At 36.2% G+C, this 115,343-nt stretch carries 104 protein-coding genes, 1 tRNA gene, 1 pseudogene, 1 riboswitch and 3 other annotated features (2 of these 110 only partly in view); of the genes and pseudogenes, 94 read left to right on the top strand and 12 right to left on the bottom strand.

The features are described from left to right. Positions 1-813, top strand: partial view of a DRTGG domain-containing protein gene (locus MKY60_RS13095; protein WP_241596902.1) — the 3' portion only. Its footprint begins 495 nt before the window's first position; only the last 813 of its 1,308 coding nucleotides appear in the window; its start codon lies beyond the left edge, outside the window; it ends in the stop codon at positions 811-813. Between the two features lie 153 nt (positions 814-966). On the opposite strand, the gene MKY60_RS13090 is transcribed toward MKY60_RS13095, so the two are convergent. Then, positions 967-1,272 carry a YtpI family protein gene (locus tag MKY60_RS13090; RefSeq protein WP_090564252.1) on the bottom strand — a complete coding sequence of 102 codons (306 nt, stop codon included), beginning with the start codon at positions 1,270-1,272 and terminating at the stop codon, positions 967-969. A gap of 95 nt (positions 1,273-1,367) precedes the next feature. Between MKY60_RS13090 and MKY60_RS13085 the strand changes: the two genes are divergently transcribed. The 8 genes from MKY60_RS13085 to MKY60_RS13050 all read left to right on the top strand — a co-directional run bounded on the left by MKY60_RS13085 (position 1,368) and on the right by MKY60_RS13050 (position 11,884). Then, positions 1,368-2,297: a DHH family phosphoesterase gene (locus MKY60_RS13085; RefSeq protein WP_340930131.1), complete on the top strand. Its 930-nt coding sequence runs from the start codon at positions 1,368-1,370 to the stop codon at positions 2,295-2,297. Between the two features lie 14 nt (positions 2,298-2,311). Then, positions 2,312-5,371 (top strand): DNA polymerase III subunit alpha, encoded by a 3,060-nt coding sequence (gene dnaE, locus MKY60_RS13080; RefSeq protein ID WP_340930128.1) that lies wholly within the window; start codon positions 2,312-2,314, stop codon positions 5,369-5,371. A gap of 108 nt (positions 5,372-5,479) precedes the next feature. Further along, positions 5,480-6,124 (top strand): FadR/GntR family transcriptional regulator, encoded by a 645-nt coding sequence (locus tag MKY60_RS13075; protein ID WP_241596898.1) that lies wholly within the window; start codon positions 5,480-5,482, stop codon positions 6,122-6,124. Next, positions 6,125-6,997, top strand: coding sequence for an acetyl-CoA carboxylase, carboxyltransferase subunit beta (gene accD, locus MKY60_RS13070; protein ID WP_241596885.1), 873 nt, complete (start codon positions 6,125-6,127; stop codon positions 6,995-6,997). Then, positions 6,991-7,944, top strand: a complete 954-nt coding sequence (locus tag MKY60_RS13065; protein ID WP_340930126.1) for an acetyl-CoA carboxylase carboxyltransferase subunit alpha — start codon at positions 6,991-6,993, stop codon at positions 7,942-7,944. The genes accD and MKY60_RS13065 overlap by 7 nt, the downstream gene beginning before the upstream one ends. 84 nt (positions 7,945-8,028) lie before the next feature. Beyond that, positions 8,029-8,988 carry a 6-phosphofructokinase gene (pfkA, locus tag MKY60_RS13060; RefSeq protein WP_090564242.1) on the top strand — a complete coding sequence of 320 codons (960 nt, stop codon included), beginning with the start codon at positions 8,029-8,031 and terminating at the stop codon, positions 8,986-8,988. A 37-nt stretch (positions 8,989-9,025) separates the two neighbouring features. After that, positions 9,026-10,786 carry a pyruvate kinase gene (pyk, locus tag MKY60_RS13055; RefSeq protein ID WP_090564240.1) on the top strand — a complete coding sequence of 587 codons (1,761 nt, stop codon included), beginning with the start codon at positions 9,026-9,028 and terminating at the stop codon, positions 10,784-10,786. Between the two features lie 702 nt (positions 10,787-11,488). Beyond that, positions 11,489-11,884, top strand: coding sequence for an FxsA family protein (locus tag MKY60_RS13050; protein WP_340930124.1), 396 nt, complete (start codon positions 11,489-11,491; stop codon positions 11,882-11,884). Here the strand turns inward: MKY60_RS13050 and MKY60_RS13045 are convergent. Beyond that, a complete protein-coding gene (locus MKY60_RS13045) occupies positions 11,862-12,830 on the bottom strand; it encodes an AI-2E family transporter (RefSeq protein ID WP_340930122.1) in 969 nt (322 codons plus the stop codon). The two genes, MKY60_RS13050 and MKY60_RS13045, sit on opposite strands and share 23 nt — an antisense overlap. A 198-nt stretch (positions 12,831-13,028) precedes the next feature. On the opposite strand from MKY60_RS13045, the gene citZ reads away from it, so the two are divergent. From citZ to MKY60_RS12925, 24 genes are all read left to right on the top strand, one after another. Next, a complete protein-coding gene (gene citZ, locus MKY60_RS13040; RefSeq protein WP_090564234.1) occupies positions 13,029-14,144 on the top strand; it encodes a citrate synthase in 1,116 nt (371 codons plus the stop codon). A gap of 81 nt (positions 14,145-14,225) precedes the next feature. Beyond that, complete coding sequence (gene icd, locus MKY60_RS13035) at positions 14,226-15,491, top strand: NADP-dependent isocitrate dehydrogenase (protein ID WP_340930121.1); 1,266 nt, start codon at positions 14,226-14,228, stop codon at positions 15,489-15,491. Positions 15,492-15,682: 191 nt separating this feature from the next. Continuing rightward, on the top strand, positions 15,683-16,621 hold the full coding sequence (gene mdh / locus MKY60_RS13030) for a malate dehydrogenase (protein WP_340930118.1): 939 nt from the start codon (positions 15,683-15,685) through the stop codon (positions 16,619-16,621). Between the two features lie 444 nt (positions 16,622-17,065). After that, the gene (locus MKY60_RS13025; RefSeq protein ID WP_340930116.1) at positions 17,066-17,515 is read left to right on the top strand and encodes a MaoC/PaaZ C-terminal domain-containing protein; all 450 of its coding nucleotides are present in this window, start codon (positions 17,066-17,068) and stop codon (positions 17,513-17,515) included. Between the two features lie 57 nt (positions 17,516-17,572). Then, positions 17,573-18,280, top strand: coding sequence for a response regulator transcription factor (locus MKY60_RS13020; RefSeq protein ID WP_090564225.1), 708 nt, complete (start codon positions 17,573-17,575; stop codon positions 18,278-18,280). Continuing rightward, positions 18,280-19,812 carry a two-component system histidine kinase PnpS gene (gene pnpS / locus MKY60_RS13015; protein ID WP_340930114.1) on the top strand — a complete coding sequence of 511 codons (1,533 nt, stop codon included), beginning with the start codon at positions 18,280-18,282 and terminating at the stop codon, positions 19,810-19,812. Before MKY60_RS13020 ends, pnpS begins: the two co-directional genes overlap by 1 nt. Positions 19,813-19,823: 11 nt before the next feature. Beyond that, on the top strand, positions 19,824-21,038 hold the full coding sequence (locus MKY60_RS13010) for a carboxylate--amine ligase (protein WP_090564221.1): 1,215 nt from the start codon (positions 19,824-19,826) through the stop codon (positions 21,036-21,038). Positions 21,039-21,705: 667 nt separating this feature from the next. After that, positions 21,706-22,701, top strand: coding sequence for an FtsH protease activity modulator HflK (gene hflK, locus MKY60_RS13005; protein ID WP_090564219.1), 996 nt, complete (start codon positions 21,706-21,708; stop codon positions 22,699-22,701). Beyond that, positions 22,701-23,681 carry a protease modulator HflC gene (gene hflC / locus MKY60_RS13000; RefSeq protein ID WP_090564217.1) on the top strand — a complete coding sequence of 327 codons (981 nt, stop codon included), beginning with the start codon at positions 22,701-22,703 and terminating at the stop codon, positions 23,679-23,681. The genes hflK and hflC overlap by 1 nt, the downstream gene beginning before the upstream one ends. Positions 23,682-23,759: 78 nt before the next feature. Continuing rightward, entirely contained in the window at positions 23,760-26,387 is a 2,628-nt protein-coding gene (gene polA, locus MKY60_RS12995; protein WP_340930112.1) for a DNA polymerase I, read from the top strand. A gap of 12 nt (positions 26,388-26,399) precedes the next feature. Next, positions 26,400-27,272 carry a bifunctional DNA-formamidopyrimidine glycosylase/DNA-(apurinic or apyrimidinic site) lyase gene (mutM, locus tag MKY60_RS12990; RefSeq protein ID WP_340930109.1) on the top strand — a complete coding sequence of 291 codons (873 nt, stop codon included), beginning with the start codon at positions 26,400-26,402 and terminating at the stop codon, positions 27,270-27,272. A 12-nt stretch (positions 27,273-27,284) separates the two neighbouring features. Beyond that, positions 27,285-27,872 carry a dephospho-CoA kinase gene (coaE, locus tag MKY60_RS12985; RefSeq protein ID WP_340930107.1) on the top strand — a complete coding sequence of 196 codons (588 nt, stop codon included), beginning with the start codon at positions 27,285-27,287 and terminating at the stop codon, positions 27,870-27,872. Between the two features lie 767 nt (positions 27,873-28,639). Further along, positions 28,640-29,644: a glyceraldehyde-3-phosphate dehydrogenase gene (locus tag MKY60_RS12980; RefSeq protein ID WP_090564209.1), complete on the top strand. Its 1,005-nt coding sequence runs from the start codon at positions 28,640-28,642 to the stop codon at positions 29,642-29,644. A 199-nt stretch (positions 29,645-29,843) separates the two neighbouring features. Then, positions 29,844-30,227: an adenosylmethionine decarboxylase gene (speD, locus tag MKY60_RS12975; protein WP_090564207.1), complete on the top strand. Its 384-nt coding sequence runs from the start codon at positions 29,844-29,846 to the stop codon at positions 30,225-30,227. Positions 30,228-30,345: 118 nt separating this feature from the next. Continuing rightward, positions 30,346-30,810 carry a transcriptional regulator NrdR gene (gene nrdR, locus MKY60_RS12970; protein WP_090564205.1) on the top strand — a complete coding sequence of 155 codons (465 nt, stop codon included), beginning with the start codon at positions 30,346-30,348 and terminating at the stop codon, positions 30,808-30,810. Between the two features lie 72 nt (positions 30,811-30,882). Further along, the gene (locus MKY60_RS12965) at positions 30,883-32,238 is read left to right on the top strand and encodes a replication initiation and membrane attachment family protein (protein ID WP_340931096.1); all 1,356 of its coding nucleotides are present in this window, start codon (positions 30,883-30,885) and stop codon (positions 32,236-32,238) included. Between the two features lie 9 nt (positions 32,239-32,247). After that, positions 32,248-33,186, top strand: coding sequence for a primosomal protein DnaI (dnaI, locus tag MKY60_RS12960; protein WP_340930106.1), 939 nt, complete (start codon positions 32,248-32,250; stop codon positions 33,184-33,186). Between the two features lie 86 nt (positions 33,187-33,272). Continuing rightward, positions 33,273-33,505, top strand: a binding site (T-box leader). 794 nt (positions 33,506-34,299) lie between these two features. After that, positions 34,300-36,228 (top strand): threonine--tRNA ligase, encoded by a 1,929-nt coding sequence (gene thrS, locus MKY60_RS12955; RefSeq protein ID WP_093496049.1) that lies wholly within the window; start codon positions 34,300-34,302, stop codon positions 36,226-36,228. Positions 36,229-36,523: 295 nt separating this feature from the next. Then, on the top strand, positions 36,524-37,045 hold the full coding sequence (gene infC / locus MKY60_RS12950) for a translation initiation factor IF-3 (RefSeq protein WP_211896192.1): 522 nt from the start codon (positions 36,524-36,526) through the stop codon (positions 37,043-37,045). A gap of 30 nt (positions 37,046-37,075) precedes the next feature. Then, positions 37,076-37,276, top strand: a complete 201-nt coding sequence (gene rpmI / locus MKY60_RS12945) for a 50S ribosomal protein L35 (protein WP_053588661.1) — start codon at positions 37,076-37,078, stop codon at positions 37,274-37,276. Positions 37,277-37,322: 46 nt separating this feature from the next. Continuing rightward, positions 37,323-37,682, top strand: coding sequence for a 50S ribosomal protein L20 (gene rplT / locus MKY60_RS12940; RefSeq protein ID WP_090564198.1), 360 nt, complete (start codon positions 37,323-37,325; stop codon positions 37,680-37,682). 62 nt (positions 37,683-37,744) lie between these two features. Beyond that, entirely contained in the window at positions 37,745-38,029 is a 285-nt protein-coding gene (locus MKY60_RS12935) for a DUF1294 domain-containing protein (protein ID WP_090564196.1), read from the top strand. Between the two features lie 438 nt (positions 38,030-38,467). Continuing rightward, positions 38,468-38,923, top strand: coding sequence for a VOC family protein (locus MKY60_RS12930; RefSeq protein WP_241596858.1), 456 nt, complete (start codon positions 38,468-38,470; stop codon positions 38,921-38,923). A gap of 221 nt (positions 38,924-39,144) precedes the next feature. After that, positions 39,145-39,729, top strand: a complete 585-nt coding sequence (locus MKY60_RS12925) for a TetR/AcrR family transcriptional regulator (RefSeq protein ID WP_340930105.1) — start codon at positions 39,145-39,147, stop codon at positions 39,727-39,729. Between the two features lie 843 nt (positions 39,730-40,572). Here the strand turns inward: MKY60_RS12925 and MKY60_RS12920 are convergent. Then, complete coding sequence (locus MKY60_RS12920) at positions 40,573-40,959, bottom strand: sigma-w pathway protein ysdB (protein WP_093496045.1); 387 nt, start codon at positions 40,957-40,959, stop codon at positions 40,573-40,575. 93 nt (positions 40,960-41,052) lie between these two features. On the opposite strand from MKY60_RS12920, the gene MKY60_RS12915 reads away from it, so the two are divergent. The 5 genes from MKY60_RS12915 (at position 41,053) to argF (ending at position 48,645) form a co-directional block, all read left to right on the top strand. Next, complete coding sequence (locus tag MKY60_RS12915; RefSeq protein WP_340930103.1) at positions 41,053-41,538, top strand: dUTP diphosphatase; 486 nt, start codon at positions 41,053-41,055, stop codon at positions 41,536-41,538. Between the two features lie 68 nt (positions 41,539-41,606). Then, positions 41,607-43,505 (top strand): DUF2207 domain-containing protein, encoded by a 1,899-nt coding sequence (locus MKY60_RS12910; protein WP_340930101.1) that lies wholly within the window; start codon positions 41,607-41,609, stop codon positions 43,503-43,505. Positions 43,506-43,585: 80 nt separating this feature from the next. Further along, complete coding sequence (locus MKY60_RS12905; RefSeq protein ID WP_090564182.1) at positions 43,586-44,674, top strand: M42 family metallopeptidase; 1,089 nt, start codon at positions 43,586-43,588, stop codon at positions 44,672-44,674. Positions 44,675-45,294: 620 nt separating this feature from the next. Then, positions 45,295-47,301, top strand: a complete 2,007-nt coding sequence (locus tag MKY60_RS12900; RefSeq protein WP_340930098.1) for a methyl-accepting chemotaxis protein — start codon at positions 45,295-45,297, stop codon at positions 47,299-47,301. Between the two features lie 378 nt (positions 47,302-47,679). Then, on the top strand, positions 47,680-48,645 hold the full coding sequence (gene argF, locus MKY60_RS12895; RefSeq protein WP_340930096.1) for an ornithine carbamoyltransferase: 966 nt from the start codon (positions 47,680-47,682) through the stop codon (positions 48,643-48,645). Positions 48,646-48,947: 302 nt separating this feature from the next. Here argF and MKY60_RS12890 read toward each other — a convergent pair whose 3' ends face one another. From MKY60_RS12890 to sspI, 3 genes are all read right to left on the bottom strand, one after another. Then, positions 48,948-49,937, bottom strand: a complete 990-nt coding sequence (locus MKY60_RS12890; RefSeq protein ID WP_090564176.1) for a bile acid:sodium symporter family protein — start codon at positions 49,935-49,937, stop codon at positions 48,948-48,950. Position 49,938: 1 nt separating this feature from the next. Further along, positions 49,939-51,333 carry an FAD-binding oxidoreductase gene (locus MKY60_RS12885; protein ID WP_340930093.1) on the bottom strand — a complete coding sequence of 465 codons (1,395 nt, stop codon included), beginning with the start codon at positions 51,331-51,333 and terminating at the stop codon, positions 49,939-49,941. Between the two features lie 252 nt (positions 51,334-51,585). Further along, positions 51,586-51,795: a small acid-soluble spore protein SspI gene (gene sspI, locus MKY60_RS12880; RefSeq protein ID WP_090564172.1), complete on the bottom strand. Its 210-nt coding sequence runs from the start codon at positions 51,793-51,795 to the stop codon at positions 51,586-51,588. An 89-nt stretch (positions 51,796-51,884) separates the two neighbouring features. Here sspI and MKY60_RS12875 point away from each other — a divergent pair, with 89 nt between their 5' ends. The 4 genes from MKY60_RS12875 (at position 51,885) to MKY60_RS12860 (ending at position 58,123) form a co-directional block, all read left to right on the top strand. Next, complete coding sequence (locus MKY60_RS12875) at positions 51,885-52,649, top strand: TrmH family RNA methyltransferase (RefSeq protein WP_090564170.1); 765 nt, start codon at positions 51,885-51,887, stop codon at positions 52,647-52,649. 101 nt (positions 52,650-52,750) lie between these two features. After that, positions 52,751-52,983 (top strand) — a binding site (T-box leader). A 122-nt stretch (positions 52,984-53,105) separates the two neighbouring features. Then, positions 53,106-54,143 carry a phenylalanine--tRNA ligase subunit alpha gene (gene pheS / locus MKY60_RS12870; RefSeq protein WP_090564168.1) on the top strand — a complete coding sequence of 346 codons (1,038 nt, stop codon included), beginning with the start codon at positions 53,106-53,108 and terminating at the stop codon, positions 54,141-54,143. Positions 54,144-54,156: 13 nt separating this feature from the next. Continuing rightward, positions 54,157-56,568, top strand: coding sequence for a phenylalanine--tRNA ligase subunit beta (gene pheT, locus MKY60_RS12865; protein WP_340930089.1), 2,412 nt, complete (start codon positions 54,157-54,159; stop codon positions 56,566-56,568). Between the two features lie 124 nt (positions 56,569-56,692). Next, positions 56,693-58,123, top strand: coding sequence for a sodium:solute symporter family protein (locus MKY60_RS12860; RefSeq protein WP_340930087.1), 1,431 nt, complete (start codon positions 56,693-56,695; stop codon positions 58,121-58,123). Positions 58,124-58,162: 39 nt separating this feature from the next. Here the strand turns inward: MKY60_RS12860 and MKY60_RS12855 are convergent, their stop codons facing one another. Together MKY60_RS12855 and MKY60_RS12850 are read right to left on the bottom strand one after the other, a co-directional pair. Next, entirely contained in the window at positions 58,163-58,357 is a 195-nt protein-coding gene (locus tag MKY60_RS12855; RefSeq protein WP_090564163.1) for a hypothetical protein, read from the bottom strand. Positions 58,358-58,491: 134 nt separating this feature from the next. Beyond that, on the bottom strand, positions 58,492-59,547 hold the full coding sequence (locus MKY60_RS12850; protein ID WP_340930085.1) for an MFS transporter: 1,056 nt from the start codon (positions 59,545-59,547) through the stop codon (positions 58,492-58,494). A gap of 259 nt (positions 59,548-59,806) precedes the next feature. On the opposite strand from MKY60_RS12850, the gene MKY60_RS12845 reads away from it, so the two are divergent. The 6 genes from MKY60_RS12845 (at position 59,807) to MKY60_RS12820 (ending at position 62,732) form a co-directional block, all read left to right on the top strand. Continuing rightward, entirely contained in the window at positions 59,807-60,040 is a 234-nt protein-coding gene (locus MKY60_RS12845; protein ID WP_340930082.1) for a hypothetical protein, read from the top strand. A gap of 15 nt (positions 60,041-60,055) precedes the next feature. Then, positions 60,056-60,616, top strand: a complete 561-nt coding sequence (locus tag MKY60_RS12840) for a DUF402 domain-containing protein (RefSeq protein ID WP_090564157.1) — start codon at positions 60,056-60,058, stop codon at positions 60,614-60,616. Beyond that, entirely contained in the window at positions 60,609-61,148 is a 540-nt protein-coding gene (locus MKY60_RS12835) for a GrpB family protein (RefSeq protein ID WP_340930080.1), read from the top strand. The genes MKY60_RS12840 and MKY60_RS12835 overlap by 8 nt, the downstream gene beginning before the upstream one ends. A gap of 113 nt (positions 61,149-61,261) precedes the next feature. Continuing rightward, positions 61,262-61,405 (top strand): hypothetical protein, encoded by a 144-nt coding sequence (locus tag MKY60_RS12830; RefSeq protein WP_340930077.1) that lies wholly within the window; start codon positions 61,262-61,264, stop codon positions 61,403-61,405. Then, a complete protein-coding gene (locus MKY60_RS12825; protein WP_340930076.1) occupies positions 61,393-61,605 on the top strand; it encodes a DNA mismatch repair protein MutT in 213 nt (70 codons plus the stop codon). Before MKY60_RS12830 ends, MKY60_RS12825 begins: the two co-directional genes overlap by 13 nt. Before the next feature lie 47 nt (positions 61,606-61,652). Then, on the top strand, positions 61,653-62,732 hold the full coding sequence (locus tag MKY60_RS12820; protein WP_340930075.1) for an NAD(P)H-dependent flavin oxidoreductase: 1,080 nt from the start codon (positions 61,653-61,655) through the stop codon (positions 62,730-62,732). A gap of 286 nt (positions 62,733-63,018) precedes the next feature. Here MKY60_RS12820 and MKY60_RS12815 read toward each other — a convergent pair whose 3' ends face one another. The 3 genes from MKY60_RS12815 to rnhC form a co-directional block, all read right to left on the bottom strand. Then, positions 63,019-63,510 carry a hypothetical protein gene (locus MKY60_RS12815; RefSeq protein ID WP_340930073.1) on the bottom strand — a complete coding sequence of 164 codons (492 nt, stop codon included), beginning with the start codon at positions 63,508-63,510 and terminating at the stop codon, positions 63,019-63,021. 215 nt (positions 63,511-63,725) lie between these two features. Beyond that, entirely contained in the window at positions 63,726-64,232 is a 507-nt protein-coding gene (locus MKY60_RS12810) for a GNAT family N-acetyltransferase (RefSeq protein WP_340930071.1), read from the bottom strand. A gap of 18 nt (positions 64,233-64,250) precedes the next feature. After that, entirely contained in the window at positions 64,251-65,183 is a 933-nt protein-coding gene (gene rnhC, locus MKY60_RS12805) for a ribonuclease HIII (protein ID WP_340930069.1), read from the bottom strand. Positions 65,184-65,260: 77 nt separating this feature from the next. On the opposite strand from rnhC, the gene zapA reads away from it, so the two are divergent. The 13 genes from zapA to MKY60_RS12740 all read left to right on the top strand — a co-directional run bounded on the left by zapA (position 65,261) and on the right by MKY60_RS12740 (position 81,528). Beyond that, entirely contained in the window at positions 65,261-65,521 is a 261-nt protein-coding gene (zapA, locus tag MKY60_RS12800) for a cell division protein ZapA (RefSeq protein ID WP_090564147.1), read from the top strand. A gap of 4 nt (positions 65,522-65,525) precedes the next feature. After that, complete coding sequence (locus tag MKY60_RS12795) at positions 65,526-66,068, top strand: CvpA family protein (protein WP_090564145.1); 543 nt, start codon at positions 65,526-65,528, stop codon at positions 66,066-66,068. Positions 66,069-66,890: 822 nt separating this feature from the next. Further along, positions 66,891-68,594 carry a DNA polymerase/3'-5' exonuclease PolX gene (polX, locus tag MKY60_RS12790; protein ID WP_340930067.1) on the top strand — a complete coding sequence of 568 codons (1,704 nt, stop codon included), beginning with the start codon at positions 66,891-66,893 and terminating at the stop codon, positions 68,592-68,594. A gap of 16 nt (positions 68,595-68,610) precedes the next feature. Next, positions 68,611-70,974 carry an endonuclease MutS2 gene (locus MKY60_RS12785; RefSeq protein ID WP_340930065.1) on the top strand — a complete coding sequence of 788 codons (2,364 nt, stop codon included), beginning with the start codon at positions 68,611-68,613 and terminating at the stop codon, positions 70,972-70,974. Between the two features lie 70 nt (positions 70,975-71,044). Beyond that, positions 71,045-71,458, top strand: coding sequence for a DUF350 domain-containing protein (locus tag MKY60_RS12780; RefSeq protein ID WP_340930063.1), 414 nt, complete (start codon positions 71,045-71,047; stop codon positions 71,456-71,458). A gap of 306 nt (positions 71,459-71,764) precedes the next feature. Next, entirely contained in the window at positions 71,765-73,459 is a 1,695-nt protein-coding gene (locus tag MKY60_RS12775) for a long-chain-fatty-acid--CoA ligase (RefSeq protein ID WP_340930061.1), read from the top strand. A 213-nt stretch (positions 73,460-73,672) separates the two neighbouring features. After that, positions 73,673-74,254, top strand: coding sequence for a TetR/AcrR family transcriptional regulator (locus MKY60_RS12770; protein WP_093496022.1), 582 nt, complete (start codon positions 73,673-73,675; stop codon positions 74,252-74,254). An 18-nt stretch (positions 74,255-74,272) separates the two neighbouring features. Then, on the top strand, positions 74,273-75,046 hold the full coding sequence (locus MKY60_RS12765) for an enoyl-CoA hydratase (RefSeq protein ID WP_241596795.1): 774 nt from the start codon (positions 74,273-74,275) through the stop codon (positions 75,044-75,046). A gap of 25 nt (positions 75,047-75,071) precedes the next feature. Beyond that, positions 75,072-75,845, top strand: coding sequence for an electron transfer flavoprotein subunit beta/FixA family protein (locus MKY60_RS12760; RefSeq protein ID WP_093496020.1), 774 nt, complete (start codon positions 75,072-75,074; stop codon positions 75,843-75,845). 100 nt (positions 75,846-75,945) lie between these two features. Continuing rightward, on the top strand, positions 75,946-76,923 hold the full coding sequence (locus tag MKY60_RS12755; protein WP_340930060.1) for an electron transfer flavoprotein subunit alpha/FixB family protein: 978 nt from the start codon (positions 75,946-75,948) through the stop codon (positions 76,921-76,923). 749 nt (positions 76,924-77,672) lie between these two features. Beyond that, positions 77,673-77,987 (top strand): thioredoxin, encoded by a 315-nt coding sequence (trxA, locus tag MKY60_RS12750; RefSeq protein WP_090564124.1) that lies wholly within the window; start codon positions 77,673-77,675, stop codon positions 77,985-77,987. Between the two features lie 50 nt (positions 77,988-78,037). Then, positions 78,038-79,831 (top strand): excinuclease ABC subunit UvrC, encoded by a 1,794-nt coding sequence (gene uvrC, locus MKY60_RS12745; protein ID WP_340930058.1) that lies wholly within the window; start codon positions 78,038-78,040, stop codon positions 79,829-79,831. 190 nt (positions 79,832-80,021) lie between these two features. Further along, positions 80,022-80,200: riboswitch (Lysine riboswitch) on the top strand. 95 nt (positions 80,201-80,295) lie between these two features. After that, a complete protein-coding gene (locus tag MKY60_RS12740; RefSeq protein ID WP_340930056.1) occupies positions 80,296-81,528 on the top strand; it encodes an aspartate kinase in 1,233 nt (410 codons plus the stop codon). A gap of 383 nt (positions 81,529-81,911) precedes the next feature. Here MKY60_RS12740 and MKY60_RS12735 read toward each other — a convergent pair whose 3' ends face one another. After that, entirely contained in the window at positions 81,912-82,325 is a 414-nt protein-coding gene (locus MKY60_RS12735; RefSeq protein ID WP_090564119.1) for a YslB family protein, read from the bottom strand. Between the two features lie 282 nt (positions 82,326-82,607). Here MKY60_RS12735 and MKY60_RS12730 point away from each other — a divergent pair, with 282 nt between their 5' ends. From MKY60_RS12730 to MKY60_RS12570, 33 genes and pseudogenes are all read left to right on the top strand, one after another. Next, positions 82,608-83,219 carry a succinate dehydrogenase cytochrome b558 subunit gene (locus MKY60_RS12730; RefSeq protein ID WP_090564117.1) on the top strand — a complete coding sequence of 204 codons (612 nt, stop codon included), beginning with the start codon at positions 82,608-82,610 and terminating at the stop codon, positions 83,217-83,219. 49 nt (positions 83,220-83,268) lie between these two features. Continuing rightward, positions 83,269-85,026 (top strand): succinate dehydrogenase flavoprotein subunit, encoded by a 1,758-nt coding sequence (sdhA, locus tag MKY60_RS12725; RefSeq protein ID WP_090564115.1) that lies wholly within the window; start codon positions 83,269-83,271, stop codon positions 85,024-85,026. Positions 85,027-85,028: 2 nt separating this feature from the next. After that, positions 85,029-85,805 carry a succinate dehydrogenase iron-sulfur subunit gene (gene sdhB, locus MKY60_RS12720; RefSeq protein ID WP_090564113.1) on the top strand — a complete coding sequence of 259 codons (777 nt, stop codon included), beginning with the start codon at positions 85,029-85,031 and terminating at the stop codon, positions 85,803-85,805. A 163-nt stretch (positions 85,806-85,968) separates the two neighbouring features. After that, complete coding sequence (locus MKY60_RS12715) at positions 85,969-86,421, top strand: acyl-CoA thioesterase (RefSeq protein ID WP_340930055.1); 453 nt, start codon at positions 85,969-85,971, stop codon at positions 86,419-86,421. Between the two features lie 61 nt (positions 86,422-86,482). Continuing rightward, a complete protein-coding gene (locus MKY60_RS12710) occupies positions 86,483-86,707 on the top strand; it encodes a helix-turn-helix domain-containing protein (protein WP_416235939.1) in 225 nt (74 codons plus the stop codon). Positions 86,708-86,785: 78 nt separating this feature from the next. Further along, complete coding sequence (locus MKY60_RS12705; RefSeq protein ID WP_340930053.1) at positions 86,786-87,241, top strand: MarR family winged helix-turn-helix transcriptional regulator; 456 nt, start codon at positions 86,786-86,788, stop codon at positions 87,239-87,241. 10 nt (positions 87,242-87,251) lie between these two features. Further along, positions 87,252-88,049, top strand: a complete 798-nt coding sequence (gene racE, locus MKY60_RS12700) for a glutamate racemase (RefSeq protein WP_340930052.1) — start codon at positions 87,252-87,254, stop codon at positions 88,047-88,049. Between the two features lie 126 nt (positions 88,050-88,175). Next, the gene (locus MKY60_RS12695; protein WP_090564103.1) at positions 88,176-88,778 is read left to right on the top strand and encodes an XTP/dITP diphosphatase; all 603 of its coding nucleotides are present in this window, start codon (positions 88,176-88,178) and stop codon (positions 88,776-88,778) included. Positions 88,779-88,786: 8 nt separating this feature from the next. Continuing rightward, entirely contained in the window at positions 88,787-89,284 is a 498-nt protein-coding gene (locus MKY60_RS12690) for a metallophosphoesterase family protein (RefSeq protein ID WP_340930051.1), read from the top strand. 85 nt (positions 89,285-89,369) lie between these two features. After that, positions 89,370-89,443: transfer RNA gene (locus MKY60_RS12685), tRNA-Arg, on the top strand. 227 nt (positions 89,444-89,670) lie between these two features. Then, complete coding sequence (locus tag MKY60_RS12680; protein ID WP_340930050.1) at positions 89,671-89,820, top strand: hypothetical protein; 150 nt, start codon at positions 89,671-89,673, stop codon at positions 89,818-89,820. Between the two features lie 485 nt (positions 89,821-90,305). Beyond that, positions 90,306-91,901, top strand: a complete 1,596-nt coding sequence (locus MKY60_RS12675) for an amidohydrolase (RefSeq protein ID WP_340930049.1) — start codon at positions 90,306-90,308, stop codon at positions 91,899-91,901. Positions 91,902-91,938: 37 nt separating this feature from the next. Then, on the top strand, positions 91,939-93,405 hold the full coding sequence (locus MKY60_RS12670) for an alanine/glycine:cation symporter family protein (protein ID WP_340930048.1): 1,467 nt from the start codon (positions 91,939-91,941) through the stop codon (positions 93,403-93,405). A 204-nt stretch (positions 93,406-93,609) separates the two neighbouring features. Beyond that, positions 93,610-94,275: an HAD family hydrolase gene (locus MKY60_RS12665; protein ID WP_340930047.1), complete on the top strand. Its 666-nt coding sequence runs from the start codon at positions 93,610-93,612 to the stop codon at positions 94,273-94,275. A gap of 225 nt (positions 94,276-94,500) precedes the next feature. Further along, positions 94,501-94,680: pseudogene (locus MKY60_RS12660) on the top strand (KGG domain-containing protein); the annotation flags it as partial. Between the two features lie 176 nt (positions 94,681-94,856). Then, the gene (locus MKY60_RS12655; protein WP_340930046.1) at positions 94,857-95,414 is read left to right on the top strand and encodes an integrase; all 558 of its coding nucleotides are present in this window, start codon (positions 94,857-94,859) and stop codon (positions 95,412-95,414) included. 349 nt (positions 95,415-95,763) lie between these two features. Next, entirely contained in the window at positions 95,764-95,937 is a 174-nt protein-coding gene (locus tag MKY60_RS12650) for a hypothetical protein (RefSeq protein WP_340930045.1), read from the top strand. 167 nt (positions 95,938-96,104) lie between these two features. Continuing rightward, positions 96,105-97,103 (top strand): hypothetical protein, encoded by a 999-nt coding sequence (locus MKY60_RS12645; protein WP_340930043.1) that lies wholly within the window; start codon positions 96,105-96,107, stop codon positions 97,101-97,103. 130 nt (positions 97,104-97,233) lie between these two features. After that, entirely contained in the window at positions 97,234-98,520 is a 1,287-nt protein-coding gene (tig, locus tag MKY60_RS12640; protein ID WP_340931095.1) for a trigger factor, read from the top strand. 169 nt (positions 98,521-98,689) lie between these two features. Continuing rightward, positions 98,690-99,958 carry an ATP-dependent protease ATP-binding subunit ClpX gene (gene clpX, locus MKY60_RS12635; RefSeq protein WP_090564093.1) on the top strand — a complete coding sequence of 423 codons (1,269 nt, stop codon included), beginning with the start codon at positions 98,690-98,692 and terminating at the stop codon, positions 99,956-99,958. Positions 99,959-100,103: 145 nt separating this feature from the next. After that, a complete protein-coding gene (gene lon, locus MKY60_RS12630; RefSeq protein WP_340930042.1) occupies positions 100,104-102,422 on the top strand; it encodes an endopeptidase La in 2,319 nt (772 codons plus the stop codon). 2 nt (positions 102,423-102,424) lie between these two features. Then, positions 102,425-103,009, top strand: a complete 585-nt coding sequence (yihA, locus tag MKY60_RS12625) for a ribosome biogenesis GTP-binding protein YihA/YsxC (protein ID WP_090564089.1) — start codon at positions 102,425-102,427, stop codon at positions 103,007-103,009. A 367-nt stretch (positions 103,010-103,376) separates the two neighbouring features. Next, positions 103,377-104,744: a glutamyl-tRNA reductase gene (hemA, locus tag MKY60_RS12620; protein WP_340930041.1), complete on the top strand. Its 1,368-nt coding sequence runs from the start codon at positions 103,377-103,379 to the stop codon at positions 104,742-104,744. Between the two features lie 79 nt (positions 104,745-104,823). Further along, positions 104,824-105,654, top strand: coding sequence for a cytochrome c biogenesis protein CcsA (ccsA, locus tag MKY60_RS12615; protein WP_090564083.1), 831 nt, complete (start codon positions 104,824-104,826; stop codon positions 105,652-105,654). A gap of 19 nt (positions 105,655-105,673) precedes the next feature. Further along, positions 105,674-106,603: a hydroxymethylbilane synthase gene (gene hemC, locus MKY60_RS12610; protein WP_340930040.1), complete on the top strand. Its 930-nt coding sequence runs from the start codon at positions 105,674-105,676 to the stop codon at positions 106,601-106,603. Next, the gene (locus tag MKY60_RS12605; RefSeq protein ID WP_340930039.1) at positions 106,596-107,360 is read left to right on the top strand and encodes a uroporphyrinogen-III synthase; all 765 of its coding nucleotides are present in this window, start codon (positions 106,596-106,598) and stop codon (positions 107,358-107,360) included. The genes hemC and MKY60_RS12605 overlap by 8 nt, the downstream gene beginning before the upstream one ends. Further along, a complete protein-coding gene (hemB, locus tag MKY60_RS12600) occupies positions 107,357-108,340 on the top strand; it encodes a porphobilinogen synthase (protein ID WP_340930038.1) in 984 nt (327 codons plus the stop codon). The genes MKY60_RS12605 and hemB overlap by 4 nt, the downstream gene beginning before the upstream one ends. Then, the gene (gene hemL / locus MKY60_RS12595; RefSeq protein ID WP_241596740.1) at positions 108,340-109,635 is read left to right on the top strand and encodes a glutamate-1-semialdehyde 2,1-aminomutase; all 1,296 of its coding nucleotides are present in this window, start codon (positions 108,340-108,342) and stop codon (positions 109,633-109,635) included. The genes hemB and hemL overlap by 1 nt, the downstream gene beginning before the upstream one ends. A gap of 458 nt (positions 109,636-110,093) precedes the next feature. Next, positions 110,094-110,852, top strand: coding sequence for a GTP cyclohydrolase II (locus tag MKY60_RS12590; protein ID WP_340930037.1), 759 nt, complete (start codon positions 110,094-110,096; stop codon positions 110,850-110,852). Next, positions 110,845-111,936 carry a bifunctional diaminohydroxyphosphoribosylaminopyrimidine deaminase/5-amino-6-(5-phosphoribosylamino)uracil reductase RibD gene (gene ribD / locus MKY60_RS12585; protein ID WP_340930036.1) on the top strand — a complete coding sequence of 364 codons (1,092 nt, stop codon included), beginning with the start codon at positions 110,845-110,847 and terminating at the stop codon, positions 111,934-111,936. Before MKY60_RS12590 ends, ribD begins: the two co-directional genes overlap by 8 nt. Positions 111,937-111,960: 24 nt before the next feature. Beyond that, positions 111,961-112,545, top strand: a complete 585-nt coding sequence (locus MKY60_RS12580) for a 5' nucleotidase, NT5C type (protein ID WP_090564069.1) — start codon at positions 111,961-111,963, stop codon at positions 112,543-112,545. Between the two features lie 63 nt (positions 112,546-112,608). Next, positions 112,609-113,205: a hypothetical protein gene (locus tag MKY60_RS12575; protein WP_093496508.1), complete on the top strand. Its 597-nt coding sequence runs from the start codon at positions 112,609-112,611 to the stop codon at positions 113,203-113,205. A 225-nt stretch (positions 113,206-113,430) separates the two neighbouring features. Beyond that, positions 113,431-113,658: a binding site (T-box leader), on the top strand. A gap of 45 nt (positions 113,659-113,703) precedes the next feature. After that, positions 113,704-115,343, top strand: partial view of a valine--tRNA ligase gene (locus MKY60_RS12570; protein ID WP_340930035.1) — the 5' portion only. It continues 1,003 nt past the right edge of the window; 1,640 of the gene's 2,643 nt are visible here — the first part of the coding sequence; its start codon is at positions 113,704-113,706; the stop codon falls past the right edge of the window.

The following is a 115,343-nucleotide window of genomic DNA, read 5'->3' as shown; positions in this document are numbered from 1 at the left end:
TATGATACATTCACTGTAGCAACGATGATTAATCGTGCGATTGACGACCAACTCATAAAAAAAGATGTATTGTTAATCGAAGATATATATGTTCCGCTCCAAGAGACGTCGTATCTGTATGCTACAGATCAGGTCAAACAGTATCGTGTACTAAATGACATCACGACGCATGGTGTTTTCCCAGTAGTAGATGCATCGAAGAAATTAGTAGGAATTATAACTGCAAGAGATGTTATCGGCAAATCCAACAATGAACCGATTGAAAAAGTTATGACGAAAAATCCTATTTCTGTCACGATGAAAACAAGTGTATCTTCTGCTAGTCATCGAATGATTTGGGAAGGTGTAGACCTGTTGCCAGTGGTGCGGGATACGAATTATTTAGAGGGTGTCATTAGTAGACAGGATGTATTAAAAGCTTTGCAAGCAGCTGCTAGACAACCTCAAAACGGTGAAACGATTGATGATATTGTAAAGCAGCAAATAAAGATCATTTCAACTGAAGACTATATTTTTGAATTTGTAGTTACACCACAAATGACAGATCATTATGGCGCTATGTCCAACGGAGCTTTTACGATATTAGTAACGGAAACAGGGGCACAAACCTTGAAAATTCGTAAGCGTGGAGAAAGTGTAGTAGAGAATATGACCATCTACTATACGAAACCGATTCAGCTAGAAAGTATTCTACGCATTCAAGCTAGAGTATTAGAACTAAGCAGAAAAGTAGCTAAGATGGATATTGAAATCTTTAATGACAAACTTTTAGTTGGAAAAGCTATGGTAACGTATCAGCTATTGGAGAGATAAAAATAGCGGAGGATTGACGAACTTGCTCGGGAAGCGTCCGATTGTTTCTGCATCGCTACACTAGCTTCGAAACATGAAAGTACGTTGCAACGGAATTTCACAGTGTTATTTATGTAATCTAAAGAAAAAAATGATGCAGCTAGTTTAGCTGCATCATTGATTTATAGATAATTCTTCTTCTACAAATTGACCGTAATGCTTGGCTACTTTTACATTGTGATACGTAAAATAACCTCCCAATAAGATAAACAGACCTGCAACAACATACGTTATCGAAGATTGATAAATGATTAAAAAGTTTATACCGAAAAATAACAAAAAAGAACCAAGACATACAGAAGCTTTTGCACCGAACCATTTTTTGCGAATTGGTAATGGTGTGCGGAATTGTTTCGTTTTAAAATAAAAATACCAAACAAATGTAATCACTATTGCAGCTACTAATATAATATTAATCATAATGAACCTCCAGTAAAAAGTTAACCTTCTATCTATTGTAAAGGGAAATTTTAAAAAATGCGAATAGTAAAACCAGACAAGTGAGGTAATTCCAGATGAAAAGACAAATCATAGACACAATCGAAAAGTATGACAAGATTATTTTGCATCGCCACGTTAGACCTGATCCAGATGCATATGGTTCGCAAATAGGGCTAAAAGAGCTCATTGTACTAAATTACCCATCAAAAAAGGTTTTAGCTACTGGGACTCATGATGATACATTAAATTTCCTTGCACATCCAGATAAGGTTTCCGATGAAGACTTTAAAGATGCTTTAATCATTGTTACAGATACAGCTAATACGGAAAGAATTGATGATGAACGTTATAAGTTAGGAAGTTTCCTTGTAAAAATAGATCATCATCCAAATGATGATGCATACGGCGATTTACTATGGGTAAATACAGAAGCAAGTTCGGTAAGTGAAATGATCTGTGAATTATTCGAAGAAGCAAAAAAATATAAACAATGGAAAATGGATGCATCCATCGCTCGGTTATTATTTGCAGGAATTGTAGGAGATACCGGTAGATTTATGTTCCAAAGTACAACTAAGCAGACAATGGATTTTGCAGGTGAGTTGCTTACATATGGTTTTGATAGTACAACTTTATTTAATGGAATGTATGAAGTCGAACGAAATCTTCTTCAACTAAAAGGGTATATATATGCAAACTTTGAAATGGATGAAACTGGTGTAGGGCATGTTAAACTAACGAAAGAAATTCTCCAAGAATATCAAGTTGATCAATCAGAAGCTTCTCTGCTAGTAAGTGCCTTAGCTGATGTAAAAGGTATGAAGTGTTGGGTGTTTTTTATAGAAGATTCCTCAGAAATTCGAGTCCGTCTACGTTCCAAAGGTCCAGTTATCAATGGAATAGCTAAAAAATATGGTGGTGGGGGACATCCACTTGCTTCGGGAGCTGCTGTAAAGTCATGGGAAGAAGCCGCTTTGGTGATAAAAGATTTAAAAATGCTGTAAATTGAGGTGTTTACATGAAAACAGTATATCCACAAATTGTGACATCGGCGGATATGCTGAAAAGCACAATACAATTGGAACAACTTACTCAAAAGTTAAAACAAAATAATGCACAGGCAGCTGCCATTACAAATAGTAGATTGTATGGATTACTGCCTTTTTGGCATGCATTACATGCACAACAGATTAAACCTGTACTCGGACTCACTGTCAATGTCCAACTAGAGTCAGATATTGTAGGATTAGTGCTATATGCAAAAGATCATAATGGATATGAAAATTTGTTGAAAATATCTAGTAGTATAGAAACAAGAGAAATTACAGTTCTACCTAAAAGATGGTTAGAAGCATATAACAAAGGATTGATCGCCGTATATAAAGGAGAGTCTTCCACTTCACTTATGCAGCTGACCGAATTACAAAAGATATTTGGAGAACTTAATTTCTACTTAGCAATTGAGCGACCGAATGGTGAAAAGTTAGAACATGAAGAATTAATCATCGATTTCAGTGAACAACTATCTATACCAGTTACTGTCTTCCATATGAGTCGATACATAGAAAAAGAAGATGCTTTTGCGTATGAAGTATTAAATGCGATGGATCAATCGCTAAAAATGAATGATCATGCCCGCTTAAAACCCTCTATCAACTCTCTTCACTTACTTTCTAGTGAAGAATGGGGTGAATGGTTTTCAGATGTTCCATCCTGGATAGAAAACACAGAGTTTATGCTAAATAGCTGTAACTTATCTATCGAAAAATCAGCTTCTATTATGCCAAAGTATCCATTACCCGCAACTAAGAGTTCTAGGGATTTCTTAAGAGAACTTTGTGAAGATGGACTGAGTAAACGGATAAAGGAAGTTACTCAGCCTTATATAGAGCGTCTAAATTATGAATTGTCCATTATTAGCCAAATGAACTACGAGGACTATTTTTTAATCGTTCAGGATTTTATGAAATTTGCTAAACAGCAAGATATCCTAACTGGTCCGGGTCGTGGATCTTCCGCAAGTTCGCTTGTAGCATTTTCTTTGAATATCACTGACGTTGATCCTCTTCGATTTGGTTTACTATTTGAGCGATTTTTAAATCCAGAACGAATTACAATGCCGGATATTGATATCGATTTTGCTGATTCGAGAAGAATGGAAGTTATTCAATATGTCGTAGATAAGTATGGAAAAAACTATGCTTCCCAAATAATTACTTTTGGTACATTGTCCGCAAAAGCAGCAGCAAGAGAAGTTGCTAGAGTTTTTGGGTTTGAATCGACTACTTTGGAAGCTATTTCATCTTTTATACCTCCAAAGCCAGGTATTACGTTAAAAGAAGCATATTCAATGTCCGAAAAATTACGAGAGTTTATCCAAACCGAAGAAATTCGAAAAAAATGGTTTCAGGTAGCACTTGCTTTAGAGGGTTTACCTAGGAATGCTTCCACACACGCAGCAGGTGTAGTATTATCACCAGTTTCTTTAGTAGATGTTATACCTATTCAAAGTGGACATGACGATATCTATCTAACACAATGGCCGATGAAGGAAGTAGAACAAGTAGGATTACTTAAAATGGACTTTTTAGGGTTGCGAAATTTGACGATTATTGAAAGAATTTTGAAGATCATTAATTATAAACAATCCAACCCATTTAAGTTAACAGAAATTCCGCTTCACGATGAACAGACCTTTCAGTTATTACAGCAAGGGGATACCACAGGGGTATTTCAGTTGGAATCGGCAGGAATGCGACAAGCTCTCAAACAAATCAATCCAACAAAATTTGAAGATGTAGTTGCAGTAAATGCCTTATTCCGCCCAGGTCCAATGGAAAGCATACCTCTTTATGCTCAGCGAAAAGCTGGCCATGCGCCGGTAACCTATGAACATCCAATACTAGAGCCAATATTGAAAGAAACATACGGTATAATTGTATACCAGGAGCAGATTATGCAAATTGCCTCAAAAATGGCAGGTTTTACATTCGGGGAAGCAGATTTATTACGTAGAGCTGTGAGCAAAAAAAATCGAGAAGTTTTACAAAGTGAACGTGTACATTTTGTTCAAAAAGCTATTCAAAAGGGACACTCTGAACAGTCTGCTTCAGCTGTTTATGATTTAATCGTCCGATTTGCTGACTATGGTTTTCCAAAAAGCCATGCTGTTGCATATAGTGTTATTTCTTTTCAAATGGCATATTTAAAAGCGCATTTCCCAGTTGCTTTTTATAGTGCATTATTGAGCATAGCTACAGGAAACCAAGCGAAGATAAATGAGCTAATGATGGAAATGAAGCAAAAAGATATGGCTATTCTCGCTCCATCTATTTTTCGTAGTCAACGATTCTTCACAGTTGAAAACGGAAGAGTGCGGTTTGGTTTACAAGCTATAAAAGGAGTCTCCCATAATTTTATACAAAAATTAATACAGAAACGTATGGAACGAGAAACCAAGTGGGAAGATGTATTTGATCTGGCATCTGATTTGTCAGCTGTTCATTTTACAAGAAAAAATGTAGAGCCATTGATAAAGGCAGGTGCTCTAGATGAATTTGGTTTCGAAAGGTCGACTCTGTTAGCTACTCTAGATGCAGCTATTAAATATGCTGAATTAATAAGCCCTACAGAGGAGTCAGACTTGTTTGGTGGAGATGCTTCTCACTTTGGGAAGTCAAAGTATATACTATCAGATCCACTTCCGATTATGGTAAAGCTTCAATTTGAAAAAGAAGTCTTGGGACAATATTTTTCAGAGCATCCTACAGTATCCAAAAAGAAAACGTTAGAGGATAAATTCATTAATATCTGGGATATTTTGCAGTCAACAAGAGATATGCCTGTGAAGATAGTAGGGCTAATACAGGATATAAAACGAATTCGTACAAAAAAAGGTGAAGCAATGGCTTTTCTAACTGTACAGGATGATACTGGTAGCTTGTCCGTAACACTTTTTCCGGAGGAATACGCAAAGTACAATTTGTTATTAAAAGAACAGGGAATGCTTGTTATTACAGGAAAGTCAGAGCGAAGAAACGGTCGCTCTCAAATCATTACAAAATATATGGAAAAATAAACTGCATATTTAAGATGCAGTTTTTTCTTTACGTTTGAACAAATCTTTTGTAGACTAATAATTATTAGTGGTCAGACCACTTTGTAATTTATGGAAGAGTGAGGCGTAATGGAGCAAACGAATAATCCTAAAAAAATGTTTCTAGAAATTGTAAAGCAGTTGAGACAAATCATTACCGATGAAAATGTTACTGTTGGTGGAAAATTGCCATCTGAAAGGGAGCTAGCAGAGCGACTTCAAGTAGGTAGATCAACTGTTAGGGAAGCACTAAGGAGTTTAGAGTTACTCGGTTTAATAGAAACACGTCGAGGAGAAGGTACTTTTCTATCGGATTATCGAAAGCATCGGCTAGTCGAGCTGCTGTCTACATTTATCCTTCAAGAGTCTAAGTCGAAGGAAGATGTACATATAACGAGAGCAGCATTGGAGAGAGATGCAATTTATACGATTTGTATGTCAAAGAGACTTTATACACTACATATTTGGGATGCATTTAAAGAAAAACTAATTGTAGAAGATATGTTACGAGAAGATATAATTCGTGAAATTATTATCATTTCCAATAATCGATTGGGTTTAAAAATATGGTTTTTGTTAAAGCAGTTTGCAGGAGAGCCTTACAAAGAAAATATGAAACTGGAAGAGAAGTCCCTTTGGATTCAGCTTCTTATTGCTATGCAAAATGGAGAAGAACAACAAGCGTTATCTCTATATAATGAATGGCTTTTGTTAATTAATAGAGGAGATGTATAAATGAGCATTCGAGATATATTTAGAAAAAATCAAAAGAAAAAATATGCCACAATACCGACGGAAAAAGCAAAAAATGATGTACCAGAAGGTATTATGATGAAATGTCCTGAGTGTAGGAAAAATGTATTTACAAAAGACTTGATGAAGAATTTTAAAGTGTGTCCTACATGTGATCACCATATGAAAATGACTGCCTGGGAGCGTGTAGAAATATTCTTAGATGAGGATTCATTTGAGTCAATGGATGACCATTTAGAAACAGTTAATCCATTGAATTTCCCAAGTTATACGGAAAAAATAAAGGCTGACGCACAGAAGACAGGATTGAACGAAGCAGTTCTTACTGGACTTGGAAAGCTGGATGGTCAACAAGTAGCGGTTGCAATTATGGATTCACATTTTCGTATGGGGTCAATGGGTTCAGTTGTTGGTGAGAAAATTATGAGAGCTGTTGAGAAAGCTACAGAACTTGGCATTCCTTTTATTATTTTCACTGCAAGTGGAGGCGCAAGAATGCAAGAAGGCGTACTTTCTTTAATGCAAATGGCTAAAACGTCAGTTGCTTTGAGAAGACATAGTGATCATGGTCTATTGTATATTTCTATTCTTACTCATCCCACGACGGGTGGAGTTTCTGCTAGCTTTGCATCCGTAGGAGATATTAATATTGCCGAGCCAAAAGCTTTAATCGGCTTTGCTGGAAGACGAGTGATTGAACAGACAGTGCGGGAAAAACTACCAGAAGATTTTCAAACTGCTGAATTTTTACTGAATCATGGCCAGTTAGATGCCATTATACATCGTAAAGATATGCGAGAAAAAGTAGCTTCCATCGTTCATCTTCATACGACTAAGGAGGTCACAAAATGGTAAAAGTCCTACCTTTTGAAGAACCAATTGTTCAATTAAAAACTAAAATAGAAGAATTGAAAGAGTATACAGCAAGCGCTGATGTAGATATGTCAGTAGAAATCGTTAATCTAGAAGCAAGACTAGAGAAGTTAGAGCAAGAAATTTATGAAAATATGGAGCCATGGGACCGTGTTCAGGTGGCTCGTCACCCTAGTCGCCCCACAACAAGGGATTATATAGAGTTTTTATGTACAGAATTTATTGAACTCCATGGAGATAGATTTTATGGAGACGATGCGGCAATTATAGGCGGAATAGCTTTGTTTGAAGGAAAACCAATAACAATTATTGGCCATCAAAGAGGCATAGATACGAAAGAAAATATTAAACGTAATTTTGGTATGCCTCATCCAGAGGGTTATCGAAAAGCCTTGCGATTAATGAAACAAGCAGAAAAGTTTAATCGTCCAATTATTTGTATGATTGATACAAAAGGTGCTTATCCAGGAAAAGCTGCCGAGGAACGTGGCCAAAGTGAGGCCATTGCGAGAAACTTAGTTGAAATGGCTGGATTGAAAGTGCCAGTAATAAGTGTTGTTATTGGAGAAGGTGGAAGTGGCGGAGCATTAGCATTAGGTGTAGCTAACCATATTCATATGTTAGAAAACTCTACATACTCCGTTATATCACCAGAAGGAGCTGCATCTATTCTTTGGAAGGATGCATCCTTGGCAAAACAAGCTGCCGAAGCAATGAAAATTACTGCACCTGATTTAAAAAAAATGGGTATTATTGATACTGTCATCACAGAAGTTCACGGAGGAGCTCATAAAAATATAGAGGCACAGGCTAATTATATGAGGGAGACCCTCATTACTTCATTGAAACAATTGGTGAATTTAACACCAGATGAGCTAATTGAAAACCGATATTCTAAATTTAAAAATATAGGGGAATTCAATGAATAAAATGCGTCAATAATGGCGCATTTTTTTTTAGTTCATTTCATGATAAGCTTACATTATGAAATTCATTGTATGGAGGAGAAATAGATGAAGAGAATTGGTGTATTAACAAGTGGGGGAGATGCTCCAGGCATGAACGCAGCTATTCGTGCTGTTGTAAGAAAGGCCATTTTTGAGGGACTTGAGGTAGTTGGTATTTTCCATGGCTATCAAGGGTTAATTGATGGTAAAATGGAAGTTTTAGACTTAGGCTCTGTAGGGGACATTATTCAAAGAGGTGGAACAAAACTATTTTCTGCAAGATGCCCAGAGTTCCGAACTGAAGAAGGGCAACAAAAAGCAATAGCACAGTTAAAGGCGCATGGTATTGACGGATTGGTAATTATCGGTGGGGATGGTTCTTATCGAGGTTCTATGAAACTAACTGAAAATGGTTTCCCTTGTGTAGGAATACCAGGAACAATCGATAATGATATACCTGGTACAGATTACACACTTGGATTTGATACAGCCTTAAATACAGTTATTGAGAGTATTGATAAAATCCGAGATACTGCCACATCGCATGAACGTACTTTTATCGTAGAAGTAATGGGAAGAGATGCCGGAGATTTGGCTTTGTGGGCTGGTCTAGCAGGTGGGGCTGAAACGATCATTATTCCTGAAGTAGAGATAAATATGGACGAGATTGTCGAGCGTCTAAAAAGCGGTTCTGAGCGAGGGAAAAAGCATAGTATTATTATTGTTGCTGAAGGTGTGATGAGTGGAGCAGAATTTGCTAACAAGCTAAAGGACTTAGCGGATATTGAAACAAGGGTTTCGGTACTTGGACATATTCAACGTGGAGGTTCTCCGACGGGGCGTGATCGTGTGCTAGCAAGTTTGTTTGGAGCGAAAGCTGTGGAGGTTTTGCTTACTGGAAATGGTGGACGTGCTATTGGCATCCAGAATCATCAAGTGGTAGACTATGATATGAATAAAGCATTTGAAAATCATGAAGAATTTGATATGTCTATGTATCAATTATCTAAAGAATTATCCATTTAATGAGGTAATATCTTCCCATTATAGAAAGGAATGTACTATGAGAAAAACTAAAATAGTTTGTACAATTGGACCCGCAAGTGAATCGGAAGAAATGTTAGAGAAATTAATTAATGCTGGTATGAATGTTGCCAGATTGAATTTCTCACATGGAAATCACGAAGAACATTCTGCAAGAATTCAAACAATCCGTAAAGTTTCTAAAAAGATAGGTAAAGTTGTTGGGATTTTATTGGATACAAAAGGCCCGGAAATTCGCACACATAAAATGGAAAATGGTGCTATTGAGCTTCAATCTGGTCAGACAATTGAAATTTCGATGACAGAAGTGTTAGGTACATTAGAACGCTTCTCTATTTCCTATGACAAACTAATTGAAGATGTTCACGAAGGTTCTGTTATTTTATTGGATGATGGACTAATTGAGTTAATCGTTAAAAAAATTGATAAAGAAAATGGAATAATTTCCACTTATATTCAAAATGCAGGAACGTTAAAGAACAATAAAGGTGTAAATGTACCAGGAGTATCAGTGCAATTACCTGGCATGACAGAAAAAGATGCTCAGGATATCCTTTTTGGTATTGAGCAGGACATAGATTTTGTTGCTGCATCTTTCGTTCGCCGAGCTTCAGATGTGTTAGAAATCCGTAAATTATTAGAAGAAAATAATGGAGAACATATTCAAATTATTCCTAAAATCGAAAACCAAGAAGGCGTAGATAATATTGATGAAATTATTCAAGTATCTGACGGTCTAATGGTTGCTCGGGGTGATTTAGGCGTAGAAATTCCAGCAGAAGAGGTACCTTTAGTTCAAAAGAAACTAATTACTAAATGCAACGAAGCTGGAAAACCTGTTATTACAGCTACTCAAATGCTCGATTCTATGCAACGTAATCCTAGACCTACTCGCGCAGAAGCAAGTGACGTCGCAAATGCTATATTTGATGGTACAGATGCCATTATGCTTTCTGGAGAAACAGCTGCAGGACTTTATCCGTTAGAGGCTGTTCAAACGATGGATAAAATTGCTCGTCGTACAGAAAATGCAGTCGATTATCGTGAAAATGTAACGAAGATCAGTAAAGCACGTGATGTGAACTTAACTGATGCTATTGGTCAAGCTGTTGCTCATACAGCGATTAACTTAAAGGTAAAAGCAGTTATTGCACCTACTGAAAGTGGATATACTGCAAAAATGATTGCTAAATTTAGACCTGGTGTTCCGATTATTGCTGTGACTTCATCTGCTACCCCATCTAGAAAACTAACATTAGTTTGGGGAGTATATCCAATTGTTGGCAAAAAAGCTCACTCAACAGATGAAATTTTGGAAGTAGCTGTGGAGGAAAGTATTCTTCACCACTACGTAACTCATGGTGATTTAGTTGTGATTACAGCTGGTGTACCTGTTGGAGAAGCGGGCACAACAAACTTGATGAAGGTTCATATTATTGGAGACTTAGTTGCAAGAGGACAAGGTATTGGTAAGAATACTGCATTCGGAAAAGCAATAGTTGTAAATAATGCGGAAGAATTAGCCGGACAAGATACAACGGATAGCATTATTGTAACTTTAGGGTCTGACCGAGATATGGTCCCGAGTATTGAAAAATGCAGAGGTTTAATCACCGAAGAGGGTGGTTTAACTAGCCATGCTGCAGTAGTTGGACTTAGCTTAGGAGTGCCGGTTATTGTAGGTGTTAAAGATGCAACAACACTTATAAAAAATGGTCAAGAACTAACGATAGATGCCGAAAGTGGTTTTATCTATCATGGACACGCTAGTATTATTTAATAGAATGCCTCACCTTAAAAGGTGGGGCTTTTATTGAATGAAAATCAGGTATAAGTGTATTAAGATCTATCCAAAAATACTACTGATTTCCGTTTCAGGCGGACGCTTTCCGCGGGCGAGGCAGAGCCTCCTCGTTCGCTACGCTACCTGCGGGGTCTCGACTTTCTCGCTTATCCCGCTGGAGTCACCGCCTTTCACTACAATCAATTAAGAGAGTAGTATCTAACAATAAGATTTTGCATAGCCTATCGCATGGATGATAATAATAGTCAAAGTTAATATAGTGATAAAACTGTATGTTAACTAAGTGATACTATTCCGTAATGAAGGATGAAGAAAATAGATTTTTTTTTTATACTAGTGGAAAAAAAGAAAAATAGTAAGTGTTTCTCCAATAAGAAGCGAAATAGCGAACGAAATTGTATCTTCGTGCGCTTCCTCTATGAATCGGAAAGCATCTTTTCTCTAGTTATCCAAAAACGCACTTACCTGTTTCTAAGAGTTGTAGGAGGGTGATGGACAGACAGAAGAAATAAGATTACCGAAAAAAGTGATGCTGGTTGTGACGGACGTCACAACCAGCATCACTAAAAATTCACTCGGTAATAATATAGCAACACGTCTGTCCAATGCGCTTCGAAAACGATAGAAACAGGTTTTGAACTTAAAAGATGCCCTGCGCATTTATTATAGGAAGGTGAAATGATGAAATGGATTATTGGTTTGTTTATTTTAATCCCAGCGGTTGAATTATATATTCTTATGCTATCGGGTAAAACTATTGGAGTAGGAAATACATTTTTATTGATCATCGCAAGTGGTATAATTGGTGGCTATTTGGCAAAAAGACAGGGCCTAAAAGCGTTTAGAGAAGTATCAGATAGCGTCAAAAACTATCAAGCGCCAGGCGAAGCTGCGATTAATGGTATTAGTATATTTATGGGAGCTATTCTAGTAGTTCTCCCAGGATTTATCTCAGATATTTTTGGCTTCATGCTTTTATTTGCCCCAACTAGAAACTTATTTAAACCACTTGTTTATAGATGGATACGCAAAAAAATGAAAAACGGCCAAGTTATTGTGATGAAGTCTTCGTGAAACTTTCCCATTTATGGGCAAATAGATAAATAAATGGACTAAACAAAATTCCTATAAATCCAAAGATTAAAATGGCTGCCGCGCTCAAATAAAAGACGTGGACGGCCTTTATTTGTGTCGTAGAAGACCAGAGTACAGATTCGACGATATGTCTTGTCAATTGAACGAAAAGGTATAAAAGTAAGACAATTGTACCTACCATCTGCATTTCCATTAAAAAAAAGTAAATGCACAAAGGTATCAATATTAAGCCAGTACCTAAAAAAGGAACACTATCGACTAAAGAAATTAGAAACGCATATTTAATAGGATTATGTAAACCTAATATTGAGAAACCAATAGAAATTAATATAAACGTTAAAATAAATAACTTAAATTCTACATGAATAAACTGATTTATAATTGTTGAGGATTTAAGTAATGCTCTATGGCAAAGGTTTCGCATTTTTTTCGGGAAATAAACTAGAAACCATTCCCGATCCTTTATAGATTCGATTAATGAAAAAAATAATCCAATACTAAATAAGAATATCTCAAAAAAGTAAGAGGGTAAATGAGTTACATTTAGTAATAAATCATTCAATAGCTTATTTAGTAATGTTTGAAATTTACCTTCAAACATCGTAAAAATGGGGTGATTTTGTATTTCCATTACAGGTAGTAAAACGACATGTTCATGGATGAAAGGAATTAAATCAATTAATGTTTGAATAAGAAAAAATAATATCATTAAAAAACTCGATAAAATTAAAATTACAGTTAGTAAGACACTTATAAATACTGGAATTTTAAATTTTTTATGTAAAAAATTAGTGACAGGAAATAGAAAATAACCTCCAATTATTGCTAAAGTAAGGGGGTAAGCAACAAATGATATTAGTATAATTATTCCAAATGGAACCCATTGTGATAAAAAATCTTTTTTATTTAATTGTAGAGTAATCAAATTCATCCAATCTTTTCAATTAATTAGGAGATTTAAAGATATTTTTCAATAAACTTAAGCGTTTTCATTCACAAAAACGCCAAAATTGATTATACTGTATAAGTAAGCAATGCTAAAAACATTAATATATACATATAATTCTTCTGATTTAGTGTAGATTTAGTCAGAAGTCTTATGTTGTGAAGGGGAGACTTTGATATGACAACAACTAAAGGTTTAGAAGGAATTGTAGCGGCAGAAACGTCCATCAGTTCAATCATCGATGATACACTTACATACGTTGGATATGATATTGATGATTTAGCTAACAATGCGAGCTTTGAAGAAGTAGTTTACTTGCTTTGGCATAAACGTCTTCCAAACGCAGCTGAGCTAGCTGAATTGAAACAACAATTAGCTGACAACATGGCTGTACCACAAGAAGTTTTGAATCATTTCAAAACATTCCCAATCAATGATGTACATCCAATGACTGCCCTTAGAACAACAGTTTCTATGCTTGCATTATATGATGATGCTGCAGAAGATATGTCCGATGAGGCAAATTACTTAAAAGCAATTAAATTACAAGCAAAAATCCCGACATTAGTAACAGCTTTCTCACGTGTCCGTAAAGGACTAGAACCTGTAGCACCTAAAACAGATCTAGGTTATGCTGCTAACTTCTTGTACATGCTACATGGAAAATTACCAGAAGACATAGAAATAGAAGCGTTTGACAAAGCACTTGTTTTACACGCAGATCATGAATTGAATGCTTCGACATTCACTGCTCGCGTATGTGTAGCAACTCTTTCAGACATCTATTCTGGTGTGGTCGCAGCTATTGGAGCTTTAAAAGGACCTCTTCATGGTGGAGCAAACGAGCAAGTTATGAAAATGTTAACAGAAATTGATACACTTGATAATGTTGACGCTTATATTAACGAAAAATTAGAAAACAAAGTAAAAATTATGGGATTTGGTCACCGTGTCTATAGAAAAGGAGATCCGCGTGCAAAGCATTTACGTGAAATGTCTAAAAAATTGACTACACTTAATGGTGAATCCAAATTATATGATATGTCTATTCGTATTGATGAAATAGTTACGGGACAAAAGAATCTACCTCCAAATGTAGATTTCTATTCTGCGTCTGTATACCATTCTTTAAAAATCGATCATGATTTATTTACACCAATCTTTGCAGTATCACGTGTATCTGGTTGGAGCGCACATATTCTTGAGCAATATGCAAATAATCGTTTAATCCGTCCACGTGCAGAATATGTAGGACCTGGAATGCAAAAATATATTCCAATTGAAGAAAGATAGTATTAGTATTATCTTATAAGATAGGGCTTAAACACATTTGTGTTTACTGCCCTATGATTATGATAGTAGGAGGAATAACAAATGACAACAGGCAAAATTACAGTAGAAAACGGCGTACTTAACGTACCAAACACAGCGGTAATTCCTTTCATTGAGGGAGACGGAACGGGTCCAGATATTTGGGCTGCAGCATCACGTGTATTAGAAGCTTCGGTAGAAAAAGCTTATAATGGTGAAAAGAAAATTGAATGGAAAGAAGTTCTTGCTGGTCAAAAAGCATTCGATAAAACTGGCGAGTGGTTACCTCAAGAAACTTTAGATGTTATTAATGAGTATCTAATTGCTATTAAAGGACCTTTAACTACACCAATCGGTGGAGGAATTCGTTCGTTAAACGTAGCATTACGTCAAGAGCTTGATCTATATACTTGCCTACGTCCAGTTCGTTATTTCACTGGTGTTCCATCTCCAGTTAAACGTCCAGAAGATACTGACATGGTTATTTTCCGTGAAAACACTGAAGATATATACGCTGGTATTGAGTATGCTAAAGGTACAGATAATGCAAAAAAACTAATCGAATTCTTACAAACTGAATTCGGAGTGACAAATATTCGTTTCCCAGAAACTTCAGGTATCGGTATTAAACCAATTTCTGAGGAAGGTACTAAACGTTTAGTACGTGCTGCTATTAACTATATTATCAAAGAAGGTCGTACTTCTTTAACATTAGTTCATAAAGGGAATATCATGAAATTCACAGAAGGTGCTTTCAAAACTTGGGGCTACGAAGTAGCAGAACAAGAATTTGGGGATAAAGTATTCACTTGGAATCAATATGATAAAATTAAAGAAGAACAAGGAACAGAAGCTGCTGACAAAGCACAAGCTGATGCACTTGCAGCTGGTAAAATCCTTGTGAAAGATTCAATTGCTGATATCTTCTTACAACAAATTTTAACTCGTCCAAAAGAGTTTGATGTAGTTGCTACAATGAACCTTAATGGAGATTACATTTCTGATGCACTTGCTGCACAAGTTGGTGGTATCGGTATTGCTCCAGGAGCTAATATTAACTATGTAACTGGACATGCTATTTTCGAAGCTACTCATGGTACAGCTCCTAAATATGCTGGTCTTGACAAAGTTAACCCATCTTCTGTTATCCTTTCAGGAGTATTAATGCTAGAGCATTTAGGTTGGAACGAGGCTGCGAAACTTATCATGGATTCAATGGAGAAATCTATTGCTTCTAAAGTGGTAACTTATGATTTTGCTCGTTTAATGGATGGTGCGACTGAAGTTAAATGTTCTGAGTTCGCTGATGAACTTATTAAAAACATGTAATATTAAAATGAGATTTGGTTTTTAAGGAAGGGAATTTTCCCTTCCTTTTCTTTAATAGACAAGAATATATAAAAATGTACCGTGAACACGGGATTCGAATAATGTTACTGATTTCCGTTCCAGGTGTGCGCTTTATAGAACAGGCCTTTTTAGCACGGTTCTACTAATAAACATAAAAGGAGAGTTTTCTAATGACATTGAAAAGAAGTAAAATATCAGTAATCGGTGGCGGATTTACAGGTGCTACAACAGCTTTTCTACTTGCTCAAAAAGAACTTGGTGATGTTGTATTAGTAGACATTCCACAGGCAGAAAATGCTACAAAAGGTAAGGCTTTGGATATGTCGCAAGCCGGACCAGTTCAAGGTTTTGACGCTAATATCATTGGTACTTCTAATTATGAAGAGACGAAAGACTCGGATTTAGTTATTATCACTGCTGGTATTGCACGTAAACCTGGCATGAGCCGTGACGATTTAGTTCAAACAAACCAAAAAGTTATGAAATCTGTTACATCTGAAATCGTTAAGTATTCTCCAAATACAACAATATTAGTATTAACAAACCCTGTTGATGCGATGACTTATACAGTTTATAAAGAATCAGGCTTACCAAAAGAACGCGTAATCGGCCAATCTGGTGTACTTGATACTGCACGTTTCCGTACATTTGTTGCAAAAGAATTAAACCTATCTGTTAAAGATGTAACTGGTTTTGTTCTGGGAGGACATGGTGACGATATGGTGCCATTAGTAAGATATTCTTATGCCGGCGGGATTCCATTAGAAAAACTAATTGACGCTGCTCGTTTAGATGAAATTGTAGACCGTACTCGTAAAGGTGGAGCTGAAATCGTTAACCTTTTAGGCAATGGTTCTGCTTACTATGCTCCAGCTGCTTCTTTAGTGGAAATGGCTGAAGCAATTCTGAAAGACCAAAAACGTGTATTACCATCTATTGCATATTTAGAGGGTGAATATGGTATGGATGGAATTTACCTTGGTGTTCCAACAGTGCTTGGTGCTGGTGGTATCGAAAAGATTATCGAACTTGAATTAACAGAAGATGAAAAAGCATTATTAAACAAATCTGCAGATGCAGTCAAAGCTGTTATGAAAGTTTTAGCTTAACTATAATACTGGTATCAATCGAGTGGGGAAACCTACTCGATTTTTTTAATAAGAAAATACTTAAAAGCTGACAATTCACTTGGATAAACAGGTTGTTACCAAACCATGTGATGCACATAACTTTTGCCCCTTTTTGTGACTATAGCTTATAGTTAGGATAATAGAATTAGTTTTAGTTAATATAGTATGAAAATTAATAACACTAAAAACTCACCTTTTAATCATAGAGGAAAATGCTAGTCCAAAACCCTTAGAGAACAACGGAAACTGGTGATGAACTAAAATTTCTGTGTATGTCTTTTGCTAGTGATATTATTATGAAAAAAAGGGCTAACTAAGGATGGTTAAAAGATAGCCCAACTGGAACAGGTCCTATCATCACCTTGCACTTTGTGTAGGTTTATTGTTAATATAGAATTAGCTATTTGTAAGGGGGAGCAGCTATTGTTATTAGGGAAAACTCGAAAAATAGGGAGACATATACAGGATATAGAGATAGGTGAGAAATTAACACTTACAGAAAAAATAGAGGACAAAGACTTGCTTCTATATCTTGGACTAACCAATGATAACAATCCTTTATATATTCAACATGATTTTGCGGCTAAGACTCAATATGAAAAACCTATCGTACCGTCGATTATGTTAACGGGTATTATAACATCTGCTATCTCAAAATACTTGCCGGGTCCGGGATCACATATAACAAAACAATATATTAGTTTTCCAACACCTACTTACCATTACTCAATACTAGAATTTACATTTGAAATAAAGGAAATAATAGAACAATCAAATAATATAATAATTTCAGTAATAGCTCAAAATGACCAAAATGAAATTGTTGTGGATGGCGAATTTCATGTAACGCCTCCTATTCTAGAGAAACAATAAGATTATAGCTTAATGGATTTGGAATGGGGGTTTCAAATCAACCTTGGAGGCAAAAAAATGAGAAAAGTATTAGTTGTGGATGATGAAAGCTCGATTGTAACTTTATTAAAATATAATCTTGAGGAAGCTGGTTTTGAAGTCATCACAGCAAGTGATGGTTTAGAAGGGCTTAATAAAGCATTAGAAGAAAAGCCAGAGGTTATTGTACTGGATTGGATGCTACCGCATATGGATGGCATGGAAGTCTGTAAAGAACTTCGTTTAAAGAAAGTGCAAATACCTATTATAATGTTAACTGCAAAAGATGAAGAATTCGATAAGGTATTAGGACTCGAATTAGGTGCAGATGATTATATGACCAAGCCTTTTAGCCCGAGAGAGGTAACTGCAAGGGTAAAAGCAATGATTCGTCGTTCTAGTCTATCTACAGAGCATAAGCAAGAAAAAACCATAGAAGAGATGTATACTTTTGGGCCGTTACAAGTGTTTCCAGAACGTTTTGAAGTACTTTTAAACAATGAAGTCATTGAGTTTACTCCAAAAGAATTTGAATTACTTGTGTATTTAATAGAAAACAAAAATAGAGTGTTAACACGTGATCAGCTTTTAAGTGCTGTATGGAACTATGATTTTGCGGGAGATACTCGTATAGTAGATGTCCATATTAGTCATTTACGTGATAAAATTGAAGAGAATAGTAGAAAGCCTAATTTCATCAAAACAATTAGAGGATTAGGATACAAGTTTGAGGAGCCTAAGAGCTAATGAAATCATTTCATTCCAAACTTTTTAGAACTTATTCTATTATGATAGGGTTAATATTAGCTTGTCTAGGACTAATACTTGGACAGCTTTTTCCTATTTACGCCAAAAATTCTTCTGAAAAAGTCATAAACACACAGATAGAGGAAGTATCTAAAGATTTAGCCGCAACAGGACTAACTGTAGATGAACAGAGGGATATTAGGGATAAGCTAGCTTCTTCTTTTTCACGAGCGGATTTGATTGATTCCCATTCCTTATGGTTATTCTTATTCATCATTTTAGGTATAACATTTCTGGTTGCACTTTTTTTAGGGACAAGTATTTTCAAAAAGTTTGCTCAGCCAATCGAACATTTAACAGAAACCGCTATGGAATTAGCAAGAGGTAATTATCGGATTCGTGCGTTTGAAGATGAATTTTCTGGAATGTCCAAGCTGAGTAACTCTATTAATATACTTGCACGAAATTTGCATGATATATCCGTCATGAGAGAAACTGAAAAAGAACGTTTGAAAACGTTAATCGAGAATATGGGCAGTGCACTTATTATGATTGATCGTAACGGATATATCACCATTGTGAATCGTGCATTTCTTAAACAGCTTGATATTTCGTTCAAAGACGTTGATGGAAAGTTGTTTAATAAAATTGGTCTTCCAAAGAAGATTGAAATGTTCATTGATCAATTATTTTTAACAGAGGCATCTAATCGGGAACAAATATCTCTAAAGAAAAACATACATACTTATTACATGGATGCTTACGGTGCACCAGTTATCGGTGAACATGGAAAATGGCTTGGTATAGTGGTTGTCATGCATGAAATTACGGAGCTTGTGAAATTGGAGCAGGTCAGAAAAGATTTTGTAGCAAATGTATCTCACGAATTGAAGACACCTGTTACAAGTATTAAAGGATTTTCAGAAACATTATTATATGGCGCATATAAAAACGAAGAAACTTTACTTTCTTTCCTTGAAATAATTCACAAGGAAAGTAATAGACTTCAAATGCTGATCAATGATTTATTAGATCTTTCAAAAGTGGAGCAGGTTGGGTATGAAGTGGACTTACAAAAGGTCAACTTATTAGATGTTGTTGAGCGAAGTAAAGAAATGACTAGTCATATAGTAGAGGAAAAGAATATGCGCCTCGAGACGATATATGATGAATCGGTCTTTGTATTAGGGGATTTAAATCGTTTAATCCAAATAACGATGAATTTATTGATGAATGCACTAACTTACTCCCCTGAAAATAAAACCGTGACTATATCTATCAGTCAAAACGAAAAATGTGGAATATTCCGTATCCAAGATGAAGGGATAGGAATAGCAAAAGAAGAGCTTAACCGAGTATTTGAGCGTTTTTACCGAGTGGACAGAGCTAGAAGTAGAAACTCTGGAGGAACCGGTCTAGGTCTAGCAATTGTTAAACATCTAGTGGAAGCGCATCACGGCTTGTTAGAAGTAGAAAGTGAAGTAGGAAAAGGTACTGTCTTTACTGTATCAATTCCACTTGTTAAAAGTTAACGGAGGTCTTTATGAATAACCAACCTTTTATCCCTATAATTATTGGGACAGATATGAATGCTTATAATATGGCGATTTCTTTTCATGAGGAATACAATATTAAGCCGATATTAGTAGGTAAAGAAGAAATGTCCTTTACCAAATGGAGTAGCGTGATTGAACATATAGAAATTCAACCAAATTTATGGGATAAATCTTCTTTTGTTCAAGTTCTTTCTGAAGTAGCACAAAAATATAAAACGCAAGACAAACAATTGCTTCTAATAGGAACAAATGACTTTTATGTACGATTAATAATTGAAAATGCAGTTGCACTAAAGAAAATGTATGTTTTTAACTATATGTCAGAAGAACTAATGAACAATCTACTTGTGAAATCGAATTTCTATAAGCTTTGTGAAGAGCATGGAATAGATGCACCTAAGACATATTATTATTCATGTGCAAAAAAAGCAGCATTTACCGAAGATGTACTTTTCCCTCTAATTATAAAACCAAGCAATGGTGTTATGTATTACAAAAACAAGTTTCCAGGACAACAAAAAGTTTATCGTGTAGAGTCTAAAGCAGAACTTGATGATATTATTAACAAAGTAAATGCTAGTGGATATACAGAAGACTTAATCATTCAGGATTATATTCCTGGGGATGATACGTATATGTGGGATTCAGTATTTTATATGAATTCAAAAGGACAAGCACAACTTAGTACACTTGCACAAGTGGTTCTTCAAGAGCATACTGTTACTGCAATTGGTAACTATACTGCGCTAATTACCCGATATAATGAGGAGCTAATGAAAAAACTTCAACACTTTTTAGAAGCTGTAGGTTACGTAGGTTTTGCAAACTTCGACTTAAAGTTTGATGAGCGAGATGGGAAGTTTAAAGTGTTTGAGGTAAACATTAGACAGGGGAGATCTAGTTACTATACAACAGCTCTTGGACATAATATGGCTAGATATTTTGTAGATGATGTTATTTATCAAAAGGAAAAACCACTTACTCTATTGAATGAGCATTATTTGTTTACCGTAGTGCCTAAAATAGTGCTAAGGAACTTTGTTGAAAATGAAGAGATTCGAGAAGAAGTAAGTGGACTTTTGAAATCGGGTAAATGGGGAAATCCACTCTTTTACAAAAAGGACAAGCATTTTACTCGTAAATTATTTTTGATTGCTCGTCAGTTTAATTATTATAAAAAATACAAAAACAATAATTGGTAAGGAAATATTTACAAAGTATTAACGGGAGATTTACAATTGTTTGTTATATTTAATTAGACCCCTTTTCCAAACGATTTACCTAAAAAAGCTAGCTTTTGCTAGCTTTTTTTATTTATATAGGGAGAATGAAAAATGAATACTTAGTTTACAGGACATTTAAGAATGAATAATACTACTGGTTTCCGTTTCAGGTGGATGCTTTCCGCGGGCTTGACGAAATTACTCTTTACATAAAAAACGGGGTAAAAGATACCCGATCCTCTAAAAACAAAATGTAGATATGCTGTTGATTTTCGCTACGAGCGGACGCTTTCCGTGGGCACGGCTTCAGCCGCTTCCCTCGCGATGCTCAGTCCAGGGTCTTCAGCTCGCGCTGTTCCCACTGGAGTCGCCGCTGCGCTCCATTCAACTAGTTTCACTTTATATAAACGAACAATTGTATATAAAACCTTCTAAATATACATGTTTTATCTTCAAATAAGTGAAAATGAGACTCAGATAAAAGAAACAAGAATGTATAAGTATCTACTTTTCCAACTAAACCCTAAAAGTTTACTTAATATGCTCTTCATAGAAAACATGTATGAGATAACCAATTCTATTATTTTTGAAACCAACTACTAAGTTAAACCGTAAAAGGAAGTATACATAAAAAGGAGGAAATAATATGAGTACGAAAAGGTTACTAACTATTATTGCCATGAGTGTAATTGGAATTATATTAATATCGGCTGTTTTTACATCTTGGTATACAGTAGATGAATCGGAACAAGCAATCGTCATCACATTTGGTGAAGCAAGTGAACCAATAGTGGATTCGGGTTTAAAATTTAAGATGCCTTGGCCAATTCAATCAGTAGAAAAACTCTCCAAAGAAACATTTAGTCTGAAATTCGGTTATAGCCAAACTGCAGATGGAGAAATCGAATCATTTGATAAGGATACTAAAATGATTACAGGGGACGACAATATTGTGTTAACTGATTTAGTCGTTCAATGGAAAATAACAGACCCTAAATCTTATTTATTTAATGCTGAAAACCCACAAGAGTTACTTCATGATGCAACCTCTGCTTCTATTCGTTCCGTTATTGGGAATTCCAAAATAGATGATGCCCTTACTTCAGGAAAAGCACAAATTGAGAGTGACACAAATGATCTATTACGCTCTTTAATAGAGAAGTATGATATAGGAATCACTGTATTAACAGTAAAGCTGCAAGATGTAGAGCTTCCAAATGCAGAAGTTAGATCTGCGTTTACTGCAGTAACGGATGCCGAGGAGACTAAGAATACAAAAGTAAATCAGGCAGAAAAATACAAGAATCAGAAGTTAAGTGAAGCAATTGGTGAAAAGGATGCAATCATTTCAAATGCAAATGGGTATAAAACTGCTCGTATAGAACAGGCAAAAGGAGACGTAGCACTTTTTGATAAGCTATATGCAGAATACCAAAATAATAAAGAGATTACGAAACAGCGTTTAGTAATGGAAACTTTAGATGCCGTACTACCAAATGCTAATTTATATATTATGAATGATGATGGTGGAACGATGAAGTATCTCCCTCTACAATCGTTAGAAGCAAGTAAACAAACGACTCCACCAGCAACTACGACTACTGAAACAGAGGCAGAAAAAGAAGAAGGGAGCGGAAAATAATGGCTGATAACAAAAATCCATTCTCCAATTTAGAAGCGAAATTTAAAACAGTTGAAAACAAGGCAAGTAACTCTCCTAAAGAGAAAAAACCAGTAGATTACAAAAAATATACAAAGCCATTTATTGCAATTTTCCTAGTTTTTGTCTTGTTCATCATCGCCCTTGCGAATATCTTTGTGGTCAAAGAGGGAGAGTTTAAAGTAATTCGTCAGTTTGGAGAAATCAAAGATGTTAAAGATACACCTGGGATTCATATGAAAATACCATTTGTTCAGACTGTAACTACAGTACCTAAATATCAAATGAATTATAAATTATCTGAGGCAGAAATAAATACAAAAGATAAACGTCGAATTATTATTGATAATTATGCAGTGTGGAGAGTAGTAAATGTTAAGGAAATGATTTCTAGTGCAGGTACATTAGTTGGAGCAGGTTCTCGTATGGAAGAATTTATCTATTCGGTCGTTCGTTCTGAGCTTGGTCAATTAAATTATAATGAGATTATTAACGATGAAAATTCCTCAAGAGGAAGCTTAAATGATCAAATAACTAGTCATGTAAATGAATTATTGAAAAAAGATAATTACGGTATTGAAGTAATAGACGTTCGTATTAAACGGACAGATCTTCCTCAAGAAAATGAGCAATCTGTGTACAATGAGATGATTTCTGAAAGACAAAGTATTGCTCAAAAATTCCTTTCTACCGGTGATGCAGATAAACGAAGAATTGAAGCTGAAACAGACCGTGAAGTTCGTGAAATGTTGGCAACTGCCAATAAAGATGCATCTATTATAGCGGCTGAAGGGGATGCAGAGGCAGCAAAAATTTATAACCAAAGTTTTTCTAAGGATCCAGAGTTCTATTCACTTTACAGAACTTTAGAATCGTATAAGAAAACAATTGGAGATGAAACGATGATAATCATCCCGTCAGATTCTCCGTATGCGAATATTCTATCAGGTTACTTAGAATAGTATATGAATCGTCATTCCCCTTACTGTCATGGTAAGATATAGGGAATGACGGTTTTTATTATTAAGGAGTGAATGTATTTGGCGACCGAAAAAATCCTATTATTAGATGGCAACAGTTTGGCTTACCGAGCTTTTTTTGCCCTACCCTTATTAACGAATGAACATGGTGTACATACAAATGCAGCGTATGGCTTTACAATGATGCTACAAAAAATTATGGAAGAAGAAAATCCAACTCATATGTTAGTGGCTTTTGACGCCGGAAAAACAACTTTCCGTCATTCTACATTTGGCGAATATAAAGGTGGAAGACAAAAAACTCCGCCAGAGCTTTCAGAACAATTTCCATATATACGTAAGTTGATCGATGCTTATGGTATTAAGCGTTATGAACTGGAAATGTACGAGGCGGACGACATTATTGGTACTTTAAGTAAGCAAGCAGATGAAAAAGGTCAACAAGTCGTAATTGTTTCTGGAGATAAAGATTTAACACAATTAGCTACTGATAATACAACAGTATATATCACGAGAAAAGGTATTACCGATATTGAAAAATACACACCTGAGCATATTCAAGAAAAGTATGGTTTAAGTCCTTTACAGATTATTGATATGAAAGGCTTAATGGGGGATGCTTCCGATAATATACCCGGAGTACCTGGTGTCGGAGAAAAGACAGCTATTAAGCTTTTAAAAGAACATGGTTCGGTAGAGGATTTATATAAGGCACTTGATAAAGTGAGTGGTGTTAAGCTAAAGGAAAAACTTGTTGCTAATGAAGAACAGGCAATTATGAGTAAGGCGCTAGCTACGATAGAAATAGCAGCACCAATCCAAGTCTCAATTGAGGATATTTCTTATAATGGTCCAAATATGGAAGACGTAATTGAAGTTTGGAAGGAACTATCCTTTAAAACACTTTTGGAGAAATCTGAATATGTTTCTGAAGATCCAGAAACGACAGAGGTGGAATTCCAAATTGTTGAAGAAATAGACTCTACTGTATTAGATAAAGTGATGGCAGTCCATTTGGAAATGTATGATGTTCAATACCATACAAGCGAATTATTAGGCATTGCTTTATCGGATGGAGAAAAAGGTTACTTTGCTCCCGCAGAGATTGCTTTTCAATCTAAGGATTTTTGTTCGTGGTTAGAGAATGATACAAATAAAAAGTATTTAGCAGATTCCAAAGCAACACAAGCAGTGAGCAGAAAACACAATGTTAATGTTCAAGGAGTTGAATTTGACCTGCTCCTAGCAGCGTATATAGTAAATCCAGCTATTTCGTCAGAGGATGTTGCAGCTATTGCGAAAGAATTTGGTTACTTTAACTTGTTGGCAAACGATACTGTTTACGGAAAAGGTGCCAAAAAAACTCCTCCTGAAATCGAGAAAATTGCAGAACATGCAGTTAGAAAAGCAAGGGCAATATGGGACTTAAAAGAAAAGTTAGAAGTGAAGCTTGAAGAAAATGAACAGTACGAGTTGTATAAAGAAATAGAGCTACCTCTTGCATCTATCCTAGGCACGATGGAATCCGATGGTGTTTTAGTGGATAAACAAATACTTGTAGAAATGGGTCATGAACTCAATATTAAATTACAGGTGATTGAACAAGACATTTATACACTAGCGGGAGAAACATTCAATATTAATTCTCCTAAACAATTAGGCGTAATACTATTTGAAAAAATTGGACTTACACCTATTAAAAAGACTAAAACAGGTTATTCAACCGCAGCGGATGTTCTTGAAAAACTAGCAAATGAACATGAAATAATTGAACAAATTCTACTATATCGTCAATTAGGTAAGCTCAATTCGACATATATTGAAGGATTGTTAAAAGAGATTCACAAAGATGATGGGAAAATTCATACTCGTTATCAACAAGCGCTAACTTCAACAGGGCGTTTAAGTTCTATAAATCCGAACCTGCAGAATATACCAGTACGTTTGGAGGAAGGTAGAAAAATACGAAAAGCCTTTGTTCCTTCTCAACCCGGATGGGTAATGTTCGCTGCGGATTACTCTCAGATTGAATTACGTGTTCTTGCGCATATGTCTAAGGATGAAAACTTAGTAGATGCTTTTAATAATGATTTAGATATCCATACTAAAACGGCTATGGATGTCTTCCATGTGGAACAGGAAGATGTGACATCCGATATGCGTCGTGCTGCCAAGGCGGTTAACTTTGGTATTGTGTATGGTATTAGTGATTATGGTTTATCGCAAAATCTAGATATTACTAGAAAAGAAGCAGCGAAATTTATCGAGAATTATTTAAATAGCTTCCCTGGAGTAAAGGAATATATGGACGATATTGTTCATGATGCAAAACAATCAGGATATGTTACTACAATCCTTAATAGAAGAAGGTATTTACCGGAAATAACGAGTTCAAATTTTAATCTAAGAAGCTTTGCAGAACGAACGGCGATGAATACACCAATTCAAGGAAGTGCTGCAGATATTATTAAAAAAGCGATGATTGATATGGCAGCTCGATTAAAAGTAGAAAATATGCAAACTAAAATGTTATTACAAGTACATGATGAGTTAATTTTCGAGGCACCTCCAGAGGAGATTGCATTATTAGAAAAAATAGTACCAGAAGTAATGGAAAATGCTATTAAGCTGATTGTACCTTTGAAAGTGGATTATGCCTTTGGTTCATCGTGGTATGACACGAAGTAGGGGGTTACTTGTATGCCAGAATTACCAGAAGTAGAGGGCGTATTACGCGCCCTTCAACCAATTGTAAGTGGAAAGACTATTAAGTCAGTTGATGTTTCGGAAACCATTTATAATTCAAAAGCAAATGGTAAAGAAGCTATTATTAAAGGGTTAGATGTAGATCAGTTTTGTTTAGCTTTACCTGGCACAAAGATTGACCATCTAGAAAGAAGGTCCAAATATATTTATTTTCATCTTCTAAAGGATGGCCTCCCTTATATGCTAGTATCGCATTTGGGAATGTCGGGAGCATGGTTTTCTGTGAAAAGTTTGCATGAGATTACAGAAGAAAAATTTAGAAAGCATGCGCATGTTACTCTTTACTTTGAAGAGGGTGACATGCTAGTCTATGCGGATATCCGAAGATTTGGCGAATTGCGATTCTTAGAAACAGAAGCGGACTACCCTCCTTTATTATTAATGGCACCTGAGCCTTTTGATCAACATGCATTAGATCATTTTCTGCATATGAGCGCATTACCCAAATATGAGAATAAAGCAATAAAAGAATTTATCATGGATGGTCATGTCGTGTCTGGCTGCGGAAATATTTATGCGACTGAAGCGTTATTTCGTATGAAAATACATCCGGCAAGGACAGTAAAACGAATTAGTAGAGAGCGAAAAATTCAATTATTTCAAGAAATAGTAATTGTTTTGCTTGATAGTATTGAAAACGGAGGTAGTACGATTTCAGATTATCGCACTATTAACGGTGGAGCAGGAAATATGCAAAATAGACTTCAAATGTATGGCAAAAAGGAATGTGGGGACTGTGGTACGAAAACGAAACAAAAAACAATCGGTGGTCGTACATCTACCTACTGTCCAACATGTCAAAAATAAGGGAGCAACTAGATGATAATTGGATTAACAGGAAGTATCGCTAGTGGGAAAAGCACCGTTGCAAATATGTTAAAGGAAATGGGCTTTCCCATTATAGATGCAGACCTTGTCGCGCGAATAGTAGTTGAAAAAGGAACTGCTACGCTTGAAATGATTAAAGAAACTTTTGGTTCGGGGGTTATCCAAGAGGATGGATCCTTAAATCGGGAAGAACTTGGTGAAATTATTTTCACAACCCCTTCTAAACGTAAGTTATTAAATGATATTATACATCCTGCTATCCGTGCGGAAATGTTAGCCCAAAAGGGGCATCTTGTGCAACAGGGACATCCAGTCATTATTATGGATATACCGCTGCTTTTTGAAAGTAGATTGCAATCCTTTGTGGATAAAATTCTTGTTGTGACAGTAACGGAACAAACCCAATTGGAAAGATTGATGTCACGGAATAGGTTTACACAGGAGGAAGCCAAATTACGTATTCAATCCCAATTACCTTTATCAGTAAAAGAAAAAGGAGCAGATGCGGTCATTTATAACAATGGAACAATAGAAGAAACTAAACAACAATTAATAAAAATATTAGCTATTTGGGAATAATAAAACTGGAAATTACACGCAAATAGTAAGTATTTACTCTATAAAGTATAAGAGGAGCGCCAGAAGTTAAATATTCTGGTGCTTTTTTGAAAAGATTAAAAGTATATAAAGATGTCCTGTGAACACTTGATTCATGGGACTTAAAAGAAATGATTACCCACTGATTTCCGTTTCAGGTGGGGTTCAAAGGCTAAGAGAACCACAAAGTGTGGCAACGCCTTCGTGACCTACATCCTGTTGGCCTCCGTGGGGTGATCGATGAGCTATCACCGTCGCCACCTTACACTCCAATCAATATAGAGTGTAGTTCTCCACTCTGGAGATAGAGAAAAGCATATCGCTGAGATAATAAGAGTAATCAAAATTATTATAGGGATAAAAATCGTCTGCCGATTAGGTATACTACTTTATAATGAAAGAAGCAAGTGGATTTTCTTTATCTGAGGCCGTTTCATCCTTACTTATTTTAAGATAAAATACGTATATTTATATGATTTTATATCCAATTATTCGATTATATAAAGCGGAAATCAACGGCATAACTATGTCTTAATTAAGTAAATAACTGTATGTCCAAAGACCTTCCAAAAATCGGTGGTTACAGGTTCTTTCTTTGTTCCTTAGCTCTACTGAACCAATGAAAAGTTATTTGAAAATATCGACTTTATCATTCTGTATATTTGGGGCTACACAATACGTAAAATGTGTTATACTAATTCAAGGTTAAAAAACAATAAGTATCACATAGTTACAGGAGGACTTTTCATATGGCAGTTTCAATTGCGATTAATGGTTTTGGACGTATTGGACGTATGGTTTTTCGTCAAGCAATAGCACAAGAGGATTTAAATGTGGTAGCGATAAATGCGAGATACCCGTTAGAGACATTGGCACATCTTATTAAATATGATTCTACACATGGTACTTTCACTGGAGATATTTCACTAGAAGAAAACGCTCTAATTGTAAATGGCCAACGAGTTCAAATTGTGGATGATCGTGATCCAGCAAAATTACCATGGAAAGAGCTAAACGTGGATATTGTTATTGAATCCACTGGTAAATTTAATGATGGTGAAAAAGCTAAAGCACATATTGAAGCTGGTGCAAAGAAAGTGATAATAACTGCTCCTGCAAAAAATGAAGATGCAACTATAGTTATGGGAGTAAACGATGATAAGTTAGATTTATCGATTCACCATATAATTTCGAATGCAAGCTGTACAACAAACTGCTTAGCACCTGTAGTGAAGGTATTGAATGACACATTTGGTATTGAAAATGGGTTAATGACAACCGTTCATGCATATACAAACGATCAAAATAATCTAGATAATCCACATAAGGATTTACGTCGTGCACGTGCCTGTGGTCAATCAATCATTCCTACCTCAACAGGAGCTGCAAAAGCACTTACACTTGTATTGCCAGAGCTTCAAGGGAAGATTCATGGTATGGCATTACGTGTACCAACTCCAAATGTCTCTTTAGTAGACTTAGTGGTGGATTTGCAAAAAGATGTTACTTCAGAAGAAGTTAATGAGGCTTTCCTTAAAGCATCTGAAGGTACAATGCAAGGTATATTGGGTATTACGATGGAACCTCTAGTATCCATCGACTTTAACACTACAACTCTGTCTACAACGGTGGATGGTTTAACTACTATGGTGATTGGTGACCGTAAAGTAAAAGTTCTTGCTTGGTATGATAATGAGTGGGGTTACTCTGCTAGAGTAGTTGACCTTACTAAAAAAGTAGCTTTATCTCTATAATTATCCAAACCTCTTTCTAGCGATTAGAAAGAGGTTAATTATTTCTTGCATATTTCAATAAAACAACATATAATGAGAATCGTGTTACTTTACTTGTACACCGACTACTTAAAGGGTTAGGACCTCTTTGGACTAACTTTCCCCCGTGGTAGTCAACTTTGAGGTTAAAAATAAAACTTATCAAAGGGGGAAACGGACATTGGAAACAATGGGACGTCACATTATTGCAGAACTATGGGAGTGCGATTTCGACAAACTTAACGATATGCAATTTATCGAGCAAACATTTGTTGATGCTGCACTAAAATCTGGTGCAGAGGTCAGAGAAGTTGCATTTCACAAATTTGCGCCACAAGGTGTAAGTGGAGTCGTTATTATTTCCGAATCGCATTTAACGATTCACAGCTTTCCAGAGCACGGTTATGCAAGCATTGATGTGTATACATGTGGTGATTTAGATCCATCAATCGCAGCTAACTATATAGCAGATGCTCTTAATGCTGGAACACGCGAAACGTTAGAAATGCCACGTGGTATGGGACCAGTTAAAAAGCCTGCATCACGATTGACAGTTCAAGCGTAATAGATTTATACCTGACTGAGTGAGCAGAGGAAGAGATTCCTCTGCTTTTTCGATTTTACCCGAAAATATTGTTATAATAGATACATAAAACTACTGTGAAGAATTAGGAGAGATCTATATGAGATGCCCAACTTGTCAATACAATGGCACAAAAGTTGTCGATTCTCGTCCTGTGGATGACAATAAGGCAATCAGGAGAAGAAGAGAATGCGAAGATTGTGGATTTCGTTTTACTACGTTTGAAAAAGTAGAAGAGACACCATTAATCGTTGTAAAAAAAGATGGTTCCAGAGAAGAGTTTAGTCGTGAAAAAGTGTTACGAGGGCTAATTCGTGCATGTGAAAAAAGACCAGTTGCATTAGAACAACTAGAAAATATTGTTTTCTCTATTGAAAAAGAATTACGAAGAATGGGTAATGCAGAAGTGAAATCGGAAGACGTCGGTGAAATTGTAATGGACAAACTTGCAGAAGTAGATGAGGTAGCTTATGTCCGCTTTGCTTCTGTTTACCGCCAATTTAAAGATATAAATGTATTTATCGATGAGTTAAAGGAAATTTTAAAGAAAAATCCTTCATTATAAATTGAAGTATCATTTTGTGAAACAGCGCTCTATATTTTAATATATTCTAAAGGGGAGTAGATACAATTGTCGATGTTATATAAAGAGCTACAGCCAGCAGATTTGTATATGATTCGCTTACCATATTCTTTATCAGATTATGATCGGCAATTGCTAACTTTGTTTTATCAGCCGTTAGTTGGAGCAGAAAGTATTAGCTTGTATTTAACACTTTGGGCAGAAGGAGAACAAAAAAGCAGTGAGAGATGGTCGCATTACCAACTGATGAATGTTCTCGGGATGCCTATAGGTAAAGTTTTTCAAGCTCGTCTTGCTCTTGAGGCAATTGGTCTTCTACGTACATGGAAAAAAACGATGGATGAAGGGAATATATTCCATTATGATCTTTCGGCACCATTAGATGCAGAGTCATTTTTAAAAGATCCATTACTATCCATGTTTTTGCTAAATAAAGTTGGTGAAAATGCTTTTAAACAATTACGTAATCGTTTTATTCAAAACTCCAATTGGAATGATGGTTTTAATGACGTCTCTAGAACATTTATGGATGTATTTAAACCATCCTCCAAAATGGATAATTCTCTATCTTACGATGACACTTTCGTATCGAAGGAAAGGAAATCAGCTGTTCCATTTTATTATGATCAATTTGATTTTTCATTACTTCAAGAGGGACTTTCTGAGCAATTAGTACCTAAATCAGCGATGACAATAGAAGCGAGAGAAGTAATTGCAAAACTCGCCTTTTTATATAAATTAAGTCCAGTGGAAATGCAAAAAGTAGTTATTCTTGCGTTAGATGATGAATTACATCTTTCAGAAGCTAGATTAAAAAAAGCATGTTCGGATTATTACAAACTTACTGTTTCCAAAGTTGCGCCTGTAATAGAGAAGATTGAAAAACAAGTTGTATCTTTGGAATCCGCTCAACCCTTAACGAAGGAAGGTGAGTTAATCCATTATTTAGAAACAACGCCACCGGTGTCAGTATTAAAGGATATCGCAAACGGAAAAGAGCCAATTCTCGCGGATGTTCAGTTAGCTAATCATTTTGTAACTCACTTCAAAATGCCGATCGGAGTTGTTAATGTTTTGTTACAATATGTATTATTGCGTACAGACATGAAACTCACGAAAAATTATGCGGAGAAAATTGCTTCTCATTGGATGCGGAAAGATGTCAAAACAGCCAAAGAAGCGATGGAGCTTGCTAGGAACGAACACGAACAGTATGTAAAATGGAAAAATGAAGGCTCTCCACAAAAAACATATACAAAAAAGCCGACGCGCGAGGAAAAAGTGCCTGATTGGTTTTATAAGAAAGATGGAGAAACAAAGAAATCATCAGGTAAAACTACGAATGGTATTCAAAATATCGATGAAGAACGTCAAAAATTATTAGCAGAGTTAGGCATGTTGAAAAGGTAGGTGACAAGTATGGAACGTATTAATGAAACCCTCAAGAGAGTTGTATCACCTGAATTTACTACTCGACTAAACGATATGAAAAAGGAAGTCTTAGAAGACGCTAGAGTGCAGAAGTTTCTGGAGGAAAACGCCTCAGATATCAATAAGGAGATAGTCGATCGTAGTTTGAGTAAGCTATATGAATTTATATCTCAATCACATGATTGTGGCTCTTGTCCAACGTTAGATCAATGTCAGAATTACATGAAAGGGTATGAGCCTAAACTAGTCCTTGATCGAAACTTGATAGATAATGATTTTATTCGCTGCAAACGGGGTATTATTGAAGACGAGCGTAAGAAAGTTATTTCTATGATTGACAGTATTCATATGCCTAAAGAAGTTATGGAAGCTAGTCTTGCAGGAGTAGATTTAGAGGATGGCAGTAGAGTTGTTGCAGTACGTGCAGCTAAAGACTTTCTTAACGAATGGGAACGTACAAAAGTACTTCCAGTAAAAGGCTTATATATCCATGGCAAGTTTGGAGTAGGGAAGTCGTACTTGCTAGGTGCTCTTGCAAATGAGTTAGCGGCAAGACATATTCATTCTGTAGTTGTATATGTACCTGAATTTTTAAGGGAAATGAAACAAGCAATTCAAGATCAGTCATTAGCAGAGAAGATTGAATTCGTTAAACGTGCTCCGGTTTTGATGCTAGACGATATTGGGGCAGAAATTATGTCTAGCTGGACCAGGGACGAAATTTTAGGGACAATTTTGCATTATAGAATGTCAGAGCAGCTACCGACTTTCATGTCCTCTAACTTCAACTATGATGAGTTGCAGCATCATTTATCCTTTACGCAGCGCGGTGAAAAGGAAGTTGTAAAAGCTGGACGAATCATGGAACGAATTCGAGCTCTTACGACACCAATTGCGCTACAAGGGAAAAACTGGAGGGAAAGTTAAAGGATAAGAGAGAACTTTCACGAAAAAAATGAATTTCAACTTGCAAATGGATTTTCAGTGACGTATAATCATTTCCATAAGAATAAGTAAATGCAATGAAGAGGACAACAATCAGTTTGTACGACTTTGAAGAGAGAGAAGCCATGGCTGTAAGCTTCTTAAGTATCGGCAATCGATTTACCACCTCCGAGCAGTAATTGTGAATTAATATAGCAATTACCGGTCACCGGCCCGTTAGCCGATGCAAAGCTTCGTCTATTTCATTTCTATTGGATAGACAGAAGAAGGGTGGAACCACGACTTGAACCTCGTCCCTTTTTAGGGATGGGGTTTTTTTATTGTTTTTTAAATGTCTAGCTCCAGCGCCCGGTCCCTCGAGGTCGCTTCAGTCCCTTGGTTGAAAGCGAAAAGAATGCTTTCAATTTGGCTTTCAGCGCTTGTTCGGGGCTAAAATAGGCGCTTGTGCTTTTCTAAAAGAATAAGAAAGTATATAAAAATGTACCGTGAACACTGGGTTCTTGAGATTTTTAGAATGAATAATCCTGTGATTTCCGTTACATGTGGACGCTTTCCGCGGGCGTTGCCTCAGCCTCCTCGCTGTGCTGCGGGGTCTTCGCCTAACGCTATTCCCGCTGGAGTCGCCACATTTCACTACAATCAACTAGTGTGTAGTACTCCATTATAAGATTTGGCAAAGCCTATCGCTTAGATGATAAGATTGGTCCAATTTTATTTAGTGAAAACATCATCTGTGATCGCTGTTGAATTAGAAATGCTGTTATTCAATGATAGATGTAGACAGTAAAATTTCTTTGTACTAGAGTTCATTTCAACATTACTTATTTCCAAATAAACTATGAAATAGTAAGTACTATTGACTTCAATTATTCTTTTACTTCAAGTGGACATGGTTGATTGGAGAGCAGGGCGGCGACTCCAGTGGGTATAGCGCGAGCTGAAAGCCCCGCAGGAACGGAGTGACGAGGAGATTGAAGCCGTGCCCACGGAAAGCGTCCGCCCGGAGCGGAAATCACCGGCATATATATGTTTCGGTTCTTAAAGGACCGGGAGTCTTTTTGCCCGGTTTTTCTTATTATAAAAGGAGTGTTCAAAATGGCAGAAATTATTAAATTGAAATTTCCAGATGGAGCAGTAAAGGAATTCCCTGTATCTACAACTACAGAAGAAATTGCCCAATCGATAAGTCCTGGCTTACGTAAAAAAGCACTTGCTGGAAAACTAAGTGGAGTATTAATTGACCTTAAAACACCAATCACTGAGGATGGAGATATCGCAATTATTACTCCGGAATCTGACGAGGCTCTAGAAATCTTGCGCCATAGTTCGGCACATTTACTTGCGCAAGCAGTTAAACGCCTTTTCAAAGATGTTAAATTGGGTATTGGACCAGTTATTGAAAATGGTTTTTATTATGATATTGACTCACCAGTGCCGATTACTGCGGAAGACTTACCATTAATCGAAAAAGAAATGAAAAAAATAATTAATGAAAATATAGAAATCATTCGCCACGATGTTTCTCGTCAAGTTGCTTTTGATAAATTTAAAGAAGATGAATACAAAGTAGAATTATTAGAAGCAATCCCTGAAGGTGAACAAGTTTCTATTTATGAGCAAGGAGATTTCTTTGACCTTTGTCGTGGAGTTCATGTTCCATCTACTGGGAAACTTAAAGAGTTCAAGCTATTAAGCATTGCTGGTGCATACTGGCGTGGAAATAGTGATAACAAGATGCTTCAACGTATTTACGGTACTGCATTCTTTAAAAAAGAAGAGCTTACTCATCATTTAAATATGTTAGAAGAAGCAAGAGAACGTGATCACCGTAAAATTGGGAAAGAGCTAGATTTATTTACAACTTCTCAAAAAGTTGGTCAAGGTTTACCGCTTTGGTTACCAAATGGAGCGACAATCCGTCGTGTTATTGAGCGTTATATTGTAGATAAAGAGCTTAAATTAGGTTACAAACATGTATATACACCGGTTTTAGGTTCGAAAGAGCTTTATGAAACTTCTGGTCACTGGGATCACTATCAAGATTCTATGTTCCCGCCAATGGAAATGGACAACGAAACATTGGTACTACGCCCAATGAACTGTCCACATCATATGATGGTGTTCAAAAATGGTATGCATTCTTATAGAAACCTTCCGTTACGTATTGCAGAGTTAGGGACAATGCATCGTTATGAAATGTCAGGTGCAGTATCAGGATTACAACGTGTTCGCGGAATGACTTTAAATGATGCGCATTTATTTGTACGTCCAGACCAAATCAAATCCGAGTTCCAAAAAGTTGTAGAATTAATCATTTCGGTTTATAAAGACTTTAACTTAGAAGACTATTCTTTCCGTCTTTCTTATCGTGATCCTCAAAACAAAGAAAAATATTTTGATAACGATGAAATGTGGGAAAAGGCACAAAGCATGTTAAAAGAAGCGATGGACGAGCTTGGTTTAGATTACTTTGAAGCGGAAGATGAAGCGGCATTTTACGGACCAAAATTGGATGTTCAAGTGAAAACAGCGATTGGCAAAGAAGAAACTTTATCGACTGTTCAGCTAGACTTCTTGTTACCTGAACGCTTTGACTTAAATTATGTTGGTGAAGATGGCAAGCAGCATCGTCCTGTTGTTATCCATCGCGGGGTTGTTTCAACGATGGAGCGCTTTGTAGCATTCTTAATCGAAGAATATAAAGGTGCATTCCCAACTTGGTTAGCACCTGTTCAAGTTGAAATAATTCCAGTTTCCAATGAAGTGCATTTTGAATTTGCTAAACAAATAGAAGAGCAATTAGTAGCGGCAGGTTTCCGTGTTGAAATGGATGATCGTGAAGAAAAACTAGGTTATAAGATTCGTGAAGCACAAATGCAAAAAGTTCCATACATGCTTGTACTAGGAGATAAAGAGCTAGAAGCAGGTAATGTCAACGTTCGTAAATACGGAGAACAAAAATCAGAAAGCATTCCTTTTGGAGAGTTCTTAGAACGTTTGAAAGAAGAAGTAGCACACCAATAGATTTAGTGTTGACATACCTATTTCATCATGATATAGTTAATAAGGTTATTGAATACAAGTTTGCGGTATAAGAAGAGGCTGCCCGCTTCTCACCTGTTTGACACCTACAAGTGTTGTTGACTGGTAAGCACAAGATCGACTGTAACATGTAGTTACTACATGTACTCATATCGGCGGGCAGACATATATTATATGTCTGTCCGCTTTTTTTATGGATCTAAAACGGCGTAACTTATTCGTTTCTACGGAATTTATGCCCAAACCATGTATTCGCGACACTATTTGGAGGTGGATCATTATTAGCAAAGACATGTATGTAAACGATGGCATTCGAGCTCGCGAACTACGAGTTATTGATCAGAATGGTGATCAATTAGGATTAAAAACACGTAACGAAGCACTTGAAATAGCAGGTCGTGTAAATTTGGATCTTGTCCTTGTGGCTCCTCAAGCCAAGCCACCAGTCGCTCGTATCATGGACTATGGTAAATTCAAATTTGAGCAGCAAAAGAAAGATCGTGAAGTTCGTAAAAATCAAAAAATCATCGTGATGAAAGAGGTTCGTTTGAGCCCAACAATCGATGAACATGATTTCCAAACGAAATTGAAAAACGCGATCAAGTTCCTTGAAAAAGGAGATAAAGTGAAAGCATCTATTCGCTTTAAAGGTCGTGCCATCACTCATAAAGAGATCGGACAACGAGTTTTAGATAGATTTGCAGAAGCTTGTACGGAAGTATCCACTATCGAGTCAAAACCGAAAATGGATGGCCGTAGTATGTTCTTAGTGCTTGCACCAAAGAACGAAAAACAGTAATAGAGTACAATTGTTTAGGAGGAATTCGACATGCCGAAAATGAAAACTCACCGTGGAGCTGCAAAGCGTTTCAAAAAAACCGGGACTGGAAAATTAAAACATGACCGTGCTTTTGGAAGCCACTTATTCGCTAACAAATCTACTAAAGCAAAACGTAAACTACGTAAAACTAAAGTAGCATCTTCAGGCGATTACAAACGTATCAAAACTTTATTAACTTACATGAAATAATAACAGAAATTCAATCATTCGAAAGAATAGCAGGAGGTAATGAATCATGCCACGCGTAAAAAGCACACCAGTAACTAAACGTCGTCGTAAAAAAGTATTAAAATTAGCTAAAGGTTATTACGGTTCTAAACATACATTATACAAAGTTGCTAACCAACAAGTAATGAAATCATTCATGTATGCATACCGTGACCGTCGCAACAAAAAACGTGATTTCCGTAGACTATGGATTACACGTATCAATGCGGCTGCACGTATGAACGGACTTTCTTATAGCCGTTTAATGCACGGATTAAAATTAGCTGAAATCGAAGTTAACCGTAAAATGTTAGCGGATCTTGCAGTAACAGATTCTCAAGCATTTACACAACTTGCAGATGCAGCAAAAAAAGCAATCGCAAAATAATTTAAGATAAAAAAGCTGATAGAGATTCTATCAGCTTTTTTTGTACAAGGGGCCTAATATGTATGACAAACGTTATTCTTATTTTCATATTAATCATGTCGATTATCGCTTTTTTTGTAATGGGATACGACAAATCACAAGCAAGAAAACAGGGGCAACGTATTTCGGAAAGAACACTTTGGACATTCGCGCTATTAGGTGGAGGAATTGGGGCATATATTGGAATGCAAATGTTTCGCCATAAAACAAAGCATACGAACTTTCGTGTTGGATTTTTAATGTTAATGATCTTATATGCTTTCTTAATATTCTACATATTAACAACAGACAGCTCTATTATTGCATAGGGGTGTCTTTTTGTGTATGCTCTGATTTCCGAGGGAGAGACCGGTGTTTTGTAAAAGTTGCACAAGACTTTAATAGTGGTGCATCGGTGAACTCCAATGATTAAAAGAGATACAAATTATAAAAACAGGGTGACTTGAGTAATAACATGATTTCGGTTAACGCGGCGGAAACGAGAAGAAGAAAACCCTTTAGGGTAACCGTTATTGCCAGTGTAATTAAGGTGAGAACCTTCACAAATTTGGTTTTATTTTAACATAAATATCCAATTTAGATGAATTTAACTTAATCAGATGTAGAATAATTGTCACCGTACCAATTCACTATAAATCAACCTTTACCTCTAACATAGCGTAAATATTTAAGAGTAGTAAATCCTTTTACAAACATACAGTATGTATGTTAAAGTATTATTATAAATATTGGAGGTGGATTTTTCTATGAGAACAAATAGTTTCTATCCTGTTATTTTGACAGACAAGGTTGAGGAAAGTTCAAAATTTTACACAGATTTCTTTGGATTTGAAACAGTATATAATGCAGACTGGTACGTTAGTTTAAGAAAATCCAAGAGTTCCTTTCCTTTTGAATTGGCACTCATTGATAGTTCACATCCCACGATTCCAGTTGCTTACAAAAAATCAGTACAGGGTCTGATTTTGAACTTTGAAGTGGAAGATGTGGATAGGGAGTACCATCGACTCATTATTTCTGAAAATCTCCCTCTAAAGCTTGATATTCGTGATGAGGTGTTTGGCCAACGGCATTTTATAACAAGTGACCCAAACGGAGTCTTAATTGACGTAATAAAAGTCATTCCTCCTTCACAAGAGGAAAGTACTCAATATGTTGAGAAGGTATGGTCAGGTAACGAAAAAGGGGAAATAGATGAGTGAGAGAAAAGCTCTAAAGTATTACTTCGATTTGGAGTTAGCTCACCTGCTCTCTAGTCTTATAAAACCCTATTTTTCCAACATTCCCAACAGATTTATATGTTCAATCTGTTGCAATTAAATTCGAACCGCTAGAATTAAAAGGAAGGGATGCTGTCCTAAACGATGAATTAAGAAACACTATAGAACTATGAGCAATGAGAAGAATAGGAGAATCGCCTTTCATGAAAAGAAGTAAGGAAGAAAGTTACGAAACAATTAGCAAACTCAAGGAAGTTGCTAGAAAGCACTTTACTGAGCACGGCTACTCAGATACTGTATTGGATGAAATAGTTAAAGAAGCCAGCTTAACTAGAGGGGCAGTCTATCACCATTTTGGGAGTAAAAAAGGACTCTTTCTCGCTGTACTAGAGTCTATTCAGAGGGAAGTTGCAAAAAAGGTAGAATCTGAGGCAGCCCAGAGCGAGGATTTATGGGACCAACTAATTTTTGGATGCCGTGCATTTATTACTGCAGCCGTCGAAGAAAAAAACAAGCGAATCATGCTTATAGATGGACCGGCTGTGCTAGGATGGGAAACTTGGCGGAGCATGGATGAAAAAGGCTCTATGCTGTTATTACACGAACAGCTTCAATCAATGCAGAAAAAAGGGTACTTTGAATCGTTATCTATCGATGCATTAACACATATCCTATCGGGTGCATTAAATGAATCTGCTCTATGGATTGCACAGACCCCAAATATAAAGGAATCTGTCGAGGAAACTTTAAAAATCCTTTCTCTGTTATTGGATAGATTTAAATCTTAGATGTACCGATGCGCTGGAAATATACTCCGGCGCATACTTTCGGAACCATCAAATTCATTTAGCATGGCACCCTGTGTTTTCTTCACAAAGCCCTTTAGATTTATAAATAAAAATTTATATATGGTAAGGTTCCCCATTAATAATGCCGTATTATATCCACAACAACGATGGTACGATTGTAGGCAAAAACTGATGATGCGTTGTTCAGCTAAACTGCTCCGTTATTTTAAGTGAAACATTTCACAAACAAATCCACCTCACGAAAAATCAACCCTAGCCTTTAACATAGCCAAAATAATAAACAAAATGATACTAATCCATACTTGTACTGGCTTGCCTAGGTCATTCGATTATATCTACCTGTATCTACCAGAGTCACTATTGACTAGTATAATTAAGAGAGAGAAATTACATATACAAAACCATTTACTTGCTCTTGAATTTCATTTACTTGTGAGAACTGGAGATTTACTTGTCATCCTTCATAGATTACTTGTGCAGACTGTTAGTTTACTTGCTTAAGAAGCTTATTTACTTGCGGAACGGAAAATATATCCATCAATACTTTCAATTATCTGGTGGATGATCTATTAAAAAAATTCTACCTCACAGTGGTCCCTAGGATGTGCGCATTACGAGCCGTAAGAGCGCAAAGAATGAGACTTCAAAAGGGGTGAAGGGACGAAAGATAGCGATCGCGATCCATCCTTGAAGGTTACAAGCGAAGCATGCGGAAAGTTCAACATTCATGTAGGGTGTTTCCTATAGTTAAATATTTGATATTTTTTATCGATCAATTACAAAAAGGTTAGCCGAAAACTCTCGGCTAACCGTGTTTTATTTTCACTGGTCATCCCGCATTAATTGCTCAATAGGGCTTTTCCAGTTTATTTTGGCATTTGGGTAATTCATTTTAATTTCATTTTGTAAGAAACGTAAGTCTTCTTTTGTAAAGCCCTGTAATTTAGCTGGATCTTTTGTCCAAATAAAGATAGAAACGACTTCGAAGGCTTGGTCGGTAGTACCTAAATATTTTTCTCCTTCAAATAGGATCCCTTTATACGTGATAAAGAAGTTTTTACGAACATTTTTTACCTCATCATAATAATAATACTGTTCTTTTTCATATGCCTCATCCAGTTTACGCTTAGGATCAAATAAGTAGCGAAGAATTTTATAAAAAACATATATGATAAGTATCAAAATAAGCAGTCTTAGTAAATGGAACATCTCAAATGTCCTCCTTGTAAAATACATTGTACTTGCTATACGATAGAAGAGGTAGTTTGGTTTCAAAATAAATTAAAATATTTGGAGGAAATGATGAATTTACACAAACTTTTTACAATGCAGCGCGCTTTAGACCAATATATACAATCCAACAAGCAAGTTACGGAGGATGTTTTTGTAAAAAAAGGGTTGGCACTAATAGTTGAACTTGCGGAACTTGCAAACGAGACGAGATGCTTTAAATTCTGGAGTGAAAAGGGTCCTTCAGAACGAAGTGTTATCTTAGAGGAGTATGTTGATTCTATTCACTTTATATTATCGTTAGGTATAGAAAAAGGATTTGAAGATTTAGAGGAATGGCCTTATAAAAGTATTGATGGAGATTTAACTGCACTTTTCATAGGCACAAATGAATCCGTTTTGACATTCTTAAATGAACCGACTCAGAATCACTACGAAAAACTGTGGATAATGTATGGGGCAATTGCGGACAAACTAGGGTTTAGCAGTGAGGACGTCTTACAGGCATATATCGAAAAAAATCAAACAAATTATGATCGTCAAAAAAGTGGTTATTGATTTTGAGTGAAACTTTTTCGTAGACTAGCCGTAAAAAAACAATACATATTAAAACGGTGGTGTAATCTATGAAAAAGTTTCTTGTATCTATAATATTAGTTGTCCTGTCACTTTCCTTTGGAATAGTAGCAGAAGCAAAGTCCTATTCCATTGATAAAATACATATAAAATCTTGGATTCAACCAAATGGGGACCTTTTAGTAAATGAAGTATTTACTTATAATTTTGAGGGGACTTTCTCTAAATTGCATAGGTCTTTTCCAAATGAACATGGTAAAGACGTAGAACAATTTTATGCTTATGAGTTAGCCGACTTGAACTTGGAACCAGGGTTTATTGATCAAGCTATGATGACTCCCTTACAAGTGACACAAGATAATAATACATTTTTTTCAAATATAGGAGTACGTAATCGGCAAGTGTCATTTTTGTATGCTTATACGCTCAAAAATAGTGTCACTGTATATGATAATTATAACGAGCTAGATGTTGTTTATTTTGAAGAAGGGGACAACCATGATCAGGATTATTCCAATGTAACTATAGATTATATTCTTCCCGAAACAGTTGAAACAAATACATTTGAAGGCGTTTTGTACAATAAAGCAAAGGTGAAAACGGAGAAAAATACTTTTGGTATTCGATTTACAAGTCCTGTTTCCAAAGCATTTACTGAAACGAAGACTAGTTTAATATTCCCTGCAGACCTAATTGCATTACCTGGAAAAACTAAAGCTGCAATACCCTATAAAGATGCTTTGGCTAATGAAATAGAACAACAGAAAAAATGGAATAAAAGACTGTCTTATATCGATACACTTATCTCATTCATACCGAAAGTCTCATTTACAATACTAATTATCATCTTATGCTTACTTCTTTTCTTACCGCAAAGACATTTTTGGAGAAAGGGGTATAGTGAGGAAGTTCTAAATACGGATGTATTGTATTTGTTTTTTGTTGATAAATGCGGAAACCCCAATACTAAAGACTTCCTTGCAGGTCTCTTTTCATTAGTAGAAAGAGGGGCTGTTAAGGTAAAACATGCAAAGTCTGCACTTCGTTTTAAACACGATCCAAAAGCGCCGGAAGAAACCTTGGATTTCCGGCTTACTAATGGCGAACTCGCGACTTCAGTTTTTGAGAAGCAAATGACTAGTTGGCTATTTACAACTAGAAGTGGCTCTAGAAAATGGGCTTTTCATTTACACGATGCTGCAGGTGCTGCGAAAGATAATAAAAATTCCACATTCTTTCATAGCAAAGTAAAAGTCTTTAAAAAGAAAAAAACGGAGTGGCATCAGTTAGTAGAAAAAGAGTTAGAAGAGGCGGGAGCTATGAATAGAAAAATTCCCCTACTAATCATTACAGCTTCTATCCTAATGCTTTCGCTGATTACTATGTTCGCTTATTATGCAAATGTACAGAGCTATTCGGCTATGGCTATTATAGCCATATTTACGATTATTTTTTTAGTTATCTTATGGATAAAAAAACGTTCGACATTATTTTTAAGTATATACGCTATTCTATTATTTTTCTTTACTACTTCTATTGCAAATGAAGAGGTTGTAAATTTAATAATTGGATTATTATTTATGGTTATCATTTTATATTTTGTTGCACCAAGAAATATTCTTTCGATGAATGCAGTCCGTGCAAAGGATGCAGTACGTTCCTATCGAAAAGAATTAAAAAATGGGATGCCAAATACATTAAATAATAATGAGCAAGAAAAATGGGTAGTAAGATCTTATTTACTAGGTAAAAAAAATGTAGATATACCAACGAAGGAGTTTTCAGTTCCATTTGCTGCCGTATTACTTGCAAGCACAGACCCCATAGATTATGTTACTAAGTCTTGGTCATGGACTAAGGTTTCCACTTCATCAGACGGAGGAAGTTCTCACTCAGGAGGTTCAACAGATGGTGGTGGAGACGGCGGTGGAGGTGCGGGAGCTGATTGAAATATCGTGGGCTCAAATTTTGAAAATGTCATTAATTTAGAATATAATTAAATCGTACATATATTTAGGAGGTCGAAATAATGCCAAAGCTAGATGAAACATTGACGATGTTAAAGGAATTGACGGATGCTAAAGGGATTCCTGGTAACGAGCGTGAACCAAGAGAAGTGATGGAAAAGTACATTGCACCTTTTGCAGATAAAATTGAATATGATAATCTTGGTAGCTTAATCGCAGAAAAAGTTGGAGATGTGAACGGTCCTAAAATCATGGTAGCTGGACATTTAGATGAAGTCGGATTTATGATTTCAAAAATCGATGACAAAGGATTTTTGAGCTTCCAAACAGTTGGTGGTTGGTGGTCTCAAGTAATGCTTGCACAGCGGGTAACAATTGTCACTCGTAAAGGAGATAATATAACTGGTATTATCGGTTCTAAACCTCCTCATATACTGTCTGCAGAAGCACGTAAAAAAGCAGCGGATATAAAGGATATGTTCATTGATATAGGTGCATCATCTAAAGAAGAAGCAATGGAATGGGGCGTATTACCAGGAGATATGGTAGTTCCTTATTTTGAGTTTTCTGTAATGAATAACGAAAAACTTCTATTAGCAAAAGCGTGGGATAACCGTATAGGTTGTGCAATCGCAGTGGATGTATTAAAAGCATTAAAGGATGAAAAACATCCAAACGTCGTTTATGGAGTAGGTAATGTTCAAGAAGAGGTAGGCCTTCGAGGTGCTAAAACAACTACTAATAAAATAAAACCAGATATCGGCTTTGCTGTAGATGTGGGTGTAGCTGGTGACACTCCAGGTATTACTGCAAAAGAATCGACAAGTAAAATGGGTGAGGGACCACAAATCGTATTATTTGATGCTTCCATGGTTTCTCATAAAGGTTTACGTGATTTTGTAACAGATACTGCAGACGAGCATAATATTCCTTACCAATTTGAAATGATACCAGGTGGAGGAACTGATGCAGGTTCTATGCATATTTCTGTTAATGGTGTTCCTTCGCTGTCAATTGGTGTAGCGACGCGATATATACATTCTCATGCAGGAATTTTGCATAGAGATGACTACGAAAACACGGTGAAATTAATTGTGGAAGTGATAAAGAAATTAGATCGTGATGCAGTAAATAAAATTACTTTTAGTTAATTCATAACTTAGAAGAAATGAGTGAGGTATGATTTACTCATCCCCTCATTTACGGTATTAAATTATCATTTTAACTGAGGCTGGGACAGAACCCAAAAACAGCATTTTTCTCTGTGAGAAAAATGCTGTTTTTTTGCTGTGCACAAAATTGATTTCCATTCCAGGTACGCTTTCCACGGGCGTTGCCTGAGCCTGTAGTCTCAGGCGTCATGCTATTCCCTTAGGAGTCGCCCCTCCATTCCAATCAATTTTATTAAATATCCATTATTTAGTAAAGCTCTCTCTCCTTATCCAATAAAATTTCTACTTCTGTCCCAGCCTTTTCCTTTATATAGATTTAATGTGTTCGTTAAATTGAAATATCTAATTTATTCTACAAAGTAGATATATATTAAGCCGTTTTAAGTAATGTAAGAGTCTATATACCTATATTTTATAGATAATAATAGTAAATCATAAAAATAACAACAATTATGGGGAAAAAGTACTTTTAATTCGTGAATCTATGTGTGAAAATGTATTCAATTTTTTATTTCTAAACTGAATTTTCCTGTTATAATGAGTTGTCTGAACTTTTAGTTACTAGATATGTAAAATTCAATTTAGAAGGATGATTTAACATGAGAAATTCAGTAAAATGGAAAATAATTATTACCGTAATGGTCCTGATAATTATTAGTATGTCTGCTTTAAGTGTAATCAGTACATTAATGGTTAGTGACAAAACGGAAGAAAGTTTAATCGAACAAAGTCAAGTAGTGGTTAATGGTATGTCTTCCACAATTGACACTTACCTGGGTTCTTATGAAAGTGCTGTGGAACAAATGTCTAAATCCTCCGAGATTGTACAATTTTATAATGAATATATAAATGCAGAGGAAGATGCAAAGGCTCCGCTTCAACAAGAATTATCTAACAAGTTTAAAGAATTCTCGTCTGTATATGATGCAACTTCAGCTATTTACTATGCGTTACCTAGTAAACATTTAGAAATTTATCCAGCGGCAGATTTACCAGCAGACTTTGATCCTACATCAAGAGAGTGGTATCAAAATGGACTTGCGAGCAAGGAAGAGTTTGTTTGGTCAAAACCATATATGGATGAAATAACTAAAACGTATACGATTACTGGTTCTAAAGCGGTTGTGGTAAATGGAGAGGTTATGGGAGTTATCGGTATTGATATCCTACTATCACAACTGACAAATACTATATCTGAAAGTGAGCTAGGATTTGATGGGTATCCTATTATTATGGAGGAAGATGGAACGGCCATTGCACATCCTACGTTAGCAGGTGAAAACTTATCTAACTATACATTTATAAATAAAATGCTAGCGAGTACCGAGGAGGAAGGGGTAATTCGCGATTCTACTGACGGGATGTCAACAATATCCGTATTCACAACTCTCCCAGGGTTAGATTGGAAAGTAGGAGCAGTTTATGAACAGGATAATATAAATCAGATTGCTGATAGCATTCGTAATGTAATTATAATGATTGCATTAGCTATTATGATATTCATGTTTATTTCTCTTTACTTTGTAACAAAACGTCTAATACAGCCTATTGAGCAATTGAAAAAACTAATGGATCAGGTAGCCGAAGGGAATCTAACAGTTCATGCGAAAGTTGATACTACCGATGAAATAGGTCAATTAGCAAATAACTTCAACAAAATGACGGATAGCATGCATAACATAATTGGTGTAGTAAAAGACTCAGCTAATCATGTACAATCCAACTCAGAAAGTTTAAGTGCAGTAGCAGAGGAAACTACCGCTTCAGCAGAACAGGTATCTGTTGCTATTGAAGAAATAGCGGAAGGTGCTTTAAAATCAGCAGAGGATGCAGAAGAAGTTACAAATAACTCAGTTCATTTAAGTGATCAGATCAATCTGATCAGTGAGAAATCGCATAAAATGACGACTATTGCCAAGAAAGCCAGTGAAATTAATATCAATGGCCAAAATCAGATGCGTGAATTGAAAAACTCCTTTAATAGTTGGGAAACAAATTTGACTTCTATGGGTAGCGTTGTTAATACGCTAGAACGTAAAGTAAAGGCAATAGGTGGAGTAATGGAAACAATCATGGAAATCTCTGCACAAACAAACTTACTTGCTTTAAATGCAAGTATTGAAGCAGCAAGAGCGGGTGAACATGGTAAAGGTTTTGCGGTAGTTGCAGATGAAGTTAGGAAATTAGCGGAACAGTCAGCTAAAGCAACAGTAGATGTTAAAAAGACCATTCTTGAATTACAACAGGAATCAGCTTTAGTAAGCGAACAAATGAATGAAACGAGAGAAACCTTCCAAAGTCAGGGGACGGTAGTGGTTGATACAGAAATGACCTTTAAGGAAATATCGGAGCTTATGTCCTCTATGCAAACTTCTATCGACGAAGTATCTAATGAAATAGAACAAGTATCTAATTACAAGGAACAAGTGGTAGATACAATCCAAATGATGGCAGCTACATCACAACAAACGGCTGCTGCATGTGAAGAAGTGAGTGCTTCTTCCGATGAACAACTTCGTGCTATTCAATCGGTAGCTAGTGCATCTGAAACATTGACAGAACTAAGCGACAAATTAACAGAGGCCGTAAATCGCTTTCAAGTATAATAAAAAGAAGTTCATATAAATTAAGTTGAATATTCCTCATGCGAATTTATTAGTACATGAAAATGTACTAATTCTGGATACGCATGAGGTTTTTTTTCTTTATATATATGTATCAATGGTGTCAACCAAACCCTAATACCAAACAGTGTATACAATAAACGTCTGTATGCATATATATGTAAATGGATATGCAATTTAATACTACGTTTTATATGGAATTACAGAGGAAATATAATAAAAGTATTTTTGGGTCAGTCATTTCAAATGTATGTAAATAAAAATGAATTTTTATTGTTTGTATAATAATTCACTTGACTTAATATTTATCCAATAATATAATATGTATTACATAAATATACGGAAAAGGAGATTTTTTAGATGAAGTTACTCGAATGGGTGAATTTAAAGGTAGTGGATAGCTTAAAAGGGAAAGACTTACTAACGCTTTTAGATTACTCAAAGGAGGAAGTTAGCGATTTAATCCAGTTGGCAGTTGAGTTGAAGGCTTTGACGAAAGCTGGAAAATGTCCTCCATTACTAGAAGGTAAAACGTTAGGCATGATTTTTGAAAAACATTCAACCCGTACAAGAATCTCCTTTGAAGTAGGTATGAAGCAATTAGGTGGTAACGGTATGTTCATGAACGCGCGTGATTTACAGATCGGTCGAGGTGAATCTGTATATGACACAGGTCATGTTTTGTCTGGTTACTTAGATGGAATCATGATTCGTGCAAATTCCCATGAAATGGTTAAAGAGCTTGCTGAACATGCCAGTATTCCTGTCATTAATGGTTTAACAGATATTTTCCATCCATGCCAAGCACTTGCTGACATTTTAACGATTCATGAAGTAAAAGGATACACTTCTGGACTCAAACTTGCATATATCGGTGATGGAAACAATGTTGCGCATTCACTAGTAATAGCTGCAGCTCATATGGGGATGCATATTTCCGTGGCAACTCCAGTTGGCTATGAAGCTGACATGCAAATACTAGAAAAGGCTAATGATCTTGCTCTAAAAAATGGTGGCTCGCTGTTCGTTTCTAATGATCCTGTAGAAGCGGTTGTAAATGCAGATGTTGTATATACGGATGTATGGACATCGATGGGGCAAGAAGAGGAAACAACTAAGAGACTTGCTGATTTTAAAAACTATCAAATCAATGATGAATTAGTTGCTAATGCAAAAAAAGATTATATGTTTTTACATTGCTTGCCGGCCCATCGTGAAGAAGAGGTTGTCAGCTCTGTGATTGATGGTCCGAACTCGTATATTTTCCAACAAGCTGAAAATCGCTTGCATGCACAAAAAGCAATACTTGCATCAGTAATGGCTTAAATTTGTATCACAAATGAATGTAGACAGGGTCTGTCTCTTTGTTTGGAATTATTTATAGTGATGTCGTGTATCAAGATGGATAACTTCATCACTACATAGGAAGAGTGATTCGGGAGACGCTGAATCACTCTTTATTATTTTTAAAAAGTAAGTCTAGGTATGTGAAGTTTAAATTACACTATTTCTATATCCTACTTACATTTAGATACATAGATTAGAATTACAATATGTATTGCCAAAATCTCCTCATTTGAACATAAAAAAGAGTAGAGCGACGAGCACTCTACTCCAAATAAACAAGTTTATTCAACTTGGGCTTTAGTTGTACTATCAATAGAAACAACTACGTTTTCTTTCACTTCCTCTTTCACTGGACGCTTAGACCAGTACGTTGCTAAAATCGGTCCAGAAATATTATGCCATACAGCACCTAATGCACTTGGAAGTGCTGCAAGTGGCCCTAAGTGAGTACCTGCTAAAGCAACACCTAAACCAGAGTTTTGCATACCTACTTCAATAGATATAGCACGACGATCCAGCTCAGATAATCCCAGAAGTTTTGCGGTATAATAGCCAAGTAATAAACCTGCTCCATTATGCAAAAATACTCCTAAAAATACTAACAAACCAGCTGAAGCGATATTATTTACATTTCCTGCAACAACAGCTGAAACAATAGTTATTATTGCCAACACGGATATTAAAGGGACAATATTTGTACTTTTCTCAACGGCAACTGGAAACAATTTTTTCACGATTAATCCAAGTACGATTGGGAAAATTATGACTTGAACAATTGATATAAACATTTCAACTGCATTTACAGGCATCCACTGTCCAGCAAATAAAAGTAATAATGCTGGTGTTAATAATGGAGCAAGCAGTGTTGAAAAAGATGTCATTGTAATCGAAAGTGGCACGTTTCCTTTTGCTAAATAAACCATTACATTAGAAGCAGTTCCTCCAGGGACTGAACCGAGTAGTACTAGCCCCGCGGCTAACTCACTAGGTAAATTTAATATATAAGCAATTGTAAAAGCAATAAGTGGCATTATGACAAATTGCGCTATAACACCGATGATAACAGGTTTAGGGTGTGTTGCGATTAATTTAAAATCGACTGCCTTTAAGGTGAGACCCATACCAAACATAACAACACCTAGTAAAATTGTAATATAACCCTTGATTGGTAAAAACGTTTCTGGAACTAAAAATGCAATTACTCCTACGACAATTACAAGTAGTGCAAAATATTTGCCTGCCAAATTACTGATAGATTCCAATACTTTCATCTTATTCACCAGTACTTTCTATTTTTACGATTTTTTGTGGATTTAAAATATTGTTAGGATCAAGAGCTATTTTAATCTTTTCCATTACCTGTAAAGCAGCACCGTGCTCTAATGCTTGGTATTTTTGTTTACCAATACCAACGCCATGCTCTCCTGTACAAGTGCCGTTACGATCGATTGCATAATGCACTATTTTTTCATTAAAACTGTCTGCCCTAGCAACTTCTTCCGCATCATTCATATCAATCATTATTATTGCATGGAAATTACCATCTCCTACATGACCAGTAAGACCTCCAATAAGATCAAGTGAATTTAATTCCTTACGTGCAAAAACCACAGCATCGGCTAGTTCAGAGATTGGTACACACACATCAGTAACCATCATTTTTTTACCGACATTCCCATGGATATACGCATACGCTAAGTTATGTCTTGCGTCCCATAGCTTAGTACGTGCTGTATTATCTGTTTCAAATTGGATTTCTTCGCAGCTGTGATCTTCCATTATTTCTTTTGTAAACTCTACATCTTGTTTTAAACCTGCTTCATTGCCGTCAAATTCTAAAAATAAGGTTGGTCTCTCTGCATAATTCGTTTCACTAAAACGATTAACTTGTCGAATAGATTCTTCGTCGACCAGTTCCACGCGAGCGATTGGTATTCCTGCCTGTAAAATAGAAGTGACAGCTTCTACAGCGTTTTGAACTGTCGGAAAGACAGCTCGAGCTGCTGTTGTGAATTCAGGTATCCCGTATACTCTTAAGGTTAATTCTGTAAAACAACCAAGTGTCCCTTCAGAACCAACAAATAAACCATTCAAATGATACCCAGAAGCTGATTTAGCTGCAAGATTTCCAGTATGTATAACAGTGCCATCCGCTAGGACAACTTCTAAATCACGTACCTGATCACGCATCACACCGTATTTAACCGTCGTTGTGCCACTAGCATTTGTTGCTGCCATACCACCAAGTGTCGCATCTGCTCCAGGATCTACAGAGAAGAATAATCCGTATTTTTTTAGCTCCTTGTTTAATTGTGTTCGAGTTACACCAGGTTGCACCTTGACTAGCAGGTCGTTTTCACGGATTTCCAATATTTTGTCCATTAATGAAAAATCGATTGTAATTCCATTATCATAGGGAATTACATGACCTTCTAGGCTTGAACCGCGTCCAAATGGAACGACAGGTATATGTAGATTATTTGCAGTCTTCAAAATTTGACTAACCTCATCCGTTTCTTTGGGAAACACTACTAAGTCAGGTAGACTTATTTCATGATAAGACTCATCTTTACTATGTAATTCTCTTACAGTCAGATTGACTGAAATCTGCTCTTCGTTTAAAAATTTCTTTAATTCACTTAAAGTAATTTCAATGGATGTATTCATTTTATTCGCCTCTTTAATATATTGATAATTTATTAGAATATTTAAAATGATTCCAATAAAACAATTATAAGCAGTAATTATAAAAAGGCAAACTTTTATTATTGTAATTTTTGGATATAAACGCAATTTAATATATTGTATATTTGGGGAGAAGGCCATACGACAATATTGTAAGCGTTTTAGTTAATCTTGAAAAAAATTATTGAAAATTGAAAAACCCCGTGAAGAATTCCATTTCTTCACGGGATTTTCTCATTTTGCGAATGCAGTTGCTAATTCACTTAATACGGATTGTTTGTTCGATTCATCTGTCATATTCCACCATTTTTCAAAGAAAACACCTAATCCAGGTAGTAAGTGTTCCTCGCCTCTTTGGATAGCATCTTCTACTACACCTCGAATATCTGTTGCGGTATGACCTTTCATATTAGCTGTAATAGCTTCTCTTATTTGAAAATCCATTTAATCACTCCTTGTAATTATCTTCCCCAAACTCTCGCAAGCTATACATGATTTTGTTACACTAAAATAAAAAAGGCGGTTACATATACATGAAACGAATTGAATCTCCGCAAAATTCATTAGTAAAGCATTGGAAAAAATTATTAAGTGTTAGAAAAGAACGCGACAAAACAGGCGAATTCATTATAGAAGGATATCATTTAGTAGAAGAAGCAATTAAGCAAAAAGAAAATGTACTTACCATTATGATAAGTGATACAGCGGAAGTTCCTGGAAATTGGGATATAAAAAATATGGAAGTTGTAGAAATAAATGATTTGATAAAAAAAGAGTTAGCCGAAACAGAACATACGCAAGGTATATTTGCACATTGCAAGCAACAAACTGTGAATGAAGAAGAGCATGTTAACTGGAATCGCATATTATTAATAGATGCTGTACAGGATCCAGGGAATATTGGCACAATGATTCGGACAGCAGATGCGTCTGGTCTTGATGCTGTTATTCTTGGGAAAGGATCTGCAGATGCCTATAATTCCAAAACGTTGCGTTCTGCACAGGGATCTCATTTTCATTTGCCAATTATTAAAGGTAATCTCTCTGAATGGGTAGAAAAATTGAAAGAACGAAAAGTAACCGTATTTGGTACAGCGTTTGAAAATTCTACACCATATAATGAAGTTAAAAAAGAAGAAACATTTGCGCTAATCGTAGGAAATGAAGGAAGTGGGATTAATAAGGAACTTCTCGGGCAGACCGATCAAAATATTATCGTTCCTTTATTGGGACAAGCAGAATCATTAAACGTTGCAGTTGCTACGGGTATTCTGTTGTATGGTCTTACTTTAAAATAATATATAAAATCATTATGCTGTAATTAATTCTGTATATGTATAAAAATAAATCAGACTTGAAGAAAAATTAAAAAGTCCGTATAATAGATGTAATCTAATATATAAAAGCTGTCATCGGGAAAAGTATATATGTTAATTTGAAAACAGGAATTTTACACCTTGACTGAAAGTGTAAATAGAGAATGCATATAGAAGTTCACCCCGCTAGCTGCCACCGGGACCAGCAATTGCTGTAAAGGTGAGCCGGTGTAGAGCCGTTAGTCGAATTGAGTGATTGCACTTATCTTTGTGCAATAATCAGGGTGGTACCGCGAAATTAGTCCTCGTCCCTTTTATAGGGGCGGGGATTTTTTATTTTGTCTCATATTTTGTAAAAGAATATTTAATAGCAAGATAAGGTGCAAAATATGTTGTCCATTTAGATAAGGTGAATTTGATTAAGGAGAGATCAGGAAAATGGAAGCACAACTTCAACAGTTAAAAGAAGAAGTACTACAAAAAATTGAAGCTTCAGCGAGCGTTAAAGAACTTAATGACGTGCGTGTTGCCTACTTAGGAAAAAAAGGACCCATTACGGATTTACTAAAAGGAATGGGTAAACTTCCTGCGGAGGAACGTCCGAAAATGGGGGCGTTAGTAAATGTTGTTCGTGAAGAGGTAACGACTGTATTAGAGGCACGTATGACATTGCTTCAAGAACAAGCAATTAATGAACAACTAGAAAAAGAATCAATTGATGTAACACTACCAGGTCGTCCAGTAAAAATGGGGAATCATCATCCACTAACTCGAGTAGTGGAGGAGATTGAGGATTTATTTATAAGCATGGGTTATGAAATTGCGGAAGGTCCAGAAGTAGAAAAAGACTATTATAATTTCGAAGCCCTGAATTTACCAAAAGGTCATCCAGCTCGTGATATGCAAGACTCTTTCTATATTTCAGAGGATATTCTATTGCGTACTCATACGTCTCCAGTTCAAGCACGTACGATGGAAGCGAAAGAAGGCCAACCAATTAAGATTATTTGCCCAGGTAAAGTATATCGCCGGGATAATGATGACGCGACTCATTCACATCAATTTACACAAATTGAAGGACTTGTAATCGGTGAAAATATTCGCATGAGTGACCTTAAAGGTACTCTTTCTGTATTTGCGAAGAAAATGTTCGGGGATGACCGTGAAATTCGTCTACGTCCAAGCTTCTTCCCATTCACAGAGCCTTCAGTGGAAATGGATATTTCTTGCTTTAAATGTGGTGGCGATGGCTGTAACGTTTGTAAGAAAACAGGTTGGATTGAGATTTTAGGTGCTGGGATGGTTCATCCGAACGTTTTAGAGATGGCTGGCTATGATTCTAAAAAGCTATCTGGATTTGCATTTGGTATGGGACCAGAACGTATTGCAATGTTGAAATATGGAGTGGAAGATATTCGTCATTTCTATACGAATGATGTGCGTTTCTTATCGCAATTCCACCGAACAGAAGTGTAAGGAGGAATTTGACATGTTAGTATCGACGAAATGGTTATCAGAGTATGTAAACACACAAGGATTAGATCCGAAAGATTTAGGGGAGAAAATCACACGTGCAGGTATTGAAGTAGATGCAGTGCTTGATCGTTCTCATGGAATGACAAATGTTGTTGTAGGATATGTGAAAGAAAAAGTGAAGCATCCAGAAGCAGATAAATTGAATATTTGTCAGGTAGATGTTGGTGAAGAAACTACACAAATTATTTGTGGAGCACCAAATGTAGAAGCAGGGCAAAAAGTAATCGTTGCTCGTCCAGGAGCAGTACTTCCTGGTGGTATGAAGATTAAAAAAGCGAAGCTTCGTGGGGAAGAATCGAACGGAATGATTTGTTCCCTTCAAGAACTGGGAATTGAAGGTCGCCTTGTTCCTAAAGCATATGCTGATGGTATTTATGTTCTTCCGGAAACAGCTGTTCCTGGGGAGAGTGTTCTTCCACTTTTAGGTTTAGATGATATTGTTTTGGAACTTGGATTAACACCAAATCGTTCGGATGCATTGAGCATGCTTGGTGTTGCATATGAAGTTGGAGCAATTTTATCTGAGGATATGAAATATCCAGAAGCAGCATATACAGCAAGTAAGGTAAAAGCAACGGATTTCTTAAAACTAACAGTAGAAGCAATTGAAGAAAATCCAATGTATATTGCTAAAGTAGTGAAAAATGTACAAGTGAAAGAGTCTCCACTTTGGTTACAGCATCGCTTAATGGCAGCCGGTGTTCGTCCACATAATAATGTAGTAGATATTACGAACTATGTATTAATGGAATATGGTCAACCTCTTCATGCATTTGACTATGATCGTCTGGAAACAAATGAGATTGTAGTGCGACTTGCAGGTGACGGGGAAAAAATTGTTACTCTTGACGACCAGGAACGTACATTGAAATCGAATAATTTAGTTATAACAAATGGCAATGAACCTGTTGCAATTGCCGGAGTGATGGGTGGAGCAAATTCAGAAGTTCATGATGGCACAACAACTGTTGTCATAGAGTCAGCGTACTTTGTAAGTGGTTCTGTTCGTCAAACATCGAAAGACCATAACTTACGCAGTGATGCGAGTGCACGTTTTGAAAAGGGGGTCGATCCAAACCGCGTAATTCTTGCAGCAGAGCGTGCAGCAAGTCTTCTTGCAGAACTTGCAGGAGGAGAAGTGCTAGCTGGTTCTGTGATCGTCGATGAGCTAGACAAAACTCCTGCTGAAGTAGTTGTATCTCCGGACTTCATCAACAACCGTTTAGGTATGAAGATTTCCTTAGAGGACATGACATCTATTTTAACTCGATTAAAATTTGATTACCAAGCAGCAAATGGTCTCTTGTACATTAAAGCACCAACTCGACGCCAGGATATTAAAATTGAAGAAGATATAATAGAAGAAATTGCTCGTATGTACGGCTATGATGAAATTCCAATGACATTACCAGTTGAGGAATCCAAACCAGGTGGACTAACGTCTTATCAAGCAAAACGTCGTCAAGTACGTGCATACTTAGAAGGTGCTGGTTTATATCAAGCAATTACGTATTCATTAACTTCTAAAGAAATGTCTCAAAAATTTGCGTTAGAAACAGCCACGGTAACAGAGTTGTTAATGCCGATGAGTGAAGAACGAAGCATACTTCGCCAAAGTTTAATCCCGCATTTACTAGAAGCTGTTACGTATAATACAGCCCGTCAAGCAGATACGGTAGCACTGTATGAAGTAGGCTCTGTTTTCTTAGGTGAAACTGATTCTGGATTACCTCATGAACAAGAACATCTAGCAGCGGTAATCTCTGGTAAATGGTTAGACCATAGCTGGCAAGGTGAGAAAAAAGCAGTTGATTTCTTTGTACTAAAAGGAATTGTAGAAGGATTAATGGAGCTTCTCGGACATACAAGTGGGCTTACATTTGAACGTGCAGTAGTAGATGGATTACATCCTGGACGCACAGCTTCTATCAAATTGTCTGGAGAAAAAATCGGATTAATCGCTCAATTACACCCATCTGAGCAAAAAGATCGTGATTTAAAAGAAACGTATGTGTTGGAAATGGATTTAGCAAAAGTTCTAAATAAAGAAGTAGAAGCATTGTATTATGCACCAGTATCTAAATTCCCTTCTATTACACGTGATATTGCCTTAGTTGTAGATAGTGAAAAAGCAACTGGGGAACTTCAAGCAATTATCCAATTATCTGGTGGTAGATTATTAAAAGGTGTACATCTATTCGATTTATACGAAGGAGAAAAAATGGAGCCAGGCAAAAAGTCGGTTGCATTCTCCCTAACATACTTTGATCCAGAACGTACCCTTACGGACGAAGAAGTAGTAAACGCTCATAACAAAGTATTAAAAGCACTTGCGGAGCAAGCGGGAGCGGAATTAAGAGGATAATAAGTAAAAGTTGAGCAGCGCCGATTTTAGGTGTTGCTCTTTTTTTATAGAATTTTTAAAATATATTCAGAATAGTGTTTGAATTGTGTGGCACACAGGGAAGAGAGAAATAAGGAGGGGTTTGATGGGTATAAGCTTTTGGACATGGACATTGACTATCGTATTATCCTTATTTTTTATAGGAATGTCGTTTTTCTTTAAAAAGAAGGCAGATGCTAGTTTCGCTCACTATGCAATAGCGGGTGGGTCGCTACCTTTTTTCTTATTACTATTCACGGATATTGCTACGATTATGGGTGTTGGGAATTTTGTTGGTCACTCTTCAAAGGGTTATGAGATTGGAATAGCTAATATTCCTTTTGTAGTTGGAGAACAGGGGGCAAAGATACTATTTGCTTTAGTATTTGCGGGGTTTGCAGCAAAATTTACATATAAAACGTTGGCAGAAATGATAAATGATTTAATCGTGCGAGATCGCATTACTCGTAGTCTAGTTGCTATTTTGACTTCATCCATAATGATAGCATGGGTCAGTGGACAGGCAATGGGGATGGGGGCTTTGTTTTCAACCTTTACTGGTGCTGACCCTGTTCTAATGATTTTAGTGTTTTCTGCAGTATTTATTATTTATACAGCAGTAGGGGGGATGTATTCAGTAGTATGGACTGACCTCATACAAGGAGGGATACTCATTGCTATAGCAGTGTGGTTCTATTTTCAAGTATTTGATCGTATTGACTTTAGTTATACAAATTTGAAGACCGGGTTAGCTGAGGTCGGTTCAAGTGAACTCGTTCAGATGAATCTATCTGTAATGGAGGTTGTAACACTTTTTGTGACAGGAACTTTAGGAATATTAGCTGCTCAAGTTTATTGGCAACGTTGCTTTGCGTCTAAAAGTTCAAAGTCAGCAAGTCGTGCTATGCTGATAAGTGGTATTGTAGCAATTATCTTTACGACTCTAGCAACTGTTAGTGGATTGGTAGTTAAGCTTCAAAATCCAACTCTCGATGCGGATAATGCTATTTCGTGGTTGATACTAGAAGAAATGACACAATTAGCTGCTCTAGCTTTCTTTATCATGATTTTCATGGCTGCTATATCAAGCGCGTCATCATTACTTCATTCAGCTGCTGTTGTAATCATCAATGATTTAGTTATTCCGAATATGAAAGAAAAAACGGATTTGTTTTACCTCAAGTTAACAAGAATTAGTGTAGTTGTATTTGGGATATTCACTATTGTAACTGCTATTTGGGCGGATTCTATAATTGATTTATTTTCTCTAGCTTACTCTATGGCCGGGGGAGGAGTGGTTCCTGTATTAATTGTAGGATTAATCTGGAAAAGTAAGAGAAACTCTACTTTTGAAATGGGTATGAAGAATAGTCAAGTTTCTGTTTGGGGTGCTCGAATCGGTATAATCTCTGGTGCAATTGTCTCTCTAATACTAGGTGTTTTATGGGGGGTACTTGCATCTGTTATATTGACAATATTATTTTCTAAATTATTTGCCTCAGAAGATATTATGATTGGATCGAGAGAAATGAGTTGATATAGCAAAATGAAAAACCCTGCATTTTACGCAGGGTTATCATTTTGGAGAAATTTGTTTCTGATTAATCCACCAATCAATATGATCCAAATTAAAGACAATCATATTTGCCATTGGTCTTAAGTGAGGAATCTCTTTGTTAATGATTAAAACATTTATTTCCTCTTCAGTTAGTGGGTATCCAACTGTATCTAAATAAGAAGATAGCTTGATTACCCCGTAGGCTCTTCTCAAATTAATCACCCCCCACCAAAATCTCTTTGGGTAAAATAAAGAAAGTTTAGTAAAAGGTACTAATTTTAAGTCTATGTATTTTTAATACCCATTTTTGAGGGGAATAATCATCATTCAACAGAAGGAGAAATATTTTATATTTTTCGTTTCCGAACAGTCAACAGTATACCAAATACGACTCCGATGAAGGACAAAGCTGAAATGATGAAGTAAAATGTCTGTCCTCCAAACTCCTTATAGAGAAATCCTCCTGCATATGAAGCAATAATGCTAGATAATCCAAAGAATAATAATGCAAGAACAGTTTGGCCTGTAGCACGCCATTCCTTTGGCATAATGTTATACAAGTACTGAATAGCAGCAGTATAGAAAATTGGAAACGTCAACATCTGCAATAACTGCAACAATGTAAGAGCAACCGGACTAGTTATAAAACCTGATACAAAAAAACGTAAGAAGTAAAAGAACGTAGCTATTGTAATAATTTCTAATTCCTTACCCTTTCTAAGCCACCAGAAACTAAGTGCAAAGATAATGATCTCACTGGTAGCTGCTAAGAAAAAGGCAATTCCTACCAGGGATGTATCTCCTCCTAGAGCTTTAATATGAATTCCTAAAAAGGTGTCGTTCATACGAGCAGGTACGGAACTTACAAAGATTAATGTTAAAAATAAAAGCATTTCTTTGTTGCGCAATACTGTTTTTAACCCCTCAATAGTCACTGGCTTTGCTGAGGCTTGTACATCAGGCATGAACCAAACAATTCCAAACGATAGAAGTCCCAATAAAACAAATAAGATCGATAGGCTGCTAACCCCAAAATAATCCATTGCAAATCCAGCCAATAAAGACAAAACTGCATATCCTAGTGCTCCATATGTACGTATGGACCCATAGCTAATACGAGCCATTTCCGAAACAGTGAAATTTAAACTCTCAGTTAACGGATCAAGAGGCATTAGGAAAAAATACACTAATAGCGCAAATATAATTAGTAACACAAAACTATCGAAGTTAAATAAAAAGTAACCGGAAACTGCAGTCAAACAAACAAGTATTAGCATCACTTTACGGATTGTTTTTGTTTTATCACTGATAAACCCCCATAAGGGTTGAGCAAATAATGTCACAAATCCACCAGTTCCGATGATTATTCCTATTTCACTCGTAGATAATCCTTGTTCGCCCAAATAAACCAGGCAAAAAAGGAATAAATAGGGCGAGTAAGCCGAAAAACAAAAAATTATACCCTTTTAATAAAACTTGTACCTTCAAATAAATTCTCCTTAAGTAAAACTAAAATAATTTATTTCATTGTAACTGATTTTATCAGGGAATTATACGGAAGGCAGAGGAATAATACTAGGTTCGGATATTATATTAGAAATAAAAGAGGGAAAATACAATTTTAAGAGAATGTAAAAAGTAAAGAAGTATGGAGGAGAATAGATGGATGGAATTGACAAAAGAAATCGTTTAGAAGAAAACCCTTTTAGTTATAAGATATCTAAGGATAATACGGTTTTCATAGAATTTCATGGAAAGCGCGTGAAAATATTAAAAGGGAAAGAGGGAGAGAAGTTTTTAAAAAGAATAGAATTGGCAGGAAATGATAAAGAAGTGCAATTAATTTTAGCAAAAATAACAGGGAACTTTAAACGTGGAAATGAGCGAAAAAAATAGAGGATGTGTGTTTAGATGTTTAGAAGATATGGAGATCGCTCAGATTGGAAACGAATTATTCAAAGAGAGTATACAAAATCTTACGTAGAGAAAAAAGAATTTACAGGACATATCACATTAATAAATATGGTAAAGGTTACCGAGCCACTATGGGTACAGTACGGTGAAAAAAGAATTTGTATTGTAGATGATCATTATATGTGGCTACAGCATTTTCCGATAGGGAAAAATTATTCCGTCACTACGATGTTCGATGCTAATGGGGAAATCGTGCAATGGTATATTGATATATGTTACGAAATCGGAATCGAAAATAATGTTCCTTGGGTGGATGATTTAATTTTAGATATTGTTGTCTTGCCAACAGGAGAAATTATTCAATTGGACGATGATGAATTGGAAGAAGCCTTAGAAAGTGGAAGTATCAATCAGCAAAAGTATGATTTAGCACGAGATGAAGCAACTAGAATTACTAAATGTATTAAGGAAGAACAATTTACGCTTCTTAGATATTCTAATGCTCATAAAGAATTGTTAGAAGGACATCTGCAAAAGGTGGAAAATGAACATGCGTAGAGTAGTAGTAGAAGAATATGTAGAAGATTGGAAGAAAAAGTTTGAAGATGAAGTAATACTGCTTCAAAAGATTTTTGGCTTAGAAATTCAAGTAATTCATCATATTGGAAGCACTTCTGTAGATGGTTTGAGTGCAAAACCAATTATTGATATTATACCGGTTGTTCGAGATATAACAAAAATTGATGCTTATAACGATGTGATGATTGCAAATGGCTATGAGCCAAAAGGAGAAAATGGCCTTCCAGGACGTAGATACTTCCAAAAAGGTGGAGACAATCGAACACACCATGTTCATATGTATGAAATGGGAAATCCTGAAATTGAAAGACATCTTGCATTTCGAAATTTTTTAAGAAAGCACCCTGTTATTGCAAAGAATTATGGTGATTTTAAAAAAATGTTGGCAAAACAATTTCCTTACGACATGGCAGCTTATATTAATGGGAAAGAAGAATTAGCCAAAGAGATTGAACAACAAGCGATCGATTGGTTTAATAGTATAGAAGCAAGGAAGTTTTACAGAGCATAAGGGGTATATGGTGTTTGTTTCCAAGATGAAAGGCTACTCGTTATTAACAAAAATGGAGGTCCATACATCAATCGTTTGGATTTACCAGGGGTAGTTTAGAAGAAAAAGAAAGCTTGACTATTGCTATGAAAAGAGAGTTTCTAGAAGAAACTGGTCTAGAAATTGAAATTATTAAAAGTATTGGAATTGCTGACTTTATGTTTCATCGGACTGGAAAGATTGGACGGATGTTCACCATATTGCAGTGTTTTATTTAGTAAAGCAAATAGGTGGTAATCTAGTAGCGCCCGAACAGTTTGAAGGGCAGGACTCACTTGGTGCCGAATGGGTTACAGAAGAAGAAATTTCTGTTGAAAATGCTTCGCCATTAGTGTTGAAAGCATTTGAATGGCTAAAAACTAATGATTTGGGACTGGATGCTAATTACTATGATGATTGGAAAGTAAAAAAGAAATAAAGTATTTAATTCTGACAAGGTTAATGATAAGTATTGGGGTGTAATATATGTTTGAAAATGAGATTACAAGACTTTTAAGTATAGATTATCCGATTATTCAAGCTCCTATGGCAGGAGGAATTACTACGTCGAAACTCGTTGCTGCTGTTTCCAACAATGGAGCACTTGGAATGATCGGAGCAGGCTATATGAGTCCTATTCAATTGCGGGAACAGATTCGAGAGATAAAGCAACTTACTACAAATAATTTTGGGGTAAATCTATTTGTTCCAAGCAAATTTAAAATATTGGAAAATGAAGTTAAAATGGTGAATAGTTTATTAAACACATATCGTGAGGAACTAAATATATTTGAAGAGAATATCAATCTTCCGAACGTGGACAATGCTTTTCTTTCGTATATGCAGCAAATAAACGTAGTTATAGAAGAAGGAGTACCAATCTGCTCCTTTACATTTGGTGTCCCGACTGCAGATGTGATGGAAAAATTTAAACAACTTAATATAACTACAATTGGAACAGCTACAACTGTGGCAGAGGCAATCTCTATTGAGAAGCTTGGAATGGATGCAGTGGTTGTGCAAGGTAGTGAAGCTGGAGGGCATAGGGGGAACTTTATATCTAGTCATGAAGATAGCTTAATTGGCTTGATGTCTTTAATTCCACAGGTTGCAGACACAGTAAAAATTCCTGTGATTGGAACTGGAGGCATAATGGACGGACATGGACTGGTAGCGGCGTTAAGTATAGGAGCAAAAGCTGTCCAAATGGGTACTGCTTTTTTGACTTGTGAAGAAAGTGGTGCACATCCCATACATAAAGAAGCAATTCTGTGCTCAAAGGATGGGGATACAATTTTAACTCGTGCTTTTTCTGGAAAATGGGCAAGGGGGATTAAAAATAAATATATAATGGAGATGGAACAATATAAAGACGTTATTCCAAACTTTCCAATACAAAATTCACTAACCCAAACGATTCGAAAGGCATCTGCGAATCAAAATAACCAAGATTATATGTCACTATGGGCTGGCCAAAATGCGAAACTTGCTAGAGTCGATACTGTGGCACAACTTGTTCAAAGGGTTATGGATGAAGCGAGGATAGTAACAGATAATCTGGTGTGAGTATAAAAGAATATGAGGCTGGGACAGAACCAAAACAGCATTTTTCTCTGTGAGAAAAATGCTGTTTTTTTGCTATGCACAAAATTGATTTACATTCCAGAGACGCTTTCCACGGGCGTGGCCTGAGCCTGTAGTCTCAGGCTTCACGCTATTCCCGTAGGAGTCGCCCCTCCATTCCAATCAATTTTATTAAATATCCATTATTTAGTAAAGGTTTCTCCTTATTCAATAAAATTTCTACTTTTGTCCCAGCCTCATTAATTTATATAATGCCTTTCGAAAATTTCTAACACCAAACAATAATTTCATAGGGTGTTGTTTGAGCAGGGATACTTCTTGTGGTAGGACCATAAATTACAATTAGATTTCGGTTTGCGGGATTTCTTGTAAAAGCTTGCCCATTTGTCAATAATATTGGTGTATATGGTGATATATTTAATTTTAATTGACCATCACTACTTTCAAACTGGCTGTTGAAGTAGTCTACTTTCACATTTTGATTTGGATTTTCTTTTGCTATAACAAGTGCTCGATATTGTGGTGGATAAATAAGAGGAACAGGTGCATTTGCATCATAGTATCCTGTCACCCTATCTCCAACTACTATCATTACATGGTCTACAAAATAAGTAGTGGGGGACACCACGAAATTTACTGAAGTTCCATTGCCGTTATCTACGGACATTAATGTATAACAACCTTCTCCTTCACCATTAGACCCAGTCATAAAATCACTAATCATGGTAACAGTACCATGAAAAGCTTGAAAATTTACCATACTCTAACCTCCATCGCTATTTAAACATGTACAGATACATGTTATGCATTTCTATGGTTTTGTGTTATCTGTACTAATTTGCAATGATAGGAGCTTTAGGAGGAAAAGTGGCCGGTTTCACAAACAACATCGTCCATTGGGTTGTACTTCTATGTTAAGAATTTTCATATTACTCCACTTTTTATGAGATCAATTGAGTCATTAGGTTGTTGCGATTATTTCAGTAAATACTCATAATAAGGCTCTTCTTGCTCAGTATCTTCAAACCACTTCATTCCTCTATAAGTAAAACCAACTTTTTCTAAAATCTTTAATGAACTTTGATTTAGGGGGTCTGCTGATGCAGTGATGATTTTAGTATTTACTTTATTTTTAGCTAGCTTTAGACAAGCAACCGCAGCTTCTGTTGCAAAACCATTTCCCCATTTGATTTTGTTAAAATGATAAATTAGCTCTACTACTTCCATAGAATCAGATGGATTAAAACCAACAGCTCCAATTACTTCATCCGATTCTTTTTCTATTACTGCATAAACGGATAAACCTCTATCTTCTTGCAATTTACGATATCCTTCTATCACTTTGGGAAGCAACTCATGTGCAGAAGGCCCATCACATAATGACATTACTTCTTCATCACCCCAAAATTGTTTTGCTGCCTCTATATGTGATTGATCAAATACGCATAAATACAACCGTTCTGTTTCATAAATAATTTCCAATTATGTTCGACTCCAATGCTAAAATCGTCGCTTGTTTACAATTTTTATCGCTTTTCCAGTATTAGCAAAATGCCATTTGGTGATGGACTTTAAAAATTCCTCTCCGTGCTTCAAATAAATATTAGCTGCTATTTCATCGACTTTTGCGCTTGCTCCTTTCGGTATCGTGGTATTTGCTATTTCAGTCAAACGATCCATTTCCTTTAAAAATGCATATCTTGCAATAATGGATGCCGCTGCAACTGCAACATGAAGCTGCTCAGCTTTTGTAGAAAACAAAACATTTTCTTGGATGATTTCTTTCTCCATTTTAAGATGATTATAGTAAATGCCACGCTCTGCAAATTGATCGATTAATATATATGCGGGTTTTTCTGTTTCCATTTTTTTTAACACATGCTTTAGTGCTTGGTTGTGCATGAGTGCTTTTATTTTTCCTTGAGACCACCCACGAGATTGTATATCATTGTATTTTTCATTATTCAACACCAAGACACTATGAGTTAGTGTTGCCATCAAGTCAGGTGCCATTTTACGCATCACATCGTCCGTTAGCATCTTGGAATCCTTAACACCTAATTCTTTCACTAGTTCTACTTGGTTTGCATGAACATAACAAGCAGCAACTGTAATAGGACCAAAATAGTCACCAGTTCCTGTTTCATCAGAACCTAGTACGGACAATGAGGAAAAATTAGCAGGTAAAACGTCTCCTTTAGCTACACTTGTTGATGAAGATTTAGTAGAACTTGTTCCCCAAAGAGATGCCTCCCGAGTAGCACCGTTTCCTTGAAACATTACCTTGCCCGATTTATAGATGGTAATAGCTGTATCTACTAGTTTTGCAGCAAAAACAACACCAGGGGCAGAGCGTTCTACCTTGAACTTCATATAATAGGATTTTACTTTTTCTATTTCATGTGGCTTCATTAATAAGACTTCGTTTGACATTCGTTCGTTCCTTTCTTCACATCGTAATCTATTTCGTGTTATTATTAGTATTAGGATTTTCTGAGGAGGGTATGGCTTTGTCAGAACAGGAAAAAACACGAATTTCGGTTGATATATATGGACAGAATTATAAAATGGTAGGTTCTGAATCTTCAGGCCATATGAGACTAGTAGCTTCAATAGTGGATGATAAAATGAGAGAAATACATTCACATAACGGTCAGCTAGATATTGCAAAGCTTGCAGTGCTCACAGCTGTAAATACTGTACATGATTACATAAAAGTAAAAGAACAATTAGAGCTACTTGAAGAAGAATTGAAAAGGTTAAAGGACTGAAAATATGTTAGATATAATTATATTGATATTACTTGTTGGCGGTTTAATAACTGGCGCAAAGCGCGGATTGATTGTTCAACTTATCCACATGACAGGATTTATTGTAGCACTAATAGTGGCATACTCTTATTATAAACCACTTGCAGATAAATTTGTTTTATGGATTCCATTTCCTGCTGTAACTGCCGGTTCTAAATTGACAATTGCAGTAGAGAGTTTAGATTTGGCTCAAACATTTTATCGAATTATTGCTTTTGCGCTTATTTTTATTGCTGTAAAATTTGCTTTACAGATGATTGCTTCAATGTTTGACTTTTTAAAGTATTTACCTATTTTAGGTTTTGTAAGCAATATTGTAGGAGCAATTTTAGGACTTATCGAATTTTATTTTATTATATTTGTACTACTGTATGTATTTGCCCTTTTACCAATCGATATTATCCAAAACTTAATATCAGGTTCAGTTTTAACCGGATGGATGTTAGACCATACGCCAATCCTATCAGAGATGGTTAAAAATTGGTGGTATATTTATATTGAAAAGTAACTTCTCTCGGTAGAGGGAAGTTTTTTTGAAGGAATAAGAAAGTATATAAAAATCATCCGGGAACACGGGACTTTAAAGAATGAATAATACAGCTGGTTTCCGTTTCAGGTGGAGTACAAAGGCTAAGTGCGCCACGCCTTCGTGACCAACATCCTGTTGGCCTCCGCGGGGGGAGCGATGAGCTATCACCGTCGCTTCGCGTCTCTGTGATATCTCATCTATCTCACTCATCCCGCCGGAGTCGCCACCTGTAACGAAGATCAATCAGTGTGTAGTACTCCACTAGAAGATTTATCCTAACTTATCGCTTAGATGATAAGATTGGTCAAATTTTAGAGATGGTCATATTATTTGTAATTGCTTTTCAATTAGAAAGCTATTATCCAATGATCGAAGAAGAGAATAGATTTTCTTTTATACTAGTGGAAATAAAGAGAAGTAGTAAGTGTTTACTATATAAAGAAGCCAAATAGCGAAACGAAATTGTATCTTCGAGAGCTTCCTTTATGAATAAGATAGTATCTTTTCTCTCGTTATCCAAAAACGCGCTAACCTGTTTTCTAAGAGTTGTAGGAGGGCAACGGATAGACAAAAGCCATAAGATTATCGAAAAAAGGGATGCAGGTTGGTTGTGACGAACTTCACAACCAACCTGCATCCCGAGAGCATTCACTCGGTAATCATATAGTAAAACGTCTATCCAAAGGGCTTCGAAAACGATAGAAACAGGTTTTGCCAATAAAGGACCAAGTATGTCTTTTACCAGATTTATCTTAAGTTAGGTTAGCTACATTGCTAATTGAAATGATAGGGGTGTTATCGTTGGATAAGAAGACGATTATTAAAACATTAGAAAAAATTGCGTTATATATGGAATTACAAGGTGAAAATCCTTTTAAAGTATCTGCTTTTCGGAAGGCTGCACAGGTTCTAGAATTAGATGACAGAAGCTTGTCTGAAATGGATAATATCTTATCTTTAAAAGGAATTGGAGCTGCAACTGGGGCTGTAATTGAGGAATTAACCACTGTCGGTGAATCTTCTTTACTCATGGAGCTACAAGAAACAGTTCCTAGTGGCCTTCTACCAATGCTTAAGATTCCAGGACTTGGCGGTAAAAAAATCGCCAAGCTTTACAAGGAATTACATATTGATTCAATAGATTCGCTGAAGCTTGCGTGTGAAGAAGGAAAAGTCCAAAGTCTTCCTGGATTTGCTAAGAAGACAGAAGAAAAGATACTATTAGAAATAGTAAACCTTCAAGCTAAACCGGAACGAACTGCTGTTTGGCAAATTGAACCAATCGTAGAGCTAATTGAATACAAACTTTCTTCTATTTCTTTGATCGATAAATTTTCCGTTGCTGGTTCGTTCAGAAGAGTAAAAGAGGCTAGTAAGGATATCGACTTTATAATCGCTACAAGTTCTCCTCAAGAAGTAAGAGAAGAATTATTAAAAGTACTTCCTGTAAAAAAGATAATTGCTGCTGGAGATACGAAAGTTTCTGTAACTTTAGATGTGGAAGTAGAGATTGATGTCGATTTCCGACTTGTGGAAATAAGCCAGTATGCTTCTGCACTAAATCATTTTACTGGTTCGAAAGACCATAATATTAAAATGCGTCAAATTGCAAAAGAACAAGGGAAGAAAATCAGTGAATATGGGGTTGAGCTACCTGATGGTAGTGTGGAGCATTTTGATTCTGAAGAAGATTTTTATGCTTTCTTTGACTTACCTTTTATACCGCCAACTGTGCGGGAGGACGGATCGGAATTTTCTAAGTTAGATCAGCTACCTCTACTAGTAAATCATAATGATATACATGGCGATTTTCATATGCATAGTACTTGGTCGGACGGTGCTCATTCTATAGAAGAAATGGTAGAAGCCTGCCGTGCAAAAGGTTATTCTCATATGGTGATTACGGATCATTCAAACTATTTAAAAGTAGCAAACGGACTTTCTAAAGAACGATTATTAAACCAAATGGAAATCATACGTGAGCTTAATGTGAAATATACAGATATTGAAATACTTGCTGGTACCGAAATGGATATACTACCAGATGGATCACTTGATTTTGAAGATGATGTATTGGTGCAACTAGATTTTGTTATAGCTTCTATCCATTCAAGTTTTAGTCAGCCACAAGAAAAGATTATGGAGAGACTTTTAAATGCGTTGAAGAATCCATATGTACATATGATAGCGCATCCAACGGGAAGAATAATCGAACAAAGAGATGGTTATAATCCAGATGTTCCAACACTAATAGAATGGGCGAAGGAATATGGTAAGATTTTGGAGTTAAATGCAAACCCATATCGTCTCGATTTGAACACAGAATATTTAAAGTTAGCCCAAGAAAAAGGTGTTCCAATAGCCATTAATACGGATGCTCATCATATCGATCAGCTGAAATATATGGATATTGGTGTTCGATATGCTCAAAAAGCCTGGTTGCGTAAAGATAATATTGTGAACACTTGGTCTTTTGAGAAGTTTAAGGAATATATCCAGAAATAATTAGGAGGTGCCTCGGTTGATAGCTGAAAGAGCACTGAGAACTTTAGAGTATTATAAAATTCGAGAAGAGGTTTCAAATTACTGTACTTCTTCTATTGGAAAAAGCCATATAGATAACCTCATTCCTTCTGTTGATTTTGTAGAAGTGACGAAGTTATTAGAGGAAATGGACGAAGGTATGTCAATTCTTCGGTTACGTGGCAATGTTCCAATGGGGGGAATGACAGACATCCGCCCCCATGCTAAACGTGCCCAAATTGGCGGTATGCTTAGCCCTACGGAATTAATGGAAATTGCAAGTACCATACGTGCAAGCAAAATATTACGCCAGTTTTTAGAAAATGTAGCGGAATCGGAAGATGTTAAGATTCCACACTTCCTTCAAAAAAAGGAAGATATTCCGATTTTAACAGCTCTTGAACATGAAATTAATGATTGTGTAGATGAAAACGGTTCAGTATTAGATAGTGCTAGTAGTACATTGCGCTCTATTCGCCAACAATTACGCATTCAAGTTAGTCGGGTGCGAGAAAAACTAGAAAGCTATACAAGAGGAGCTAATGCTGCGAAAATGCTTTCAGATTCAATTATTACAATCCGGAATGATCGATATGTAATTCCTGTTAAGTCGGAATATCGCAGTCATTACGGTGGAATAATTCATGACCAATCCTCTTCAGGGCAAACATTATTTATCGAACCTTCAGCAGTAGTCCAAATAAACAATGATATTCGAAGCTTAAAAGTGAAGGAACAGGAAGAGATTAATCGTATCCTTATTAGATTGACAGCTGAGGTAGAAATAGTGGGACATGACATCTTTCTATTAGTAAATGTACTGGGAGAGGTTGATGTTATTCTAGCTAAAGCTAAATATGGACAAGCTCAAAAATGTACGATGCCAGTCATTAATAACGAAGGTTATATCCGTTTAGTGAAAGCAAGACATCCACTTATTCCAATAGAGGCAGCTGTGCCAAATACAATCGAATTTGGAAAAGACATTACAACAATTGTAATTACTGGGCCGAATACAGGTGGTAAAACGGTTACACTGAAAACAGTTGGTCTTTGTACATTAATGGCTCAAAGTGGACTTCCTATTCCTGCATTGGATGGCTCTGAAGTTGCTTTGTTTGAATCAGTATTTGCAGATATCGGAGATGAGCAATCTATTGAGCAAAGTTTAAGTACTTTTTCTTCTCATATGGTTAATATTGTCGATATATTAAAAAAATATGACGATAAATCATTGATCATATTTGATGAGCTTGGTGCAGGTACCGATCCACAAGAGGGTGCAGCACTCGCAATTTCTATTTTGGATGCAGTACATGGCACAGGTGCACGTGTAATGGCAACTACACATTATCCTGAACTTAAGGCGTATGGATATAATAGACCTGGCGTTGCTAATGCTAGTGTTGAATTTGACATAGAAACTTTAAGTCCGACTTATAAACTGTTAATAGGGGTTCCCGGAAGAAGTAATGCCTTTGAGATCTCCGAGCGACTTGGTTTACCAGAATATATCATCAGCCAAGCTCAAACGTTTACAGGAACAGATCGCGGAGAAGTGAACTCTATGATTGCTTCTCTTGAGGACAGTCGTCGACAAGCAGAAAAAGATGCGGAAGAAACAGAAGTACATTTAGAGGAAGCTCGTAAAGTAAAAGAAGGTTTAGAATTACGATTAGCTGAACTAGAACAAAATAAAGAAAAACTAGAACAAAAAGCAAAAGACAAGGCAAAGAAAATTGTTGATGAAGCTCGTCGAGAAGCAGATGACATTATAAGTGAACTGCGAAAAATGCAAGCTAATACACATAAGTTTGTAAAAGAACATGAATTGATCGATGCGAAAAAACGTCTAGATGCTGCTTTGCCGGATAATCCCGTATTGAAGAAACAAAAAAAGTTAAATGAAACATTAAAAGAGTTGAAATCCGGCGATGAAGTGAAGGTAGTAAGCTTCGGTCAAAAAGGGACTCTGTTAGAGAAGCTGTCTAACTCGGAATGGTCTGTTCAAATTGGTATGTTAAAGATGAAACTGGACGAATCAGATTTAGAATTTGTTAAACCAGAGAAACAAAAACAGACGGTATCTGTGAATTCCATTCGCGGAAGAGACTCCCATGTGAAATTAGAATTAGATCTTCGTGGTGAACGTTACGAGGATGCCATAATGCGTACAGAAAAGTATTTAGATGATGCAATTCTCGCGAATTACCCGAGAATCTCAATTATTCATGGAAAAGGTACTGGCGTATTAAGACAAGCTATACAACAATTTCTGAAAAATCATTCTCGTGTGAAAAGCTTTCGTTTCGGAGAAGCTGGTGAGGGTGGCCATGGTGTAACAGTTGTAGAATTAAAATAATATATAATTTATGAAACTTTTTATCGGGCTCTCCGTATAGAAGGAAAAGTGTAAAAGGGGTTTTTTAAGTATGGTTCTATCCAGTTTCTGGTCAAACCCACTCGTAGAGTCTGCAGGTTATTTTAGTGTTGTTATTCTATGCTTGCTCGTTTCGATGGTTATTTTTGAAATCGTCACGAAATATAAGAATTGGGAAGAAATAAAAAAAGGTAATGTAGCAGTTGCACTTGCTACTGGTGGGAAAATTTTTGGTGTGTGTAACATTTTTAGGTATTCCATAGAACAACACAATACATTCTTTGAAATGGTAGGTTGGGGTTTATTTGGGTTTACATTACTGATTATTGCATACCTGTTATTTGAGTTTTTAACGCCGAGCTTTAATGTTGATGAGGAAATCGAAAACGATAATCGTTCAATTGGGTTTATTTCACTAGTTATTTCTGTCGGGTTATCATTTGTTATTGGTGCAAGTATTTCTTAGGAGCGTTTACAATGGAAAAATTGTCAAAAATATTATTGGCTGTTGGCCTACTATTTGTCTTAGTAGGTATAATATATATCGTTGCAAATTAATATAATAAATTAATAGCGTATTTAAAGACTGTAATGTAGCACTTTTAATCTTAATGATGATGGAGTGAGCGTTACAGTCTTTTTATTTTTTGCTATTGTTGAGTAGCAAATCGTCAAATAACTCTTTTTAATTAAAGAATTGAATTGTCATTCATTTTTCTCTATAATTAAAAATAGGAATATTCACGCTATTATAAACAAAGGGGGCATTAATATGACAGAAAAGCCGTGGTTAGCACAATATCCACCAGAAATTCCGCACACGCTCGATTATGAACATATTCCAGTTCAAGAATACTTAACTAGAGCGTATAGGAAATTTCCTACCAAGGTTGCTATACATTTCATGGGGAGAGATGTATCGTACAAAGAGCTTTACGAGTCTTCATTGAAATTTGCTAACTACTTACAGTCGATTGGAATCCAAAAAGGAGACAGAGTAGCGATTATGCTACCAAATTGTCCACAAGGGGTAATTGGATACTATGGTGCATTATATGCGGGAGCAATTGTTGTTCAGACAAATCCTCTTTATACAGAAAGAGAAATAGCATATCAAATGAAGGACTCTGGGGCAAAAGTTATTTTAACTATGGATATATTATTTCCACGTGTAACAAAAGTTTTAAAAGAAACAGACTTAGAGAATATTATTGTTACTGGTATTAAGGATTATTTACCATTCCCTAAAAATCTTGTCTATCCTTTTATCCAAAAGAAACAATACGGGTTTAGTGTTAAAGTAGAACATAGAGGGATAAATCACTTATTTCCGGAGATTATGAAAGTCGGAAAAGCTGAAGCGATTAATATGGATTTTGATTTTGAAGAGGATATTGCACTATTACAATATACGGGCGGTACAACAGGATTTCCAAAAGGAGTTATGCTTACCCATAAAAACTTAGTAACGAATACTACTATGTGTACAGTATGGAACTATAAATGCAAAGAAGGCGAAGAAACTATTTTAGGAGTTCTCCCATTCTTTCATGTTTATGGAACGACTACTGTTTTAATCTTTTCTGTTATGCTAGGTAATAGAATGGTATTGTTACCAAAGTTTGATGTGGAAACTGCATTAAAAACGATAGATAAGCAGAAACCAACTATTTTCCCAGGAGCTCCAACGATTTATATTGGGTTATTAAATCACCCCGATATCCAAAAATATGACTTATCTTCAATTGGTGCTTGTTTAAGTGGGTCTGCTCCATTACCATTAGAAGTACAAGAAAAGTTTGAAAAGATTACTGGTGGTAGATTAGTAGAAGGCTACGGCTTAACCGAAACTTCCCCGGTAACCCATGCGAATTTGATTTATACGGAGGATCGGATAAAAGGATCAGTCGGTATTCCTTGGCCGGATACAGAAGCAGCAATTTTTGCGGTTGATTCAACGACTCCATTACCATTTGGAGAAATCGGAGAAATTGCAGTTAAAGGACCTCAAGTAATGAAAGGGTATTGGAATCGACCAGAGGATACGGAAATGACTATGCGCGATGGTTGGTTTTTAACTGGAGATTTAGGATACATGGATGAAAGCGGTTACTTTTATGTAGTCGATCGTAAAAAAGATTTAATCATTGCAGGAGGCTATAATATTTATCCTAGGGATGTAGAAGAGGTATTATATGAACATCCTGCAATTCAAGAATGCGTTGTTGCTGGAGTTCCAGATCCTTACAGAGGAGAAACTGTAAAAGCATTTATAGTAGTTAAAGAGGGATCAACTGTAACAGAAGAGGAGTTAAACACTTTTTGTCGTGAGAACTTAGCTGCGTTTAAAGTGCCAAGAATTTATGAGTTCAGAGCAGAACTTCCGAAAACAGCTGTAGGTAAGATTTTAAGAAGAACGTTAATAGATGAAGAAAAAGAGAAGCAAAAACAAACAGTCCCAAGTTAATTGATTATTGACAATCGACAAAATTAAATATAATATAAAAATATGAATGAATCATCATTCATATTTTTATTTTTTTCAGCAAGAGTTATAACGGACGCTGAATTAAATGAAAGCCTCTGGCGGATGTCACAGATTATGAATTTAGCTTGCTCAATACATAGTCCTGACACAATTACGCCATAGCGTAATTGATTAATTGGTGGTGAATTCATAATGAAGAAGGACAAACCAAAATATAAACAAATCATTGACGCGGCAATTATTGTTATCGCTGAAAATGGATACCATCAGTCACAGGTTTCTAAAATTGCCAAACAGGCGGGAGTAGCTGACGGGACAATTTATTTATATTTTAAAAACAAAGAAGAAATTTTAGTCTCCGTGTTTGAAGAAAAAATGGAGATATTTGCAGACAATCTAAAAGAAATTATTCAACAAGAAATTAGTTCATCAGAAAAGTTGTATAAGATGATTGAGAATCATTTTATGGTGTTATCAAGTGATCATCATTTAGCAACGGTTACTCAATTGGAATTAAGACAAGCCAATTTAGCATTGCGATTACGCATCAATGCGGTTTTAAGAAATTATTTAGTATTACTAGATACAATTTTAAAAGAGGGAATTGAACAAGGAGAATTTGATCATTCGATAGATATTCGCTTAGCAAGACAAATGGTTTTTGGTACAATTGATGAGACGACTACTACTTGGGTAATGAACGAGCATAAATATGATTTAGTTGATCTAACAAGTAAAGTACATCGTCTATTGTTAAATGGTGTAAAAGTTTAACCAAGGGGGAGTGGGGAAATGGAATTTCTGTCATGGAATATTGAAGATGGTGTAGCTACAGTAACACTAAATCGTCCACCAGCAAACGCTTTGGCAAGAGGGGTTATATTAGAAGTCAATGAGTTATTAGATGCAGTGGAACATGATGATGCAGTTCGAGTAATCTTGCTAAAAGGAGAAGGAAGATTTTTCTCCGCAGGAGCAGATATAAAAGAATTTACCTCGATTACATCTGGAGCAGCATTCTCTGAGCTTGCTGCAAGTGGGCAAACAATTTTCGAAAGAGTGGAAACTTTCTCGAAACCCGTTATTGCTGCAATTCATGGTGCTGCACTTGGCGGAGGTCTTGAACTTGCGATGAGTTGTCATATCCGACTAGTTTCAGAAAATGCAAAGCTTGGGTTACCTGAATTACAACTAGGACTAATACCAGGGTTTGCTGGCACACAACGTTTACCCCGTTATGTAGGGTTTGCAAAAGCAGCAGAAATGTTGTTAACAAGTGATCCTATTAGTGGGAAAGAAGCGGCTCAGTTAGGACTTGCTAATCATGCTTATGCGGAAGAAGAATTATTTGATCATGCCAAAAAGCTTGCAGTCAAGATTGCTAAGAAAAGTCCAATTGCGGTTAAAAATGCATTAGAAATGCTTCAGTACGCTAAACCAGCTTCCTATCATGAAGGTGTTAAAGCAGAAGCAAATGCTTTTGGAACTGTATTTGTTTCAGAGGATGCAAAAGAAGGTATTTCTGCATTTATTGAAAAAAGAGAACCAATATTTAAAGGTAAATAATATTTTACATTGGGAGGATATCTAAATGAACATTTATGTATTAGTAAAACGTACATTTGATACAGAAGAGAAAATCGTAGTAAGCGGGGGTAAAATTCAAGAAGATGGTGCAGAATTCATCATTAATCCATACGATGAGTATGCAATAGAAGAGGCAATACAAGTTCGTGACGCACAAGGTGGAGAAGTAACAGTTCTCACGATGGGTGGAGAAGATGCTGAGAAGCAACTTCGAACTGCACTAGCAATGGGTGCAGATAAAGCGGTACTTATTAATATAGAAGATGATGTAGAAGAGTTAGATCAGTTTACAGCCGCACATATTATCTCTGAGTACTTAAAAGATAAAAATCCGGATTTAATATTAGCAGGTAACGTAGCGATTGATGGTGGATCCGGACAAGTTGGGCCACGAGTTGCTGAGAGCTTAGGCATTAACTATGTAACTACTATTACAAACTTAGAGATTGATGGAACTACAGTAACAATTAAACGTGATGTTGAAGGAGATACAGAAGTATTAGAAACTTCATTGCCATTATTGGTTACTGCTCAGCAAGGTCTAAATGAACCACGCTATCCATCTCTTCCAGGGATTATGAAGGCAAAGAAAAAGCCTTTAGAAGAAGTTGAATTAGATGATTTAGATATAGATGAAGATGATGTAGAAGCAAAAACAGAAACAATCGAAATTTATTTACCTCCTAAAAAGGAAGCTGGAAAAGTATTAGAAGGCGATTTAGCTGATCAAGTAAAAGAGTTAGTTCATTTACTTCACTCGGAAGCAAAAGTCGTTTAACTTCATACAGCAAATATTGTACTGCGAAGAGTTTGCACAGGAGAAAATGTGCCAATGCATATTTGATTCGTAATAATTTTAATATTAGGAGGAAAAAAGCATGTCTAAAAAAGTATTAGTATTAGGAGAAGCACGTGAAGGTGCTCTTCGTAACGTATCATATGAAGCGATCGCTGCTGCTAAACAAATTTCTAGCGGCGGAGAAGTTGTTAGTGTTCTATTAGGAGATTCAGTGGGAGAACTGGCTAATGAGCTTGGAAAATATGGTGCTGATCGTGTAATAACTGTGGAGCATCCACATTTAAAACAATATACATCAGACGGTTATGGTCAAGCATTGCTAGCTGTGATTGAACAGGAAAATCCAGAGGCAATCGTATTTGGTCATACAGCACTTGGGAAAGATTTATCTCCTAAAATTGCAAGTAAACTACAAATTGGTTTAGTATCAGACGTAACTTCTATTGAAGGTGAAGGAGATGCGGCCGTGTTTATCCGTCCAATATACTCTGGTAAAGCTTTTGAGAAAGTTAAAGTAAAAGATGGTATTGAATTTATCACTATCCGTCCAAACAATATTGCGCCTCATGCAAAAGATGATAGTAAGTCAGCTGAAGTATCTTCTATGTCAGTTGATATAACTAATCTTCGTACAATTATTAAAGAAGTAGTTCGTAAATCTACAGAAGGTGTAGATTTATCGGAAGCCAAAGTTGTTATCGCTGGTGGTCGCGGAGTTAAGAGTGAAGAAGGATTTGCACCTTTAAAAGAACTTGCAGACGTACTAGGTGGAGCAGTTGGAGCTTCTCGTGGAGCTTGTGACGCTGATTATTGTGATTATTCATTACAAATCGGTCAAACAGGTAAAGTGGTAACTCCGGATCTTTATATCGCAGCAGGTATTTCTGGAGCGATTCAGCATTTAGCAGGGATGTCTAACTCGAAAATTATTGTAGCTATCAACAAAGATCCAGAAGCAAATATTTTCAAAGTTGCAGACTACGGTATCGTTGGAGATTTGTTCGAAGTAATTCCAATGCTTATAGAAGAGTTCAAAAAACTTAAAGTAAACGCTTAATAATAATGGAGACTGTACAAAACTACAATTTTGGGCAGTCTTCTTTTTTGTAGAATAAAGTATATGAAAATGTATCGTGTACACTGTCTTCATAAGATTTTAAAGAATGAATAATCCTGTGATTTTCGTTACATGTGGACGCTTTCCGCGGGCATTGCCTCAGCCTCCTCGCTGCGCTGCGGGGTCTTCGCCTAACGCTTTTCCCGCTGGAGTCGCCACATTTCACTACAATCAATTATAGCTTAGTACTATAATATAAATTTTGACAAAACAATGTTAAGATTGATCCAATTTTAGAAAGCGTTAATACTGTTGTCGAATATGAATTAGAAGAAATGCTATTGTTTAAAGATAGTTGATGACAGTGAATTTTCTTTGTATAATGGTCCATTTCAACACATCGGATCTAAATATACTACGAATAATTAAGTGAGATTGCATTCAACTATCTTTTTACTAAAAGTGTACACGGTTGATTGGAGCGTAGGGGCGGCGACTCCAGTGGGAACAGTGAGACAGATGAAACAACCCATCGAACGCGTAGCGGAGGGGATGGTTCATCGCTCACCCCACGGAAAGCGTCCGCCCGGAGCGGAAATCGTCAACGGTATATCTATGTTTATGTTCTTACAGGATCGGGCGTTTTGCTCGGTTTTGTTATCGGTTGTTTTCTTTCAAGCTAATATGTAGATGTAGATATTTCTGTCTGTTATAATCATTACATAGTAGACAAAGGAGGAATTTTTAATATGGCAATAGTTCACGGAACAGATCAAACTTTTAATACAGAAATAGAAGAAGGTTTAGTATTAGTAGATTTTTGGGCAACGTGGTGCGGACCTTGTAAAATGATAGCTCCAGTATTAGAAGAAATGGATGCTGAAATGAGCGATAAAGTTAAAATCGTAAAAGTAGACGTTGATGAAAACCAAGCGACTGCAAGTCAATTCGGTATTATGTCTATCCCAACACTAGTATTATTTAAAGATGGCCAACCTGTAGACAAGGCTGTTGGGTTCCAACCAAAAGAAGCATTAGTACAATTAGTAGAAAAAAACGCATAATTCAAAACCGGGTGCTACATAGTACCCGGTTTTTTTAAACAGGTGATAATATGAATAATGATTTGATCGAACAAAAGTGTTCCATCCTACCAGATGAGCCAGGATGTTACTTAATGAAAGACCGACAAGGAACTATTATCTATGTAGGAAAAGCAAAAATATTAAAAAATCGCGTGCGCTCATATTTCAAAGGAGCTCACGACGGGAAAACGCTTCGATTAGTACAAGAAATTGTTGACTTTGAATATATCGTCACTTCATCTGAGGTGGAAGCTTTAATACTCGAGCTCCATCTTATTAAAAAACATGATCCTAAATACAATATTATGTTAAAAGATGATAAAACGTATCCATATATTAAAATTACTGCTGAAAAAGATCCGAGACTGATCATTACAAGACAAGTTAAAAAAGATAAAGGGAAATACTTTGGACCCTATCCGAATTCTCATGCGGCACATGAAACGAAAAAACTACTGGATCGTTTATATCCACTTCGCAAATGTCAAAAAATGCCGAATAGAGTTTGTCTTTACTATCATATGGGTCAGTGCCTAGCTCCATGTGTGAAAAAAATTGAAGCAAATGCTTATGATAAAATCATTCATGAAATTACTAGTTTCCTGAATGGCGGGCATACGCAAGTGAAAAAAGAATTGGTTACGAAGATGAATTCAGCTGCAGAAGCGCTTGAATTTGAGAGAGCAAAAGAGTACCGTGATCAGATTTCACATATTGAACAAGTTATGGAAAAACAAAAAATGACGATGAATGATTTCACAAGCAGAGATATTTTTGGTTTCCATGTGGATAAAGGATGGATGTGTGTTCAAGTATTCTTTATCAGACAAGGGAAGCTTATTGAAAGAGATGTTTCTTTATTTCCAATCTTCCGAGATCCAGAGGAGGAGTTTATAACATTTTTAGGTCAATTTTATGCGAAGTCAGAACATATTAAACCAAAAGAAATTTATGTTCCTATGAGTACGGATATTGACTTGTCTTCAAAACTGTTAGAAATGAAGATTTTCGTACCACAAAGAGGGACGAAGAAAAATCTGGTCGAATTGGCAGAAAAAAATGCTAAAATTGCACTGACGGAGAAATTTCATTTAATCGAAAGACAAGAAGAACGGACGATAGGCGCGATAGAGCAGCTTGGTGATTCGATGAATATTGCACCTCCAATGCGAATTGAAGCTTTTGATAACTCTCATATTCATGGGACTGATGCGGTATCTGCAATGGTTGTTTTTATTGATGGTAGAGCCAGCAAAAAAGATTATCGTAAGTATAAAACTAAAACCGCAGCTAAGCATGATGATTACGGAGCAATGCGCGAAGTTGTACGTAGAAGATATACTCGTGTACTTAAGGAAAACTTGCCACTGCCTGATTTAATTATTATTGATGGAGGAAAAGGGCAAATTGAAGCTGCACGAGAAATTATAGAGGATGAATTGGGGTTAGATATTCCAATTGCAGGTCTTGCAAAGGATGGCAAGCATCAAACTTCTCAGCTTATATATGGAGACCCTTTGGAACTAATACCGATGAAGCGGACGAGTGAAGGTTTTTATTTGCTACAACGTATTCAAGATGAAGTCCATCGTTTTGCTATAACATTCCATAGGCAACAAAGAGGGAAGCATACTATTGCATCATCGCTCGATGGTATAGAAGGAATCGGACCTCAACGGAAAAAGTTATTATTAAAGCATTTTGGTTCCTTAAAGAAAATACAAGCTGCTAGTAAAGAAGAGTTTATGGAAGCGGGTCTTCCTAGTAAGCAAGCAGAGATCATGGTTAATCATTTTCAGAAAAATATATTGTCTTCTGAATAATCATGTGTTATGGTTGAAACAATTTAACTTGACTCAACACAAAAACGACGCAAATACGTGGTTAAAAATTGCTGATTCAAGTTAAGCTTCTGGTGGATGTCATAGATTTTGAAGGAGTTAATGCGTAAACGCAATTCAAAGTCTGGACGCATTTACACCGAGGCGTAATTGAATATTTCACTGTATTTTAAGTGAAGATAGAGGTGCGATTAGACATCAGTACGCAGCAGGAGGAAGGGAAGTTCCTAGAATGGCTGTGGAAAGGGTTTTTCGCCGAAACATAGATTAGCTTTTCCTATTCTATTGTTGGTTCTGCATTTAATAGATGTAGAATTGTCAGAATTTATATTCTGGAGGGCTATCTCACATGGGCAGATTTTTTGGACCGTGTATGAGACAATGCTTTTCACAATATGTGGAAAGCATTTTTTAATCCTTACAGATTAATTAGGGAGCGGATGTTCATGACTAAAATTGTAATGAAATTTGGCGGTACTTCAGTTGAATCAACTGAAAAAATTGAAAATGTTGCTACTCGAGTGAAACGTGAGAAAGATAAAGGACATGATATTGTTGTTGTAGTATCTGCAATGGGTAAAACAACGGATGAATTATCAAACCTTGCTTTTGGATTAGCAGAATCACCATCAAAACGTGAAATGGACATGCTCTTATCCAATGGGGAGCAAGTTACGATGGCTTTACTTTCTATTAGGTTAAATGCAATTGGGATAGATGCCATTTCTCTGACTGGTGCTCAAGCTGGTCTCATAACAGATGATATACATAGAAATGCAAAAATACTGAAACTGGATCCCGCTAAAATTGATAGTTTACTTGATTCAAATAAAGTGGTTATTGTAGCAGGTTTTCAGGGGATATCAGAAGAAGGAGAGATTACAACCCTTGGCAGAGGCGGATCTGATACAACTGCTGTAGCTATTGCTGCTTCTATCAAAGCAGAAATTTGCGATATTTATACGGATGTTGATGGTATTTATACATCAGATCCGCGCTATATCGAGAAGGCTCGAAGGTTGGAACAACTTGAATATGACGAAATGCTAGAACTAGCTAATTTAGGTGCAGGGGTATTGCATCCACGTGCGGTTGAATTCGCTAAAAACTACAAGGTTCCATTACGAGTTCGCCCAAGTTATAAAGATGGAGAAGGAACGATTTTGAAGGAGGAAGTAGATGTGGAAAATAATTTAGTAGTTCGTGGGGTAGCGTTTGAATCCGATATCGTTCGATTAACTATAGAATACGAGGTGCCATTTAACGGATCTTTAGCTTCTATTTTTACTACTTTAGCTGCAAATCATATTAACGTGGATATAATTGTCCAGTCGATAGTTGATGGAGTGAAACCCGCAGTTTCTTTTTCAATTAAAAAGGAATCCTTGGCTGAAACAATTACAGTTTTAGAAACACATAAACAGGAGCTTGGTTTTACTTTCGCAGATTTTGAAGTAGGTCTTTCTAAGGTTTCTATTGTTGGTTCAGGGATGGTATCAAACCCAGGGGTAGCTGCTCAAATGTTTGACCGATTAAGAAAAGAGAATATTCCTGTGAAAATGGTAAGTACATCTGAGATAAAAGTATCAGTTGTCGTACCTCAGCAGCATATGATAGAAGCTGCTAATGCATTACATGACGAATTTGATCTTGCATTAACGCATCAATCAGTACAATAATTTATAGTTTAAAGTACTGTTGAAATTAAACTATCTCAAATAAAATCAAAAAAACAGGTAAAAAGATGCTTGGTTCTTAAAGTTCAAAACCTGTTTCTACCGTTTTCTGCAGACTTTGGACAGACTTATTGCTATATTATTACCGTTTGATTTTTATCACAACGACGCGTAAGCGAGGGAGATAGCTCATCACTCCCCCGTGGAAAGCATCCGCCTGTTTCTGTATCGTTACGCTAACTTTGAAACATGAAAGTGCGTTGAAACGGAAATCAGTAGTATTATTCAATCTTTCAAGCCACATAAACCCTGTGTTTACGGGACACTTTTATATACGCTTATTTATTGAAAAGGGTAACAGGAAAAGTCATTAGCTGACTATCCTGTTACCCTTTAGTTTTAGAATCCCATTTTATTTGTAAAGTAACTAAGCCGTTCTTTTTAACTTCTTCATCGTAGCACTCAGTTAAATAACCAGTAAGCTTCTGTTGTTGTTCAGCTAAAAAACCCGCTTCTAATCGATGACTTCTACTCTGTCCACTTCTAGGTAGATTATATGTACTTAACGTATAGAAAACTGAATCTTTTGTTGTTTTTTCTAAATGCAAAGTGCCCCATCCAGCTTCGTTGAAAAACGTGACGGCTTCTTCCATTGAATAAAGGGGGAATTTGCGAGCTAAATCCTTCCCAGCCCAATATAATATATCTTTTTCATGTTTTCCGAGAATAGAAGTAAGCACATGGTCTCTTATTAACTCATATCCAAAGGAAGTTACATGTGAATGTTCCTTTTCATTCAAGTAGCAACCCTTCTTTCCAAAATCATTATTGCCTATTTATTTTATCATAAAAAAATAGGAATGGGGACCGAATAGATTGTGATTATTTAAACAAATTATTATCCAAAAAAGGTAGAGGAATCCATACGGAAATTCGGAAAGATACCTTGACGCTCTAAAATGATGAGAGTACAATGGATATGTCATAAATACGTAACATGATGATGTGAAAGTTTTGATCACAATTGTTTTTTTGCGATAGTTTTCATTCCTTTCGGTCGGAAATTTGAGGGGGTAATTGTTTTGTCGAATGAGCGCGAATTTTATTGGCGTCGACTGCATTCCTTACTAGGTATTATTCCAGTAGGTCTGTTTTTAGCGCAGCATTTAGTAGTAAACCATTTTGCTACAAGAGGCGAAGAAGCATTTAATAGTGCATCTCACTTCATGGAGAGTCTACCATTTCGATTAATGTTAGAAATCTTCGTAATTTATCTTCCATTAATGTTCCATGCATTTTACGGAATTTATATTGCATTCACTGCAAAAAATAATCCGAAAAACTTTGGTACATTAAGAAACTATTTATTTATTTTACAACGTTTTACTGGAATTTTCCTTGTAGTATTTATCGCATGGCATGTTTTTGAAACACGTTTCCAAGCTGCTATTGGAGCAAAAGAAGTTAACTTTAACATGATGGAAGAGATCTTATCTAATCCGTGGATGTTAGGTTTCTATATCGTAGGTGTAATCTCTGCTACATTCCATTTAGCTAACGGTATTTGGTCATTCCTAGTTAGCTGGGGTATTACACAATCTGCAAGATCACAACAAATTGCAACATATGTAACATTAATTATCTTCTTAGCGTTATCTGTAGTTGGCGTACAAGCTCTTCTAGCATTCGTTTAAGAAACTGTAAAGACGTTCAACTACTATTAAATCGAGGAGTGAGAATAGCATGGCAAAAAGTAAACTGATTGTTGTCGGCGGTGGATTAGCTGGCCTAATGGCAACAATGAAAGCTGCCGAGGATGGCACGCATGTAGATCTATTTTCAATAGTACCTGTTAAACGTTCGCACTCTGTTTGTGCACAAGGCGGTATTAACGGAGCTGTAAATACAAAAGGTGAAGGAGATTCTCCAACAGTACATTTAGATGATACTATTTATGGAGGAGACTTCCTTGCAAACCAAAAACCAGTTAAGGCAATGACAGATGCTGCACCTGGAATTATTAGCTTGTTTGACCGAATGGGTGTTATGTTCAACCGTACACCTGAAGGATTATTAGATTTCCGTCGTTTTGGTGGTACAATGATGCACCGTACAGCATTTGCAGGTGCAACAACTGGCCAACAATTACTATATGCATTGGACGAGCAAGTTCGTCGTTTTGAAGTAGATGGATTAGTAACTAAATTCGAAGGATGGGAATTCCTTGGAATAATTAAAGATAACGAAGGCGTATGTCGTGGTATTAAAGCACAAAACCTTCTAACGATGGAAATTCGTGCATTCCGCGGAGATGCGGTTATTATGGCTACTGGTGGTCCTGGAATTATTTTCGGTAAAACTACTAACTCTATCATTAACACTGGTTCTGCTGCATCTATCGTGTATCAACAAGGTGCTTATTATGCAAATGGAGAATTTATTCAAATTCATCCGACAGCGATCCCTGGTGACGATAAATTACGATTAATGTCTGAATCAGCACGTGGTGAGGGTGGACGTATTTGGACATACAAAGACGGTAAACCTTGGTATTTCCTAGAAGAAAAATATCCGGCATACGGAAACTTAGTTCCACGTGATATTGCAACACGTGAAATATTCGATGTATGTGTTAACCAAAAACTTGGTATCAATGGAGAAAACATGGTTTATCTAGATCTTTCTCATAAAGATCCGCATGAACTAGACGTTAAACTTGGTGGTATTATTGAAATTTACGAGAAATTCACTGGTGATGACCCTCGTAAAGTTCCTATGAAAATTTTCCCAGCAGTTCATTATTCAATGGGTGGTCTATGGGTAGACGATGATCAAATGACGAATATTCCTGGGTTATTTGCTGCTGGGGAATGTGATTTTTCACAGCATGGAGCTAACCGTTTAGGAGCAAACTCATTACTTTCTGCTGTTTTCGGCGGAAGTGTTGCAGGACCAAATGCAGTTAAGTACATGAGTCATCTTAAAACTCATGCTGTTGATATGGACGATTCTATATTTGAAGCTGAACTAAAACTGGAACAAGAGAAATGGGACAAAGTGATGTCTATGAAAGGTACGGAAAATGCGTACTTAATTCATAAAGAACTTGGTGAATGGATGACTGATAACGTAACTGTTGTTCGTTATAATGACAAACTAGAAGCAACTGATAAGAAAATCCAAGAGCTTTTAGAGCGTTATGAAAATATTAACATGGATGACACACAACAATGGTCTAACCAAGGCGCATCATTTACACGTCAGTTAAAAAATATGTTATATTTAGCACGCGTTATAACTTTAGGTGCGCTTAATCGTAATGAAAGCCGTGGAGCGCATTATAAACCAGACTTCCCAGAACGTAATGATGAAGAGTTCTTGAAAACTACTATGGCGAAGTTTGATCCAGCTACAGGGGCTCCAGTTTTACATTATGAAGAAGTAGATATTTCTATTATTCCACCTCGTAAACGCGATTATTCTGCGAAAGGGGACAATTAATAATGGTAACAGCAACTGAAACAAAAAAAGTACAGTTTGAAATACTACGTCAAAATACACCTGAATCAGAACCATTTTGGGAAAAATTCGAAGTAAATTATCGACCAAATATGAACGTTATTTCTGCTTTGATGGAAATACGTCAAAACCCGGTAAATGTGGATGGCCAAGCTACAACTCCTGTAACTTGGGATATGAACTGTTTAGAGGAAGTATGTGGAGCTTGTTCAATGGTTATCAATGGTCGTCCGCGTCAATCTTGTTCGGCTTTGATCGATCAATTGACACAGCCAATCAGATTGGCACCAATGAAAACATTCCCGGTTGTACGTGATCTTCAAGTAGACCGTACACGCATGTTTGATTCTTTGAAAAAAGTAAAAGCATGGGTTCCTATCGATGGATCATATGATCTTGGTGAAGGTCCTCGTATGCCAGAACGTAAACGTCAATGGGCATATGAACTTTCTAAGTGTATGACTTGTGGTGTATGTCTTGAAGCATGTCCAAATGTAAACAGTGGTTCTAACTTTATGGGACCAGCACCACTTTCACAAGTACGTTTATTTAATGCACATCCAACAGGTTCTATGAATAAGGATGAGCGTTTAAATACAATTATGGGAGACGGTGGCCTTGCAAACTGTGGTAACGCACAAAACTGTGTTGTTGCTTGTCCAAAAGGAATTCCACTTACAACTTCTATCGCTGCATTGAATCGTGACACTACTGTTCAAATGTTCAAAGACTTCTTTGGAAGCGACCGTATGGTTGATTAATAGAAATGCGTAAGCATATTGGTATGTTGCAACAAGCTTTGAGCTGAAGCTTGATAATAAATGCTATAAGAAAATCTGTGTAGAATATTATTATTCTATGCAGATTTTTTCTTTCTCTGTTACAATAAATGAATATTCATTCATTTTAGGGGGAGTTTTAATTATGAAGGCTAAATACATAGAAGATATTGCGATATGGGAACAGGATTTCCAGTTTTATTCAGAGGTTAGTGTACGATTTTCAGAAACGGATATGTATGGACATTTGAATAATACGGTTACATTTGCTTATTTTGAGTATGCACGAATTGAATACTTCAAGCATATTCAACTCATGAATGACTGGCTAAATCCAAAGGGAGAAAAAATTCCGGTTGTTGCTGATTTGCAATGTGATTATGGAAAACAAGTATTCTTTGATGAGAAGCTTCGCATATATGTAAAAGCAAATTCTATTGGCTCATCCTCTGTGGATATACATTACATGGCAAAGAACGAAAAAAGTGAAATTGTCTTTACTGGCCGTGGATCCATTGTTCAAATTGATAAGAAAACTGGTCGTGCTGCAAAATGGTCTGACGAGGAAAAAGAAGTTTTTCAAAAGAGTATTAACTAGCCGTCACCTACCATCCCTGTGCTACATACGTTAGTAGGAGAGTGGATAGGGGGCTATGGCATTGTACGACAATAATCAGCATCGTTCGATTTTGACTAATAGAGAACGTCAAATCTTTCAGTTATTAGTAGAAGATAATTCTACAAAGGAAATTTCAGCATTGTTATCGATAAGTGAGAAAACAGTTAGGAACCATATTTCAAATACAATACAAAAATTAGGAGTTTCGGGTAGGTCACAAGCGATTGTAGAACTATTACGATTAGGTGAACTATCGCTGAATTGATATGAATCCTTGCCATTTTCCTCATAACACGTCACAATAATAGAAAGTAGGTTATTGTTTTGAGGAGTGAAGGAATAGATGGCAGAGGATATAAATAAGACAATATTAGATAAGGATCAAGTCGCTTTTTTAGAAAAAGAGCTTCGACATATATCTGGAATCATTAAACAAAAAGGTCGACAAATTTTAAGTACCTACACTATTACACCTCCACAGTTTGTAGCACTTCAATGGCTACTAGAACTGGGTGATATGACTATCGGAGATTTATCCAATAAAATGTATTTAGCTTTTAGTACAACGACGGATTTAATTGATCGTATGGAAAAAAGTGACCTTGTAAAGCGTATAAGGGATGAACAAGACCGTCGTGTTGTTCGTATACATTTGTTAGAAGAGGGCGCACGAATTATAGAAGAGGTTATCGACAAACGACAGCAATATTTAGAGGATGTACTTCAACATTTCGATCAAGTTGAAGTAGCTAATTTATCTATATTATTAGAAAAACTACATCAAGAGATGAAGAACTGAGGAATTAGACGTGAATGCCCCAATTGGTGTTATAGACTCTGGAGTAGGTGGGTTAACAGTTGCGAAAGAAATTATGCAATTACTACCGAATGAAAAAATAATTTACATTGGCGACACAGCCAGATGCCCGTACGGTCCTAGAACTAGCGAAGAGGTACGGAAATTTACCTGGCAATTGGCTAATGCTTTGGCAAAAATGAATATCAAAATGCTTGTAATTGCGTGTAATACAGCAACAGCAGTGGCACTTAATTCTTTAAGTAATAAGATGCCCTTTCCGGTTATAGGAGTAATTTTCCCGGGTGCCCGAGCGGCGATTAAAGCAACAAAAAGTAATGAAATAGTAGTGCTAGGTACAAGCGGTACTATTAAAAGTGGTGCGTATGAGAAAGCTATTGCTTCTTTAAATACGTCTAGTAAAGTAATTCCTTTGGCATGCCCCACGTTCGTACCACTTGTAGAAAGTAATGAATACGAAGGCGAATTTGCTCGAAATATGGTGATGGAAAAATTAGCGCCACTTAAGAGAGAGCAATTTGATACCGTTATTTTAGGCTGTACGCATTATCCACTTTTGCAAAAGCATATTGAAGAGGCAGTTGGGAATCATGTAAAAGTACTTTCTTCCGCTGAAGAAACTGCTCATGATGTAAAAGAATATTTAAACTACCATGAACTAAATAATCCGATTAAACATAAAGAAACACCAATATTTTTTACGACCGGCTCTGTACCTATATTTAAAACAATCGTAGAGAAATGGTTGGAAATACCAAGTGCAGATGTTCGAACAATTTCATTTAAATGACCCTGTTAGCTTGAGAATCCTCGAATAGCGGGGTCTTCTTTTGCTTGCGGTGGAACATTAAAAGGAGCTGCTAACCAGTTTGGTTAGCTGGCTTTTAAAAATAAAAGAAAAAGGACGAGATATAAAATGAAACAGATTATTATTGCTACTAAAAATAAAGGAAAAGCCAAAGACTTTGAAGCTTTGTTTAACCCTTTAGGATATGAAGTGAAAACACTCCATGATGTCGCAGAAGAAATGGATATAGAAGAAACGGGCTCAAGCTTTGAAGAAAATGCATTACTAAAAGCTACTTCCCTAGCAAACCATTTACAAACGATGGTTATTGCAGATGATAGTGGTTTAGAGGTTGATGCACTTGGTGGACGCCCAGGCATCTTTTCTGCCCGTTATGCAGGTGAAGAGAAAAATGATGAGGACAATATAGATAAGGTATTAAAAGAGCTTGAAGGCATCAAAGAATCGGAAAAAACGGCAAGGTTCGTATGTGCAATTGCCGTGGCATCCCCAAACAAAGAACCTTTCACGGTTAGAGGGACGTGTGAAGGGGTAATTGGGACTGAAAGAAAAGGGACGAATGGATTTGGATACGACCCAATTTTTTATGTTCCATCTGAACAAAAAATGATGGCAGAACTAACAGCTGAGCAAAAGGGAGCCATATCTCATCGTGGCAACGCTATAAAAAAACTTTCATTGGGCCTAAAAGAAATAATTTCTGAAGGATAGGTGAGGTAATGAAGTTACTAATAATGAGTGATACGCATAGTGCAACTAACTTAATGGAACAAGTTATTGAACAACATCAACAGGAAGTGGACGCGATTATACATTGTGGAGATAGTGAGTTAAATGCAAGTTACTTCTATAATACTCCTATCCGTGTTGTTCGTGGAAATTGCGATATGGATGATCGGTTTCCTCTAGAGGAACTTTTTACTGTCCAGGATTTAAAAGTACTTGTAGTTCATGGTCATAAATATAATGTAAAATCGACATTAATGCCCCTTTATTATCGAGCGCAGGAAGTACAAGCCTCAGTAATATGCTTTGGTCATTCGCATTTATTAGGAGCAGAAATGCAAGAAGGTATTTTATTTATCAATCCTGGTAGCCTACAGCAACCTCGAGGACGTAAAGAAAAAAGCTACGCAATAGCTGAAAATATCGGTAATTCCTGGACAGTTTCTTTTTATTCCGCTGAACATATAATGCTTGAAAAAGTAACTTTATAAATTTTTAGAAATAGTGTTGACTTAACTTCATTATCATTATATAATAAATCTTGTCTTTCCTATCAGTTTAGGTGGGGGAGTACTTGTCTCAGTAGCTCAGCTGGATAGAGCAACGCCCTTCTAAGGCGTCGGTCGGGGGTTCGAATCCCTCCTGGGACATACTAAATAAATACATACATTAACTCTTTGTGAGAAAAGGGATTCGGTTGGGGCTTCGGTCATCAATGCAGAATCCCTTTTTTATTACCCTTGAAGTTAAGTGAATATATTACCGATATTATCTTCCAAATCAATCGAATGGAGGATTTTTGTTTACTACAGTAAAATAAGGTATATTATATTTGTTGGATAGATTCTCTTTAAGGAAAGAAAAGTAGGTGAACAAAGTGGGAAAATATCAATTGGATACCAAAGGTAAGCAAACTGTGGCAAAGTATCATGAAAAACATAAGCCTGCCAAATTTGATAAAAAGCAGCAACTTGAAAAAATACGTGTCGAGTATTTGAATAAGAAGCAAGAACAAACAGATAAATAATATGAAAGAAAATATACAAGTCGTTCATCTGCTAAAAGTGAGCAAAACAATTGTGAACGGAAAATCTTTTTGAACGTACTTTATTCAGCAAATTCTAGGAGTCCTTTGTCTAAGGGCTCCTTTCTATTTTTATTAAGTATGATTTTTATATTACTAAAAGAATATTTAAAGTGAGCCTCAAAAGAGAAAAAGAGTTAAGCTTTTGAATTCCTATGATTTCTCCCTTTCGTGGAAGGGATTGTCCTTGACGGTAACCTTTATAGTTTTTGAAAGAGTAGACAAACAAATTCTCCATAAAAACTTTCTTAGTGTTTTTTGCGTTTATTATACGTTTCCAAAGTCTATAGTATCGACTTGTTCTACATTTTTTCTAGACTTCATATACTCTTTTGAAAAGACGGAATATTAAGATATATCTAAAAATTATATTTAATTTATGAATAGCTTATTTTATAATAAATATAACTAAGAGGGAGGGGAAGAATATGAAAACTATTTTTATAAATGGTCAGATATACACGATGAATCCGAAGGAACCTATTGTGCAATCCATCTATATGAATAATGAACGAATCGTTGATATGGGGTCGAATGAGGAGATTCAACTACAATGGGGGAGAGATGGAGCTAAAATTATCGATTTGGGAGGTAGGACTGTTGTGCCCGGCTTAATAGATAGTCATTTGCATATTTCGAGTGTTGGTATCAATTCTCAAGAACTGGATCTCACTAATTTAAAAACTACAGATGAATTATTGGATTCTATCGAGAAATGGGCAGTTAATATGAAACCGGGTGAATGGATTTTAGGTAGGGGTTGGGATGAAAATGTTTTTCCAAATAGAAGAATTCCATCTATTGAAGAGCTAGATAAAGTTTCGTTGAATACGCCACTTTTTTTACCTCGAATTTGTGGACATGCTTTTTTGGTCAATAGCATCGCTCTAAAAATATGTGGTTACCACTCAGATATGAACATTCCCTATGGTGGAACAATCGTTCTAGATCCTAGTACGAGAAAACCTAATGGCTTATTGTTAGAAACGGCATCAACAATCATTTCAAAGCATATTCCAGAAAAAAGCTATGACCAATTAAAAAGTGCATTGAAATCGGGCTTGGAACAAGCTACTAGTTTAGGTTTAACAAGTATTCACACTAATGATCCGAATTATCTTGGAGGTGCGTCACAGACATATAGGTTATTTGATGAACTTATCAATCGTGATCGAGTTGGACCTCGTAGTAATCTGTTAATAGATTATGATTATTTAGAGGAAATGAAGAACACCGAAATGAGCACAGGATATGGAAATGATAACGTTAGAATAGGAGCTATAAAATTATTTGCTGATGGTGCGCTAGGTGGGAGAACAGCTCATTTATCGGAGCCTTATCAGGATGATCCGAACAATGTTGGAAATGCGATGTACGATAAAGAGGTCTTATTCCAACTAATACGTAACATTAGACTGCAAGATATGCCAGTAGCAATACATACAATTGGAGACCAAGCACTTATTGATGTTCTTGATATTCTAGATCAATTTAAACCTACCAAATATCGTGATAGGCTCATTCATGTTTCAATATTAAATGAACATTTAATCCAAAGACTAAAAAGTCCTCATCGAATAGTTGATCTGCAGCCTAAATTTGTTTCTAGTGATTATCCTTGGATTGAGGATAGACTCGGAAAACAAAGAGCAGGTTTTGCGTATCCTTTTAAAAGTCTCCTAGATAAAGGTGTAATAAGTGCAGGAAGCTCTGATGCTCCTATTGAATCGCTAAATCCTTTATTAGGTATTCATGCAGCTGTAACAAGAAGGAAGGCTGGAGAAACCCATGCTGGATATAATGCGCAGGAAAAATTATCTATGTATGAAGCTTTTCACTTATTCACAGTGGGGGGTGCCTATGCAACCAATGAGGAGAACTTAAAGGGAACATTAGAACGAGGTAAGTTGGGAGATATGACCGTTTTATCTCATGACCCTTTTCGCATGGAAAATCCCGATGAATTATTGACAACCGAAACGGAAATGACCGTAATTGGAGGAGAAATAAGATACCAAAGATAGAGACTCAAGAATCAGAAAACGGAGAGGAGTTATTTTTTTGGATACAATACTGGAAACGATTGTTGGTTGGTTATGGGGATTACCACTAATTTTTACTGTTCTTTTTGTAGGAATATATTTTACAATTGGAAGTAAACTTTTTCAGTTTAGTTATTTACCGCATATTTTTAAAGAAACATTCGGGAAGATGTTTGGTAAAAAAGATAAAACGGAAGATGCAAAAGGTATATTAACACCATTTCAAGCTGTGGCTACTGCCATTGGTGGAAGTGTAGGGGTAGGAAATATTGGTGGTGTTGCAACGGCAATAGCAATTGGAGGACCTGGAGCGGTATTTTGGATGTGGATCACCGCTCTACTTGGTATGATCACGAAAACAGTAGAAGTAACCTTATCTGTGTATTACCGAAATACGGATGAAAAGGGTAACCCATATGGCGGACCTACTTATTATATGGAAAAAGGGCTTGGAGAGGAAAAGAAATTCAAGTATTGGAAGGTACCAGCAATATTATTCGGCTTAGGTATTTTTACTACATTTTTCATCACACTTCAAAACTATACAATTTCAGAAGCAGTTAGCTCTACGTTTGATATTGGAATGATTCCTGCCTCATTTATTTATTTGACTATTATTTATATTATTATCTATGGTGGTATCAAACGGATAGGTGAGATTGCTTCTTTGTTAGTTCCTTTTATGTGTTTGTTCTATGTGATTGCAGGCCTATTTATCATTTTTAAAAATTATTCCGAAATCATTCCTGTCTTTTCTTTAATATTTGATAGTGCTTTTTCAGGAATGGCAGCAGTTGGTGGATTCACAGGAGCGGCAATTGCTCAGGTGATTCGTATGGGAGTTGCTCGTGCAGTTTATAGTAATGAGGCTGGTTGGGGGACTTCTCCAATGATACATTCTACTGCAAAGACTGCCCACCCTGTGAAGCAAGGAATGTGGGGAGCGATGGAGGTATTCGCAGATACGATTATCGTATGTTCTATCACTGCATTTACTATTATCATAACAGGCGCATGGTCTTCAGGTTTGGATGGTGCGGCTCTAACATTGTCTGCATTTGAAATCGGAATTGGTGAGTTTGGTAGAAGTATTATTACGATCTCGATATTCTTATTCGGACTAACAACTTCTACAGGCTGGTACACGTATTATGAAATATTGTTAAGACATGTATTTAATAATGAAAAAAAACTTGCATTAAAGTTTAAAATATTAACGCTGTTCAAATGGCTATATCCAATTCCGGGTTCATTAATGGTAATCTACGCGGTAATGAATGATATGCCAGGAAAAGCAGTTTGGTATTTTGCAGATATAACGACAGCAATCCCCACATTTGTTAACCTATTAGTTATTTTGTTCTTAAGCAAAAAATTCTTCGAACTTCTTCGAGACTACAAAGCCAGATACTTAAATATAGGAATTGTTGATCCTAATTTTAGTGTGTTTTACGAGGATAAAGTGAAAAAAGAAAGTAGTAAATAGTTATATAAAAGACAAAGACAAATCGTTGAATATCGGTTTGTCTTTTTCTTGGCTCAGTTAATGTGAAAGGTTGAGTAATCGTTTAATATTGTGAAAATGGGTTGCCTCTATAATTTTGCACTAGGTATTTATGTTAGAATAAATATGACACTGTGTAATCATTAACTTAAACAAGAGGCTATGAAGAGCTTATAGGAGGGTATTATGGCTTTAAAATATAAATGTTTAATCTTAGATCACGATGATACTGCCGTAAAAAGTACACCTGGAATACATTATCCATCATTTGTTGAAGCCCTTACAAATGTACGACCAAATGAGAAGGCTATTACACTTGATGAGTTCGTTAGGTACTGTTTCAATCCAGGTTTTTCTTCTTTATGTAAAGACATTATTAAATTCACAGAGGAAGAGCAAGAACATCAGCAAGTGGTATGGAAAAAATATACCCAATCAACTGTGCCAGATTTTTATGAACTTTTTGCGGAGACAATTCAAGAATTTAAAAAACAAGGTGGTATTGTGACGGTTGTTTCTCATTCTGAGAGAAATAGAATTGAAAGAGATTATTCTATTCATTGTGGATTTGTGCCAGATGCAACCTTTGGGTGGGAACTTCCTGAACATCAAAGAAAACCACATCCTTATCCTATAAAGGAAATTTTGAAGCGCTTTAATCTTCAAGAAACTGAGGTATTAATGTTAGATGACCTTAAACCTGGGATGGAGATGGCAAAAAGTTGTAATGTAGATTTTGCGGCAGCTGGGTGGTCTCACATAATTCCTGAAATCAAGGACCAAATGAAAAAGGAGTCTAAATATTACTTCGATACAGTAGAACAATTCAATCAATTATTATTCTGTAAATAAATGTATGACACCCCTTCAAAAGGGGATATAGTAAAAAGGGTTTGGATAATTCTCCAAGCTCTTTTTTTTAGTAAAATTAATTTTATGTTTATTTCGTTTACAACCGGGAAACTAGATAGTGAGCCTATGAAGCTCAAAAAAATTAAAGGAGGAATTATTAGAATGCCAAACAACCAGGACAATCGCAGCAGAAACAACAATCCAAATCAGTCAGTCAATGAAGCGGGACGTAACGGCGGGGAAGCAACCTCCAATAATCATGAAAATGAGTTTTATGAAGAAATAGGTCGTAAGGGCGGAGAAGCTCGGAACAAACAAAATGACTTTGACAAAAAGAATCAGGAAGAAACTGATGGACAAGACAAAAAGAGAAACGAAGACGATTATAACTCGATCAATAGTTAAAACCTAAAATGCCAAAAAACTAAATAGCAATTAAAAAGATGCACAAAGTCAAGGTGGCTTTGTGCATCTTTTTATTTTCCTGAAACTTTTCAATTGAAATCATATTCCTATTATCCTATAGTGTATCTTGTTGAAGTAGTAAAACCTAAGATAGTAAGGAGCAGTAAAAAAACTAAATGTTGAGTAGATACACTAATGAATATATTGAAGAAATTATCAAATCTGTTATGAATACAGTTAAGATGAATTTGGAATTAAGACAAGACCATTCTGGCGTAAACATGAGTTACAACTTTATTGGCAACTATATAGGGGTGGATTTTGAACGCTTACTAAGTTCATGGGAGGAAACTCACACATCTATTTCGTTAGAATCATTTATAAAAGTGTTAACAATTCACGAACTAGGTCACGCTGCGGATCGACTTGCATTACTTGAATCCTTGGAACGCACAATTGAAATTTTTCAGACGAAAAAAAGATATATATTAAGTGAAATCTATAATGATAGGTCCTTGCTAGCTATGCTTATAGAGGAACATGAAATGAATATTACATTTGAACAAACAGCTTGGATTAATGCAGAACAAGTTAACCAGAAATATAACCTGGTTCATCAATCTACTTTTAGCTTAGTAAAAAAACTAAGCTTAGAATCTTATCAAAAACTGTATCTAGAGGATTTAAAATTATACGAGAATCAGCTAGAAAACCTAAACGAAAAAACTGCGTAATTTAAACGAGGCTGGGAAAGAACCCCAAAACAGCATTTTTCTCTGTGAGAAAAATGCTGTTTTTTTGCTGTGCACAAAATTGATTTCCATTCCAGGGACGCTTTCCACGGGCGTGGACTGAGCCTGTAGTCTCAGGCGTCACGCTATCCCCGTAGGAGTTGCCCCTCCATTCCAATCAATTTCATTAAATATCCATTATTTAGTGAAGCTTTCTCCTTATCCAATAAAATTTCTACTTCTGTGCCAGCCTCGTTTTCTTATAAAAGATAGTTTAAATTGTTTATAACCGTAAAGATAGGGAACCTTATTACTATCACAAAATATAATTTCGAAAAGAGGAGAGATTAATATGTCTTACCAAAATGAAAAGCGATACTCTAAAGATCCTAACACTACACAGGAGCAGCCAAGTAAAATCGAAGAAATAGAGAAAAGAAAAGAAAACGATAAGGAACGACGAGGAGATGGGAATTACAAAGAAGATACGATTAGTACAGAAGAAGACGGTGGCTTGCGTCAATGATTATTTATATAAGATGTAAAGAGATGCCCCTGATCTATTGCTGATTAGGCGTATCTCTTTTGTTGTATTAAAATTTCCTAACACAGATTGTATCTGTGTACACAGAAAAAATGCTATAGTATATATAATAAAGTACATAGATAAGCTATTGAAGGTGGCGAGTTATATTGAAAAAAAAGGGTCATCCAATTTTAAAGGATGAGAACGTCATTTTGTTTCCAGGAATGGTCGAAAATTATATAGAAAATGGGCTTAAATTCGCTGAAGAGAATAATTTTGTACAAGCAGTCGCTTGTTTAGATGAGGCAAATAAATATAAAGAACTTAGTGATATGGTACAAAGTGTTTATATCCTTTCTTTATTAGAAACAGGTAGGGCTAATGATGCGAAGAAAATTTGTGAAACTCTTTATGAAAAAAAATCCCCTTTTTTTGAGCAAGTAATAGAATTGTATTTGACGATATTACTTGATTTAAAGGAGTACAAACAATTAAACGAAGTGTTAAATGGCTTAATGAAAGATTCGACATATACTTTTCAACAAAAGAAAAATTTTAAACAGTTAAAAGAACTGAGCATCAAGCTGTTAACAGATACTACATATTCTACTGATGAAGACGTGCAAACTAACTTTGATACTGAACTGTTTGAGCTTTGTAATTTTAAAACACTACCTTATGGTAGGCAAGAACAGTTATTACAAGAGGCATTTCAAACAGATATTAAGGATATAACTAAGGAAATCATCACTATAATAGAAAGCTCAGACATAATCCCTACTATTAAATCACTTGCGCTTTTACTTCTTGGCGCCGCTGGAGTTAACAATGAAGTAACCGTTGAAAAATTTGGTTTTAAAGAAACAGTTATTCCAACAGCACCACCAGAACATACTGCAGTTGATCGAGTAGAACCTATAAAACGATATATTGAGAACTCGTTAGAAAAAGATCCAACTAAGCTTCAAATGACGTTGGAAATGGTTCATCGACATGCTTATACCTTGTTTCCGTTTGACTGGGTAGGATATACTAATGAAATAGTGGCTAACAGATATATTGAATATGTGGATGTGTTATTTGGTAATAGTGAATTGCAGTCGGATGAGTTCTTTAAATTGCTTATAGTACTAGAAGAATCATTAGAAGTTTTGAGTTGTGAATAATGTTGAAACTCTAGTCATCTATGCTATAATATACAAGTTGTCAATATAATTAGTGAAAAACTGCTCTGTATCAGTGTATGCAGGCTGCTAAATTATTGTAAATTATTATTTGGAGGTAGAATATATGTCAATGGATCAGACTGTAAAATGGGAAAAACAAGAAGGTAATACTGGTTTACTTACTGTAGAAGTTACTGCAGAAGAAGTAGCAAAAGGGTTAGATCAAGCGTTTAAAAAAGTAGTTAAGCAAATTAACGTACCAGGTTTCCGTAAAGGGAAAATGCCTCGTCAAATGTTCGAAAAAATGTATGGAGTAGAATCATTATTCCAAGATGCATTAGATATCATTCTTCCTCATGCTTATGGTCATGCTGTTGAAGACGCTGGAATTGACCCAGTAGATCAACCAGAAATCGATGTAGTAACAATGGAAAAAGGACAGCCTTTAGTTTTCACTGCTAAAGTTGTTGTAAAACCAGAAGTAACTCTAGGTAACTATAAAGGTCTTGAAGTAACAAAATTAGAAGAAACAGTTACTGACAAAGAAATCGATGAGCAACTACAAAGCCAACAAAATCGTTTAGCTGAATTAGTTGTAAAAGAAGATGCAATCGTTGAAGGTGATACTGCTGTAATCGACTTCGAAGGATTCGTTGACGAAGTTGCATTTGAAGGTGGAGCAGGAACAGATTATCCATTGGAAATTGGTTCTAATTCATTTATCCCAGGCTTTGAAGAACAATTAGTTGGTTCAAAAACTGGAGATGCTAAAGATGTGGAAGTAACATTCCCAGAAGAGTATCATGCTGCTGAATTAGCTGGTAAAGCTGCAACTTTTAAAGTAACTGTTAAAGAAGTTAAGGGTAAAGAACTACCTGAACTTAATGATGACTTTGCTAAAGAAGTAGATGCTGAAGTAGAAGGTATCGACGCTTTACGTGCTAAACTTAAAGAAGTAACTGCTGAAGAGAAAAAACAATTAGCTGCTCAAACACTTCGTGATACATTAGTTGAAGCTGCTGCTGAAAATGCAACAATTGATATTCCTGAAGCAATGATCGCATCTGAAACTGACCGCATGCTACAAGAATTTGGTCAACGTTTAGAGCAACAAGGTATGAACTTAGATCTTTACTATCAATTCTCTGGTCAAGATGAAGAAGCATTACGCTCTCAAATGACAGAAGATGCTAACAATCGCGTAAAAGTTTCATTAACTCTTGAAGCAATTGCTAAACAAGAAAACATCGAAGCTTCTGAAGAAGATATCAATGCAGAGCTAGAAAAAATGAGTGCACAATTCAATATGACGATTGAAGATATTAAGCGTGCACTAGGTAGTACTGACGTACTTGCAAACGATCTACGCTTTGCAAAAACAGTTGAATTCTTAGTAGATAACGCTAAAATTTCTTAATTTCAAATCCATACGTTATTAATACAAATAGAACAAGGTACAGCACTTAAAACTGTGCCTTGTTCTATCTTATACATAGCATTTTATTTTAAAAAAACATACTTAAACGTATTATTTGATTACTTGATGAGAATCTTGTAACATAATTGCTTGAATAGGGGTGAATATTTTGTTCAAATTCAATGATGAAAAAGGGAATTTAAAATGTTCTTTTTGTGGTAAGCCACAAGAACAAGTTCGTAAGTTAGTGGCAGGACCAGGCGTATATATTTGTGACGAATGTATCGACCTTTGTTCTGAGATTGTAGAAGAAGAGCTAGGAATTGAAGAAGAAGTAGAATTTAAAGAAGTTCCAAAACCAAAAGAAATTTTAGCTATTTTAGATGAATATGTAATTGGTCAAGAACGAGCAAAAAAATCACTTGCAGTTGCTGTTTATAACCATTACAAACGCATCAATTCCAACAGTGTAATTGATGAAGTAGAATTAGCTAAATCTAATATAGTATTAATAGGCCCAACTGGTAGTGGTAAAACATTACTAGCACAAACACTTGCAAGAATTCTAAACGTGCCATTTGCAATTGCAGATGCAACATCGTTAACAGAAGCAGGATATGTAGGGGAAGATGTTGAGAACATCCTTTTAAAACTAATTCAATCGGCTGACTATGATATCGAACGTGCTGAAAAAGGAATTATTTATATTGACGAAATAGATAAAGTTGCTCGTAAATCTGAGAATCCATCTATTACACGTGATGTTTCTGGTGAAGGTGTACAACAAGCACTTCTAAAAATATTAGAAGGTACTGTTGCAAGCGTTCCTCCACAAGGTGGTCGCAAGCATCCTCATCAAGAGTTTTTACAAATCGATACAACGAATATATTATTCGTTGTAGGTGGAGCTTTTGATGGTATTGAACAAATCATTAAACGTCGTTTAGGCGAAAAAGTAATTGGTTTCGGAGCTGATCCTAACAAAGTGGAAGTTGCAGAAGGTTCGGTACTTTCTCAACTAATTCCTGAGGATTTATTGAAGTTTGGTTTGATACCAGAATTCATCGGACGTTTACCAGTACTTGCTAGCTTAGAGCAATTAGACGTAAATGCGCTAGTTCAAATTCTGACAGAGCCGAAAAATGCTCTTGCTAAGCAATATCAAAAAATGATTGAGTTGGATAATGTGAAGTTAACATTTGAAGATAGTGCTTTAGAAGCTATTGCTAAAGAAGCGATAGAACGTAAAACTGGTGCTCGTGGTCTTCGTTCTATCATCGAAAATATCATGCTTGATGTAATGTTTGAATTACCTTCAAGAGAAGATATTGTAGAATGTGTAATAACTAAAGAATCTATTACAGATAAAGCCAAACCTAAACTGTTATTAGCGGATGGCACAGAATTAGAAAAAGATAATGAAAAAACATCGGCTTAACTAGCCATTGACAAAGCTGGCTTCCAATCTGCGCGTGCTTAGCGCATGCAAGGATGTCAGCTTTTTCAACATAATAGGAACTTTTTTTGTAAGAAGCATTATTAATGAATTATTCGGACAGAATAAGCTGGAGGTGACTACCCAAATGACTAAAGAAAAAGAAATATATTATCCAGTACTACCTCTAAGAGGTTTACTAGTTTATCCTACAATGATTTTACATGTGGATGTGGGGCGTGAACGCTCTATCGATGCACTTAATGAAGCGATGATTCGGGAGGAAAAGTTATTCCTTTCTGTTCAGAGAGATATGACCTTGGAAAAACCAGAGATGTCAGATCTTTATGATGTTGGTATAATTGCAAAAGTAAAACAAATGGTAAAGTTGCCAAATGGTACAATGCGAGTTTTAGTAGAAGGACTGCAACGTGCTATTTGGGATGATTTTAATCGTCTTGATACTTTTGACGAAGTTTCTGTGACTGCATTTATTGAACCTGAAAAAGCAGATCAGGAAGACGAAGCACTCATGCGTACGCTGGTACATAATTTTGAAAAATATTCAAAATCATCTAAGAGTGTATCCGAAGAAACGTTCAATTCAGTTACTGATATTGAAGAACCAGGTCGTTTAGCAGATATGGTTGCTTCTCATTTACCTTTAAAAATTTCTGGTAAACAGGAGATTTTAGAAATAATGGATGTCAAAGAACGATTAGAATGGCTAATCGCTCGTTTATACAATGAACAAGAAATATTAGACCTAGAAAAGAAAATAAATACAAGGGTTAAGCATGCGATGGAAAGAACACAAAAAGAGTTCTATCTTCGTGAGCAGATGAAAGCGATTCAGACGGAGCTTGGGGATAAAGAAGGTAAGACCGGTGAAGTTGCTGAACTAAAAAAACGTATTAACGAAGCTGGTCTACCTGAAGTAACGAAAAAAAATGTGTTAAAAGAATTAGACCGCTATGAAAAGCTTCCTTCACAGGCACCAGAAAGTGGCGTAATACGCAATTACATCGATTGGATTGTCTCTATTCCATGGACTAAAGCGACAGAAGATCAATTAGATATAAAACGTTCTGAAAAAATACTGGATAGAGATCACGATGGATTAGAGTCTGTTAAAGAGCGTGTGCTAGAGTATTTGGCTGTAAGACAGTTGACGAAATCCTTAAGAGGTCCAATTCTATGTTTAGCAGGTCCTCCTGGTGTTGGTAAAACTTCCTTGGCTAAATCAATTGCGGAGTCTTTAGGACGTAATTTTGTACGAATCTCACTTGGGGGAGTACGGGATGAATCGGAAATCCGAGGACATCGTAGAACCTACGTAGGCTCTATGCCTGGACGGATAATTCAAGGGATGAAAAAAGCGGGAACGATTAACCCGTTGTTTTTACTAGATGAAATCGATAAAATGTCGAACGACTTTAGAGGGGATCCCTCTGCAGCAATGCTAGAGGTTTTAGATCCTGAGCAAAATAATACATTTAGTGATCATTATATCGAAGAGACGTATGATTTATCTAATGTCCTTTTCATCGCTACAGCAAATGATTTAAGTACTATCCCAGGTCCACTTCGTGACCGGATGGAGATTATATCGATTGCAGGATACACGGAAATAGAAAAGCTCTCTATTGCCAAAAATCATTTATTACCAAAACAGCTGGCAGAGCATGGTTTGACGAAAAGTCAGCTACAGCTTAAAGATGATGCATTACTGGATGTAATTCGTCACTATACAAGAGAAGCTGGGGTCCGCAGTTTGGAACGGGTACTAGCAAATCTTTGTCGTAAAGCTGCACTTCAAATTGTATCGGGTGATAAAAAAAGAGTTTCCATTACCACAAAAAATCTAGAAGACGTTATAGGTAAACGAAAATTCCGGTACGGACAAGCTGAAACAGAAAATCAAATTGGAGTTGCTACGGGTCTCGCTTATACATCAGTAGGAGGAGATACTCTACAAATTGAGGTTTCGTTATCAGCTGGAACCGGCAAACTTCAATTAACTGGTAAGCTCGGAGATGTGATGAAGGAATCTGCACAAACAGCATTGTCTTATGTGCGTTCAAAAGCGGAGGATTTTGGAATTGATCCAAAGTTCTATGAAAGTAATGATATCCATATTCACGTGCCAGAGGGTGCTGTTCCAAAGGATGGTCCTTCCGCAGGTGTAACAATTGTTACTGCTCTTGTCTCTGCGCTATCTAAGCGTCCTATAAAACGTGAAGTTGGTATGACAGGAGAAGTTACATTAAGAGGTCGAGTATTACCTATCGGTGGTTTAAAAGAAAAGACACTAAGTGCACATCGTGCAGGTTTGACGACAATTATTTGTCCGTCAGATAACGAGCGCGATATTGAAGATATACCAGAAAGTGTTCGCGAAGTATTAACATTCCATTTTGTTTCCGATGCTGAAGAGGTGCTTCAACTGGCTCTAGAGGAGGCATAATAATGAAAATCCATAATGTTGAATTACTAATTAGTGCTGTAAGACCAGCGCAATATCCAGAAGGGGACTTACCTGAAATAGCTTTGGCTGGACGGTCAAATGTAGGGAAATCATCCTTTATCAATAAAATGATTGGTCGAAAAAGCATGGCTAGGATTTCTTCAAAACCAGGTAAGACGCAAACGTTGAACTTTTATCAATTGGAGGAAGCATTGATATTTGTGGATGTTCCTGGTTACGGATACGCAAAAGTATCTAAAACAGAACGTGCTGCATGGGGTAAAATGATCGAAACTTATTTTACTTCACGTAATATATTGAAAGCTGTAGTGTTGATCGTTGATCTAAGACATCCACCAACAGCTGATGATTGCATGATGTATGATTTTTTAAAGCATTATAATATCCCATGTATTGTGATCGCAACAAAAGCAGACAAAATTCCTAAAGGTAAATGGGATAAGCATAAGAAGATAGTAAAAGAAGAACTTCAAATGGATAAAGAAGATCCGCTAATCGTTTTTTCTTCAGAAACAGGATTGGGCTTTGATGCAGCATGGGCTGAAATCGAAAGTAGAATTCTTTAATATTATTTGTATTTCAAGCGAGTTCCCAGAGCGACCTGTCGTTTAGGAGCTCGCTTTTTTATTAAATAACATTATAATTTTCAGTTCCATAAAGCGGTGATACTGCAGCTTTTAATACTACATATAACATAAGGTTAAAAACTCCTCAATAAGGGAATAACAACCTTATATTCGACTTTATTTTTTGAATTATTCCACTTTTTTTATTTGAATCAGAACGTTTGAATTGTGTGAATGTGTTTGGTATTATTAATTTATAATAATTCTAAATAAGATTTCATATGTTGTTCACAAATATACAAGGAACTAGCGGAAAGCTATGATATAATTGGACTTATGAAATGAACGTGAAGGGGAGACATATTCCATGCATACAATCGTGGTTGGTGTCAATTACCGTACTGCTCCTGTCGAAATTCGAGAAAAACTGTCGTTTGTCGAAGCGGAGTTACCGAATGCGATGCAAGCATTACAAGACCAAAAAAGTATATTAGAAAATGTCATCGTATCTACCTGTAATCGTACGGAGATCTACGCAACAGTTGATCAACTACACACTGGTAAATACTATGTGAAACAATTTTTAGCAAACTGGTTTGATATTCCATTAGAAAATTTATCTACCTATTTATTTGTTCACGAGGATGACCAAGCGAATAATCATTTGTTCCGTGTTACAGCGGGCATCGATTCAATGGTACTTGGTGAGACACAAATATTAGGGCAAGTGAAGAAAAGCTTTCTAAATGGACAAGAAAACGGAACTACAGGTACTATTTTCAATCAATTATTTAAGCAGGCTGTAACTTTTGCAAAACGTGCACATGCAGAGACTGCGATTGGAGAGAATGCTGTTTCCGTTTCTTACGCTGCGGTTGAGTTAGGAAAGAAAATATTTGGCTCATTAAACCACAAGCATGTTGTTATTTTAGGCGCTGGTAAAATGGGCGAGCTTGCAATTCAAAATCTACATGGTAGTGGAGCAGAAAAGGTAACGGTCATTAATCGTACTTTTGAAAAAGCAAAGGAGCTTGCTTCTAAATTTGATGGCAATGCAAAACCGATGGACGAGCTTCAATGTGCATTATTAGAGGCAGATATCCTTATTAGTTCAACAGGTTCAACTGAATTTGTGATTGATCTTGAACTAATGCAGTTTGTAGAGCGTCTTCGTAAAGGTAAACCATTATTCATGGTAGATATTGCTGTGCCGCGTGATTTAGATCCGCGTATTGGTGATCTTCCGAATGTATTCTTATATGATATCGATGATTTACAAGGAATTGTGGAAGCAAACTTAGCTGAAAGAGAACGTGCAGCTCAGCAAATCAACCAAATGATCGATACAGAAATAGAACAATTCAATGACTGGGTAACTACGCTTGGAGTTGTTCCAATTATTGCAGCACTTCGTCAAAAAGCGAATACTATTCAAGCAGAAACAATGGCTTCTATTGAAAATAAAATGCCAAATTTAACGGATCGTGAACGCAAGATTTTAAGTAAGCATACAAAATCGATCGTAAACCAGCTTCTAAAAGAACCAATTTTACAAGCGAAAGAACTGTCTGTAGCTAAAGATCCATCAGCTCAGCTACAACTATTCCAACAAATTTTTGGAATAGAAGAAGATGTGCAAAAGGAAGTAGCTATGCAAGCTGAAAAAGCGAAAATCAATTTAAAACGACAATTAATTGAGTCGAAAAATTTAAAAGAAAATCTATTATATAACTAAGTAAAGGAGGCGTTTTTATATCTGTATGGAGACAAATAGATATAATAAACGCCTTTTTACTATGTAAAAGGAGAATGTTATGACTGATCTGACGATGACAAGGCTTCATGAGATTATGGTCATTCTTCAAGCTATAAGCCTTGTCTTTTATTTTATTGATTATTTACATAAGGATCTAAGGGCACATCGACTAGCTGTGTGGTTACTTTTTGCGGTTGGTACTTTACAAACAATCTTCTTAATCATGTATATGATGGAGATGAAACGGTTTCCAATACTTTCGTTGTTTGAAGGAATCTATTTTTATGCTTGGTTAATTATCATGCTTTCTCTTGTTTTACAACTGGTATTTAAATTGGATCTACCTGCATTCTTTTTGAACTTGATTGGTTTTATTTTTATGACAATTCATACGTTTGCTCCAAATCCAATGGCACAGTCGCTGGTCGGGGATAACTTAAAATCAGAGTTGTTATTCATTCATATAATGTTTGCGTTATTAGCGTATGCAGCTTTTGCTTTAGCATTTGTTTTTTCGACATTATATTTAATACTATATAAAGTGTTAAAGAAGAAAAAATGGACAAACCAATTTACTCGTTTACCTTCTCTTCAACAAGCAGAAAATGGTATGAGTCTGTCAATTTTAACGGGAATTCCATTATTGTTTGTAAGTTTAGTTCTTGGGTTAGAATGGGCATATATATCTTTAGATGCTTTTCCACTCTACGATATTAAGATAGTCAATTCTTTTATAGTATTAGTAATTTATATTCTTGTTTTACTAATAAGAAAATCGGCAAAGATTAAAGGGACGAATTATGCGTGGATACATATTTATGCTTTTTTGTTTGTTTTGATAAATTTCTTATTAGGTAGTCAATTATCACAATTCCATATTTGGTATTAAAGAAAGGACGCGTTAAGTTATGCGTAAAATTATTGTAGGATCTAGAAGAAGTAAGTTAGCTTTAACTCAAACTAATTGGTTTATTCAACAAATGAAAGATATGGGAGCACCTTTTGAGTTTGAAGTGAAAGAGATTGTAACAAAGGGAGACCAGATTTTAGATGTTACACTTTCTAAAGTTGGTGGGAAAGGCCTTTTTGTTAAAGAAATAGAACAGGCACTTTACGACAAAGAAATCGACTTTGCTGTGCATAGTATGAAGGATATGCCATCTGTGTTACCAGAAGGTTTAGTCATGGGATGTACACCAAAACGTGTGGATGAACGTGATGCTTTTATATCAACAGGCCATGTGAAATTTGCTGATCTTCCAAAAGGAGCAGTAATTGGGACAAGTAGTTTAAGAAGAAGTGCCCAGCTATTATTATTGCGCCCAGACATCGAGATTAAATGGATTCGTGGTAATGTAGATACTCGCCTGCAAAAATTACAAGATGGCGAATATGATGCGATTATATTAGCAGCAGCGGGGTTGAAGCGTCTAGGCTGGAGCGATGAAGTAGTAACAGAATATTTGTCTGTGGAAGATTGCATACCAGCAGTTGGACAAGGAGCTCTTGCAATTGAGTGCCGAGCGGATGATAAAGAATTAAAAGACGAGCTATCAAAGCTATCTGATCATGATACATGGGTTGCAGTGGAAGCCGAGCGAGCATTTTTAGCTGCAATGGATGGTGGATGCCAGGTGCCAATTGCTGGACATGCAACAATCAGTGGCGATAAAATTACGATGACGGGATTAGTAGCAGCACCGGATGCATCTATCGTATATAAAGAAATATTAACTGGTACAAATGCAGATGCACTTGGGAAGGAACTAGCACGAATCGTAACTGAACAAGGAGCATACGATTTAATCCAACAAGTGAAGGCAGATTTGAATGTTTAATAATACTCCTTTGTTAGGAGAGAATGTCATCTTTACGGGCATTCAAAGATCATCGGAAGCATCAGATCTTGTGAAAAGATATGGTGGGAATGCAGTAATCGCTCCAATGATTGCTACAAAGGAGATAGTTAGTCTTCGTGACTTAGACCTACTACAGAGTTTAAACTCATATGACTGGCTTATTTTTACTAGTCAAAGTAGTGTAAAGGCATTTCATTCGAAAATGGTAAAATATCAGCTAGATGCAAGTTTTTTTACGGCTAAAATTGCAGTGGTTGGTACTAAAACAGCGAATGCCATTGAAAATTTGGGATTATCCGTTGATTTTACCCCTTCTACATTTAGTGCGGATATTTTTGTTCGGGAATTTCCAACAGTAGCATCCTTAACGGACCGCTGTATATTTGTTAAAGGTAATCTTGCGAAAGATACAATAACAGCAGGACTGCAAAATGATGTAAATGAATGGACTATCTATGAAACAGTAGAGTTAGAGGAAAATAAGGAATTAATAAAAACGCTATTAATGAGTGAGGAAAGTTGTTCTATTATCTTCACGAGTCCTTCGACTGCCGAGTTTTTTCATCGAAGTATAGGCGCCTCCTTTGGGTATGAAAATATCACGGTTTGTGCAATCGGACATATTACAAAAAAATTTTTAGAATCTAAAAAGGTTTCTGTGCAGGTTATGCCAGATACCTACACTTTAAGTGATGTCATCGTTAAATTAGCGGAATGGAAAGGAAGAGTGCAATGACTGAATTAGTTTTTCAACGTCATCGTCGTTTAAGACAATCAGCTGGGATTCGAGCAATGGTAAAGGAAACATATCTACATAAGGAAGACTTAATCTATCCTATATTTGTGATGGAAGGCGAGAATATCAAAAACGAAGTATCTTCCATGCCAGGTGTATTTCAATTCTCCCTTGATCGTTTAGATGTAGAAGTAGATGAAGTAGTGAATTTAGGAATTCCATCTGTTATTTTATTCGGACTTCCTGCTGAAAAAGATGCAGTTGGTACTGGGGCTTATCATGACCACGGAATTGTACAAAAAGCAATTCGTCAAATTAAAGCACGTCATCCACAACTAGTTGTTATAGCAGATACATGTCTTTGTGAATTTACAGACCACGGTCATTGTGGTGTAGTGGATGAAAATGAACGTATTTTAAATGATCCTTCCCTTGATTTGTTGGCGAAAACGGCAATTAGTCAGGCGGAAGCTGGCGCCGATATTATTGCTCCTTCTAATATGATGGACGGCTTTGTTGCTGCAATTCGTCTTGGTTTAGATGAAGCTGGGTATAAGGATGTGCCAATCATGTCTTATGCAGTAAAATATGCATCCGCATATTACGGACCTTTCCGTGAAGCAGCGGACGGAGCACCAAAATTCGGTGACCGCAAAACATACCAAATGGATTATTCGAATCGAATGGAAGCTATACGTGAAGCTTCATCTGATGTACAAGAGGGAGCAGACTTCCTAATTGTCAAACCGGCATTATCATATTTAGATATTATTCGAGATGTAAAAAATACATTTGCTACTCCGATTGTTGCATACAATGTATCCGGGGAATATGCAATGGTAAAAGCAGCAGCTATTAATGGCTGGATCAACGAAAAAGAAACAGTGCTTGAAACACTAACAGGAATGAAACGTGCAGGAGCAGATATGATATTAACTTATCATGCTAAAGATGTTGCCCGTTGGTTGGAGGGGAAATAATGACAAAATCATATGAGCAGTCTAAACAAGCATTTACAGAAGCGAAAGAGTTAATGCCAGGTGGTGTAAACAGTCCTGTACGTGCATTTAAATCAGTTGATATGGATCCTATTTTTATGGAAAGTGGAAAAGGTGCTATTTTAACAGACATCGATGGTAACGAATACATTGACTACGTTCTTTCATGGGGTCCTCTAATTTTAGGGCATACGGAACCAAATGTAGTGAAGGCTATCCAACAAGTTGCTGAAACAGGTACAAGCTTTGGAGCATCTACTCTAATTGAAACTAAATTAGCCAAATTAGTGATGGAGCGTGTTCCATCTATCGAGATGGTTCGTATGGTTTCTTCCGGTACGGAAGCAACCATGAGTGCTCTTCGCTTAGCTCGTGGTTATACAGGACGCAACAAAATTTTGAAGTTTGAAGGTAGCTATCACGGACACGGCGACAGCTTACTCATTAAAGCTGGATCGGGTGTTGCAACACTTGGATTACCAGATAGCCCAGGTGTACCTGAGTCTATTGCTAAAAACACAATAGCGGTACCGTATAATGATTTAGAAAGCGTACGCCATGTATTTGAAAACTTTGGAAATGATTTAGCAGCGGTAATCGTTGAGCCGGTTGCGGGTAATATGGGTGTTGTTCCTCCAGTTGAAGGGTTCTTAGAAGGACTCCGCGAACTAACTGAAAAAAATGGAACATTGTTAATTTTTGATGAGGTAATGACTGGTTTCCGTGTAGGCTACAATTGTGCACAAGGATATTATGGCATTACACCTGATTTAACTTGTTTAGGCAAGGTAATTGGTGGAGGACTTCCAGTAGGCGCTTTTGGTGGTAAACGTGAGATTATGGAAATGATTGCACCTGCTGGTCCTGTATATCAAGCTGGAACACTTTCAGGTAATCCATTAGCGATGACTGCCGGATATGAAACTTTAACCCGTTTAAACGAACAATCGTATGATTACTTTATCGAGCTAGGGGATATACTTGAAAAAGGTTTCCGAGAAGCAGCAACAAAATATAATATCCCACATACAGTGAACCGTGCTGGATCTATGATTGGTTTCTTCTTAACCAATGAAGATGTGATTAACTTCGATACAGCAAAAACGTCTGATTTAGAATTATTCGCTAAGTATTTCCGACTTATGGCAGAGGAAGGAATTTATTTACCCCCCTCTCAGTTTGAAGGATTATTCCTTTCAAGTGCCCATACCGTTGAACATATAGAGAAAACAATTCAAGCGTTCCATACAGTTTTCGAAAAATTATCTAACAACTAAATCAATTTCATAAAGAATATTATATAGTTAAATCCGAACAACGCTGATTTCCGCGGGCGCGGCTTCAATCTCCTCGTCACTTCGGAAACATATGCTCCTGCGGTTACTCGTCGCAAAGACATCGGTCAAACAAAGTTTGGCCAATGTCTTTCCTTCGGGGCTTTCAGCTCGCTCTGTTCCCGCTGGAGTCGCCGCCTGCCACTCCAATCAACGGGATCGCTTTTAAAAAACGAATAACATATTGCGATATTAAGTAAACATTCGTATTTTTAAATGAAACAAGTAATAATGAAATTGACTTAACTAAATAGAAATCGGAGCCTTGCATTAGTTGCAGGGCTCTTTTAGTCTAATATAATTGACATAAAAAGATTACTAAAATATAATTACTTACGAAAAGTAATCTAACGAGAATAATATAGAGATACTATTATGTTATAGAGAAATGAGGATTTAGAATGCAAAATGTGAAAGAAATATCAAATGATGTAGTGAATGTATTGAAAGATAAAATCCAAGTAATTAAAACCAAAGAAAGTTCAATTTATCTAGTCGGACCAATACGTCTTCCAGTAAATTTAAATGGAAATACAGTTATATTCCAATGGTATAGCTGGTTAAATAGTGATGAATACACAGAAGATATCAAAAAAATTATAAATAATTTATCTTCCTCTAACTTAGCTGAATACCAACAGTCCAGTGTGTTAGTATACGGAGATTTTAAAGAGGCGGAGCAGTCACTAATCCGTATGCACTCTATTTGTCACACAGGTGATATTTTTGGCAGTAAGCGTTGTGATTGTGGCTTCCAACTAAAACAGTCTATGCAAATGATTGTGAATAACGAAGCTGGCGCATTATTCTATTTAGCAAACCACGAAGGTAGAGGGATTGGTCTATTTAGTAAAGCAATGGCCTATATTCTACAAGAAAATGGTTCAGATACTGTAGAGGCAAATGAAAAACTTGGTTTTGTAGATGATTCTAGAAATTACAGCGATGCTATCGAGGTGTTAAAAGTATTGCGCACGAAACCAGTTACATTAATAACGAATAATCCAAAGAAAGTTACCGCTTTAAAGGATGCAGGCTTAGCAATAGAGGGGCGTACACCATTATGGGGAGACGTTTCGGAATTCAATGAGAAATATTTACACACGAAAATAAATCGCTCTGGTCATATGGAGGAAGAAGGGACTTTTCAAAATGACTAGTCATGCATTTTATATGGATATTGCACTGCAAAATGCTAGAGCTATGAAAGGACAAACTGATCCTAATCCATTAGTAGGAGCAGTTATCGTCAATAACAATCGCATTGTTGGTATTGGTGCACATATGAAACCAGGAGAGCCACATGCGGAAATTCATGCAATCAGGATGGCAGGGGAGCATGCGAAGGGTGCTACTATTTATGTCACACTTGAACCCTGCTCGCATCACGGAAGAACAGGTCCATGTGCAGAAGCGATTGTAGATGCTGGAATAGAAACGGTTGTCATTGCCACACTAGATCCGAATCCACTAGTATCTGGCCGAGGAGTGAAAATATTAGAAGATGCTGGAATTAATGTAATCTCAGGTATTCAGGAAGAAACTTCTAAAAGAATGAATGAAGTATTCAATAAATTTATCGTAACTGAAAAGCCTTTTGTCACTTTAAAATCGGGGATTACTTTAGATGGTAAAATTGCTTCTCATACTGCTCATAGTAAATGGATTACGTCTGCAGATGCACGAGAGGATGTTCATCATCTTCGAAACGAGCATTTAGCTATTTTAGTTGGAGTTAATACAGTAATTGAGGATAACCCCGAACTAACTACTCGTATTGAAAATGGTCGCAATCCTATTCGAATAGTTCTTGACTCATCTTTGAAAATTCCATTAGATGCAAAGCTCGTTACCGATCAGTTAGCTGAAACATGGATTTTCACAAGTGCTAATTATGATAATGATAAAAAAGAAAAGCTTGTCAATCAGGGAGTTCAAATTTTCCATACTACTGGACCTAATCATGTCAATGTACAAGAGGTCGTTCAATTATTAGGCGAAAAATCTATATCCTCTTTATTAATCGAAGGTGGTGGGACGATAAATGCAGCATTTTTAGAAAATAAATTAATAGATAAAGCTGTTATTTATATTGCACCTAAGCTAATTGGTGGTAAAAATGCTCCAACATTTATGGAGGGTACTGGCTTTGACCTGATGAGTGATGCGGTAGAGCTTGTTGATACGGATATTCAAAAAATAGGGAAAGACTTTAAGTTTGTTGGTTATCCAACTTATAAATAAGGTGTAATGAATGAGGGATATTATATGAAATTTGGATTTGATATAGATGATACATTGATCAATTTAAGAGAACATGCTTTTCATATTTACAACGAAAAGTTAGGACAACAAGTGCAGTTAGATAAATTTCATGCGCTAAACAGAGTAGAAATACATGAGTTATTTGGAATGTCCGATGAAGCAGGTTCGAAAATGTGGAATGAAACATTGGAACAAATATATTACACGAATTGTCCTACTTATCCTGATGCTGTAGAAACTCTAGTAGCACTACAAGAACAAGGACATGAGGTTTATTATATAACGGCTAGACCGACAGAACATCGGGAAAGAACGATGAAATGGCTAGCTGAACAGGGTTTTCCTGTCGTTGAGGAACGCTTTTATTGTGGCATGAAGGATCAAGCTAAAGTGAATATTATTCGAGACTTACAGTTGGATTATTATTTCGATGATAAGCCAGACGTATTAAATACTTTGACAGATGATACATTAAAAGTTTATGTTAAAACACAATCGTATAACCAACATCTTACTATTCCTAGGCTTACAAATTGGCTTGAACTAAAGCGAATTGTTGAAGAAAACAACGACAAAAAGCAATTCTAGGGTGAAATATGTTCTAACCCTTTTGTTCCTTTCATAAGTTGTCCTATAGAAGGAGGATGACTTATGGCAACAAGAACATGGGATGTAAAAGAGCAATTTCGATTTCCCCAAAGCTTTGGGGTTCCAAAGGAAATTAAAAATGTAGCAGTAACTCCTCAGTGTGAAATCGCAGAGAAGGAAGATTTTATCCAAGTAGTTGGTATATATCACATCACCTGCCACGTTAAATTCGAAGAAGGTGAAGAGGAACATCATGCTACTAGTGAATTCACAGAAATTGAGGATCTTGATTTGCAAGGTGAGGTTGGCTATTTCGAATATGCTGTACCAATGAGTATTGAAATTGGTAAAGACAAGTTAAAAGAAGGTTCCAAGCCAACAGTTCATGTGAACCATATTAACTCGAAACCTACTCAACAGATGGCTATTGAAGTTGGGTGGACAGTACATTGTGAATATGAGGAAGCTCCGGAACCAGAACCTACACCAGTTACACCTCTTGTAGAAGCAGAAAGTCCAAATCCTGCTGAGCCAATGGAAGTAAAAAATCCTCAAGGCGATGAATTTGAACTTCAATTTATATTAGATTTAGATGATGGATATTCTAAGCTCTCATTCCCATCAAATAATATTTTTGTAAAACAAAAAGCAGACGAATAGTAATAGGACCAGTAATATGATATCCCAAGTGGTGGGAACAATTAGCACTCGTATTAATTGAAATCCACAAATAGGTATACTAATATGCTTACAGTAGAAACGTGTTTTACGTAACCAATCAGGCAACAAATACGGATTATAACCTTTTCTCAATGTATTTCTCCTTTCACCATACTAGACTTGACGACATATAATAAAATCCTTTACAATAGGAACAACGTAAATAGTGATGCAATGAATGGGAAGAGTAAAATGATTTGGTTTTCAAAAGAAAGGAAACAATTTGCTGAAATGTTTCTGTCAACCACCATTTGAAGGTAGCCCACGAGCAGTATTTGTGAACCTAGAGTAGCAAATGCCGGTTTGAAGCCGTTATCGAATTGAGAGCGTGATGCGTTTTATTAGCATTCGCGAATAAAGGTGGTACCGCGAACAAACTCCTTCGTCCTTTAATGACGATAGGAGTTTTTTTATATTCTTTTTTAGGAGGAACAGACAATGACAAACGAGACAACGATGTCCACAAAGTATGATCCGCAGTCGATTGAAAAAGGTCGCTATGAGTGGTGGCTTGAAGGGAAATACTTCGAAGCTCATCCAGAAAGCGATAAAGAACCTTATACGATCGTAATCCCACCACCAAATGTAACGGGTAAATTACATTTAGGTCATGCGTGGGATACTACATTACAAGATATTATTGTTCGCATGAAACGTATGCAAGGGTATGATGCACTATGGTTACCAGGTATGGACCATGCAGGTATCGCAACACAAGCAAAAGTGGAAGAAAAGCTGCGTTCTAAAAATATTACAAGATATGATTTAGGTCGTGAAAAATTTGTAGAAGAAACATGGAAGTGGAAAGAAGAATATGCTGGTCATATCCGTGCACAATGGGCAAAACTAGGACTTGGCTTAGATTATTCACGTGAACGCTTCACATTAGACGAAGGATTATCAAATGCAGTAAAAGAAGTGTTCGTAAAGCTGTATAACAAAGGATTAATCTACCGTGGCGAATATATTATCAACTGGGACCCAGCTACAAAAACAGCACTATCTGATATCGAAGTAATTCACAAGGATGTACAGGGTGCATTCTATCATATGCATTACCCACTTACAGATGGTACTGGATCCATAGATGTTGCGACTACAAGACCAGAAACAATGTTAGGTGATACGGCAGTTGCAGTTCATCCAGAGGATGATCGTTACAAGCATTTAATCGGAAAAACAGTAAAACTTCCGATTATCGGTCGCGAGATCCCGATTGTAGGAGATGATTATGTAGATATGGAGTTTGGTAGTGGAGCAGTTAAAATTACACCTGCACATGACCCGAATGACTTTGAAATAGGAAACCGTCATAACCTACAACGTATTTTAGTAATGAATGAAGATGGTACGATGAATAAAAACGCTGCATCTTATGATGGTATGGACCGTTTTGAATGCCGTAAACAAATCGTAAAAGATTTACAAGATGCAGGTATCCTATTCAAAATTGAAGAGCATGCACATTCAGTAGGACATTCTGAGCGTAGTGGAGCAGTAGTTGAGCCTTACCTATCTACACAATGGTTCGTAAAAATGCAACCACTTGCTAAAGAAGCTATTAAACTTCAAGAAGCAGAAGGAAAAGTGAATTTTGTTCCGGACCGTTTTGAAAAAACTTACCTACGTTGGATGGAAAATATTCATGATTGGTGTATTTCACGCCAACTATGGTGGGGACATCGTATTCCTGCTTGGTATCACAAAGAAACTGGAGAAATATATGTTGGTCATGAAGCTCCTGCAGATGCGGAAAACTGGAATCAGGACAATGATGTATTAGATACTTGGTTCTCCTCTGCATTATGGCCATTTTCTACATTAGGCTGGCCAGATTCTGAAAACGAAGAGTTCAAAAAGTATTATCCTACGAATGCACTTGTAACTGGTTATGATATTATATTCTTCTGGGTTTCTCGTATGATTTTCCAAGGTATAGAATTTACTGGTACTCGTCCATTTGATGATGTATTAATCCACGGTCTAGTTCGTGCAGAAGATGGAAGTAAAATGTCGAAATCTCTTGGGAACGGCATCGATCCAATGGATGTTATTGATCAGTATGGTGCTGATTCACT

Origin of the sequence: Psychrobacillus sp. FSL K6-1415, from assembly GCF_038003185.1 — a bacterium.
Classification (GTDB): Bacteria; Bacillota; Bacilli; order Bacillales_A; family Planococcaceae; genus Psychrobacillus; species Psychrobacillus psychrodurans.
This window is presented reverse-complemented; position numbering and strand designations above follow the sequence as displayed.

Excerpts from the sequence above, each read along its gene's own strand:
- MKY60_RS12900 (WP_340930098.1), top strand. The coding sequence starts at position 45,295 with ATGAGAAATTCAGTAAAATGGAAAATAATTATTACCGTAATGGTCCTG.
- MKY60_RS12925 (WP_340930105.1), top strand. The coding sequence starts at position 39,145 with ATGAAAAGAAGTAAGGAAGAAAGTTACGAAACAATTAGCAAACTCAAG.
- MKY60_RS12770 (WP_093496022.1), top strand. The coding sequence starts at position 73,673 with ATGAAGAAGGACAAACCAAAATATAAACAAATCATTGACGCGGCAATT.
- MKY60_RS12965 (WP_340931096.1), top strand. The coding sequence starts at position 30,883 with ATGTTATATAAAGAGCTACAGCCAGCAGATTTGTATATGATTCGCTTA.
- uvrC (WP_340930058.1), top strand. The coding sequence starts at position 78,038 with ATGAATAATGATTTGATCGAACAAAAGTGTTCCATCCTACCAGATGAG.
- MKY60_RS12840 (WP_090564157.1), top strand. The coding sequence starts at position 60,056 with ATGTTTAGAAGATATGGAGATCGCTCAGATTGGAAACGAATTATTCAA.
- hflC (WP_090564217.1), top strand. The coding sequence starts at position 22,701 with ATGGCTGATAACAAAAATCCATTCTCCAATTTAGAAGCGAAATTTAAA.
- MKY60_RS12860 (WP_340930087.1), top strand. The coding sequence starts at position 56,693 with ATGGGTATAAGCTTTTGGACATGGACATTGACTATCGTATTATCCTTA.
- pyk (WP_090564240.1), top strand. The coding sequence starts at position 9,026 with ATGAGAAAAACTAAAATAGTTTGTACAATTGGACCCGCAAGTGAATCG.
- MKY60_RS12890 (WP_090564176.1), bottom strand. The coding sequence starts at position 49,937 with ATGAAAGTATTGGAATCTATCAGTAATTTGGCAGGCAAATATTTTGCA.
- MKY60_RS13075 (WP_241596898.1), top strand. The coding sequence starts at position 5,480 with ATGGAGCAAACGAATAATCCTAAAAAAATGTTTCTAGAAATTGTAAAG.
- nrdR (WP_090564205.1), top strand. The coding sequence starts at position 30,346 with ATGAGATGCCCAACTTGTCAATACAATGGCACAAAAGTTGTCGATTCT.
- pheS (WP_090564168.1), top strand. The coding sequence starts at position 53,106 with ATGGAAGCACAACTTCAACAGTTAAAAGAAGAAGTACTACAAAAAATT.
- hemA (WP_340930041.1), top strand. The coding sequence starts at position 103,377 with ATGCATACAATCGTGGTTGGTGTCAATTACCGTACTGCTCCTGTCGAA.
- sspI (WP_090564172.1), bottom strand. The coding sequence starts at position 51,795 with ATGGATTTTCAAATAAGAGAAGCTATTACAGCTAATATGAAAGGTCAT.
- MKY60_RS12780 (WP_340930063.1), top strand. The coding sequence starts at position 71,045 with ATGGTTCTATCCAGTTTCTGGTCAAACCCACTCGTAGAGTCTGCAGGT.
- MKY60_RS12605 (WP_340930039.1), top strand. The coding sequence starts at position 106,596 with ATGTTTAATAATACTCCTTTGTTAGGAGAGAATGTCATCTTTACGGGC.
- MKY60_RS12650 (WP_340930045.1), top strand. The coding sequence starts at position 95,764 with ATGTCTTACCAAAATGAAAAGCGATACTCTAAAGATCCTAACACTACA.
- MKY60_RS12775 (WP_340930061.1), top strand. The coding sequence starts at position 71,765 with ATGACAGAAAAGCCGTGGTTAGCACAATATCCACCAGAAATTCCGCAC.
- accD (WP_241596885.1), top strand. The coding sequence starts at position 6,125 with ATGAGCATTCGAGATATATTTAGAAAAAATCAAAAGAAAAAATATGCC.
- rnhC (WP_340930069.1), bottom strand. The coding sequence starts at position 65,183 with ATGTCAAACGAAGTCTTATTAATGAAGCCACATGAAATAGAAAAAGTA.
- MKY60_RS12765 (WP_241596795.1), top strand. The coding sequence starts at position 74,273 with ATGGAATTTCTGTCATGGAATATTGAAGATGGTGTAGCTACAGTAACA.
- sdhA (WP_090564115.1), top strand. The coding sequence starts at position 83,269 with ATGGCAAAAAGTAAACTGATTGTTGTCGGCGGTGGATTAGCTGGCCTA.
- dnaE (WP_340930128.1), top strand. The coding sequence starts at position 2,312 with ATGAAAACAGTATATCCACAAATTGTGACATCGGCGGATATGCTGAAA.
- MKY60_RS12835 (WP_340930080.1), top strand. The coding sequence starts at position 60,609 with ATGCGTAGAGTAGTAGTAGAAGAATATGTAGAAGATTGGAAGAAAAAG.
- MKY60_RS12715 (WP_340930055.1), top strand. The coding sequence starts at position 85,969 with ATGAAGGCTAAATACATAGAAGATATTGCGATATGGGAACAGGATTTC.
- MKY60_RS13050 (WP_340930124.1), top strand. The coding sequence starts at position 11,489 with ATGATGAAATGGATTATTGGTTTGTTTATTTTAATCCCAGCGGTTGAA.
- tig (WP_340931095.1), top strand. The coding sequence starts at position 97,234 with ATGGATCAGACTGTAAAATGGGAAAAACAAGAAGGTAATACTGGTTTA.
- rpmI (WP_053588661.1), top strand. The coding sequence starts at position 37,076 with ATGCCGAAAATGAAAACTCACCGTGGAGCTGCAAAGCGTTTCAAAAAA.
- yihA (WP_090564089.1), top strand. The coding sequence starts at position 102,425 with ATGAAAATCCATAATGTTGAATTACTAATTAGTGCTGTAAGACCAGCG.
- hemB (WP_340930038.1), top strand. The coding sequence starts at position 107,357 with ATGACTGAATTAGTTTTTCAACGTCATCGTCGTTTAAGACAATCAGCT.
- MKY60_RS12930 (WP_241596858.1), top strand. The coding sequence starts at position 38,468 with ATGAGAACAAATAGTTTCTATCCTGTTATTTTGACAGACAAGGTTGAG.
- mdh (WP_340930118.1), top strand. The coding sequence starts at position 15,683 with ATGACATTGAAAAGAAGTAAAATATCAGTAATCGGTGGCGGATTTACA.
- ccsA (WP_090564083.1), top strand. The coding sequence starts at position 104,824 with ATGACTGATCTGACGATGACAAGGCTTCATGAGATTATGGTCATTCTT.
- MKY60_RS12920 (WP_093496045.1), bottom strand. The coding sequence starts at position 40,959 with ATGTTCCATTTACTAAGACTGCTTATTTTGATACTTATCATATATGTT.
- MKY60_RS13085 (WP_340930131.1), top strand. The coding sequence starts at position 1,368 with ATGAAAAGACAAATCATAGACACAATCGAAAAGTATGACAAGATTATT.
- MKY60_RS12590 (WP_340930037.1), top strand. The coding sequence starts at position 110,094 with ATGCAAAATGTGAAAGAAATATCAAATGATGTAGTGAATGTATTGAAA.
- argF (WP_340930096.1), top strand. The coding sequence starts at position 47,680 with ATGAAGTTACTCGAATGGGTGAATTTAAAGGTAGTGGATAGCTTAAAA.
- MKY60_RS12690 (WP_340930051.1), top strand. The coding sequence starts at position 88,787 with ATGAAGTTACTAATAATGAGTGATACGCATAGTGCAACTAACTTAATG.
- MKY60_RS12815 (WP_340930073.1), bottom strand. The coding sequence starts at position 63,510 with ATGGTAAATTTTCAAGCTTTTCATGGTACTGTTACCATGATTAGTGAT.
- MKY60_RS12885 (WP_340930093.1), bottom strand. The coding sequence starts at position 51,333 with ATGAATACATCCATTGAAATTACTTTAAGTGAATTAAAGAAATTTTTA.
- MKY60_RS12665 (WP_340930047.1), top strand. The coding sequence starts at position 93,610 with ATGGCTTTAAAATATAAATGTTTAATCTTAGATCACGATGATACTGCC.
- MKY60_RS12795 (WP_090564145.1), top strand. The coding sequence starts at position 65,526 with ATGTTAGATATAATTATATTGATATTACTTGTTGGCGGTTTAATAACT.
- MKY60_RS12655 (WP_340930046.1), top strand. The coding sequence starts at position 94,857 with ATGTTGAGTAGATACACTAATGAATATATTGAAGAAATTATCAAATCT.
- hemC (WP_340930040.1), top strand. The coding sequence starts at position 105,674 with ATGCGTAAAATTATTGTAGGATCTAGAAGAAGTAAGTTAGCTTTAACT.
- pheT (WP_340930089.1), top strand. The coding sequence starts at position 54,157 with ATGTTAGTATCGACGAAATGGTTATCAGAGTATGTAAACACACAAGGA.
- hflK (WP_090564219.1), top strand. The coding sequence starts at position 21,706 with ATGAGTACGAAAAGGTTACTAACTATTATTGCCATGAGTGTAATTGGA.
- dnaI (WP_340930106.1), top strand. The coding sequence starts at position 32,248 with ATGGAACGTATTAATGAAACCCTCAAGAGAGTTGTATCACCTGAATTT.
- lon (WP_340930042.1), top strand. The coding sequence starts at position 100,104 with ATGACTAAAGAAAAAGAAATATATTATCCAGTACTACCTCTAAGAGGT.
- citZ (WP_090564234.1), top strand. The coding sequence starts at position 13,029 with ATGACAACAACTAAAGGTTTAGAAGGAATTGTAGCGGCAGAAACGTCC.
- mutM (WP_340930109.1), top strand. The coding sequence starts at position 26,400 with ATGCCAGAATTACCAGAAGTAGAGGGCGTATTACGCGCCCTTCAACCA.
- ribD (WP_340930036.1), top strand. The coding sequence starts at position 110,845 with ATGACTAGTCATGCATTTTATATGGATATTGCACTGCAAAATGCTAGA.
- MKY60_RS12675 (WP_340930049.1), top strand. The coding sequence starts at position 90,306 with ATGAAAACTATTTTTATAAATGGTCAGATATACACGATGAATCCGAAG.
- MKY60_RS13020 (WP_090564225.1), top strand. The coding sequence starts at position 17,573 with ATGAGAAAAGTATTAGTTGTGGATGATGAAAGCTCGATTGTAACTTTA.
- MKY60_RS12845 (WP_340930082.1), top strand. The coding sequence starts at position 59,807 with ATGGATGGAATTGACAAAAGAAATCGTTTAGAAGAAAACCCTTTTAGT.
- thrS (WP_093496049.1), top strand. The coding sequence starts at position 34,300 with ATGGCAGAAATTATTAAATTGAAATTTCCAGATGGAGCAGTAAAGGAA.
- MKY60_RS12875 (WP_090564170.1), top strand. The coding sequence starts at position 51,885 with ATGAAACGAATTGAATCTCCGCAAAATTCATTAGTAAAGCATTGGAAA.
- MKY60_RS12820 (WP_340930075.1), top strand. The coding sequence starts at position 61,653 with ATGTTTGAAAATGAGATTACAAGACTTTTAAGTATAGATTATCCGATT.
- coaE (WP_340930107.1), top strand. The coding sequence starts at position 27,285 with ATGATAATTGGATTAACAGGAAGTATCGCTAGTGGGAAAAGCACCGTT.
- MKY60_RS12705 (WP_340930053.1), top strand. The coding sequence starts at position 86,786 with ATGGCAGAGGATATAAATAAGACAATATTAGATAAGGATCAAGTCGCT.
- MKY60_RS12740 (WP_340930056.1), top strand. The coding sequence starts at position 80,296 with ATGACTAAAATTGTAATGAAATTTGGCGGTACTTCAGTTGAATCAACT.
- MKY60_RS12935 (WP_090564196.1), top strand. The coding sequence starts at position 37,745 with ATGACAAACGTTATTCTTATTTTCATATTAATCATGTCGATTATCGCT.
- icd (WP_340930121.1), top strand. The coding sequence starts at position 14,226 with ATGACAACAGGCAAAATTACAGTAGAAAACGGCGTACTTAACGTACCA.
- pfkA (WP_090564242.1), top strand. The coding sequence starts at position 8,029 with ATGAAGAGAATTGGTGTATTAACAAGTGGGGGAGATGCTCCAGGCATG.
- MKY60_RS12910 (WP_340930101.1), top strand. The coding sequence starts at position 41,607 with ATGAAAAAGTTTCTTGTATCTATAATATTAGTTGTCCTGTCACTTTCC.
- MKY60_RS12575 (WP_093496508.1), top strand. The coding sequence starts at position 112,609 with ATGGCAACAAGAACATGGGATGTAAAAGAGCAATTTCGATTTCCCCAA.
- MKY60_RS12755 (WP_340930060.1), top strand. The coding sequence starts at position 75,946 with ATGTCTAAAAAAGTATTAGTATTAGGAGAAGCACGTGAAGGTGCTCTT.
- MKY60_RS12695 (WP_090564103.1), top strand. The coding sequence starts at position 88,176 with ATGAAACAGATTATTATTGCTACTAAAAATAAAGGAAAAGCCAAAGAC.
- rplT (WP_090564198.1), top strand. The coding sequence starts at position 37,323 with ATGCCACGCGTAAAAAGCACACCAGTAACTAAACGTCGTCGTAAAAAA.
- sdhB (WP_090564113.1), top strand. The coding sequence starts at position 85,029 with ATGGTAACAGCAACTGAAACAAAAAAAGTACAGTTTGAAATACTACGT.
- MKY60_RS13010 (WP_090564221.1), top strand. The coding sequence starts at position 19,824 with ATGAATAACCAACCTTTTATCCCTATAATTATTGGGACAGATATGAAT.
- MKY60_RS13065 (WP_340930126.1), top strand. The coding sequence starts at position 6,991 with ATGGTAAAAGTCCTACCTTTTGAAGAACCAATTGTTCAATTAAAAACT.
- MKY60_RS12580 (WP_090564069.1), top strand. The coding sequence starts at position 111,961 with ATGAAATTTGGATTTGATATAGATGATACATTGATCAATTTAAGAGAA.
- MKY60_RS12980 (WP_090564209.1), top strand. The coding sequence starts at position 28,640 with ATGGCAGTTTCAATTGCGATTAATGGTTTTGGACGTATTGGACGTATG.
- MKY60_RS12760 (WP_093496020.1), top strand. The coding sequence starts at position 75,072 with ATGAACATTTATGTATTAGTAAAACGTACATTTGATACAGAAGAGAAA.
- hemL (WP_241596740.1), top strand. The coding sequence starts at position 108,340 with ATGACAAAATCATATGAGCAGTCTAAACAAGCATTTACAGAAGCGAAA.
- MKY60_RS13090 (WP_090564252.1), bottom strand. The coding sequence starts at position 1,272 with ATGATTAATATTATATTAGTAGCTGCAATAGTGATTACATTTGTTTGG.
- MKY60_RS12915 (WP_340930103.1), top strand. The coding sequence starts at position 41,053 with ATGAATTTACACAAACTTTTTACAATGCAGCGCGCTTTAGACCAATAT.
- trxA (WP_090564124.1), top strand. The coding sequence starts at position 77,673 with ATGGCAATAGTTCACGGAACAGATCAAACTTTTAATACAGAAATAGAA.
- MKY60_RS12905 (WP_090564182.1), top strand. The coding sequence starts at position 43,586 with ATGCCAAAGCTAGATGAAACATTGACGATGTTAAAGGAATTGACGGAT.
- pnpS (WP_340930114.1), top strand. The coding sequence starts at position 18,280 with ATGAAATCATTTCATTCCAAACTTTTTAGAACTTATTCTATTATGATA.